Here is a 115,343-nt window from a genome sequence, read left to right as displayed (position 1 = left end):
CCTTCGACGGCAAGGTCTGGGCAATGCCATACAAGGTCGGTCTCGTCAGCTTCTTCTACAACAAGGAGCTCTTTGCAAAGGCAGGCGTGAAGGCCGATGGCATCAAGACCTGGGCAGACTTCCTGGACGCCGTAAAAAGGCTCAAGGACGCCGGCATCGTGCCGATCGCAGGTGGCGGCGGCGAAAAATGGCCGATCCATTTCTATTGGAGCTATCTCGTCATGCGCGAAGGCGGACAAAAGGTCTTCGACGCTGCCAAGAAGGGCGAGGGCGAAGGCTTTCTTGATCCGGCGGTCATCAAGGCCGGCGAGGATCTTGCCGAACTCGGGAAGCTTGAACCCTTCCAGCCTGGCTATTTGGGGGCGACTTGGCCGCAAACGCTCGGTGTCTTCGGCGATGGTAAGGCCGCCATGATCCTCGGTTTTGAAAATACCGAAGCCAATCAGCGCAAGAATGCCGGTGACGGAAAGGGGCTTTCGCCGGAAAACATCGGCCGCTTCAATTTCCCGGCCGTAGAAGGCGGCGCCGGCAAGGTAACCGATACGCTGGGAGGCTTGAACGGCTGGGCGGTAACCAAGAAAGCGTCCAAGGAAGCGATCGATTTTCTCGCCTTCTTGACGAATGCAGAAAACGAACGATCCATGGCCAAGGCCGCGATGCTTCTGCCGGTGGCGGTCGGCGCCGATGATGGTGTGACCAACTCGCTTCTGGCTCAATCCGCCAAGCAGCTCGCCGCCTCGACCTGGCACCAGAACTATTTCGATCAGGATCTCGGCGCTGCCGTTGGCCGTGTCGTCAATGACGTCTCGGTTGAAATCGTCTCCGGGCAGATGAGTTCGCAAGACGGCGCCCAGCAGATTCAGGACGCCTTCGAACTGGAGCAATAACCCGCTCCGCTTCCTTTGTCCCGGCGCCTTCTCAACTGGCGCCGGGATCAAACCAGGAAAATGCGAAGGCGAAACAGATGGCCAATATTTCGATTTCACCGGCGATCGGAGCGGCACGGCCGGCCAGGAAAGCGGCGAGAAACCGCAGTTCGGCTGCGCACGACCGCTGGGCCGTACTTCTGTTCTTTCTGCCGCCGGCTCTGCTGCTCTTTACGCTCTTCGTCATCATGCCGATGGGCGAGGCGGCCTGGTACAGCCTCTACAAGTGGAACGGCTATGGTATGCCGACGGAGTTCATCGCGCTCCGCAACTTCCAGGTGCTTATGCGCAACGCCGCCTTCACACAGGCGCTGGTCAATAACGGCCTGATTATCCTGATATCCATCGCCATCCAGGTTCCGCTGGCGATCTGGCTGTCGACAATGCTGGCTCACCGCATCGCTGGCGTCGTCGTCTTCCGCTTGATCTTCTTTCTGCCCTACGTTCTTGCCGATGTCGCAGCTGGCTTGATCTGGCGCTTCGTCTATGACGGCGACTACGGCCTCTTTGCCGCAATCTCGAATTTCTTCGGTCTCGCAACGCCCTATGTGCTCGCCGACAAGGACCTCGCCATCTACGCCGTGCTTGCCGTTATCGTCTGGAAGTATTTCGGCTTTCACATGATGCTCTTCATCGCCGGGCTGCAATCGGTCGACAAAAATGTGCTCGAAGCAGCTGAGATCGACGGGGCGACAGGCTGGCAGAAGTTCCGCTATGTGACGCTGCCGCTGCTTGGATCCACGCTGCGCCTTTCCATCTTCTTTGCGGTTATCGGCTCGCTGCAGCTCTTCGACATGATCATGCCGCTGACAGGCGGCGGACCGTCGAATTCGACGCAGACGATGGTGACCTTTCTTTACACCTACGGCGTCATGCGCATGCAGGTCGGTCTCGGCAGCGCCGTCGGCGTTGTTCTCTTCATCATCTGCATGACACTCGCCTTCGGCTACAAAAGGATTTTCATGCGCAATGATTGATACCGGCTCCACCATTCGCATGCCGCTGCGAACGCGCGTTTATCTCTACGTGTCGCTGACGCTGATCGCGGCGCTGGTTCTCATACCGTTGCTGACGACGGCGCTCGGCGGTTTCAAGACGCTGGGCGACCTGCGCACCAATCCCTTTGGGCTGCCTGCAGAGTGGCAATGGTCGAACTATACCGACATCCTCTTCGGAGACCGATACTGGCTGCAGATCTTCAATTCGCTGGTCATTGCAGCGCTCACGGTCTCTCTGACGCTGATCGTCTCATCGATGGCCGCCTTCGCCTTTGCGCATGTCCGCTTCTTCGGATCGTCATTTCTGCTGAACTATTTCCTGCTCGGCCTGATGTTTCCTGCAGCAACGGCGATCCTGCCGCTCTTCATCCGCATCCGCGATCTGGGCCTACTCGATACCTATTGGGGTGTGGTGCTGCCGCAGGTGGCATTCGGCCTCGGAATGAGCATCCTGCTTTTCAGGAACTATTTCCGCAACCTTCCGGAGGAATTGTTCCAGGCGGCCTTTGTCGACGGTTGCGGCTATCTGCGCTTTTTCTGGTACATCTCGCTACCGCTGGCGCGGCCGATCGTTGCAACCGTCAGCATCATCTCCTTCGTTGGCAGCTGGAACAGCTATATCCTGCCGCTGATCATGCTGAATTCGGAGCCGAAATATCCGTGGCCGCTCGGCATCATGGTCTATCGTGGCGAGTATGGCACCGAATGGCAGCTGGTGCTCGCCTTCATCACGCTTACCATCCTGCCGACGGTAATCGTGTTCTTCATTGCCCAAAAGCATATCATTGCCGGTCTGACGGCCGGCGCCGTGAAGACCTGAGCAGCCTGTGCATCATCCTGCCCAGAGCTCATGAAAATGCTGAACCGGACCCTGGCCCGAACCGACGCTGAGCATGCCGGCTCCGGCAACGGCTGCAGCCAGGTAATCCTTGGCTGTGGCGACCGCTGCCTCGAGCGATCTGCCCTTTGCGAGCTCTGCTGCAAGCGCGCTCGAAAGCGTGCAGCCGGTGCCGTGCGTGTTCTTCGTCGGAACGCGTGGAGCTTCGAACCAGGTAATCTTGCTTTCGCTTATCAGAACGTCGGGGCTTTCCATCCCGCCAAGATGACCGCCCTTTACGAGAACGGCAGAGGGACCAAGCGCGTGCAGCTTTTCCGCTTGCCACTCCATGGCATCTCGGGTGCCTGCTACCTGCTCTGCGAGCAGGGCGGCGGCTTCTGGCAGATTGGGGGTCAGAAGCGTTGCGAGCGGCAGAAGCCGGGTCTTGAGAAAGCCGATGGCTTCAACATCAAGAAGTGCCGCACCGCCTTTGGCAATCATCACCGGATCGAGCACGATCGGGATCCCGCGGTGCGGCAAAAGCGCTTTGGCGACAGCTTCGGCAATCGGCGCATTGGCGATCATGCCGATCTTCACCGCATCGACGCGGATATCGGCGAAAACCATGCCGATTTGCTCGGCGACGAACTCCGCTGGAACTGCATGCACGCTGGAAACGCCATGGGTATTTTGTGCCGTCAAGGCCGTCAAAACGGCCATGCCGTAGGTGCCGCGCGCCGAAAATGTCTTCAAATCGGCCTGGACGCCGGCACCGCCCGAAGGGTCAGAGCCGGCAATGGAAAGAACGTTGTAGATCATGCGCGTGCCTTTCGGATTGCCTCAGTCAAGCTTGCACCAGCCTGCCGCGGATCCGCGTGCCACAGATGACAGATACGAGGACAAGCCACTTGACCCTGTCGCAAGCACCCGAAGCGGCGGCGATCGCGGTATTGACCATGCTGGCGCCGCGCAAAGGCTCGGGGGGAGGGATAAGGGGATAGATTGAAACGCCTCATATCGATGTTACTCTCGCAATCCGCGAGTGTGTCCCATCGAGCTGCATCGCGACAATCGATGGTGATGCAATGGACAAGTGGCGGCGTCGCGCGCATGGCCGCAAAGAGTTGCCTGGGTGAATTTCGTATCGGCATTTGCCCCTTTCGGGCGGGGCAAAGACGCGGGGAGCCTTACTGAACAAGCGAAGGCTCCGAGCGACTCCCTCCGCCAGCATTATCCGGTTCAGGTTCGAAGGGTACTTCTCAGCCCGTCTTTCAACGAACGCCCCTGTCTCTCATCGCGGTCTTCATTGCAGACAAATCTCTGTCTGTCACCCCTAAAAACGGCATGGCCCGTATTGCTTGAAGCCAGGGCCCGTGCCAACGTCTTCGCTTGTGGAGCCCGATTTGGCGAAGTCGCGAATAAAGACGTCCTCACCATTCTGTGGTCGAGCTATGGCCGCTTGCTTTTCCAAGCGGCGGAGTTTGCAAGCCCGCAACGACGGCGCTGACGAGAACGAGAGGGCGCTCAATGCGTCGATATTTGTTGAAACGCTTCGACGCGTTCGGCCGGAATGCATACCCACTCGGGGCGGCTGCGATCATGTATGGCGTAGTCGTTTTCGCGAAATATTCTGGCTACCTCGTCAAAGTCCTCGGTAACTTCCACCACTATGAGAGGCCTTACATTTGCCAGACAGTGTGAACTACCGAGAAGCACACGGTGTTCAGCTCCCTCCACATCTATCTTCAGCAGCGCCGGACGAAGGCCCGTCTCTTCCAAGTATGTGTCAAGCTGCATCATCTCGACCGTAATGGATTCCATGAGCGCATCGCTGAACGCATTCTCGCGGTTTTGTTCAAAGTTTTTATAGTTTCTGTCCAACGAATTGTTCTGTCCCGACAGCCCTTCTATCCAAAACTCCACGGGGCCATCGAGATCTCCACACGCAGCCTCAACGATTTTAATGTTCGCAAAGCGCTCTGTGTTGGTTCGAAGATACGGCAAATTGTTGGGCCCAGGTTCGAAAACGACAACAGTACCGTCATCGCCAACAATCTTTGCTAAATGCACCGACAGATAACCAATGTGACCGCCGAGCTCGACAACGGTATCTCCCGGCCTTGCAAGCTCGGCGAGCGTCTTCATGATATGCTTCTCGCGGTGCTTGCCTTTGAACCAGTATCCCCGATGCTTGTAAAGGTTCAATCTCAGGGGCGCATCGCGCCACCAATGATGGCGCACGACAATGTCGCGCGTTCCCCACTTGCGAAGGAAATGGAGTGCAACGCGCCGCAGTGGGCGGTATCTTGCCAGACTTCGCAGCGGCATAGCACGGTCTCCGACCGAAGATGATCTAAGGGCAAGTTCTCCTCGTTTTGAAGTTACTTCACTTTTTTGCGTTTTAGAATACCCTAAACCAACGGAGGCGTTGGCGATGAGCTTAAATGACGTTGCATCGGATGCCAAAATCGATGAACGTGCGAAAAGGCATGAGCAACCTGCGGTCGCGACAATTTCGCGATCTTTGGAATTATATGCGTTTTTTGCTGCTATATTTCTCTGTTCGATGAATTATTTTAGAAGTGACTATATTTATTTCACACTCGCAGATCTGTCTTTTCTTCTTTGCTTTTCTCTTGCTGTTGCGAACGCGAATGTCGTCGTCAATGTCATTGGCAAGCTGAGCACGGCCGTCTGGTGTTTCGGGCTTGCCCTGCTGCTTTTGGGATTGACTGCCAGCAGCACGGTAAGCGCAGCGCCGGAACGCGGTCTCGTGGTCGTCCTGCAGTATTTCTACGCCTATTTTATCGTGCTGCTTTTGTTTGGTGGACGGAGCTATGACGAGCTCTTAACGGCGGCAAAGATTTATGTTTTTTCGATAGTGATAATTTGTATACACGGCATTTTTCTCATCCATGTTATTGGAGAGACAAATACGCAGTTCGTCACCGGGAGCGGACGCTTCAGCGGTTTGATGGAAAGAGAAAATGCGTGCGCCGCCGTTATTGCGCTCGCAATTCAAGTCCTGCTTCTGCTCGTTTCCTTGAGACAATTAAACAGGTTGCTCGCGCTTTGTGCCTTTGTGATCATGTCCTACGGTCTTCTTCTGACTGGCTCGAATACCGGGCTCATCGGCTGCGGGATCGGCATTGCGATCTTTGTCCTGTTCAATCTTACGTGGAAGACGGTTTTGCCTGCCGCTGCTCTTTGCCTCTGTGTTCCACTTATCGCGATTACGCCGTTGCGTGATTATCTACCGGACGTTTTCCAAAAGCGCGTGCTTACCGCTGTCGATACAGGAGACATCAGCCAGGCGGGAACGTTTGGTCGTCGCTTTGAACTCATACAGGAGGCGGCCGGTCAGACGGGGTCCACGCTTTTGCTCGGGATTGGAGCGGATCAGTACAGAGTAAGCAGCGCCGTACAGAAACCCGTACACAACATTTACTTGCTCCTTTGGACGGAGGGGGGCTTCATCGCGGCTCTTGGCTTTGTCGTCATGGTGATCAGCCTCTCGGGGCCGGCGCTTGCGGCTACTCGCATCAAGGACGGCTTTCCGTTCGCCATCTGTATTTTTGCGACCGTTGCGGCGTTTTTGGCTATGGGCAACGCAATGACTCATATGTATGGACGTTTTTGGCCGGTTCCGCTGCTCATTCCTGCCGTTCTCGGGCAGGCCTTTGTGAAGCGATCGCAAGCCTAGTCACTCCGGATTGGTCGGGATTGTAAACTGTGGCCCAGCGCGGAGCGTCGCGAGGCACGCGTCGAGATCAACAAGACTGGTTATCACCGCATCGGCTCTATGGTCAGGCTCGCTGGCGTCTTCCATGTGGATGCGGCCCAGCCGGGCAATCTGGATCGTCCTCCATCCCAGACGCCGCGGAGCGATGAAATCCTTGGCGGGATTGTCAGCGATGTAAACGAGCTCCGTGCACGGTACTCCGGACCATTCCTGGATAGCCTCGAACGCCCTCGGATGCGGTTTCCAGAACTTGGAGCCCCAGACATCGGTATAAACGATGCGGTCAAAGATCGCCTCAAGACCCAGCGCCTTGACCTTTGCCATTTGTGTTGCTGCATGGCCGTCGGTTATGAGGGCCAGGCGTGCCGTCCTGGCTGGATTGCAAAGATACTCCAACGCATCGGGCGCCAACTGTATGCGCGGATGATGTTGCCGGTAAACTTCAATCAGTTTTACAGTCAACGTCCTCTCGCCGGCCAAACCTGCAGCAACGAGCGCCTCATCGAACACGCGTGAGCGCCTGCCGGTGGCGAAGATTGCCTGGCAATGAGCAGCGAAATTCGCAACACCCATTTCTCGATCCAGCCAGGCGGATGCCGCCTCGAAACCACTCTTGGCAAAGTCGCTTTCGAGATAGAGCGTGTCATCCAGATCGAAGACTAGAACGCCACCTTGTAATTCACTCATCTTCGCCGTCCACGAAGATCGCTTCGTCGTAGCGCAGCATCAGTACGCCAGAACGCCAGTTGTCATGACAGCTTGCAGGTGAGCCTGAGACTTCCTCGAGCAGCCATTTTGCAAATTGCGCGCCTGCATGATCAGCCAGAGGATAGCCACCTCCGAACCGTGCGTTGATCTCGATCACTTTGGGGCCGGCAACGCCGTCGTCCATCATCTGAAAGCAGAACGCACCTCTAAGACCCGGCAGCGCGCCGACGATGTCATGGGCGATGCGGGAATGTCGCGCCTGGCGCTCGGTGATGCCTTTTTCGACCTCGCCGGCCCTGACACGAACGCGACGATGTGTAATGGCTGTCTGTAGTCTACCGCGCGCGTCTACAAAGCCGTTCACCGTGTATTCAGTGCCCGTCAGGTTTTCTTGCACAATCATCGGTTCGCTGATCTTGGAGGGCAGCTCGTCTCGCGATCCGGCGACGCTGATCGCGCGGCTGGCGCTTCCAGACCGTGGCTTGACGAAGACCGGCCAGGACCATTCGCTGGTCGAGGCGAACTCCTCAAGTGCGATGGTGCGTGGGACGGGGATTCCCGCCGCGCCAAGCACATTCATCGTTTCAAGCTTGTCGCGAACGATGTCGATCACCGCCGGTTGGCTGACATGCACGCGACAGCCGATTGCCTCAAAATCGTCCATCGCCCTTGCGAGAGCCGGGAGTTCGGGATCGATCGTTGGAACGATCAGATCTATTTTTTCACGCAATGCAATTTCCTGCAACGCCCAAACGAAGTCGGGATCGTCACAGGCCGGGACAGCGTAGCTTGCATCCGCGGATCGGCAGGCAGGGCTCATTCCCGGATCCAGATCACATGCAATAACCGTCAGCGATATGCCGACCTCCTTCGCCGCCCTGCGAAAGCAGTTGATGAGCGCGACCCGTCGGCCGGCGGACGAAATCAGGATCTTGACCGCTTCTGACGTCATTGCCGCTTTCCTCTAGGAGTGCGAAGCTGCGAAGTCTTTTCCAGACGCATTGATGCCTATTACGGCCAAGCCTGGAGCGAGGACCCGGACCGCAAGTGGTCGTGCATCCGCAGCCGCGATGTTTCGGGGCGCCAAGCGCTGACATCAACGCAATTGCCGTCGCCACACATGACCAGAAAACCGCTGGCGCCGACGGTTTGAATTTGTCCGGGAAGGCCGATGTAGCGATCCGGATTGGGGAATAGATCAGCTGCATCGATATATATCCTTTCGCTTCCAGAATGGGTAAAAGCGCCGGGGTAGGGGTCTCCGACCGCACGGATGAAGCGCGTAATGTCTGCGGCCGGCAGGCGCCAGTCAATCAAGCCGTCTTCAGGCCGGCGCCTCGCGCAATAGGAGGCCTTCTCCTCGTCTTGGGGGATCCTGGGCGCGCTGCCGGTTTCAACCATCCTGATGGCCTGGGGGACCATTTCTCGAATATTCAGCAGGTGCTTATCGTAGAGGCTGCGGGCCGTCTCATTTTCAGCTACGTCAAAGACGCGCTGAAGCAGGATCGGTCCGCAATCCACACCGTCATCAAGCCAGAAAAGTGTCGATCCCGTCGTCTGTTCGGAGCGAAGAATGGTCCAGGGTATGACGCCCCGACCCCTTAGTCGGGGAAGGGCGGCGGGATGAAAGCCAATCGCCCCGTTGCTTGCAAGCTCGCGTAACGTGCGCCCGCATATTTGGGACCACCCGACGACAAGGATCACATCCGGACCGATACTGGAAACCTTCGCAAGGGTCTCGGCAGAGTTCACATTCGTCGTATGAAAAAAGGAAATGCCGATCTCGCGACCCATTGAACCGAGATCGGCAAAATCCGAGTGACGATCAGCAGCGGTTGGCGGCAGGGTTACGACAAGGGATGGCGGCCGCCCAGAGGAAGCGAGCGCTTCAAGGGCGACTTTTGAACCTTCCACTGCTCCGACGAGAACGATCCGCATTCTGGGGCCACGACAGCGAGTTATGCCGAGCGATTGTTGTATCAAGCAAGGCTTGCCTTCACGGAAGGCTCTTTAGAAGCTATAAAAACACGAGCGCACAATTCCTGTCCAGAGGACTTGCGGGCTCTGTCGTCTTGCCACGCGCTGAGGGGCACTATGGCCAAGGCAGATGTCATGCATATCATTACCAATTTCACAGCGCATGCCGGCGCTGAGACGATGCTGGCACGGCTGCTACATGCCTCGGTCGACCAGCGCATATTGGTCGTTTCGCTCATGGGGATCTCGGAGCGAAATCTTAATATTTCGAGCAATCCCAGTGTCGAGTACGTATCGCTCGAAGCCACGAAGTTGAGGTCTCTCGCACGCGCCTTGCCGAAGCTTGCCAGGTTAATCAGGCACGAGAGACCACCCGTCATTGTGTGCTGGATGTATCATGCGATGATCGTCGGCACGATCGCGGTCCTGCTGGCACACAGGAGCACCGCAGTGATCTGGAACATCCGCCAGTCGTTGGATGACTGGACGTCTTTGACCCGGAGTTCGCGCGCCGCTGTGATTGCGGCCAAGTGGCTATCGTGGCATCCGAAGGGCTTTATCTTCAATTCAGCCAGGGCGCTCGAGATGCATGCGGCGGCTGGTTATCGAACGCACAATGCCGTCGTCATACCGAACGGCTTTGAGCTGCCGCAATCCGTGACCCCTCAGCCTCGATCGGTAAATCGGATCGGCATTGCAGCGCGTTTCCATCCACAGAAGGATTATCCCACTTTTTTCAAGGCGGCGGCGCGCCTTCTTCAAACCCATCAAGGGCTGACTTTCGTGGCTGCGGGACGTGGTCTGTCCTGGAGCAATCCAGCCGTCCCACAGATGATCTTGTCCGCAGGTCTGGCGCCGGAAAATGTCCAACTCCTGGGCGAAGTCGATGACATGGCTGATTTCTATCGATCGATCGACATTCTCGCTCTCTCTTCGAGAACAGAAGGTTTTCCCAACGTCTTGGCGGAGGCGATGAGCTATGGGCTACCGGTTGTTACGACTGACGTGGGTGACGCTGCAAGCATCATCGGCGACGGCGGCCTTGCAGTCCCCTCCCAAAATCCGGAGGCGCTGGCCGCAGCGCTTCGAACTCTTCTTGACAGCGGAACGGATCGATATGCCGAATATGCGGCGGCGGCACGACGGCGTATCGAGGAAGAGTACGACCTGGGCACAATAGTGCGGAAATACGATTGTTTCTTGAAACAATTCAAGGCTGCAGTCGAAGGAAAAGATCACATCACTCTTTGAGATTGCGGGCTGATGCGCATTGTTCGTTCTTTGTGTGCTACGGTTTCGACCGTTCGAGGTTGCTGGCGATGTTGAAACGGCTGTTCGATGTCCTGTTTTCCATTGCCGCAGGACTATTGGCACTGCCAGTGTTTATCATCCTGGCTGTTACTGTAAGGATCGTTCTTGGTTCCCCTGTCATGTTCAGCCAGGAGAGAGCTGGCAAAGAGCGTCGACCATTCATGATGAAGAAGTTCCGGTCAATGACCAGCGATGTGGATCCTCACGGAAAGCTCTTGAGCGATGACGAACGCACCGGGAAATTCGGCGCGCTGTTGCGACGTTCCCGACTGGATGAGCTGCCCGAATTGTGGAGTATCGTCATTGGCGACATGAGCGTCATAGGACCAAGGCCGATACTCTTGAAAAAAATACATGCCCTTGGCGAGCGCGGGATCTTGCGCTGTTCGGTGAGGCCGGGATTGACCGGGTGGGCGCAGATCAACGGGAACACCAAGCTTACCGACGATGAAAAGGTTGATCTGGATATCTGGTATATCGAAAACCGCACATGTCTGATGGATGCCGAGATAATCGCTAAGACCGTTTTGGTCATGATTTTCGGTGAGAGACGGAACGAGAAACGCCTTGCTGCGGCCGTTTCTGCTGCGAGGAGTCGCGACCGGCCTCGTAAGGGTTCACAGTAGAGCTCGTTTGAAGATCGACGTCCGTCAACCTGCCGCAAGCGTCTATTATGCTTTCAGGAACGCTGAGTGTTCTTTTTATCCCGAGGTGTCGTCAATACCTGACCTCTCAGGGGATGTTTTTACCATGAAGCCAATATACTTGTTCCTGCTTTTTACAACGGAGTATTTGTGCTGAACAGTTTCTGAGAAATGAAAGAAAGCGAGATTGTCCTGAATGTCATCGGAGATAAATACACCACCAGATCGCAGCGCCTGCCAAAGGCGGCTATAGCCAAACATTCTTCCTGAATAGCTCTTATCGCTATCGTAGTGACACATATCCAACGGATGTAAGCGCCCCAGCGCCTTGCCTATCCCGCTGCGGTCGGCTTCTCGGATGAGCTCCCAACAACTGCGAAGGTGTAAGGGGACCGCTGCCCCAACATGCTTTTCGCTCCCTAAGCGCAGGTAGGGTCGATCAACACTGACGAGCTTTCCCCCGCTTCGCTTGGAAACGCTCGCAAGAATTGCGAGACTGGAATCACCCAGAGCGACTCCCGTTTCAACAACATGCTTGGCCTTCAACGATTGCGCCATGCTATAAAGGAAGGACATATCGGCTCCGCCCCCAATGTATTGAGGGGCGACAGTTCGGGCCTTGCCTACTAGGCGTGCTAGTTCAGGCTCCGCGTCCTCGAACGGGGTCCAAACAAATCCGGACATGACCGAAGGAAGGCGATCACATTCGATGGCCTCTCTTGCGCAACGAGCCTTTGCAATGGGACCGGTTGCCTCACCTTCGGCAGGAAACAATGTACGGGAAACCAGTGATGGGATGGTCGGCCACAATGATGGCCGCAAAGCATAACCGGCAACAGACTGAAACGCAGCCTTCATCATCTGCTCCTATTTGAGGCGAGCGTGCTGGCGAATGTGATTACATTCAGCAGATGGCAGGCCGCTGCAGACAAACGCTCCCAAGAGTGTGATAACCATCTTATTTACAGAATGCTAATATTCAAGTGGGCTGATTGAAGTATTTCCTTTGCGGTCATTTTTCCGACGACCTGTTTGCGCCCATGCTTGGATCGTTTGCGGCCACGAGCCCGCAGCTGAAGCAACGGCTAGAGGTCAGTTATCATCCTCCATTGAAGAGGCCTGCTGACGAAAGCTGTGCCGTTTGCGCCATACATTCTAAGCCGTGCTCTAGCTCGTGCGCTTCGTTATCCTGCGCCATCGCGGGTCCTTTGGGGCCAGGCGGTATTCTCAGGTCGTTTCATCATGGTGATCATCAAAACCGCATCAACGGGAATAATAACTCGGCCACCTTGACACAATGGGCTGCGACGCCGATGAATTTCTAACATGCGCCGGGGATTATTTGGATGATGCAACACGGCAATCTGAAAGACCTGGGGCGAGTTGCAGCAATACCAGCGCGGAACACTACAGTTGACTTTTTAAGGGCCGTAAGCGTCCTTTGGATCGTTGGCTTCTGGCACCCCATTGGATATTCACCGATCAGGGAAGTCGGCAAGAACGCTGTGACCCTGATGGCGACGGTCGCCGCCTTGGGACTTTTTGTGCTTCTGTCTGGCTACCTGCAAGGAGGCCGCGGCCGTAGTTTCTTCGACTTTTATAGGCGACGCTTTTGGAGGATCTACGTACCATTCGTTGGTGCCAGCTTGCTATTCATCATCATGAATATTGGAGATCATCTTTCGCTGATCAAAGGCGTCTTCCTGGTGGCAATGCTGGATGAGCCGGCAGCGGTTACGCTGTGGTTCATCAATATGATTATGCTCTTTTACCTTTGTACGCCAGCGCTGCTCTGGATCAAACGCAGGTCGCTGACGTTGTTGTTGATTATATCGGCCACAATCTTACTGGGATTGCTGGCCGCCGACTGGTTTTGGGAACGTCTGGACAATCGGCTGGTGATCTACTTCCCCTGCTTCGTGGCCGGGATCGTTTTGTCTGGATCAGCTCCGCCAAAGATGGTCTGGCCGGTAGTGTTCGTCGCCGCAGTCGCTTGTGTCGCCACGCTTCCTGCGCCGACCGATGGAACAGATATTATCCTTCTGCCTTGGGCTGTGCTCGCCTCGCTCTGCGTGTTTTGCTTAACCTCGGGGCGGCTTGACGACCTATCGGATACGGCGACGATGTGGATCGAGCGAGCCGCCTATGCCAGCTTCTTCGCCTATCTTCTGCACCGGCCCGTATACAGGATGCTGGAAGCACTATCGGCTGCAATCGGGCTTGATCCCTTGATCTTGATTGTCGCGCTTGGAGTACCGACAACCGCTATCGCGGCGTACTTCCTACAGAAAGGCTACGATCGCTTGCTCGCATCCGCCAGAATTGCCTAACGTGATCCGTCACCTTCCTTCATCCCGCGCGCGATCGTCAGGCCCACATGCGGCTGCAGAGCGGACGGTCTGCTTGGGGCTCTCCTTTGACGGCAATGCCTGATGAGATGCCGTAAGATCGCCATGCCGACCGGGTTGCCTTTGAGCCCGGCGCCATGAAATCCATCATAATTGTTATCGTGTGAGATGCAGCTTCAGCACGTGGATCTTCAAGCGGGAACCTCAATACAGCACCCCAGAGCAAAAAATCACGGTGTGATTGAAGGTAACGGGAGCTCCAGGCCTTTCTTCCATTTAAGCGGTAGGAGCGCTGGCCGACGCAAATCAGACTCACGTTAAAATTGAATTCAGCTGGCGATGCCTAATGCAATGTTATCGCGTCCGTATATAAAACTAAATGATTAATCAGTATAACAAAGTATTAATATAAGAAAGCTTTAATATAATATGGCTTTACAAAAAAAATTGCTGATGTACCGTCTTAAGACAAATAGAAGACTTGATTAAACTGTCACGGAAACGTCACGGTACGCTTATGTTTTACCGGCTAACGCCGGGGTTCGCAAGGCATCGGAGTTTATCTTGCCATTCGCGTTGCGACAACAGCGCGCGTTGCAGTTGTACGGGGGATGCATGCATGGAACGGGGCGAAAAAGCCGTCTCTGCTCGGCGGCAGGAGATGGATGCTAGACGGGACGATGTGTTGGCGGCCTGGAAGGCTGCGGTTGACTATGCCGATTCTGTGGTCAGCGCGGCCGTGCTTCTGTCAAAAAAGTCGGCCCGTTCTCACGTTCGCAAGGTTAGGCAGGCACCTTTGCTGTTTGCGACGGACCTCGTATCCGCAGGCTTCGCCCTGAGCTTTGCATTCGTCGCGCGCTATGGATTGGAGCAGGTTCAGGCAAGTCCGGAGCTGATCGAAACGCTGTTGTTTGCAGGTCCGCAGTATCTTGCGATCTGCATTGTCGTCTTTCCAATGGCCGGTCTTTATAGCCGCAACTGGCGATACGGTTCGATCTCCGATCTTTGGACGATCCTGCGGGCAGTCCTCATAACCACGGCCCTTTTGGTTTGCGTGCTGTTCTTCATAACAAGGCTGGAAGATATCCCGCGCGCTGCCTTGCTTCTCGAGGCGCTCCTGCTCTCGCTATTCCTTTCGGCGTCGCGGCTGAGCTTTCGTATGAACGAGTTGTCCCTGCCGGATAACACTGGCTGGCTGAAGCAAGCCTCCGGGCAGGAGCAAATGATTCCGACGCTGCTGGTGGGTGCAGGAGATGCTGCCGATCTCTATTTGCGCGCCGTGAGCCGCGACCGCAGCTGCTTCCATCGTCCGGTTGCCATCATCGAGCCGACTGGCGCCTGTGAGGGGATTATGTTGCACGGCGTGCCGATTGTGGGTGCCCTGACGGATTTTGAGAGGGTCGTTAGGGAACTGTATCTGTCCAATTCCTTCCCGCGGCACCTTGTGTTCACCGAAGCACCTTCCGTGTTTGGCGAGGAGGTCAGCGAAAAACTCATCAGACAGGCCGAAGCGCTCGGCATTACCGTTTCCCGATTGTCCCAGATGACGGAGTTGAAAGATGCCAAGCGGGAAAACAGATTTGAACTCAAATCCATCGAGCTGACGGATCTGCTGGAACGGCCGCAGGCCACTTTGGACCGGGACGCCATTCTCAGGCTCATCCGGGGGCGCCGCGTTCTCATCACCGGTGCCGGCGGCTCGATTGGCTCCGAACTCACGCTTCAGATCGCCGCCTGCGAGCCGTCACAGCTCGTTCTGGTCGAGAATTGCGAGTTCAATCTCTACACAATCGACCTTGAGCTTGCAGAGCGCTTCGCGACGCTGCCCCGCGCAACCTGTCTTTGCAATGTTCGGCGGGCCAACCGTGTCAATGACGTTTTCGAGGAATACAGGCCGGAGCTGGTTTTCCATGCGGCAGCGCTGAAGCACGTGCCGATGGTGGAGATCAATCCGTGCGAGGGCGCGCTTACAAACGTGATCGGCACAATGAACGTCGCCAATGCTGCAAGGCAGGTCGGTGCCCTGGCGATGGTTCAGATTTCTACTGATAAGGTGGTCAATCCGACGAGTGTCATGGGAGGGACGAAACGTCTGGCGGAGCTCTATTGTCAGGCGCTCGACCTTGAAGGCGTGGAGCGGGGAGGCGGGCCTCGTTACATGACCGTGCGGTTCGGCAACGTTCTTGGCTCGAGCGGCTCGCTCATTCCTTTGTTTAAGAGACAAATCGCCAGCGGTGGACCGTTGACCGTGACCGACCCGGACATGACGCGGTTCTTCATGACCATTCGGGAAGCCGTGGAACTTACCCTCCAGGCCTCCGCCTACGGGCTCGAGGGCGACATCGGAAAAGGCGAGATCTTCGTTTTGGACATGGGAAAGCCGGTGAAGATCATGGACATAGCGCGCAGGATGATCAGGCTTGCGGGCCTCGTTCCCGACAAGGACATAGCGATCAAGGTCATCGGGTTGCGTCCTGGTGAAAAGTGCTACGAGGAGCTTTTCGACATCAACGATACTCCGGTTCCCTCACCTGTTCCGGGGGTTTTCGGCGCAATTCCGCGGCCTGTGCCGCTTTCGAAGCTTCGCACGACGTTCGCCCGGCTGGAGCGCTTTGCCGAATTAGGCGATGCATCCATGGTGCTCGCGCTCATCAGCAGCCTTGTCCCAGGTTATGCGTGGAAGCGTCCCGCATCCGCTGGTCCTGCGGCCCTGGCTGCGGCGCAGGATGAAACTCCTCGCGAAGAGGGCGAGGATCATGACGCGGGCCTCCCGGACAACTTACTTGCAGCTCTTGTGGCTGAGACTGATGCAGGACGTACTGAGGTGTCTGGGCGGATCAGCCCTTCACGGCTGCAATGAAACGAAATCAGTGGCGGGCGCCGGTCGCTCCCACGAAGCTGGTCTATTGGATCTCGTCTGGAGACAACTGTGTTGAATGTGGATGCAGCACCAACGGATAACATTCCATTGGATCGCCTGCTTTGGCGCCAGCGGGAACGAAGCCAGCGCATTCTGGTACTGTCCAGCTATAGCCGTTCGTTAACGAATTTCCGTTTGGAACTTCTAAAGTCCATGGTGCGGGCCGGCCATGTCGTGGTCGCTGCAGGTCCCGAAGACGACGCGGAAGTGAAGGCCGATCTTTCGAGGATCGGCGTTGAGTTCGCCAGAATTCCTATGGCCCGTGCCAGCTTGAGCCCGGTCAGGGACATTGCGACATTCCTCCAGATTCGGCGGCTATTGAAAACAGTAAGGCCTGATGTCGTGGTCCCCTATACGATGAAACCGATCGTCTACGGTGGAATCGCAGCCCGCTCAGCAGGTATTGCGGGGCGTTGCTTTCTGATAACCGGCCTGGGGCATGTTTTTTCGGAAGCGAGCCTGAGGACTCTAAAGGGTCGTTGGATCAAACGACTGAGCGTGTGGCTTTATCGGCGGGCGATGGCAGGAGCGAAGGCGGTTTTTGTCTATAATGATGCAGACCGCTCGGACATCCTTGAAAATTCATTGGTCCACGACCTTTCCGTCATTCATCGCGTTGCCGGCTCCGGCGTGGATGTCGATCGCTACGCCTTCGCACCGGCCCCGTTCGAAAAGCCTGTCTTTCTGATGGTGACCCGGCTGATCAGGGACAAGGGCGTCTTCGAATATGTGGAGGCGGCACGACGCTTGAAGCGGCATCGGCCTGATGCCGAATTTCAACTTCTCGGACCGTTTGATCCCAATCCAGGGGCAATATCGCGGCTGCAGGTCAGGGAGTGGATCGAAGAGGGGATCGTGAACTACCTTGGCGAGACAAACGATGTCCGCGCCTTCCTGGCGCAGTGCAACATATTCGTGCTGCCCTCCTACTACCGAGAGGGAATACCCCGCGCCATCCTGGAAGCGATGGCCGTCGGGCGCGCGATCATTACAACGGACCTTCCCGGTTGCCGGGACACCATCGAACCCGGCGAAAACGGTTACCTTGTCACGCCGCGAAGCGCAGACAGCCTTTACGGCGCCATGTGGGCGCTTGCCGACCGCCTTGGACTGGCCGTTGAGATGGGTCGGCGTTCGCGCGAACTGGCCTGCACCCGGTTCGACGTCCACTCAATCAACGCAATACTCATCGAACGAATGGGTCTCTCAAACCATGACCACGCGGGCCGAGGGGCTGCAGGAGCTTGTGGACGGGAGGAAAACCAGGCTGACACTGTCAACCGATCGCTCGATGCAACTGGGAGGGTCATCTCTTGGAGAGGGTGAAGATAACAGCACATGGGCTCGCTCCATCGCCTTCAGGCAGGCACCACAGCATCACGTATCAGCGGCGCGTGCTCCGCCCGCGTTCAGGCTATGGACTTGTCGATCTGCTGGAACTGGTGCGCAGGCACCGATGGTCCTTCTTTTCAGTCCTTGCGGGCGGGCTGGTTCTGACCGTCTTGACCGCCGCCTTCATGACAAGGGTCTATGTCGCTTCGTCTGCCATTGTTTTCGATCGCAATGATGCCCGTCCCTATGAGGCCGTCGAGGAACTCCGCAAACAGGAGCGCGACAAATCCGTCATGGAAACGGAATTGGACGTCATCAAATCGCGGGTGTTCGTGGGCACTGTGGTGGACGCGCTCGACCTGGTGAACGACCCCGACTACAATACCTACCTTCCGCGCCGCGACGACGAAAATGAAGGAGGCATCAGCCTTCTCGTTTCTGCTACGACCAAATTCTTTGCCCCGGAGCAGACCCCCGACATGGTTCGCAGCCGACTGGTTTCGAAGAGCGTTCAGCGCGACAGGGCGATATCGGCGCTGCTGGGCTCCTTCACCGTCGACCGCAACGGTGACAGCCTTGCGATGACGATCCATGTGCGGCAGACAAGGGCGCTGAAGGCAGCGGCGATCGCCGACGCCATTGCTCAACATTATGTAGACTGGACTGCCAAGCTTACGGATGAAGCAACGAAGAACACAATCGACTATCTTCGAGGTCAGGCGAAGGAACTTGGCAGCCGCATAGCGACAATGGAACGTGAAATCGCAGCGTTTTCGGCTAATCGCGATCTCACTTTCGATCCCAAGGATGACATTCTCAGGTCTCGATTGGAGCTTCTCAACGAGCAATTTGCAGTAGCAAGTACTGACGAGACCGCCGCTCGGTCGAAATATCTCGAGGCCAAAGCACTGATCGCGTCGGGCGATGTGTCGGCCGTCGTACGTGTGGTCGCGTCAGAGCCGTTGGATCGTCTTCGCACCGAGCAGTCACGTCTGGAACGGCTGAAGGCGCAGCTGAGCTCTAAATTCGCCAAGAACCACCCGTTGATCGCTGATGCCGACGCCGAGCTCGAAGCCAATCGACGGATGATGACGGACGAAGCAGAACGAATTGTCCAGGAATTGGCAAATAGCGCAGACGTCGCAGCCGTCCGTGCTGCCAAGTTTAGTACCGATGTCGCAGTGCTCCAGAAGCAGATACAGGGCCGAAGTCTTGCGGAAATTCGTCGGCGGGAACTTGAGCGAGATCTGCTGGCCGAGCAGAAGCGTTATGATCAGGTCGTGCTTCGACTGGGGGATCTAGATCCCGAGCGGGGCGAACACAAAGCGTCAGCCAGTGTCGCGTCCTATGCGGAGGTGCCGACGAGCCCGACCTTTCCGAAGCCGGCCCTGGTTGTCGTCTCGGGATCGCTGGGTTCTCTCATCCTCGCGGTCCTGACTGTCATCATTGTCGATGTGCTCGACGATCGCCTGTATCGCTCGAACGACCTGGAAGACATTCTGGGCCGGCCTAACCTGGTAACCGTTCCACGCGTGAACCGGCACTTTCGCAACGGTGCCAGCTCGTTCGAATTTGCCGTCGATCATCCATCCTCGCCCTTCGGAAAGGCAATGCGAAACTTGTGTCTTGCCTGGCGGACAATCGAACGCTCGATTGGTGGAAAGATCGTGATGCTTTGTTCACCGTCGCCTGGCGACGGCAAGACTGCGCTCGCCCTCGGCATGGCTGCCGCGGCGGCAACGAGCAGTCTTCGCACGGTTCTGGTTGACTTCGACCCATCGGCGAAAGGTGCGGGCGCTCTTCTTGGCATAGCCGCTCCTCGTCTGGTGCCGAAGATCGAAGAATCACCCGATTTATGCATCTCGAGCATGACGTCACCGGCTCATCCTCGCCTTGACGTCGTCTTTGCAAGCTTCACCGCCGACGATTTAGGACCACTTTGCTCCTATTTGCGCAAAATGTATGATCTGATCATCATCGACGCGCCGAATTTGGACAGCGAGGAAGGCGCTGTTTGGCTCGCCGCCCATGTGGATTCCATCGTTGTGGTCGCCTCGGCCGGATGCACAACGGAACGAAAGCTGGTGAATGCGCTGAACCGCCTCTCGGTCAACCAACCCTTCATACTTGGGGGAATTCTAAACCAGGGCGCGATGTCTGAAGCAGGCAATGCAGGACTGGTGGACCCCTGGCCGTGGGCGCAATTCAAAGCGCGGTTTCGCAAGAAACAAACCGCATAAGTGATTTTCCAGGTAATAAGCGCCGTCGCAAGACACCGGACACAGATGGCAGAAGAAAGGGCGGGCAACGACGGCTTGAGCGGCCCGCCATTGAAAAACGGTCCTTTGCACTGACTGGCAACTCGCCTCCCTCAAGCAGGTTTAGCCAATTCATGGATCATGCGGTTCTGCCGGCAAGCTCACGATAGATATTCATTATTTTTTCTGTATGGGAACGAACGCCGTAATGCGCCAATGCAGATTTCTGTGCGTTTGCGCTCACGCGCTGCCATTCAGGCGCATCCTTCAAGAGCTTGGCCATCGGCGGCACAAAGGCGTCCGGCACTTCGGGCTCGACCAGATAACCGGTCTCTCCATCAACGATTGCTTCGGGATTTCCGCCGTGATTCGTCGCAATAACCGGCGTTCCAACGAGCATCGCTTCGATGAGGGTTCTTCCGAACGGTTCGTTGATTGCCGGTACAAGTAAAATGTCCATGGCGCACATCAAACGGTTGATCGGCGAGCGGAAGCCCATCAGGTGAATGGCATTTTCTATGCCCAATTCGCGCGCGCGTGCCGTCACCTCGACATCGAGTCGCTCGCCGCAATGGCTGGGCGCTCCAAACAACAAGCCTGCGATCTTCGGTTCCGGATGTTGCGCGCAAAACGCGTGGATGGCTTCGACAAAGCGGATTGGACGCTTACGATCGATGAGTGTGCCGAAGAATCCTACGAGGCGTGTTTTCTCATCCAGTCCGAGTTCCCGCACGAGATCCATACGGCACTCTTCTCTGTCAAGCAGAGGTTCTGGATGGTCAAAAGGACTGTGGATCACCGAGGTCCGGTCGTTGATGGGTAGCAGAGGCGAGGTTGGCTTTGCATAGTTGGAGACAGTTACGATGTGACTGGCAATAAACGGTGCGAGGAGATTTATCCCCCGTCCGGCCGGATCCCCGCGATGGTGCCATAGGAGGCGTGCTCCAGAAAGCACCGTTGGGAGCCCCCATGTCGCGTGAATCGAGCCATCATTGGTGTGGACGATGTCTGCCTTGTGTCGGCGAAGAAAACGGATCAATCGGGCGATGGTGTAAAGATAGCCTGCCGCAACAGCGCTTCTAGTGGCGCCGCGATATCGAGGTCTGAGGATGGAAACCTTCACCGTCAGATAGTCAATCTTGCGCTTGTCCAGATACTTTGCGAAATCCCCGTTTGGCCGATGGACGACGACCACGGGCCGCACCTCGGAAGGCTGGAGCGCTTCGATCAGCTTGATTGCCGAGATGTCGCTTCCGCCGAATTTATCTCCGACAAACGGATAGACCACGACTATTGGCTTCGAACCCAATGGATTTACCCCCAAAATTCGAAAGCTTGTATGCGCCAGAGCCTGTTTACCTGTGTAAACCGTATCGGCGATAGTATCGCCGAATGGAGCGATATTTGATATCACCCCAATTGGTTATTGATTGTACTGAAGCCCGGCCCAATTCGACAGAGCGCGCTTCGAAAAGGCTCATCCTCGTCGAGCTGAACGGCCAGCTAACGATAGCGCGAGGCGCGTTCTGTTCACCTGGTATCGGTTGAGGTGGTGGCTTTGGATGCGAACGGCATGGACCCGCGAGATGGCATGCATCGGCAAAGGCCCTGCTGCTCTCCAATGCGCTTGGCTGCAACCTACCTAGTCACATTCACCTTCATCTGGCTGGAGGCTGTCGGCTTTACTCAGGCAGCAAACGCAGCGTCCGATGCGTTCCCTGGCGCCGAGGGTTACGGAAAGAGCGCGCAAGGCGGAAGAGGGGGCGCGATCATCGCTGTCACAAATCTGGAAGACAGCGGGCCGGGAAGCCTCAGAGCCTGCATCGAGGCGGCCGGTCCGAGGAACTGCGTCTTCCGGGTTGGCGGTACGATCAAGCTCAAGCGAACGCTCATCGTGCGCAGCGAAAATGCTTTGGTATCCATCCTCGGGCAGACGGCACCGGGCGGTGGCATCGTCTTGACGATTGAGCGGCCTGACAAGAAGGGAAAAAATACGCTATTGGGAATCAAGGGAACGAATGACGTTATCGTGCGGCATATTCGCATCCGGCCGCAGCTCCCAAACACTGTCAAGAACGTTGACGGACTGGTCATCGAGAACAGCCAGAGAGTATATGTTGACCATGTCTCGGTTTCCTGGGCAACGGATGAAAACATCAGTACCCACGCTGACGCCACGGAGGTCACGATCGCAAATTCGATTCTTGCGGAGGGCCTCAACAAACATAGCAAATGCACGCTGCTTGGATCCGATCCTCGGGCGCCGCAAAAACTGACGTTTCTCCGAAATCTGTGTCTGTCGAACAATGATCGGAATCCAGACAACAATCACTACGGGCAGTCCTGTATCGAGATCGTCAACAACGTTTTCTTCAATGCGCGGTCCGAGTGGGCGGAGATCTTCTCGCAATTTCCAGGCGGAACCCCGATCGCATACGCCGGGAACTATTTCAAAGCAGGCCCGAGTACTAACGATCTGACCTACGCCATTCGGTCGAAAGATGCCGCCATGGTTGCGGAACCGCAGATCTATCAGGAAGGCAACGTAACCTGGGCACCGCCTTCCAAGACGATCGTCACCGTGGCGCCCGATACGGAGCGCTTTCTTGTTTCCAGTCCGCCCTGCGCCTTAAGCGTGACTGCGATCGCACCGGCAGCAAAAGCTTACCATGACGTTCGAACACGATCGGGCGCGTTCCCACGCGACAGCCTCGATCGTGGCTGGGCCAACGATATGGGACCGGAGGGGGAGAAGGGCGACGGCAAGATGGTGAGCGAACCCGGTCAGATTCCGTCGATGGATACCGGGGCTGCCTATAGGGATGACGATCAAGACGGGATGGCCGATTCCGTCGAGGCCAGGTTTGCCGCCAAGCCCGGGGTAAATGATGCCTGGGCGGTGACCACCCCTGACGGCCCAGCCCATTTCGACGAATTCATGGAATGGCTCTCGGAAGAACGGATCGCTGGTCGGTACCCACAGTGATGCAGGCACCGACCAACCCGGTCGTCGGGCAATGAGGTCCATGCAGAGGCGTGCGATCCCAGTTCTGCGTACAACGGTTGGGCCTAAGCCGATTTTCTGGCGCTGTCGGTCGCCGCAAGGACCGCATCCCGAAGCGCTCTGGCATTTTGAAGAACGGCCACTTCGCTCAAGCTGGGATCGACGAGGAGAGCTAGGCTCGTTTCGCCGAGTTTTTGCGCGACAGGCAACCTCCCCACCGGTTGCAGGTCGGCGAATGCTTTTTCGAGGTAAATTTCTGAGCAGCTTCCGGTAAAGCAGGAAACGCCTGCGCTGTTCAGGCTCGCCAGAATCTGATCGCGATCATAGCCCATCTTCAGTCGATCAGGACGAACAAACGTGTAGAAGCGGTAATACGCATGGCGAATGCCGCGACGCGGAACTGGTGTGCGAAGAGCATCGAGGTCGGCAGTCGATGTGATTAGTATGTTCGCATTTCTTTCTCTTGTCGCTTGCCACTCCTTTAGCCGGGCGAGTTGGCAGAGGCCAAGCACCGCCTGATACGACATCATCCGCAAATTGGTGCCGACGGACTCGTGAAGCCAGCGAAAACCGCTTCGGCCCGCCTTTTGATGAACGGCATCATACGATTTTCCGTGATCCCTTCTGCTCCACGCCTTCTTCCAAAGTGCTGTGTCGTTCATCGCGATGAGGCCGCCTTCGCCGCCTGTGGTGATGATCTTATCCTGGCAGAACGAAAAGGCAGCAATATCGCCGAAGGACCCGACCGGCCTCCCATCGATTTCCGCGCCATGCGCCTGGGCGCAATCTTCAATGACCCACAAACCTCTTTGGCGGGCAAAAGCCATGATCTCGGGCATGTCGCATGGCCATCCTGCAAGATGGACGGCGATGATGCCCTTGGTCCTCGATGAAACCTTCTGTGCTATCGCGGCTGGCGTGATATTCTGGCTGTTCTCATCGATATCTGCAAAGACCGGCATTCCACCGCAAAAAGGGACGCAAGCGGCTGATGCGACGAAACTGCGTGGGGTCACGATGACCTCGTCCCCGGCACCCAAGCCGAGGGCGAACAATGCCAGTTCGAGGGCAGCGGTTCCATTGGTGACGGCGATGGCGTGTTCAACGCCTAGAAAGGCGGCATAGGCTTCTTCGAACTGCGCAACATAGGGGCCTGTCCAGGCATTGACCTGACCGGTGCGAAGCATGGAAGCGACCGCTTCGATCTGCTCTTCATCAAAAACCGGCCACTTCGCCATTTCGCCCTCCGTGTTAGATGCGATATCCGCTTCTCGAAACCGGCTCCTGCGTCACAGAACCTGGCGAACCATCACGAAGGCTTCCGCGGCTTGACTGAAGACGGTTGCGCCGCGCAACGTCGCCAGCGCCCTCAAGGTTTCGATCGCGCGCTCATGCGGTGGTGGCCGCAGCTGCGACTGAAAAGCCGACATCGCTTCCAATTTGGTTTCGAGATGCTCCTCGATATCGATGAAGACGTGTGGAACGAAACTGGGCGTCACATAGGCCGCGTTCCAATTCGTCTCCGAGAGGGTCTCATATGCCAGAATCAGTCTCGGATATTGCTCCTGATGAGGTCTTGCCGCCACGAGCGCAGACGTAAAGACGATCTGATGATCGACATGCATGTCTCCGACGAAAGGGAGGAGAAGCGTTTGCGGGGAATATGCCGTCATGATCTCGAACAGCGAGCGGTTCAAATCGGAAACGGCCGTCTCGGCCAGGCCGGCTGCGGGGAAACCCATCCAATCGGTTTTGCCGACACCAAGGATAGCGTGCGCCAGGCGAGCCTCGTCCCTCAAGCGAGATACGGCCTCGGATGGGTATTGCGGCGGCTTACCCTCGGTTACGATGACGATCCGAACTTCGGCTCCCTCCGAAGCGAGCCGTGCAATTGTACCACCTGCCCCGAGGACCTCGTCGTCCGCATGGGGCGCGATGACAAGCGTCCTACCGAAGACATCGCTCAACATGCGTTCGCAGCCTTTTTCCATCGGCTTTTTATCCCCGCGTTCATATAGGGAGGTGACGCTGATGCTCGAGACCACGTTCGCTCCTCGATTGCTACATGCCCGCGATCGACACAGCGACAACATCCCCCGGAAGCAACTCCGTATATGGCGCACCATCGATCACGGTGTTGACCCCTTTTTTGGGGCGGCGAACCTCGTAAGTGAAGGAGATCTGGTCACGATTTCTTTCGTCGGCGGCCACCGAAGCAATGAGATAGAATTGCTCTTCGGCGGATTGGCGCGTGGACTGGAGCTTCTTGATCGCTGCTTCGCGCTCCTGGAGCTTCAGTAATATGTCTTTTTCCCGATCTGCCTGCAGTTTGGCGAGCTCCAGCTTGAGGTTGCCGAGTTCGCGCCTCGAGCGTGACATCTCCGCGTATATCTCCAGAAGCTGGGTTTTTTCATTGGAGGTCGTATTCTTGACCCGCGCGATCTCGGTCTCCGTATTCAATTCGCGTTTGCGTAGCGCGGTCACACGTTCAAGATCTCGCTCGTTCATCTCGACGACACTTTTTTGCTCGACTTCAAGCTGGGCGAGGATCTTCAAGGCTGCCTCTGTTTCGGCAATCCCCTGCGTCAGAATCTGGACTTGAGCCTGTGTGGTAATCAGATCGGTCTTCAGGATCTTCTCCTCGATCTCGAGCACGCTCTTAAGTGATGTTTTTTCGAGAAAGGGTCGCGCGGTCTCTGGAGCGTCGCGCAAGTCGATGGTTTCGGCACCACGTAACTGGGCCGCCAAACGTGCTGCGTAGATCGCCTCATGGACGATTTCCACCTCGGCGCCGTCCATCGTCCCACGCAATCTCGCGCGGGCCATGATCTTGTCAGACGCACTCGACGCCGCCGTCAAAGTCCCACCTGCAAGGCCGACAGCCTGTTCGACCGTCAAGCCCGGATAAAAGGGAAAGGATCCGGGATTTTTGACCTCGCCCAGGACAAACACCGGCTTGTAGGTCGCGATGTTCAAAGCAATTTTAGGATCGACCAACATCTGCCGGTTCTTGTACTCGGTCCGTAACTTTTCCAGCGCCTGGCTAACACTGAGACCCCCGATTTCAACGCCGCCGACCAAGGGAAATTGCGCAGTCCCATCCGCGTCAACTGTCAACAGAACTGGCAGCAGGGCGTCGTCAAGAAAATCAAAATTTACGACGTCTCCGGGCTGCAGCTGGTAAACCTCCGATCGCGTACCGTTCGCGGCCGCGACAAGGATGGCCAGGGCGACCCAGATCGACCGGCAAGACGCAAGGCGTTTGCCGGAAATTGCGTCGCTTTTCATCCAAGGATGAGCTGACATCACGTCCTCCCATTGACGCAGCGGTTGCGCGCAACCGGCGTGGGTCCGATCTCTATCTAAGAAAGTTGTTACTTTTAACGTCAAGTAAATAAATGTTAAACCCGTGCACCTAATAGTATATGAGAATGAATATAATTTGGGCTATGAAATTCGGTTGCGTAACCCGTCAGAATTATATTCTATTTGATGCGATACGCTCCGAGTATCAATTTTTGGGTGTGCTTCGCTTGTCGTTTATTTGATTCTTTGATGGTATGTTGTTTTTTAAGGTTAGATTTTCTGCCAGTAATATTCTAACATAAATTATTCCACCTTCGGGCAGCTGATGTGCATACTGATACTCTGTTGCATTCTAGCGGAAGATATCGAGTGCCTCACCAGGAGTTGAGAGATGCTCATCGAAAACAAAGCTGAGTTGGGAGCCTATCAGCCACTTTCGCAAATGCACAGCGAACGGCAAGTGTCTATATATCGCGTCCATGCCTCCCGCCTCGAAGGGGAAGTCTTGGTAAGTGGAGCGAAGAACAGCGTGCTGCGTCTTCTCGCAGCCTCGCTGCTGACATCTGGTAAAGTCGAGATCTCGAACTATCCCGGGATGCTCCTGGACGCGCAGGTACATCTTGGGATGCTGGAGGCGCTTGGAAAGCATTGCGTTGTCGAAGGCGAGATTGCCTATATTGAGGAAATTGTTCCCCCGCCGGCGGAGCTGGTGTGGAGGGGCCGCTCTATTCGCAACACGCTGTTGATATTGGGTGCCCTTACAGCTCGTACCGGGAGAGGCTGTGTGCCATTGCCGGGTGGCTGCAAATTCGGAGAGCGGAAGCATGACCTGCATGTTATGCTTCTCAAGGCACTTGGCGCGACCGTTACAGAAACAGACACCAGTCTCGAAGCCTATGCCCCTAAGGGTCTGACAGGCGCCGACATCCGCTTGCCGATCCGCTCAACCGGGGCTACCGAGAATGCTCTTTTGTGCGGCGCATTGGCCCGCGGTGTTACCACCGTTTGGAACCCGCATATCCGTCCTGAAATAATCGATCTGATCGCCATGCTCCGGACGATGGGCGCAAAGATCAAGGTGTTCGGTCAGGAGCGCATCGAAATTGAAGGGCGAGAAGAGCTCACAGGTGTTCGACACAGGGTCATTGGCGACAACATGGAAGCTCTAACATGGTTGGTCGGGGCGTGTATCACCAACGGCGACGTTGAGATCCATGGCTTTCCGCTATCGGACCTGGAGGTTCCCCTCATACACCTCAAGGAAAGCGGTGCGCGTGTTTATACCGGTCAGGAGAGCATAATCGTTCGCGGCGGCAACTGTTATCCTGTAGAGATCAGTACCGGCGCCTATCCCGGAATAAATTCGGACATGCAGCCCCTCTTTGCAGCCTTCGGTGCGATGTCGCGCGGGGAGAGCAAGATCATTGATTTGCGTTTCCCTGGACGCTACCTCTACGCGCAAGAGATGGGCTTGATGGGACTTGACTATTCCATCGAGGACAATCTCCTGCGAATTCGCGGCGGCACCAAGTTGCGTGGCGCGGAAGTGACAGCACGTGACCTTCGCGCAGGCATCGCCCTGACGTTGGCCGGTCTTGTTGCCGACGGAGAGACGGTCGTTCACGATGCCTGGCAAATTGAACGTGGTTACGATCGATTCATCGAGAAAGTTACATCGTTGGGTGGGGACGTCCTGGCCGAATGAAGACAGGCGGAAATGGCGCTGTTGGTCATCGTGGAACTGACTGTGAACACTCCGAAGATATCAAGCAAAAATGTTGTGTCGCTTCTCGGGACAATCAGGAACGTTGAGATTTCAACTCATGTCCCGCTGAAATATGTCGGGCGATGGCAAATTGGTGGGCCGGCTGACGTCGTGGTGGAACCACTCGACGGGCGCGCGGTCAGCGAGGTTTTGAAGTGCCTGGGTGCAGAGAAAGTGCCATTCCTGGTGATTGGCGATGGCACGAACCTTCTCTTTGATGATGCAGGGTTTCGAGGTGTCGTTCTGCGGATCGGCCGGAAAATGTCGCAGATCGCGATCAATGGCACACACGTCGTCGCTCAAGCTGGAATATGGACTCCTGTTTTTGCCCGAAAGGTCGGATCGGCCGGATTGACAGGTGCGGAGCACACTGTGGGGATTCCTGGAACTCTAGGCGGCCTGGTTGTTATGAACGGCGGCAGCCAGCGAAAGGGGATCGGCAGCAACCTTGTAAGCGCCACCGTCGTCGACATTGATGGCAAGGTGAACATCTTGGATCGAAATGCATGCGAATTCTCATATAGAAAATCCAACCTGCAGCGGCCGAACCTTGTCCTGCTGGAAGCAGATTTCGAGTTTGCCACCGCCAACAAGTCCGACGTGCGAAGGACAATGATTGAAATTATGGTGTCGAGACGAAAGAAATTCCCCCTTCGCTTGCCGAACTGCGGCTCAGTTTTCCTCAGTGACCCCAAGATGTACGACGTGGTCGGCCCGCCGGGAAAAGCGATCGAGGATGCCGGGTTGCGGGGACGTCGCATAGGTGGAGCACAGATTGCCCCCGGTCATGGTAACTTTATCGTCAACCTCGGTGGTGCGACGAGCTCGGATGTGCTGGGCCTGATCGATTTGGTAAGAAGGACGATCTTTGAACGAAGCGGCTTTTTACTGGACTGCGAAGTCCGTCACGTTCGTCCCGACGGAGTGCTCCAACCAGCTCATCTGTCGGTTCAGTCAGGAAAGTGGAACTGATGCCTCGCGTGGTCGTAGTGTCCCCATACTACAACAGGGCTCATCTGGTCGATGAGACCGTCACGGCAATTCGAGATCAGACATATCAGGATTTCGAGGCTTATTTCGTTGACGATGGGTCGCAAGATGGCACCTTCCAGGCACTTTTGAAACATGAGTCGGATAAGATCCGCGTTTCGACGCAACGCAACGCCGGGTTCACGCGGACTATGATTTCGACTATCGCCTGCACAGACAGCGAGTTCATCGCGGTGCAGGGATCAGGCGACATATCCTATCCAACACGACTGCAGAGCCAAGTTCGATTTCTGGACGAGAACCCCGGCGTGGTTGCAGTGGGTTGCTATCGGGAAGTCGTATCGGACATAGCTTCGAAGAGTTACATTGTTAAGCCGGTCGTCGATAAGAATATTAAAGTACAACTCTTTAGCGGCAATCCTTTTTCCCAGGGCGAGGTTCTTATGCGACGCTCTGTATATGAAAGAGCCGGGGGATATAGAACCTTCTTCTTATATCGTCAGGATCTCGATCTGTGGCTGCGCATGACGGACTATGGAGCGATGGCTGTCGTTCCCGAGATTTTATACAAAGCTTGGAAGCGCAAGGATTCTGTAACCGGCGATGCGCGCAAGTTAGCAGTTGCGATGAGCTGCAGAGATTTCGCCTTGTATTGTGCGCGAGAGCGCATGGCAGGCAGACCCGATCCCCTGGATGCGAATGGGCCGATTTCCGCGTTGATGCGACCGCGCTCAAAGGATCTTGCGACACGCCTCGCCTCAGAGGCCAGGCGGCGGGCCTTGATTGGACTTGAGGATGATGCAAGGCATTTGCTCAAGGCGGCTTTCAACGAGAAACCAGTCATCTCAGCCTGGATTACACGCGTTATTTTATTCGCTCCGTGGCTGGGGCCACTCACTCCGCTTGCCAATCGTCTTGTGCGCCTACTCAAAGGGTGGGCGGCAGCGCACCGCGCGGACAGGGCCGCTTGATCTGGATGACTTCGTCAGAGCCCGCAAACAAAGGTCTCAGTCACCAAGTCCGATCCGAGGTCGCGATGACCTCGATATATCAAGGCGCAGGCATAGCCATCGACTTGGCTTACATGGCCACCTTATCACGCCTGCTGTCGCCAGCGGATTTTGGCGTCATGGCAACGGCGATCTTGTTTCTCTCATTTTGCAATCTTCTGCGTGAGATCGGGCTCGGCGCGACGATCGTTCAATTGCCAAGCCTCACGGAAGTTGAGCAGCGGACAGCACTCACGTTGGTTCTGATCTCGTCTGCCATTCTCTTCATTCTGGCGCAGGCTTGCGCTGCGCCATTTGCGCGGTTCATGAACATGCCCGCGTCGGAAGTTGTTGTTAGAGCGCTGTCGTTCATCATCATCGTTCAAGCATTCACCTCGATATCCGAGGGCCTCCTCTTACGCCGACTGGAGATGCGCCGTATCCGAATGAGCGAGATTGCGGCCAAAACACTCGCATACGGCACAACCGGCATCGGTTTGGCATTTGCGGGTTTCGGATATTGGGCCCTTGCCGCGGCATCGATATGTGAGGCCAGTTTCCTGGCCCTCGTTCTGGTTTATGCCGCTAAACCGAACCTTCGACCGATATTTGATAGTCCATCCAGCCGTCGTCTGATGGGAAAGGGATCCGGCTTTACTGCATCACGAGTAATCAATTTCATCGCGCTTCGCGCCGACATCGCCATTGTCGGCCGATCCTTGGATGCAGTTCACCTTGGCCTCTACTCTCGAGCATATCGCCTGATGAGTCTACCGACGGACGTTTACGCCCGTATGGCGGATCGAGTCGTCTTTCCTGCGATGGCCAAGGTGCAGTCTAACCCAGCGCGGCTCAAGAAAGCCTATCTGCGAGGCGTTGGTCTAACCGCTCTTTTTGGAATGCCAATGAGCGCAGTAATCTATATTCTCGCTCCGGAGATTGTTTTGTCCCTGCTCGGCAAGCAGTGGGGGGAAGTAATCCCCGTGTTTTCCTTTCTCGCAATTGGAATGTACTTTAGGTTGGCTTCACGAGTGAGCGGATCTCTTCTGCGTGCGACGGCGGCCATACGCGCGCTTATCCTGTCGCAAGCTGTTTATGCATGCCTGACGATATGCGGTACGTTGTTGGTTGTAGGGCATGGACTGTCAGCCGTGGCGACAGCAGTGGGACTGGCGATTTTTGTATATTTTTGCGTAATCACAGCGTTTGCCTGCAAAGTGGCCCGCGTCTCCCTCATCGAGTTGATCATAGAGCATCGATACGGCATGCGTGTATCGGCTATGGTTGGCATTCCTTGCTTTGTCATCGCTTATGTGCTGCGGCTCGAAAACGCGCATGCGAGCATCATACTGCTTTGCGAAATCCTGTATCTGGGTCTCTTCTCGCTTTGCTTCGTATATCGGATGCCGATCAATCTGATCGGCAACGAGGGCGCTGAATTTAGTGGCCACATGCGCAGCGCAATTCGTTCAATGCTGCGCTCTGGTAGAAATGATCCATCGTCTTTGTGAGGACCGGCCCCGACAGGCCTCGACGCTGTCGATGCTGACTGCGCCCCTTGGCGCCACGCCCGCATACCATCTGATAGCTCACATATGAAGGATCGGACCAGAATATCCGCCAGAAGGCAAAGAATTCAATCTGCTGCTCGACGAGGGCCGTGCAAAGGGTGAGCGAACGCGGGCATCATCATTGCCGTCGTTTGTAATGAAGGCCGCGGTCTCTTGACGATCCCATTCAACGGCTCATGAGGTTCGCCCGTTCGGCGCACGACCAGACGCGCGACGTCCAGCATCGCGACATTTTTGATGATCGTCCATGGTATGGAATGCCTGCCGGTTTGCGACGGTTGCCCTTCCTTTGGACAAATGCGCCGAGCGCTCAGCGGGTGGCGTGAGACGGCGGCATGCCCAGTCAAGGCGACGAATTCAGCGCTGCCGTCGCCACAGGCGAGTCCCACAATGCGATCTCATCGTCGGTCAGCAAAGCCAGTGTGACCGACAGTCCCTGCATGTCGAGGGAGGTGACATAGGTGCCGACCAGTGCGCGTTTAATGTGAAACAGCCGCTCTTCCATGAAACGGTGAGCGGCGTTGTAGGCAAGATAGAGTTCGGCCGGCGGCGTGCTGCCAAGGCCGTTGACGAAGAGCAAGGCTTTCGTATCCGGCTGGATGGAGATGTCTGCCGAGATTGTTTCGCAGAGATGACGGATGATGTCGTCAGCGGCCAGGAGGCGTTGTCTCGAACGGCCCGGCTCTCCATGGATGCCGACGCCCACTTCCATTTCGTCCGTGTCCACTGAAAATGTCGTGCGCTGGATCTGTGGTATCGTGACCCCGTTGAGCGCCACTCCCATTGTCCGGACACGTCCGTCCAGCCGGGCGCCGATCCGCTTCAATTCGGCGAGCGGCAGGCCCCGTTCCGCCGCCGCACCGATGATTTTCTCGAAGATCAGCGTGCCTGCGACACCGCGGCGTCCTCGGCCTTCATCAGCTCTTCCTGTCTCGATATCGTCGCTGACGATGACAGTTTCGATCCTGTGGCGGTTGGCGGCCATTTCTATCGCCATCTCGAAGTTCATGATGTCGCCGTCATAATTCTTGATGATGAGCAGGCATCCGGCTCCTGTGTCCGCCTCCTCTATGGCGCTCACGATCTGGTCAGGCGTCGGCGAGGTAAAAATATGCCCGACGCAGGCCGCATCCAGCATCCCCTTGCCGACAAATCCGATATGCATAGGCTCGTGACCGGCGCCCCCTCCGGAGATGACTGCGACCTTACCTGGTGTGAAGTGTCGACGGCGGACGCATTTTCGCCCTGCGCCGAACACGACCAATTCCCCATGGGCGCGCACGAAGCCTTCCAGGCTTTCAGCGACCATGGTTTGCGCAGTGTTCATGAACCTCTTCATCCAGCCCTCCCCAAGGCGGCGATATGTTTGCGGTCCTTAGCCGGTCCGCGAAATTCCGATTAATCCGTTCCTCCGCAAAGGGCGGCGATCTTCTGCACCAGATCGGAGATGGCCTCCTCCAGCAGGCGGTTCTTCCTCTCGTCGCCGAAATCCGGAACCATGATGGAAAATTGCCGCAACTTTTCGGCATGGCCCAGCTCCGGAAGTTTCCCCGGATGCGCCGTTTGATAGGCGTCCAGAAAACGCTCCTGTTCGGCGGCACTGAAGTGGCACACCTGAAAAACCGTCGCCAAGTGCCGGGCCGGCAGCGGTGTCGCGTAGGTCGGACTTGTAATTTGCGTAACGAAGCTACGGTGCTTTCCGAGCTCCGTGGCAAGCCGCTGACGTGTGCCGGAGGGACGATTGTCGATGATCTGCGCCAGGATGGACTTGTAGGCGATAATGGCGTCCTCGGTGTCGTCGCGCGCCATCTTAATCTCCGGCTGCCTTTGTTCCATCGGCTCTCAACCCGACGATCGCCGATCTTATCGCGGGAAGCTGTACGGGCGCCACGGAAAAGTGCCGCAAGCCGATCGCAAGCAATCCCGGAAGCCATTGGGGGTCGCCCGCGATGTTTCCGCAGATGCTGACAGGTTTGCCGCCCTTTGCCGCAAGTCGCATCGCTCCTTCAAGAAAACGAAACAGCGCCGGTATGGCAGCGCGATGAAAGGTCATCGAGTTGGCGCCATCGCGAGTGGAGGCGGCGAGCTGCTGTGTGAGGTCATTGGTTCCGAGTGAAAAAAAATCAGCGGTTTCAAAGGTGTCAAGCATCAGTGCAGCGGCCGGCACTTCCACCATCATGCCGATCGGCGGGATGGGGTGAGGCATGCCGCGGCTGGAGAGCCGTTCGGCTTCCTCACGGAATATGCTCCGCATCTCGTTGATCTCTGACGGAAAGGTGACCATCGGCAGCGTCACGCGAAGATCGCCGTGGACTGCGGCACGCAGCAGGGCGCGTGCTTGCACGCGCGCAATTTCGGGGTGTGCGAGCAGGAGACGGATGCCCCGCAGATCCGTTGCCGGTCCGCCAGGTGGCACACTGAGCCCGGCAAGTGGCTTGTCGCCGCCGATATCCAGCATGCGAATTGTCACAGGCTTGCCAGCCGCCCATTTCAGGACGTGACGATAGATGACGATCTGCTTCTCTTCGCTCGCCGCCTCCGCGACCGACGAGACCGCAAATTCCGACCGCATCAGGCCAACGCCGGCCGTTGTCACCGGCTCAACTGAATCCAGATCGGCCGGGTCGTTTACATTGATCGACAGCAGGATCTTCGTCCCATCGGCCGTGCGCACCTCACCATTGTCACAAGGACTTGCGTCCGTGAACATGGAAATCAATTTCGTCGAAGCCGATTCGGCGCCTGCACCATCGGCATGGATGGTGATTGCACCGCTGTCTGCATCGACCCGAATATCATCGCCTTCCGTAACGTTGAAATGCCCTGTGTTGACGACCATGGGGATCGATTTCGCCCGTGCGAGCAGCGCGACATGGCCGATGGCACTGCCATTAAACAGCGCGATGCCTCCGCCCTGCGACCAATCATGTGCCAGGAAGCGGCTCGGCTCCATATCCCTGGCAACAAAGATCGAGCCTGCCGGAAAGTCCGCGATGGGTGCTCCGGCCAACGCGCAGAGCACGCGGTTCTTGATGTCCAGGATATCGACGGCGCGCGCCCGTACCTGCTCTTCGTCTGCCGTCTCCAATTCGCCGATGTAGTCGTCGAGCGTACCTGCCCACGCAAAGACGATATTTTCTCCGGCATCCATACGCGCTTCGGCTGTTTCCGCTATCGTCGGGTCGCGAAGAACCTCGATCTGAAAATCGATGATGTCTCGGCTTTCGGCGTCCGACCTTGCGGCGAGGGCTTCAAGCTCGCCGACCGATGCTTCGATGGCGTCGATGAGCGCCTGATATCCTGAAGCAGGCTGCAGTGACGAAGGGGCGGCAACAGGCATTTCTGCCAAATGCGCCGGTCCGTAGGCGACGCCGGAAGAAGCGCTCGTTGCTTTTAGGCTATCCCGTTCGGCCATGTTTCTTGTCCTCGTCGAAGTTGCGTTCGACAAGTTCCTTCAATTCCTTGACTGCCTCTTCCGCCAGAATGCCGTCCGCTCTTATGCGTAGAACCGATCCCTTGCGGATTCTGGCGCTCATGATTTTGATAATGCTCTTGCCGTTCAGCCAGACATCGCTGCCGTTCACGGCGACTTCGATCGAACATGGGAACGACTTTGCAAGCCGGGTGAATGTCACGGCCGGGCGCGCGTGCAGTCCAACAGCATGCTTGACCTCCACGTCCGTCTGGTAGCTGACATGCAATCGTGTAGTCTCCGTCGTCTCTATTCGAAATTCACTGCTCATCAGGGCGAGAGCTCCTCGGCCGTAGCGACGACTTTTGACAGCGAAGCGCCGCCGGAGGCCTCCGCCGCCGCGATGACGGCGCCTTCCACCAAAGGGGCGTTGCAGATCGCAACGAGCGCCGAGCGCGGCGCGCCGAGCATCTCGATCGCCATTTCGCTGTTTGTTTCCGCCCCACCGAGATCGACGAAGACGGCGACCCCTGCATCCGACCAGGCCGTCTCGATTGCCTGCAGGATGCCGCCAGCGTCGGTGCCGAGCTCTCCGCGAACATTGCCTCCCGACCAGGCGAGCGGCACGCAGTCACCGACCATCTGCCGCACCATGTCGGCAATACCTCGCGCGACCAACGGCGAGTGGGAGACGATCACGATTCCGACGTTTGCGGTGTTTCCAGTCGTCATGCCCGATGGTTCTCCCCGAAATAATGGCAGATAGCCGTAGTCAAAAGCGCGCAGCTTGATGCACCCGGATCGACATGACCGATCGAACGATCGCCGAGATAAGAGGCGCGGCCGCGCCTGGCCCGCATGGCGGCGGTCAGGCTGGCGGAGCGTTCGGCGTGCCGCGCGACATCGATCAGCGTCGAAGATCGGGCAAGCGCATCCTGTACCGGATAGAGCACGTCGAGCAGCGTCTTGTCGCCTTGGTGCGAACGTCCGCGCCTTGCAACCGCATCGATCGCCTTTTTCAGCACGATCGCGAAATCGTCAGTCCGGTCCCGTGCCCGCAGCTCCCGGCCGATTTCCATCAGCAGTGTCCCGTAAAGAGGACCCGCAGCACCGCCGATATTCATCACCAAAGTCATTCCTATCTTTTCCACGGCATCAGGCAAGGGGAGGTTGGAAAGGGCAGTTCCTTGCGCGCTCACCGCCTCGCATCCTCGCTGCATGTTGCTGCCGTGGTCTCCATCTCCAATCGCGCAATCGAGCGCGCAAAGGTGATCGGTGTTTGCCGTGATGACCGCCCGGCAAGCTTCGATCAGTCCCAAAACAAGCACGGGTTCTGCCTGCACCTCATGTCCTCCCAACGGCGGCACGTTTTTACGCCATGGCTGTCGCCGCAATGGCTGCCGCGACCTCGAATGCGCCCGCGACCGCCACCGCACCAGGGTCAGGCACTCCTTTCAGATCCTCCTCCCCGACATACGAGGCGCGTCCAGCCTTTGCCTTCTTCATCGACTTGGTCGATTCCGCGCCTGCCACAGCCGCCTTCGCCGCCGCCGCGAGGTTGCCGGAGGTAAGTGCTGCAAGCGCCGGGGCCAGCGCATCGACCATGGTGCGGTCGCCGATCCCGGCTCCACCATAAAACGTCATCCGATCAAGGCCGGCAAGAAGGGCCGCGGCGATATCGGCTTTATCCGCCATAGCCTTGGCTGCGGCGGTAAAGAAGATCGACAGCAAAACGCCGCTCGAGCCCCCCATGCTCATACTCAGAATGTCGCCGATCGAAGCCAGGGTGGCGGCGGGCTCCTTGAGCGGCAGGGTGTCAATACGGGCAAGCACGCTGCGAGCGCCGGTTGCGACCGTGGAGCCAGTGTCTCCGTCGCCGAGGCGGCCGTCCAAGCGGTTAAGCTCGCTTTCGAGCGAAATCAGGTGCTCGCAGAGCGCTGTTATCAGGCGACGGCTATGGCCGTCGTCGCTGGCTGCGGCCGTTTTATCCGCAACGGCGCCGCTTTGGGGACCTGCAATGACATTGATCCCACGATGTTCGACTGCAGGTACCCAGGCATGCGGGTCGACCGGGGCCTTCAAAGCGACCTCGCGCGCGTCATCCAGCGGGATCAGGGAGAGCGAGAAACCGTTCATGTTGAGCGCCGTCATCATCGGCGCCGGCCCGACAATCAGTTTGACACGGCGTGCGAGAGGGCAAGACAGGACGGTATTGGCAATCAGGCCCATTTCGAGAGGCGGGACGGCGCCAAGATTGTTGATGAGAAGGGCATGGCTTCGCGAATCGTCCACCTTTGCGGCAAGCCGCCCGGTCATTGCGGCAACGATATCGGCGACCGGTTGAAGTGCGATGCGCTCGACGCCTGGTTCCCCGTGGATACCAAGGCCAAGTTCGCCTTCGTTCGCGCCAAGCCGGTCCTCATGCAACTGGCCGGGTACACTGCAAGTCGAAAGCGACATGCCGAGCGAGACGGTATCGGTTGCTGCGGATGCAGCACGTGCGGCGACTGTCTTTAAATCCGTTCCGATCTCGGCGTAATATCCGGCAATCTTGTGAACGAACAAGGTGCCGGCGACGCCACGCGGTTGGATGATATCCGGGATCGCGATGTCGTCTGCAACAATGACCATCTCAACGTCGAAACCTTCGGCGCGGGCCCTTTCGGCCGCAAGCCCGAAATTCAAGCGGTCGCCGGTATAATTCTTGACGATCAACAGGGCTCCGCGGGGTCCGGTAACGGTGCGGATCGCCGTCAGGACCGCGTCGACGCTCGGCGAAGCAAATATCTCCCCAGATACCGCTGCCGTCAGCATGCCCTTGCCGACGAACCCGGCGTGCGAAGGCTCATGCCCCGCACCGCCGCCTGAAATGATTGCCACTTTCGAATGATCCCAGTCCGCGCGCAATATCACCTTGATTTCGGGAAATGTATCAAGACGGGCAAGGCGGCCCGGGCCGCTTGTGAGCAGCAGGCCGTCCAGAGCGTCCGTGACGATGTCTTCCCGACGATTAAAGAAATGTTTCATTGATTGAGACCCGTCTGTTTTTCGCATGCCTGCGTTGCTCAGTATCTTCGGTTCAAGCCAGCCGCTGTCCGCTCGCATCGAAATAGAGCGGGTCGCGGAGTTTAAGATTGATCCTGTCGCCCGGTCTGATTGACAGATATGGATCTGCAAGCGTGACGAGCTTGTGATCACGAACACGGATATGCAGATGGTTCTGGTCGCCCAAGTGCTCGATCCAATCGACCTCTGCGTTTGCATCCTTGGCGACAATGATCTCGAGATGCTCGGTGCGTGCGCCGATTGTCTTCGTACCCTTTGGAGGACTTGCGCCAGGAAGCAGGTCGGCAGGCAGCAGGTTGATATGCGGTTGCCCGAGACGGGCTGCAACGTGAAGGCTGGCGGGATTGCCGTAGATTTCCCGAGGCGTGCCGACCTGCAGGAGCCTGCCTTGGGCGACAATGCCGATGCGGTCCGCCATCGTCATGGCCTCTATCTGGTCGTGGGTCACATAGAGAAGGGTCGAGCCCAGTTCCCTCTGAATGCGCTTGAGTTCCAGTCGAAGCTCCCCCCGAAGCTTGGCGTCGAGAGACGAAAGCGGTTCGTCCATGAGGTAGATGGCTGGTTCGCGCACCAGCGCGCGGCCGATTGCAACGCGCTGCATCTCTCCGCCGGAAAGACGCGTTGAGCGGTTTTCCAACTTATGATCGATCCTCACCATCTGTGCAATTTCGCGAACGCGCCGATCGATCTCGTCGCTGCTCATCTTTCGAACCGGCGCCCTGAGGGGAAAGGCAAGATTTTCGTAAACCGTCATATGTGGATAAAGCGAATATTGCTGGAACACGAATGCCACGTCGCGTTCGGCAGGGGATTGGCCAGCAACGTTGCGGTTGGCGATCTCGATATGGCCACTGTCGGGCCGCTCTAAACCGGCGATCAGACGGAGCGTCGTCGTCTTGCCGGCCCCAGTCGGCCCCAGCAGCACGACGAATTCGCCATCGCGGATCGTCAGATTGAGGTTGCTGAGCGCCTGCGTGTCGCCGAAACGCATGTTGAGATCTCTAAGAACGACATCAGCCATTACGGACCTCCGAATAGAGCGATGAAGCGACCGCACGGCCCGACTGGCAGTCAAAGAGCGCAAGATTGGCAGGATTGAATTCGAGACCGACCGTTTCGCCGATGCGAAAGTTGCGGTTCGCCGGAACGCGGGCTTTGATCAGTCCGCTGCGGGTTTCGATCGCCACGATCTGATTTGTTCCAAGATACTCGCTGCCATATACGGCGCCGCGCAGGTCGGAGGCATCGCTGAAGCGGATGTGCTCGGGCCGCACGCCAAGCGCCAGCTCGCCGACCCTCAAGTCCTGGAGAATCTCGGGAACGGCGACATCGACGCCATCGAGAGAGATCGATCGGTCTCCCTGCTTAAGGCCGCAGGTGAAGCGGATGAAATTCATCGGTGGAGAGCCGATGAAATCCGCGACATACATGGTCGCAGGCTTGCTGTAAATTTCCTGTGGCGTCCCGAATTGTTCTATGACGCCATGGTTCATGACGGCGATCTTGTCTGCCATCGCCATCGCCTCATGCTGATCGTGCGTGACGTAGACCGTCGTCGCGTGGATGCGGTTGTGCAACTCGCGCAGCTCATGAACCATGACCTCGCGGAACTCCGCATCGAGTGTACCGAGCGGTTCGTCCATCAAAAAGCATTTCGGGCGCCGCACGATGGCGCGGGCGAGCGCCACACGCTGGCGATCGCCACCGGCAAGCCCGGAGACGGACCTGGCGAGAATATGATCGATCTGTAGCAGGCGCGCGGTCTCCTGGACGCGTTCGCGTATTTCAGCCTTCGGCATCCCTTGAGATAGCAACGGAAAGCCGATGTTCTGGCGCACGTTCATGTGCGGATAGAGCGCAAAGAGCTGGAAGACAAAGGCGATGTCGCGGGCGCTGGCGCGATTGAAGGTGACGTCTTCGCCGTGGAGATAGATCTTGCCGCTGGTCGGCAGTTCAAGACCGGCGATCATGCGAAGGGTGGTCGTCTTGCCGCAGCCGGATGGCCCGAGCAGGGCAAGAAACTCGCCGTCATGGACGACGAAGCTCGAGTCTTCGACCGCAGCGAAGCTGCCGAACTGCTTGCGGACATTTTCTACCCTGATCTCCGCCATGGTTCACTCCGGAAATTTCGAGACGACGATGAACAGGGCGGTCCCTGTCAGCAGTGTGACCAGCGAGTATGTGTAGACCACCAGCAGGAAAGGTTGAAACAGCATCACGAAACCTGCTGCAATCACCACGGTTGCGATGTTTTCCATCGGACCGCGCCGCAGGAAAAAGGGACGTTTCGGACGGGCAGGGCGGGGCGTTTCGATCATGTTCATCATTTGCGGACCGCTCCGAAGGTGATGCCGCGCAGCAACTGCTTGCGCAGGAGAATGGTAAAGACCAGGATCGGGATCAGGAAGATGGTGGTTCCCGCGGCAACAGCCGGCCAGTCCTGCCCGCCTTCGCCGATGATCGTCGGGATGAATGGCGGTGCAGTCTGCGCGCTGCCTGATGTCAGAAGTGCGGCGAAGGCATATTCGTTCCAAGCAAAGATCAGGCAGAAGATGGCGGTTGCGGCGATCCCGGTCGTTGCCTGCGGCAGCACGACCTTCCGGAAGGCCTGCAGCCGGGTGTAGCCGTCGATCATCGCGGCCTCCTCGTATTCACGGGGGATCTCGTCGATGAAGCCCTTGAGCAGCCAGACTGCGAGCGACACGTTGACCGCCGTGTAAAGCAGGATCATCCCCAATGCAGTGTCGGACAGCCCGAGCTCCCGGTACATTAGGTAGATCGGGATCGCGACGGCGATCGGCGGCATCATGCGCGTTGACAGGATGAAGAACAAAAGATCGTCAGCGAGCGGCACCCGGAAGCGCGAAAAGCCGTAGGCGGCCATCGTGCCGAGCAAGACGGCGAGAAAAGTTGATCCGAACGCAATCAGCAGCGAATTGAAGAAGCGCGGCAAGAAATTCGAGGGGCCGGCGATGACCATATTGCGCTTGCGAGTCACCTCGTTGCAGGTGCCTGTCGGCTCGGGCAAGGAAGCGATGTATTCAGGCGTCTGCCGCGTTCTCGTGGTCAGAAGATTGCAGTAGCCTTCAAGTGACGGGGTGAAGACGATTTTCGGCGGGTAGCTGATGGAATCTGGAGGCGATTTGATGCTGGTCAGGAAAATCCAGACCAGCGGTATCAGAGTGATCAGCGCGTAGAGGATCACGATCGCGCCGGCGATCCGCTTGCTGGTGAAGCTCGGCTCAACGACCGAATGGGCGGAGTTCGCGCAGCTCATCGTTGCTTCACCTTGTTAAGGGCCCTGACGTAGATGTTGGCGAGACCGAATACCGCGACAAAGAGAACGATAGCGAAGGCGGAGGCGCGGCCGGTGGCCCAGCTCTCGAAGGCCGCTCGCTTCAGCGTGATCGAGGCGACTTCAGTAACCGAGCCAGGCCCGCCGCCGGTTAAAAGCGTTACCATGTCGAACATTTTGAAGTTCTCGATGCCGCGGAACAGGACGGCGAGCATGATGAAAGGCAGCGCCATCGGCACCGTGATCGACCAGAATTGCCGCCATGGGGAGGCACGGTCGACCTCTGCGGCTTCGTAGATATAGTCCGGGATCGAGCGCAGGCCGGCGAGGCAGATCAGCATTACATAGGGCGTCCACATCCAGGTATCGACGATAATGATTGCCCAAGGCGCAAGCGAAACGTCGCCGAGCATCCGAATATCCGACGTCGCAATGCCGGTGAGCCAGGAGACTGCATAGGCGAAAAGACCGATCTGCGGCTCGTACAGAAAACGCCAGAAATTGCCGACCACAGCCGGAGACAGCATCATTGGAATCAAGATGATGGTCGTCCAGAAGGCGTGGCCGCGAAATTTGCGATCGATCAGGTAGGCGAGTGTGAAGCCGATAACGGTCTGCAGCACAATCGTCCAGAAGACGAAATGCGCCGTCGTCTGCATCGCCTGCCAGATGTCCGGATCAGTCAGGACGCGCTCGTAATTTCTCAAACCCACCCCTTCGACAGCGGCATTCGGCCGGTTGGCACGATAGTTCGTGAAGGAAAGATAGATTGCCCAGATGAGCGGAAAAATGTTGATCGCGAGCAACAGGACGATAGCGGGGGCGATGAACAGCCATGCTATCGCTCGATCGGACAAGCCGCGGACGCGCCGGACCACCGAAATCGGCGTTACCTTTGCAGTCGCATCCGCTGCCTTCTCGACGATGGAGTTGGAAATGTTCAAGATGTCACCTGGTCTCTGCTTATGTGGGACATCATGCGGCCCGGCTCCTTTGCCGATCCGGACCGCCGTCCAGACAAGAACTCCACGTGTCCAGCCACGCACTAGATCTTGCCGTCATCCTCGAACACCTGGGTCCAATCCTTCACCAAGCCGTCGAGCGCTTCCTGAGCGGTCCCATTGCCGGCAACGACATAATTATGAACCCGTTTCTGCATGGCCTGGAGAAGCGAAGCGTAGCTCGGTTCGGCCCAGAAATCCTTGACGATTGCCATGGAGTCCAGAAACGCCTGGGCGTAGGGCTGGCTGCCGGCGAAGCTGGGTGCATTGACGACGGAATTCAAGCAGGAGAAGCCGCCGAGCTCCCACCACTTGGCCTGCACATCAGCTTGTGCGAACCACTTGATGTATTGCAGCGCGGCGTCCTTCTTGTCGGAATAGGAAACCACCGAGATGCCTTGGCCGCCGAGTTGTGCAAAGTGCGCCTTCTCGGCAGGATTAGGAAAGAAGCCGATGCGGTCGCCGCCGACCTTCTCATCCTTGTAAAGGCCGGGCCAAGTAAAGGCGAAATTCATCTGCATGGCGACCTGCCCGGATTTGAAGGCATCCGCGGATTCGACCATGTAGACGTTTGAGCTGCCCGGCGGCGTGCAGCAATCGTAAAGGGACTTGTAGAATTCAAGGCCCTTTACCGCGTCGGGTGAATTGACGAAGCTTTCCATCTCGTAGGGCTTCTTGGGGTTTTCATATTGGAAACCCCAATCATAAAGGACGTTGGTCACGCCCATCGTAATGCCCTCCGAGCCGCGCTCGGTATAGATCGAAGCGCCGTAGACGGTCTTTCCGTCAATTTCGCGCTTCTGGAAGAATTCGGCGATCTGCTTCAGTTGACCATAGGTTTTCGGCGCGACGAGATCCGCGCCATATTTCTCCTTGAATTCCTTTTTCAGTTCGGGACGCTCGAACCAATCCTTGCGGTAGGTCCAGCCGACAACGTCGCCCATCGCCGGAAGCGCCCAGTAGTTCGGGGTGTTCTTCGGCCATTCGGAGTAACCGACGACTGTTGCCGGCACGAAGTCATCCATCTTGATGCCTTCCTTGTCGAAAAAGTCGTTGAGCTTGACGTAGTGGCCATTTTCCGCCGAACCGCCGATCCACTGGCTGTCGCCGATAATCAGGTCGCAGAGCTTGCCGTGAGAGTTGAGTTCATTGAGAAAGCGATCGGCATAGCTCGTCCAAGGGACGAACTCGAACTTCATCGTCGTGCCGGTCTTGGCCGTGAAGTCCTTTGACAGTTCCACGAGCGCGTTGGCGGGGTCCCAGGCGGCCCAGCACAGTGTCAGTTCATCGGCTATTGCAAGGTTGGGCAATGCCGACGACAGCATGAGCGTCGAGGCCAGCCCGAGAAGGGCTTTCGATTTCCTTTGCATAAGTTCCTCCCAGAACCAGGCCGGCTCCCACCGGCGTCGCAACTTCACCCACTTCCAAGGAATGCTTACATGAACTTCACGATGTTCATGTTTAGCAATGTGTTTAGTAAAACTCATTTTAGTAAACAATGCAAGCGGCAAAATCGCAGGCGGTACACATGCCAAGCGCCCCCTGCGCCGATTGGCGGCACAGGCCAGTTGATATCGCCCGTCGCTTCAAAACGGTCGTGCTGTAAGACCTCGCCACGGCCAAGAGTCGCGCAGCGCCTGGGGAACCATGGACGCGCCCGGAAGCGTCATCTGCCAGAAGGCGAGCCTCAATCCGGCGATCCTCGAACAGGGCTGGCAAGGCTTTGAAACCTTGGTGGCCTACAGGCTCGAAGAACGGGGCGGATACCGGTGCAGGGTCAATCCCCGCCACACCTGGCAGACCTGTTCGGCCTGCCGAGCCGCGCAAGCGGGGGAAGATGTTACTCGAGCCTTCGGCGAAACAGCCACGAGGCTGCGCTCAAGGTTCCGGCGGCAATCGCGCAAAGCGGCCATGTCTGGTGCCACACCTCCATCAAGGGCATGTCTTTGAGGAAGATGCCCTTCACAATCACCAGGAAATACCGCAGCGGGTTGATTAGCGTGACCGGCTGCAGCCAGTCTGGCATGTTCTCAATCGGCGTTGCAAAGCCTGAAAGAAGCATCGCCGGCACCATGAAAAGGAAGGCGCCGAGAATTGCCTGCTGCTGCGTCATCGACAAGGCGGAGATGAAGAGCCCCAGACCGGCGACCGACGCGAGATAGAAGAGCGAACTGCCGTAAAGAAACAGCAGCGAACCGCGCAGCGGCACGGCGAAGATGAAGATCGCCGCTAGGATATAGACCGTCATGTGAAAGAGCCCGATCATCATCGGTGGGACAAGCTTACCGATCAGGATCTCATGGGTGCGAAGCGGCGAGACCATCAATTGGTCGAAGGTACCGAGCTCGCGTTCACGAGCGATCGAAAGGGCGGTGACGATAAGCCCGATGAGCAGCGCGATGCTGGCGATCAGGTTCGGCACCATGAACCATTGGAAGATCAGGTTGGGATTGAACCAGTTGCGCGGCACTGTCGTGACGGAACGGACAGCTCCTCGCACACCTGCAGGCGTCTCGGCGGATAATGTCGCGACAATCTGCGCAATGTATCCCGAAACGATCTGCGACGCATTGGAGCGCCGGCCATCAAGAATGACCTGCAGATGGGCCGGCTCTCCTGCCTCGATCTTGCGTGAGAAATCGGCCCCAATTTCGATTGCGGCTGTGACCTTCTGTCTATCGATAGCATCCCGCACGCTGGCGGGCGTGGCGGCGATGAGCACCTGGCGAAATGTCGGTGAACCCTCGATGCGCCGCACGAGTTCTTGCCCCCAATATCCACTGTCGCGGCTGAGGAGCATCACATCGACATTTCGAACCTCGAGCGTTGCTGCATAGGAAAAGACAAGGAGCTGCACGATCGGCGGACCGATCAGGATGGTACGGCCTTTCGGATCGCGGAGCACTGCCAGCAGTTCCTTGACAATGAGCGCTTTCACACGCGTCCACCACATTTAAGCAATCCTCTTTCTGGTGCTGCGGGCGGCAAGCAGGAACAAGACAAAGCCGATCAGAAACATCACCGCGATTGCATGGAGGAACATCGGCCAGATATCGCCGGCCAGGAACACCGTCTGCAGGCTGGGTATCAGGTAACGCGCCGGCACGATGAAGGTGATCCATTGGATTGGTTTCGGCATTGAATTGATTTCGAAGAGAAAACCGGAAAGCAGGAAAGCGGGAAGGAAAGCGGTAATCAGCGCCAGCTGCGAGGCAAGAAACTGGTTCTTGGTGGCAGCGGAAATCAGCAGGCCCTGGCCGAGCGCCGGCATGAGGAAAACGGCCGACAGGGCATAAAGCGCCAGGATGGAACCGCGAAATGGAACGCCAAACAAAAAGACCGCAAGCAGCACGCAAAGCGTCATCGATGAAAGGCCGAGCAGGAAATAGGGAAGTATCTTTCCGGCAAGCAACTCGGCGGCCGTTACCGGCGTTGCCATCATCGCTTCCATCGTGCCCCGCTCCCATTCTCGGGCAACGACCAGCGATGTCAAAAGCGTTCCAACCAGCGTCATGACGATTGCGATCGAGCCTGGCACCAGAAATGACCGGCTGGTCAGTTCTGGATTGAACCAGAAGCGTTGCTCGGCCGAAATCGGCACCGCGCTCGCGGCCATTTCGGACTGTTGCTGGAGGCGCCAATTTGTCATAGCGCCCTGGACATAATTCTGCACGAAATTGGCGGTGTTGGGATCGGAACCGTCGACGACTACCTGGACCTGCGGCCGATTGCCTGCTGCATAGTTCCGCGTAAAACCCGCCGGGATGACGATGATGCCGCGGATGCGGGAAACTACCAGGTCTTGTGCGAAGAGCCGCCTGTCGCGGCCGGTCGTCACGGAAAAATAACGGGATGCCTGGAAGCTTGCGGCAAGATCATTCGTCAGCGGTGTTGTTTCTTCGAGGACCAATCCGACCCGCGTCCGCGTCGTGTCCAGCGAAACGCCGTAACCGAATAGAAAAAGCAGGATGAGCGGCAGCACAAATGCAATCAGAATGCTGCTCGGATCACGAACGACCTGAAGGCACTCCTTGCGAACCAATGCTGCAAAACGACGGTATCGGCTGGAGCGGGACACTGGCGCGGGGGGAGGGAACGTCATGCCGCAATCCTCTCCTGCCAGGCTTGAACAAGCGCGATGAACGCGTCCTCCATCGTCGGATCGGGGTTGTCCGCATTTGAACAACGCGCCTTCAGCTCGTCCGGCGTACCGAGTGCGATCGAACGGCCTCGATAAATCAGCGAAATGCGATCGCAATACTCGGCCTCGTCCATGAAATGCGTGGTGACGAGGACTGTGACGCCCATTTCCACGAGCCCGTTGATATGTGTCCAGAATTCGCGGCGCGTGATCGGATCGACGCCTGATGTGGGTTCGTCGAGAAAGAGCGCCTCAGGTTCATGCATAACGGCGCAGGCAAGCGCCAGCCTCTGCTTGAGCCCGAGCGGCAGGTCCTTTGCGGACATTGCAAGACGCGATTGAAGATCGAAGATGGACGTCATCAGCTGCGTGCGCTCGAGCTTGCGCGGGCCGCTCAATCCATAGACGCCGGCAAAGAAATCAAGATTCTGAGCGACGCTGAGATCGCCATAAAGCGAGAATTTCTGCGCCATGTAGCCGAGGCGGTTACGTGCCTCTGCTGCATCGCGGCGCAGATCAAAACCGGCCACCTTGCCTTCGCCGCTCGTCGGCCTCAAAAGTCCGCACAGCATCTTGAATGTCGTTGATTTGCCCGCGCCGTTCGGCCCGAGCAGCCCGAATATCTGGCCGCGCGGGATGTCGAACGTAATGTCGTCGGCTGCTGTGAAGTCGCCGAAGCGTTTGGTAAGGCCTTTCGCTACGATCACCGGGCTGTCGTCCTTGCCGGTCACAGGTTTCTGCGCCTCTGCAAGCCTCGAGCGACCACCTGGCCCTCCACCCAGCATGTCGACGAAAGCATCTTCGAAGCGCGGTTCAGTGGGGCTGACTTTTGCGACACCGGCTGCGGCAAACAGGCCATCGTGGCCGGTAGCGGTTACCAGCCGGATCGCTTCGCCCTGGATAACACCGTCGATAACGCCGTCCTCGTCGAGAAGCTTCGCAAGCAGCTGACGGCGCCGACCAGAAACACCGGTCAACCGAAAGACACGGCCTTTGACCTGGTCCGTCAGATCCTTCGGTTTACCGGAGAAAAGCAGCTTGCCCTCATTCATCAGCAGGACGCGATCGCAGGCCTCGGCCTCGTCGAGGTAGGCCGTCGACCAGACGACACCGATGCCTTCTGCTGTCAAATTCTCGACCATCTTCCAAAGGTCGCGCCTGGAAATCGGATCGACGCCCACGCCGGGCTCATCAAGGAGCAAAAGGCGGGGTTTCTTCAAAAGCGCGCAAGCAAGGCCCAGCTTCTGCTTCATGCCGCCCGAAAGCTTTCCGGCGAGACGGCCGGTGAAGCGTTTCAGATCCGTGAAGGTCAGAAGTTCATCGAAGGTCGCCGCTCGTTGGCGTTTTGGCAACCCGCGAAGCTCGGCGTAGAGTTCAAGATTCTCCTGGACCGACAGATCCTCATAAAGCCCGAAGCGCTGCGGCATGTAGCCGATCGAAGCTTGGATGGCAGCCGATCCGTCAGGCGGTTCGAAGCCCAGCACCTTGACCGTACCTTCTTCCGGCAGCATGAGACCGGTCATCAGGCGGATAAGCGTGGTCTTGCCTGCTCCGTCGGGTCCCACGAGCCCGGTGATCTCGCCGCCGCGGATCGAGGCCGAAATTGCATCGAGCGCCGGCTTTGCCTCGCCGAACCGCTTGGTAACGTCCTTCAGGTGAACGAGTTCGGCGGTATCGCGAGGACTTTCTGGCGCACTCATCTTGTCGCTGCCTGCAACGATGGAAGGCGCAGCGTCACCGGCATGCCCTGGCGAAGATCCAGCCCGGGCCTTTCGATGACGACGCGCAGACGATAGACGAGGTCGGTTCGAAGTTCCGGCGTCTCGACGGATTTCGGCGTGAACTCCGCAACCGGTGAAATGAAGCCGATCCTGCCTTCATAGGCCTGATCCGGTTTGGTGTCGGACGTGACCTTGACCTTCATACCCGGATAAATCCGTCCGAGTTCTGCTTCTGCAACATAACTGCGGACCCATACAGGCTCGGTCAGCGATAGCACATAGACTGCATCGGCGGACGATACGATCGCCCCGGGCTCCTTGATCCGCGACAAGATGATGCCGTCGTTGGGTGCCCGAAGCTCCGTATCGTCAAGCGATGTCTGCGCCGTTGCTAGAGTGGCTTCGGCCGCTTTCAACTGTGCCGCCGCGGCTGCGATGTCTTCGGCGCGGCTGCCTTCCCTCAACAAAACAAGCGCCTGATTTGCCGATTCCGCACGTGCCGCAGCCATTGCCCTTGCGGCCGTTGCCTGATCGAGACCCGCTTGAGAAACCGTACCCTGCGGCCGCAGCTGCCGGGCGCGGTCGTAAGCGAGATTGGCGTTTTTCAGGTCAGCAAGGCTTTCGTTGTAAGATGCGCTTGCCTGCGCGATCTCAGCGGGCCGTGGACCGGCCTTGAGCTTGTCGAGTGTGGCACGCAGCGCGGCGACGTTTGCCTGCGCCGAACGGACCGCATAGTCGTAAGGTTCGTTGTCCAGCCGCGCCAGAATAGCACCGCGCTTGACAGTATCGCCCTCGTCGACGCGTGCCTCTTCGAGCCGGCCGCTCACCCGGAAAGCGAGCGAGACCTGGCGGATATCGACATTTCCATAGAGGGTGAACTCCCCTGGATCTTGCGGGCCCCAGCCGAGCCTCGACGGCGCGTCGAACCACCAGCCGGCTGCGGCTGCGCTGGCGAGAAGGATCGCAGCCGGAACGAGCTTGTTCATTCTGTTTCTCCTTTCGCAGGTTCGAGCAGCGCGACAAGACTGCGCGCGTGGGCCCGCAGCGTTGCGATCTGCTCCTCGCCGATGGAATTCCATTCCATCTGCGCGAGCACTGCAGCGTTCGCCATCCGGAAAACCAGAAGGCTGCCGACGAAGGAGAGAGTGCGCAGACGCATGTTCTCGGAGGCGGGGTCTTCTTTCAAAATCGTCCCGATGAGCCGCCGTGCCATGTTGATCACCGGTCCCATGATGCCAGCATAGACCCTTTCGAAAGCCGCCGTCGGCTCCAGCTGCTCGCGGATGATGAAGCGGGCCCAGGCCTCCGATTCCTTGCTGACGAAAAGAACGATCATCGTTTCCACGATCTCCGTCAGAAAGAGCCGTGCCTGCGAAGCATTCAAAGGCGTGTTCGTCGCATCGATTTGCGCAAGATGGCGGCCGACGCGATGGCGGATGCCGGCGACATGTCCGGCGACAATTCCCGCCAGGTGATCGGCCGTTGCGACGTAGAGCCCCTCCTTGCTGCCGAAGTAATAGGGGATGGCTTGCAGGTTGACGCCTGCCGCGTCGGCAAGCTTGCGCGTACTGGCTCCGTCAAAGCCGTATCGGCCAAATACGTCAAGCGCCGCCGCAAGCAGCCTCTCGCGGGTAATCTCGCTTCGGGTTGCCTCGATTTTTTTGTCAGGATTTTCGTTCATGAAGACATGATATACGCATTCTGTTGTAAGTCAATCGAATGAATTATACGATGCCTGCCGAAAATGGCCAAGGATGGCGCTAAAGGAAGACGATGGCGCGCAGTGTTGTTGCTACCGAAAACGTAATGTGGATCAAGGGTCGGATGGGGTGGGGCCATCGCTGCCACAGTCATGATGAAAGCAAGCGAATTGCAAGGGACTGCGACGACGTAAGATCGCACGCCGCGTCGTTTACTCGGCGCTTCTTTCTGGCGGCAGGCACAGATCGGTTACTTGAGGGTGGCCATCACAGCTTTTGTGGTTGGCGCCAACGATCCCGTCGTAGCGCCTCGGCCCGTCATGGGGCGGGGCAACGGGTTTCCTCAGCCCGTTGCCCTTGACGTCAGCTCCGGGGCTTCGAATTTTCGGGGTCGTAAAGCGGCTTGTAGCCAACGGCGACGACTTCGACGGGATAGGTCTCGCCGAAGTAATCGACGTTTAGCCCGCGGCCCACCTGGCAATAGGACCAGGGCAGAAATGCCAGCGCGATATTCTTGCCGATGGTCGGGCCATAGGCAATCGACGTCGTATAGGAGCGGCGGCCGAGTTCGTCGACCAGCGTTTCGCCCGTGGCCGGATCCATGACCGGCAATGAGCCTACCGGGTAGCGGGCAACTCCGCTCCTGTCGACATTGTCTGTCATCACCAGCGTGCAGAGCATGGCCGGCTGGTGCTCGCGAGCCTTGTATTCCAGATGCTTGGATTTGCCGCGGAACTCGGCTTCCTTGACCTTCGGACGGGCGAGGTCGGATTCGATCAGATTGTACTGCGTAAGCAAATCGGCGTTCTGCAGGCGCAGGCTCTTTTCCATGCGGCGGGAATTGGCATAGGTTTCCACGCCGAAGGCCATGACGCCGGTGGAGCGCAGCGCATCCCAGACAGAAAGGCCGTCTTCGTATTTCATGTGCAGTTCCCAGCCCTGCTCGCCGACATAGGAAATGCGGAAGGCAGTGACGGACTTGCCGGCAATCTCGATCGGCTTTATCGCCGCGAAGGCGAAGTTGTCGGGATCAAGGCCGGCCGGATCGGCGACGACCTTTTTCAGGGTTGCACGCGCATTGGGACCCCAGATGCCGATGGTGACGTACTTCTCTGCCACATCAGTGACGGTCACGTTGAAGCCCTTGTCTTCTGCGATCCGCTTCACGTAATGGAAATCGCGCGGGCCGGCATCGGCGCCGTCGATGACACGGCAGCGGTCGGCCATGCGGATCACGGTCAAGTCGGCACGGACCATGCCCTCGTCGTCTAGGAAATGCGTGTAGATTCCCTTTCCGATGTTGGCATCACCGCCGATCTTGGCCGCGCAGATCCATTCCATCAGCGCCACATGGTCCGGGCCTTCGACGTCGAACATGTAGAAGTGGCTGAGGTTGACGATTCCACAATCCTCGCTCATGGCGAGATGTTCAGCATTCGATACGCGCCAGAAGTGCCGGTTGTCCCACTCGTTCTCGCGAACCGGAACGCGCTCGCCATATTTTTCAAGCAGATGCTCGTTGGCCTTGTAGCCGTGCGCGCGTTCCCAGCCTCCGAGTTCCATGAAGTATCCGCCGAGCTCCACCTCGCGCTCGTAGAAGGGCGAGCGCTTGACGTTGCGTCCGGTGGCATAGGGCTCGCGCGGATGTATGGCGGGAAAGTAGATCTTCTGGGCAGCCTCGAACGTACGGCTCTCGATGAAGTTTTCCTCGAGCTGGTGCGGGTAGAAGCGCGCATAGTCGATACTGGCATGGTCGATCTCTGTGCGGCCGTCCGTCATCCAGTCGGCGATCAGCTTGCCGTAGCCTGGCCCGTCCTTGACCCAGATGGCGACGCAGTACCAGAGGCCGCGAACCTTCTGGCTTTCGCCGCAGGACGGGCCGCCAGCTGCAGAGACCTGCAAGAGGCCGTTGAAGGAATGGCCTTCGTTGTAGCCCAGTTCGCCGAGGATCGGGGTGAGCTCCATGGCGCGCTCCAGCGGCTCGAGGATCTGCTCCATTTCGAGGTCGCGTTGCGAGGGCGAGAGGCGAGCTTCATGCTTCTCCAGTATGTCGCGCGGATGGCAAAGGCGAGGATTGGTCGTTTCGTAATAGCCCCATTCGATCTGGCCGCCTTCGGTGGTCTTCGGGTCGCCGGTATCGCGCATGTAGGCGGAATTGCCCTGGTCGCGCAAAAGCGGAAAGCCGATTTCCTTGCCCGTGCCTTCGAACTCGTTGTAGGGGCCGAAGAATGTCAGCGGATGGTCGACCGGCATGACCGGAAGGTCTTCGCCGACCATTTCGGCGATCAGGCGACCCCAGATGCCGGCACAGACGACGACATGATCGGCCATGATCGTGCCGCGATGGGTGACGACGCCCTTGATGCGGCCATTCTCGACGATCAGTGATTTGGCGGGCGTATTGCCGAAAACCTTGAGCTTGCCGGCCTTTTCGCCAGCATCGACCAACTTGCCCGCGACGGTCTGCGAGCGTGGAATGACGAGGCCGGCATCAGGATCGAACAGGCCTCCCTGGACCATGCTCTCCTCGATCAGCGGGAATTTTTCCTTAATCTCGGCCGGGCTGACGTAATATGCTCGGGTGCCGAAGGCCTTAGCCGAGGTCAGCTTGCGCTTAATCTCCTCCATCCATGTGTCGTCGCCGGTGCGTGCAACCTCCAGGCCGCCGATGCGGGCGTAATGGCCCATTTTTTCGTAGAAATCGATGGAGTATTGCGTCGTCCAGACCGAGAGATAGTCATGGCTGGTCGTGTAGCAGAAGTCGGAGGCGTGCGCCGTTGAACCGATGTCGGTAGGGATTCCCGACTTGTCGATGCCGACGATATCGTCCCAGCCACGTTCGATCAGGTGATGCGCAATCGACGCGCCGACAATGCCGCCCAACCCAATAATTACGACTTTCGCTTTCTGTGGAAATTCTGCCATCACATGTACCCTCGAATTGTTCCGTCGAATCTAGTACACGCAATGACGCAACTACAGTCGATCCACGACATAAAAATGTAGCGATCCGTCAAAAGTCTCGCTTGTTCAAGACCTATTGGCGGAAGCCATTCTCCTTTACTCCGCAGCCTCTTTCCCGATGCCTTCTCGCAGCTCGCCTCACGGACCACCGGTATGTTCCTGTGGACGATGGTCGAGCGGCTTCGTGCTCGCGGGATTGCAGGCCCAACTTTTTCCCATTATTATCGGTTCGCGATATCGAATGTCGACTATCTGGTTTGATGGCAAGGAATGGAATATCAGGATCTTCTCTCCGGTTTTGTCCGGCTCCACGTCCTCTATCACGCCGCCAAGGGCGATCTGCACGGCCTATGGATGATCGAGGAACTGGCCAGGCACGGCTATAAAGTCAGCGCCGGAACGCTCTACCCCATGCTGCACTCCCTGGAGAAGAAAGGTTATCTGGCCTCACGTATCGAACGCATAGGCCGCACGCGCCGGCGGACCTACAACGCTACGCCCTACGGCCTTGTCGCTCTCGAAAGGGCCAAGGAAAAAGCCAAGGAGCTCTTTCGTGAAATCCTCCCAGACAGCACCGGCTGAGTTCGAAGTCGAACGCCCCCGTGGCAATCCGGCTGAAGTCTTTCGCGTCTTCCTGAAGCTCGGGTTCACCTCCTTCGGCGGACCGATCGCGCATCTCGGCTATTTCCGGCACGAGTTGGTGGTGCGGCGCAGATGGATCGACGAGGCCGGCTATGCCGATCTCGTGGCGCTTTGCCAATTTCTGCCGGGACCGGCGTCGAGCCAGGTCGGCTTTGCGCTCGGTATCTTGCGCGGCAACGGTTTGGCTGGCGGGTTCGCAGCCTGGTTCGCTTTTACCATGCCATCGGCTTTCATCCTCCTTATTTTCGCGCTCGGTGCCGAGGCTTTCAGCGGACCCGTAGCAGGAGGCTTTCTGCACGGCCTGAAGCTGGTCGCTGTTGCCGTTGTGTCGCAGGCGATCTGGGGTATGGCGAAGGTTCTAACCCCTGACCGCGAGCGTGCCGGCATTGCGCTGGCCGCAGTTGCCGTCACTGCCTTCATCGGCGGAACGTTCGGCCAGACCGGGGCGATCGTACTTGGTTCTGTTGCTGGGCTCTGGCTTTGCCGCGCCGACGTCCCTGTTCTGGCCGGACGTCTCAGCTTCCCGGTCTCGCGCCGATGTGGAGTGATCGCACTCGTCTGCTTCGCGGTCTTGTTCTTGGCTCCGCCGATTGTGGCAGGCGTCACCGGCCATGAGGCTGTCGCGCTGTTCGATGCCTTCTATCGCTCGGGGTCTCTGGTGTTCGGTGGCGGACATGTCGTGCTGCCCTTGCTTCAGGCGGAAGTGGTGGCGCCCGGTTGGGTCACCAAGGAGGCCTTTCTCGCCGGCTATGGCTTGGCGCAGGCAGTTCCCGGACCGCTCTTTACCTTCGCCGCCTATCTCGGCGCGGTCATGGGGCCTACACCCAACGGGCTCGCCGGGGCGGTCATCGCACTTGTCGCCGTCTTTCTGCCGGGCTTGCTGCTGGTCTACGGTATGCTGCCGTTCTGGGACGCGTTCCGGTTGCGACCCGCCGCACAGGCCGCCATGCGTGGCGCGAATGCCGCCGTCGTCGGAATCCTTGGTGCCGCCCTCTACAGCCCGGTCTGGACGAACGCTGTACTCTCGCCCGTGGATTTTGCACTGGCGCTCGCAGGGTTCCTCTTGCTTGTCATGTGGAAGATGCCGCCGTGGATTGTCGTCTTGTTGCTGGCAGCAAGCGGTGCACTCCTTCAGCTCGTCTAAGGACGTTTGGGCAAGGGCGAGCGTTTGCCATTATCGGGGGGTGAAGCAACGAGAAGTAAAAAGGAGGAAAATTCCATGTCAGGCATCAGTGTGCGTTACATCGTTGACGACGTCGACGCAGCAGTCGCTTTCTACCAAAAGCATCTCGGCTTCTCTGTCTCGTTTCGTCCTGCGCAAGGCTTCGCCATTCTCGAAAAGGATGGTTTTCGCCTTCTCGTCAGCGCAATGACCGGACCAGGCGGAGCGCCACAGGCGATGCCGGATGGGCGCAAGCCCGAGCCCGGCGGCTGGAATCGCATCCAGATCGAAGTTGCAGATATAGAGGCGCAGGTCACAGCACTGCGTCAAGCCGGCGCACGGTTTCGGAATGAAATCGTGCAAGGAATGGGCGGCAAGCAGATCCTTCTCGAGGATCCCGCGGGAAATCCGATCGAACTGTTCGAAGCGCCGAAGAAATGAGCTTGAACATGTGCGGCCGACAGACCTCTCAAACGACGGGGACGTCGGGAGCGCTTGGCATCCCGATGGCGCAGGTCTCGCCGCCGAAAAGGCGCGAACGGGTGAGGAAACGCTTCTCGCGCCCGTTGTCCAGCGAAAACATGCCGCCGCGGCCGGACACGACATCGATGATCAGTTGCGTATGTTTCCAGGCCTCGAACTGGCTGGCGCTGATATAGAAAGGCACGCCGGCGATCTCGCCGAGTTTCACGTCTGTCTCGCCGACGCGGAATTCACTTGACGGGTAGCACATGGGTGACGACCCATCGCAGCAGCCGCCGGACTGGTGAAACAGGATATCGGGATTGTCGCGGCGGATCTCGTCGATGAGAACAAGCGCCGCATCCGTTGCAAGCACGCGCGGTTCACCGGTAGCGGTCGTTTCCATGCTGGTTCCTTCATGCCGAAAACCTCCTCCCCGACAAGGGAGGAGGCAGCAGCTTGGTTAAACCTGTTGCTCAAAAGAAGCCGAGCGCCTGCGGACTGTAGCTCACGAGCATATTCTTGGTCTGCTGGTAATGATCAAGCATCATCTTATGCGTTTCGCGACCGATACCGGACTGCTTGTAGCCGCCGAAGGCTGCATGCGCCGGATAGGCGTGGTAGCAATTCGTCCACACGCGTCCCGCCTGAATCTCGCGGCCGAAGCGGTAGGCGCGGTTTCCGTCACGCGTCCAGACGCCTGCTCCCAGGCCATAAAGCGTGTCGTTGGCGATCTCCAGCGCTTCCTTCTCGTTCTTGAAGGTCGTGACCGATACCACCGGGCCAAAGATCTCTTCCTGGAAGATGCGCATCTTGTTGTGCCCCTTGAAGATTGTCGGCTTGACGTAATAGCCGTTGGCAAGTTCGCCGCCGAGATCGTTACGCGTGCCCCCGGCCAGCACTTCGGCGCCCTCCTGCTTGCCGATGTCGAGATAGGCGAGGATCTTCTCCAACTGTTCGTTCGATGCCTGCGCGCCGATCATCGTCGCGCTGTCGAGCGGGTTGCCCTGCCGGATGGCTTCGACGCGCTTGACGGCCTTCTCCATGAAGCGGTCATAGATCGATTCCTCAATCAAGGCGCGGCTGGGGCAGGTGCAGACTTCCCCCTGATTGAGCGCAAACATCGCAAAGCCTTCCAGCGCCTTGTCAAGGAATTCGTCGTCTTCGGCCATGACGTCGGCAAAGAATATATTTGGCGACTTGCCGCCCAGTTCGAGGGTAACCGGAATAAGGTTCTGGCTGGCATATTGCATGATCAGTCGGCCGGTCGAGGTCTCGCCCGTGAAGGCGATCTTGGCGATGCGCGGGCTGGTCGCAAGCGGCTTGCCGGCTTCCAGGCCGAAACCGTTGACGATATTGAGGACGCCGGGCGGCAGCAGATCGCCGACGAGTTCGGCCCACACGAGAATCGAAGCCGGTGTCTGTTCAGCCGGCTTGAGAACGACGCAGTTGCCGGCCGCAAGGGCCGGAGCAAGCTTCCAGGCTGCCATCAGGATCGGGAAGTTCCAAGGAATGATCTGGCCGACGACGCCAAGCGGCTCGTGGAAATGATAGGCGACAGTGTCGTGGTCGATTTCGCCGATAGAGCCTTCCTGTGCGCGTATGCAGGCAGCAAAATAACGGAAGTGGTCGATGGCAAGCGGAATGTCGGCCGCCATCGTCTCGCGGATCGGCTTGCCGTTGTCCCACGTCTCGGCCTGGGCGAGAAATTCCAGCTTGTCTTCCATGCGCTGGGCAATCTTCATCAGGATATTGGAGCGCTCGGCAGGCGAAGTTCTCGCCCATTTGTCCTTGGCGGCATGGGCCGCATCGAGCGCCGCGTTGACGTCCTTTTCGTCGGAACGTGCAATTTCGCAAAGCTTGCCGCCTGTGACCGGCGTGATGTTGTCGAAATATCTGCCTTCAATCGGCTCGCGCCACTCGCCCCCGATGAAGTTGCCGTATTTCAACTTGAACGGCGATTCGACGATCTTCTGATGCAGCATGTCATCCTCCCTGATGAGCCAGGTTCATGAGTGAACCAGTGGAAGAAATCTGCGCGTCTTTTGCAGAACGAACCAGACTGTCGGGGGATTGTTGCAGTGCACAGTGTCGCAGTGTTGCGACATCGCACTTCGTAAAGAACAAGGGACGTCAGTGGAGATCAAGCTTCTTCATCTTGCGATGGAGGGTCGCCCGGCTCATGCCAAGATCAATCGCTGCCCGCGAGACGTTGCCGTTGGTCCGGGTAAGGGCGCGCAAAAGTGCCGCACGCTCCGCTTCCAGAAGAGCATCGCCGCTTGCGGCGCTTCTTTCATGAAGAGCATCGGCGGCAGGAACGCCCGCGGCAATCTGACGGTCGTCGAGCTTCAGCGCCAGCCGCGCCGCGCGGGTGGCTCCGAGCACGAGGTCGTGCTTGTCCACGGCAAGCAAGGCGGCCGCCGAATTCGCCCCTGCGGGGACCATCAGGAAACGTGCACCGCTAAAGGCGCTTCGAAAGATGTTGAGCTCGATGCGAAGGGCCGCGTCGCGCACGGTCTGCGAAAGGATCGACAGCGTCATCTCGTTGACATCGTCGCGGCAGGTGGAAATATCGAGTGCGGCTGCGAGCTGGCCGCGATGATCGCGGATCGGCGCGGTCGTGCAGCTGAGCCGGATATTAGAGCAGAAGAAGTGCTGGTCACGGAAGATTGCAACGGCACGCTCGTCGGCCAGCGCAGTGCCGATGCCGTTCGTTCCAATGCTTGCCTCCGTCCAAATCGATCCCGTCCAAAGGCCGAGGTCGTAAAACTCCTTGTCGTCGCCGGCATTGCCCCGCCGTTCCAGCGCAATTCCGTTGCGGTCGGTGAGCAGCAAGCAGCAGCCCGCCTTGCCGACCGTCAAGAAAAGCCGATCGAGCTCGTCTGTCGCATCCTTGACTAGCTGTTCTGATTGCTCGCGTGCCTGCCGGAACTCGTGCTCGGTCAATCGCAAAGGTGTTCGCACATCCTCCGGCGCCAGCTGGTGCATGGTCATGCAACGGCGCCAAGAAGCCACAATGGGTGAACTTGCCGCCGCTGATTTCTGTTGCGCGCTTGTATAGACATGACCCGCATGTGCGGAGTGTTCGTGCATCGGCTCCTCCCACGGAACGCCATACCAATCTGGCGGAAATCAGGAGCTTCTGCAATGCTTGTGAAATATGAAGATTGTCGCATGCGGTGACTCAACTGTCGCATTCCTGCGACAGTTGGTGTTTCTGAGGGCATCCGGCGCAGCGTCATCGGGGCAGCGTTGAGGCTGTATTTGCCTGATGTTGCAGAGCGCCAAAGATTGAAAGGGTCCTGCCGGCGCCGTTCGGGCACGACAGGTCCCGACGATCTGGCCGCGGCAAATGTTGCCGATATTCCGCCAACGTCTTGGCGCTGCAATGCTGTGCGCTGACGTCCTCTAAAATGAGGTGCTGCCGAACGACGCTCTGAGTGCAACTGGGCCTCGGCTTTGGCTCCAAATTCGTTGAAATCGATGGGATGCCATCATCGTTTGTTATCTATTTTCTCCTAATATGATCGAAAGGACGGAAGATGGGGGAACAGATGATCGGCCGGTTCGCACTTGCAGCAGTATTGTTTTTCGCAGGCTCGATTGATCTCGCGACGGCGAATGAAAAGCTCCGGGTCGCGACGGAAGGCGCATACCCGCCATTCAATTTTCAGGATTCCTCCGGTCAGCTTGCTGGTTTCGACGTGGATATCGCCAAAGCGCTCTGCCAGCAAATGGCGGTCGATTGCACGTTTGTCGCCGTCCCCTGGACCGAGATCGTCCAGGGCTTGTCGGATGACAAATACGACATGATCGTCGCGAGCATGGCGTTTACCGAAGAGCGCGCTAAAAAAATGGAGTTCTCCGCTCCATACTACCGATCTCATTCAGTGTTGGTCGGCGACGCTGAAAAGTTTCAGGACAGTGCGCCTGCTGCCCTGTCCGGCGTCCGCATCGCGGCAGCACAGGACACGATCCAGGCGGAGTATTTGCAAAAGGCCTATGGTGCAAGCAAGGCCGTGCTGGCCAAGGACCAACCCGGTGCCCAACGTCTTCTACTGGACAACCAGGCCGATCTCTTGATCGGCGATGCCATTGAACTTTTGAGCTTCCTGCAGACCACGGAAGGGGCGCGCTTTGGATATGTGGGAGATCCAATTTCCAGCGAATTTCTTCAAAGTTCGGCGCACATCACCGCGAAGAAGGGAAACTCGGCCCTGATCCAGAAGGTGAATGCCGCACTGAAGCAAATCAAACTCAACGGTGTCTACGACCGAATCAACGACGCTTATTTCCCCTTCAGCATTTATTGAGCCGATGGAATGGAAGAAAACAACGCCCCGAAACGGCGTCAGCTTTCACTTAGCGCCGTTGCAAGATTTCTTCTGATCGGCGTCGTCGCATATACGCTGATCGCGGCGGTCTTTTCGTTCGTCTTTCTGAAAAGAATTGAGACGCAAGCGAACTTTACGCGCGATGTACAGATCCCCCTGATCCTAACTCAAACGCGCAATGCGGTAAAAATCGAGCGTCTCTCGTCTCTTGTCCGGTCCATATTCTTGGCGAAAGACCGCAGACTGGAGCGCCAGATCCAGTTGCAAATCCAGGCTCTTGCGCAAGGCTTTTCGTTCGATCACAACGGTTTTCTGATCGAGAGATCTCAAAAAGTCGCCGACGAAGCCAAGACGATCGCTAAGCTTCGCCAGCAGGCCCGCGACAAAGAAAGCTCGACGCAACCGCCCTCCGCCACTTCCATTGACGTCCCGGCCGCTGATGAACTCGACCGGCTGGCGACGCAGGCCTATGAGAGGGCCATACACGATCTCGATGAAATGGCGGCTCAATTGAGCGGCGATGCTGCCGTCGTGGCGGACAATATCGCCAGCGAAATCCAAAGCAGTGCAGGCTACATGCAGGTCGGTTGGCTCTTCATTCTGGTCGTTCCCGGCCTTTTTGCCGTCACGACACTCATTGCTGCAAAGCATCATCTTGCAGCGCCTATCGGCGCTGCGATCAAGAACTTGGAGTGCATTGGCAGGAACGAACCCGTCCTAACGCTGGAACGCCTTCCACTCATTTCGGAACTCGCGATGATTGATGCGGCGATAGTTGCCTACGGCCAGGTCTCCGACGATTTGCACCGCACCAATTCGATCCTGCAAGGATTGGCAGAAAAAGATCCTTTGACGGGCCTAGCGAACCGCCGCACCTTTGAAAGCTATCTCGCGGCAGTCTTGACCCATCCGGCAATAAGCTCGCCCAGCGTTGCGATCATGATGATCGATATCGACCACTTCAAATCTGTCAACGATACCTTCGGCCATCTTGCAGGCGACAGGTCTCTTGTGGCTGTCGCGAATGTGTTGACGTCGGTGCCATGGCAAGCAAACCACCTTGCAGCGCGATACGGCGGGGAAGAGTTCGTGGTCGTCTTGGAGGAGTGTTCGCTCGAGCAGGCGATTGAGCGGGCGGAATGGCTGAGGCGTTCTGTGCAGGAGCTCAACATTGAGACAGGGACAGGGCCACTTCTGAAATTGACCGCCAGCGTGGGCGTCGCTGTCGCCAACAGTGTTTCCGATCAGCCGCCAGACATAATCGCCAGAGCAGACCGTGCCCTCTACACTGCAAAGAAAAACGGACGCAACAATGTCCAGGTCGCATCGCTCGATATCGGAATTTCGAAAGCGGGCTGAGCATCTGTCAGCAGTCGTTTCGTTCATCCTCAACCTGAAGCCTTCGCATGGCTTCGGCTGCAAAACTCGTCCTTTCATGTGTCGCTGGTGATGTGTCGCTGGCACCACCACGCGCGGGCATCAGTTGCGCGGGTGCGCGGATCTCACCACCTCGACGACGATAATGTTGGCTTCATGCGCAGCCTTGATAAATGCTGCCCGCACATCTTCGGGAGGTATTCGGTCGTACAAACCGTCAAGGCAGGCCATGACTGCCTCAGAAAAATCCTCTCCGTCATCGGTCGGCCAGTGCTGCAGTAATGTGTCGGCCGCAAGACCCACAGAGTTAACGACGCGATACTTGCCGATGCAATGCATCGCCAAACCAACCGGCTGAAACGCCAAACCGTTCCTTTTCATAACACTTGCCTCCGTTTAAAGCGCCGTACCCGTACGCCTTGCAAAACGCGTGCCCGATGCCGCGGCCTCCTGGAGGACGCAATCAACTCCACGGCGCCAAACAAACAGGCCCGTTGCGCGTTTACCCAGTTGCCCATGCCTATATTCGTGGCTGGTAGAGCGCTGGTCACAGGCAAAACGGGGTCCGGGTTAATTCAATGCTTGGCCCACGCACTGACCGAAGCGGAAAGGACAAGGGAGACAAGGATCGCCCAAGGCCAGACATTTTACGATATTTGCGTGATGCGATGGCCGGGCTTCATCCAGGTATCGGGTGGACAATTTACCTCGCTCTGGTGGTGCTGATCTTTCTAATGGGATCACTGCCCAAGTGGTGGCTGTTATGACACCGAGGACAGAGCGAATCATTCTCGCCGTGCTTTGCCTTATAGGCATCGTGGCACTGGTCTATGAATTTGGCTAAGGCTGCCGCTTTGTTGTGCAGGCCGGCCGAGCGTTCAATCCGCAAATGGACTGACGGCTCACTATCGCCTCTTACTGTCAAACGCCCCGTATCGGCTCCAGCAGGTAATCGCCGGCCTTGCTACCATGCCGCCGCAGCTGCATCCGACCAGGAGGGTCGGCCCCTGCAAGTCCAGTTTATCCTGGTTTCCGCCACATCGTCAGTCAGCGCCAAGGGCTTCTGAAGTGGAAGCAAAGCGCCATCAAAAGGACTTGGGTGGTCAACGCGCCATGGACTGTGGCAATGTTCATGAGCTTAGTGCCAGGCCGCAGACGCAATCACGCCGGATATTACCAAGCCTGAAGTAGCGAGCCGTTTCAAGTAAATAGCCATATCGGATAACATCGCGAATAAAGGCCTTGAAGTGCTTTCGAGGTTTCGGCCGAAGGAAACAGCGAATGCTTCCACGCCCGTCGAGGGGATTTCGAAATTGCGGATCTGACCTGGCTTCGTTTCCCTGAGAGTGCCGTGTCCACCGGCATCGATATCTAGGCGCGATCGTAAACCTTGCCGTCGATCGTCAACTGGAAACGGACCCGCCTTCCGGAGGTGCCAGGGACGAGAATGAGATCAAGGTCGCCGGCGCTGAAACGATCGGGCAATGACGCCGCCCAATAATGCCCGCGGCGCTTCCTGCGCCAGATCATGGCCGATCACCTCCGGTGATGGTGCGATGCTTTTTGTCTTCCTTCTGACGGGTCTGGTGATTGCATGTGGTCGCTCCTTCGGCGTCCTTTGACTTCTAACGATACATGTCGGCAAAGGCTGTGATGCTTGCCAAGCTCGCGACAGAATATAGCCACCTCATCGCGGTTTTGGACTGCTGCCTGCCGGAAAGGGATCGGTGTGACGGTCCCGAAGGCATTATCACGTTCGATTTGCCGGTTGCGCCGGCCGCAAGTTGCAGTTCCGGTGAACTTCACGCAAAGGCGCAGATCACTCGGGCGTCGAACGGGTCTGGGCGACAGGTGTCAGGTCAGCCGCAGATCCACGCCTGGATGCAACTTCTTGAGGTTGGGCAATGATTTGATCTGCCAAGGAACTTGGGAAGAGCCGCGCACGGTCAAATGAATGTCCGGGTGATTGCGGGCCTCGATCGTCAATTTGGCAAGCAGGTTTATACCGGAGGAGTTCAAGAATTGGAGTCCTGTCACGTCGAAGGTGGCCTTGCCGGCCCCCTCTTCGAGCGCTTTCATGGCCAAAGCATGAATGGGTGCGTAGGCATCCGGGCCTGCCAGCCGCATGGTTCCGTCAAAATAAACGGTACCGCCCTCGGACCAGACGCGGAACGCTTCTTCTCTGATTTCCATAGCACTTTCTCGCGGTTCTATGACGGTGAAATTGGCATTGCGGCATATGTTTCGATTTTCGCACGGTTGCGGGCGCGGTCTTCCTCAAAGAGCCAAGCCAGGTCTGCTTTGTAATCGCTCATCAAGGTCAGCAATCCCAAACCGGAACCGCTGTCGGCCATTTTCGCGCTCGCCTCGATCCGCTGGATGAGAAGATCGCTCGGATCGCCCTGGGTTATGGTCGACAGCAACCGCTGGAACCTGGCTGCCGTCTGTCGGTCGACGAAGTTCGATATCCTCATCTTGAAGTTGTCGTCTTCCGCCATGGCTTCGATCGCGATCTCGCCTGGGGCGCGGAACTTGATGGCATTTTCGATCAGTTCGTTCGTCAGATAGCCGATATCATGTCGGACCTGATTATAGCGGCGCCTCGAAGATAGAAATCGGAGTGCCATCATCTCGGCGATGAAATCCGACGTCATGCCGGAATGTTTCCAGGCAAGATCAAGCGGGCCATCGTGTAGCCGCAGCTGAACGGCGTGCGTCGCGTCAAACGAAGCGAGATGCTCCTGCCCATATAGGACCGTTGCCATGTTGTCACCTATGTCGCACTACGACGAGCGTAATGTCATCATGTATCTTCTGCGTCCCGATATAGGCCATAAGGCTTTCGAGAATGCCGTTCATCACCTGCTCTGCGGTGCGGCCCTGCAGGCGGCGGGCGTTTTCACAAAGCCGGTCGATGCCGAAGAGTTCGCCTTCGGGATTTTCGGCCTCGGTGACGCCATCGGTATGAAGGACAATCAAATCGCCGCTGTGAAAGGGTATTTCGCGAGTATTAATGAAAGCCGATATATCAGATTCGAGTCCCACCGGAAGACCGAGGTCGCTGGTGTCTATCCGTTCGACCGCGCCGGTTTGACGAATGATAATCAGATCCTCGTGCTGGCCCGAAATGGTCAAGCGCTCGCCATCATAATCCAGAAATGACAGCGTGACGTGCTTGTCGGTTTTCGTCCGCTCGATGTTCTTGTAGATCGTGCGGTTCAGGTAACTGAGGAACCTTGAGGGGTTCGTTTCGCCGGCTTCCTGTAGCGCCCGGGCGACGGACTGCACCATAAGCATCAAAACACCGCTCTCGAGGCCGTGGCCCGTCACGTCGCCAATGCCTATCTTCAGATGATCTCCGTTTTGCAGGATATCGTAGTAGTCGCCGCCGACCTCGTCGGCGGGACGCATATAGGCGGCAATCTCCAACTGCTCGATTGCCGCAAGCTCCTTGGCGCGTGGCAGCACCATAAGCTGAATCTGCCGAGCCACATCCAGTTCGGCACCGAGGCGTAGGTTTTCGCTCGTCAACTGGCCGTTCAGGATCGAGATTTCTTCCTTGGCCTCCTCAATTTCCTTCGTGCGCTCAACAACCAGGTTTTCGAGATTTTCGGTATGGAAGCTTATTTCCTCGGCCATGCGATTGAAGGCGAGACCGGCCTCGCCAACCTCGTCCTTGGTGGATATGTCCACCCTGACAGAATAGTCCTTTGCCTGTATGCGCTTGGCGGCACCAGCCAGTGCGCTGATCCCGCTTGTAATTCGCTTTGACACCGCAAAGACCGCCCCCGTGACGACCAGCATCGACACGAGAACCGCGAGGATCTGATAAATCAGAATGCGATTGGTTGCCCGCGATATTTGGTCCCTGGCGGCAGTGAGAGAGGCATAGATTTCACGCTCGGGCACCACGATGCCGAGCGACATGACCTCGCGCTGAACCGGTCCATTTATCCAAAGATTGGTTGCGTTTAGCTGTTTTGTGACGACAAGGTAGGGAACATCTTCGCCCCTCTCATTCAGCGAAATGTGCCTTATGACGCCATCGGCATCTAGCGGCAGCGAGGCGATCTGATTTTGCGAACTGTTGCGCAAAGATCGGTCAAGGCCGGTCACGCCCTTGTTCGTGGCGTCGCTAGCAGAACGAAGACCGATTATCTTTTCACCGGCAGGGTTGATTGCAACGACGTTGCCGTCCGACATGGTTAGAAAGCCAAAGCCGCTTTCGGCGACCTTGACGCGCTCGACGATTTCGGCGAGCTGGTCAAGGGTGATGTCTGCTCCGGCAGCCCCCGCCACGCCACGCCGATCAGAAGTCCAAAGCGGGTGGAAGAAGCTGACGATCAGTTTTCCGGTGATCGCGTCCGTATAAGGAGCGGTCTGGGTGATATTGTCAGGTACCGGCCGCAAGGATGGATCGCTTGCCCACTTCTGCCAGGATTCATAAAGACCGGGGAAGAAGAAATCCCAAAAGTCTGCGCTGTTGTGACCGGGATAGAGCCGATCGAACGTCTGCGCCTGTTCCGTATAAGGTGCCGTCCTGAAGATCGGGCGTTCCTTTGGCCCGATATAGTACATCTGCAGCTTCGAGGCACCGTTTTTCAGGAGGTCGGGGGCGACAAGATCAAGGACCGCACTGGTCTCGATATCGGTCTGGACCTGCGGTAGCGGATGATGCTCCTTGTCCAGGAGGTAGCTCCAGACGCTGACGACCGACGGCGCCCCTGGAAGGTTCTGCGCCCATTGACCTTTGGTGTCGAACGTCACTGTCACCGCACCTGGAGCTGCCCTGGCCATGGCGGCTCCAATCTCCCCGTTCCTGGCGGGTAGATCAATCTGACCCTGAAGCACACCTGCCAACGCCTTGACGTCGGAATGGACCTGATGAAGAAGCAAATTAACCTGCGCGGCCGTGGAATCGGTATAGGAGCGGATATAGTCTTGGCTTGCCCGCTCAAGGCCGTGTCCTACTTCTGCCGTCGCATCGCGAGAAAGACGCTGGACATTCCAAAGGGCGAGACCGCCGCTGATGAGCAGGTCAAAAAGAACCGCCCCACCGACAACGATCATGAATTTGGCGCGAAATGAGCGCAGGCCGAGGTTTGCCTTCCTGATCGGCGCGGTCATCATAGCGGTTTTCGCCCGGACGCTGCCCAAATGGGCCAGCCAGCGTAGCCCTTCGGATGAAGCGCCGCAAAGATATGGTCGGCGAATCCCTGTTTGAAACGTTCGATGAACTCCGCCGAATCGCCTCGGCGAACAGACATTTCGTCCGCATAGACATCGCGCCATGCCGCGATGACGTCCGCGAACTCCTGGGGATCGCCATCGAGGTTGGTGACCATGAAGCTCTCCATTTTCACCGCATCGAAGCCAGCTTCCAGCAGAAGACGCAAGCTCTTTGGCCCCATTTCGACGTCCATGTCGAAATAACTGAAGAGCTTGGCAACCTCGTTATAGGTCCATTGGATGCTGTCTGCCCGCGGTTCCCCGAGGCAATGGGAGTTTTTCTCGTTGGTAATGTAAACCCGTCCACCAGGTTTGCAGATCCGATAGAGCTCCCTGAGCAGCAGTTCGGGACGATCGAAGATTTGCAACGAGTGCCGGCAGGTCACGAAATCGAACTGGTCGCTTTCGAACAGCATCTGCGATGCATCGCCGTAGGTGTATTCGATATCGCGGACATCGAACCTGTCGGCAACATCGCGGGCATAGTCTAGGCTTGGCGAGGAATGATCCAGCGCAACGATCCTTGCCGGAGCGAACTCCTTTCTGACGAGCATCGCGAAATCGCCAATTCCGCAACAGATGTCGGCAATTACCATGCCGTTGCGAAGCCCGTGGCGCGGCAATATCTCTCGTTCATGCCGCCAGGTCATCTTGGTCTGGGTTCTGAGGATTGGAATGAAGCTTTGGTTTTCAACGAATGTCTGGCCGGGATAAAATGCCGAATCGTAGATCTCGATGGCAATGTTGGGCGAAAGATCGCTCAGATGCCGGAACATCCGTGCCGCCCAGGCGACAACGCTTGATGCGACGATGACAAATTTGACCTCGGGCCTTGAACGCGAAGCATCGACCAAGACGCGCGTCAAGGCACGAAATGCCGTGCTGTTCATATGCGTAACGCGCTTCAGATTGATATATAGAACACCGCTGACGGTCTCGATTCCATTTCGCAGCAGCAAGAAATCGTCGGCAATTTCAGCCGGGGAATGAGGGCGAAGCACGCCTGCGAGGGAGAATTCCTGATCGTTGATATTGAATTGCGCTGTAAAGACAGGCGAAGGACTTTGTGCAGTCAATTCAGTAGCCTTTCGAGCGGCAGGTCGACAATGAATGCAACCGTGCCGACACCCAAATCGCGGACCTGGATTTCCGCGTCATAGTTCACAGCCAGTCCGAGCAGGATCGCCTGGCCATCTGAGGCGGCATCGTTGGTGATCACGTTGAGATAATTTGCACGGGCCTGACTAGATTTAAGTCCCAGGGCAATCTTCTTGTAGAATTGTCGCTGTTCTGGCGGACAAGGAAAGATCAGCTCGATGCGCTCGATCTGCTGACGGCGATAAAAATTGCAAACGAAGTCGCCATCATCCGTCTGCGAGCGAAACGACATCTCAAGAAGCTCGTTGAGGGCTGATGAGAGCAGGTTGGAATGGCGCACGGGATCGCGACGGTCATGGCTGACCATTCGAGCGACGTAGTTCGACAACTGATCGCAATGCAGCCAGTCGGCGGTAAAGCTCGCCATGTCCATCTTCAGACTGAGCAACTGGTCAAATGATGGGCCTATTGCCGCTTCTCGATTCGTCAACCGACACCTCCTCGGCGAATTGCCATTTCACCTTTCAGCATTTGGCCCGGTCATTCCAGGTCCGTCGTCACAATGCTTGCGAATAAATTCATCAACCATGTCGGCCCCCAGAGGAGAGCTCAGGAAATAGCCTTGCAACCGGTCACATCCCTCTGCCTGCAGCCAGGCGGCCTGTTCGGCCGTCTCAACGCCTTCGGCCGTCACGCGCATGCCGAGCCCATGGGCCATTTCAATGACGAAGCGGACGATCGTCTGGCTCTTCTGATCGCCGGGCAGGTCGTTGATGAAGTACTTGTCTATCTTGATGTTATCGAAGGGAAAGTTCTTTAAATAGCTCAAAGAGGAATACTCGGTCCCGAAGTCATCGAGGGAAATCTGGATCCCCAGCACGTTAAGTGTGTTCAGCGTATCAAGATTGTTGATCGTGCGCTCCAGCAGCACGGTTTCGGTGATCTCGAGCTCCAAGCGCTCCGAGGGCAGTCCGACGACGTCGAGGGTCTGCGACACTCGGTCGGTCAGCCCCGGGGTTAGAAATTCGGCGGGAGATAGGTTTACCGCAATAGTATAGTTGGCCGGCCACGTCAGGGCCTGCCGGCACGCTTCTTCCAGCACCCATTGACCGATTTCGCTCATAAGCCCGTCTGCTTCAGCCATCGGTATAAAGGCGATCGGGGAGATTACTCCGAGGATTGGGTGGCGCCAGCGCAGCAGTGCTTCGAAGCCGGCTATCGCCATCGATCGATCGACCAGCGGCTGATATTCAATAAAAAATTCATGGTGTTGCAGCGCAACCCGAAGGCTCCGTCTCAATAGTTCTCGCTGTTCCAGTACCTGCAGCATGCTCGGATTAAAGGTTCGCGCACGTCGCCGTCCATCCTTCTTGGCGGCATAAAGGGCAACGTCGGCAGCCTTCATCAGCTGTTCGCTCTCATTGCCGTCGCGAGGTGCAATCGCAACGCCGATACTGGCACCGACAAAAACGGTAATTCCGTCCACCGTGAAGGGCTTGCGAAATTCGCTGATCAGCGACTCTGCTAATTTTTCGGCTTCGTCGGGCTGCCCACGGGCGATCTGTATGACGGCAAATTCGTCACCGGCAAGGCGGTAGGCGGTCTCGTCTTTACCCAGTGCCTTTCGAATCCTCTCGGCCGCAAGCTTCAGGACGATATCCCCGGCTCCATGGCCTAGCGTATCATTGACGGGCTTGAAATCATCCAGATCGATCTGCATCAGCGCAAGGCCCGCCTTTGCACGGACCGGGAGAATCTTTCCCAGTTTGTCGCTGAATTGGCGGCGATTGGGCAGCCCGGTCAAAACGTCATGGGTCGCCTGGTGAAGGAGCAACGCCCGGTCCAGCTCTTGGGCTTTTGCGGTATCAATGTCATTGCCGCCAACTTCGACGATCGCAAGGCCGTCCCTGGCCTGGAACAACAAAAGATTGCGCCGATCCGATTCATGCGAGCGGAGACGAATGGTGCGAGGCTTGCCGCTACTGACGACAAGCTGAACGAGGGCGGCGAGGTCGGGATTTGCCAGGTCGGGATACACATCCGCCAATGTTACGGGTGCCTCGTCAGCAAGATCCAGGCGCTCCTTGAGCATTTCGGAGCAGTCGACAAGCCTGAGATCATGATCCCAGACCGAAAACAGACCCTCGGCGCGGCTACCGAATTCGGACTTCTGCGGACCCGGCTGACGCCAATTCGCACGATTTTCCGGCATAGGGTTACCACCCTCCTTAACCCGCCTTGCTTCACTTGGTCCGTTATCGATACATCCCGTCGAACCCAATCCTGTTCCGTATCAGAACTAGAGCGAGCCCCGTTGTAGTCAACGCAGAGCTCTACCAGAACGCGCCGTCTTGCGGCCGTGTGACGACCGGGTTCTCGATCGTATATGACAGAAAGCTTATCCAAAGAATAACAAACCAACTACGGACCTGGTGGTCCGGTGGCGGTGGAAACGCTGAGATCTTCGCACTCGTCATCGGCATCAGTCTCACCGGATGGCATGGAATGGCCACGTCACACGATGAGAACGCACAGCGTGTTTAGGGAGCCGGCTGCGTCATTGCGGCCGGTTGACTGTCGCAAGGGTGCGATTTTAACGTTTGATTAACCATGTCCGCCGTTTATTCCCCGTCAACGGCCGGTCGGGTCGTTGATTCGAACATCCATTGCACGAAGTGCCGATGGATATCTGGAAAGACGATTTTGCGGCGGCACCCAAAATGCGCTTGCTGGGGTTGATATCGGTGGTCGCGGCGGTCTTGTTGGCCGGTTGTGTGTCGACGAGCGGCAGTGTCAGGCAGCCCTCGGCGCCCGAGACCGTGGCCAGCGAAAAGGCACTCATTCTTCCGCCCCCCGGCGGGCCGGCCATCGTCAGTGTCGTCGAAACAAGGCGCGGTAACGGCGTGGAGCAGATGCTTTGGCTGTCTACCTCCTCTTCCGTGCCGGGGCAGAATTTCCTGAAGGTGCAATTCTATGGGGCCAGCGGGTCCAATCCGGGGGCGGGAGGCGATTCCTACAAGATGATCAACGAGAGGGGGGTTTCTCGTGAAGCATGGGTGGCCGCCCCGGGCGTTGCGATGGCGAGGAACTATACCTTCCTGCAAAACAACTATGGGCCCTTCGCTTATGCCGCAGGTCGCAGCCGCGCCGGCGATACCTGCCTCTATGGCTGGCAGCAGATCCGATCGAACCAGGCGGCACACTCGCAAGCGCGCAATTTCGGGATGATCCAGGTGCGGCTTCGCCTTTGCGACGGGCGTGCCAGCGAGCGTCAGCTCTTGAGCGTGATGTATGCCTATACGCTCATCGGCACTCTCAATGGAGAGATATGGAACCCTTACGGTGAGGTAAAGGGCGCCGATGAGGTTCTCGGCCGCGCCGGCAGTCCCGTCTACCCCGATGACGGCGGCCCCCGCCAAGGCGCCATTGAAATCGGCTATGAACCGGCCCCGACCGCCGTGCGCCGTCGGCAACGTCAAGTCAAGGCGCCGGTAACAGCGACCACGCCGACACCGGTCGGGGTGCGCGTACCGCTGCCGGACGAAGCTTTCGAAACACCTGGGGCGAGTACGCAGCCGATGCCGGCGCCAGACCCCGTTCAACAAGCGGCAAAGGCAGGTGGTATCACCGTGCCTTCGCCCGACTGCATAGGCGATGTGGCCATGACGGCCGCATGCCGAAGATAGGAAATGCATAGCCGGCGCCCGATGCCCGGCAATGCTTTTGAAGGGACGTCGATGCATAAGGCTCGAAGCATCTTCACCTGGGCGATCGTTTCGCTCTGCGTCATAGTATTGATCACCTTGCCGGTGAACCTGCAGACTCAGCTCATTGCCAGTATCACCGTCGTCACGATCATGGCCGTGATCAAGGTCCTGAAGGGGGAGGGCACATGGCGCCTGATCGCGCTTGCCTTCGGTACTGCCGTCGTCTTGCGTTATGCCTACTGGCGCACCACGAACACGCTGCCGCCCGTCAATCAGCTTGAAAACTTTATTCCCGGTCTGCTGCTCTATCTCGCCGAAATGTACAGCATCGCAATGCTGGCGCTCAGCCTCTTCATCGTCGCGACCCCACTACCGCCGCGCCGCTCGCGCCCTGTCAAGCAAGAGGATTTCCCCCATGTCGACGTCTTTGTGCCCACCTATAACGAAGACGCCCATCTCCTCGGCAATACGCTCGCCGCCGCAAAGGCGATGGATTATCCGACCGACAAATTGCAGGTCTGGCTGCTGGATGATGGCGGCACGCTGCAAAAACGCAATTCCAACAAGCTGCTCGAAGCCCAGGCTGCCATTGCCAGGCACAATGAACTGAGGCAGCTGTGCCAGGCACTCAGCGTCAATTACCTGACGCGCGACCGCAATGAGCATGCCAAGGCGGGCAATCTCAACAACGGCATGCAGCATTCGACGGGCGAGCTCATTGCCGTCTTCGACGCCGACCACGCACCCGCCCGGGATTTCCTGCGCGAGACGGTCGGCTATTTCGACGACGACCCGAAGCTCTTCCTCGTGCAAACCCCGCACTTTTTCATCAATCCAGATCCGCTGGAGCGCAATTTGCGTACCTTCGACAGCATGCCGAGCGAAAATGAGATGTTTTACGGCATCATCCAGCGAGGCCTGGACAAATGGAATGCGGCCTTCTTCTGCGGCTCAGCCGCAGTTCTAAGCCGTCGCGCGCTGCAATCCACCAATGGCTTTAGCGGCATCAGCATCACTGAAGACTGTGAGACCGCATTGGCGTTGCATGGCGCCGGCTGGAACAGCATCTATGTCGACAAGCCGCTGATCGCAGGTCTTCAGCCTGCCACCTTCGCAAGTTTCATCGGCCAACGTAGCCGCTGGGCGCAAGGCATGATGCAAATCCTGCGATTTCGGTTTCCGCTGTTCAAGCGCGGTCTGTCGATTCCGCAGCGCCTCTGTTACATGTCCTCGACGCTGTTCTGGCTCTTCCCGTTCCCGCGCACGATCTTCCTGTTCGCGCCGCTCTTTTATCTGTTCTTCGATCTGGAAATATTCACAGCCTCCGGTGGTGAGTTTCTTGCCTACACACTTGCCTATATGCTCGTGAACCTGATGATGCAGAATTATCTTTATGGGTCGTTCCGCTGGCCGTGGATATCGGAGCTTTACGAGTATGTGCAGACAGTCCACCTTCTGCCTGCCGTCGTTTCCGTCATGATCAACCCACGAAAACCAACCTTCAAGGTCACGGCAAAGGACGAATCGATTTCGGTCAGCCGCCTTTCGGAAATCAGCAGACCCTTTTTCGTTATATTTGCCGTGCAGATCATTGCGCTCGCCATTACGATCTATCGCATCTACGCCGAGCCCTACAAGGCGGATGTGACGCTCGTTGTCGGCGGGTGGAACCTTATCAATCTCATCATGGCAGGCTGTGCGCTTGGCGTGGTGTCGGAGCGCGGCGAGCGTGCCGCATCGCGGCGTGTGCGGGTCAATCGGCGATGCGAATTCGGCGTCAACGGCAAATGGCATACTGCCTCCATCGAGGACGTCTCGGTCCATGGAGCGCGTCTCCATGTGTTCAACAAGCAGCTGGACCCGATGACGATCGGCGCCGAAGGCGAAATCCGCTTCCGCCCCTATAGCGGTGCTAACCTTGAAACTCTGCCGCTCATCGTTCGCAACATGGAGCGTGACGGCGATATCATGGCTGTTGGCTGCCAGTATATTCCGAAGAGCGCGCTAGATCATCGCCTGATCGCCGATTTGATCTTTGCCAACTCCGATCAATGGGCGCAGTTTCAGGAATCGCGCCGGCGCAATCCGGGCCTCATCCGCGGTACCATCTGGTTCCTCGGCCTATCGCTTTATCAGACAAGCCGCGGGCTCATCTATTTGTTCCGCAGCATGCGGCCGGAGCGCGAAGCGCAGCAGCAGATGGCAAAGGTGAACGGCTGATGAGGACGTGTCTTGCCGCTGCACTGTTTGTCGTCACCACCTCGACGCTTACCTCGGCTCAGACTGCACAGGCGCCTGCGCCCTTTGACATGTCGCCTGAGCGCCCGGCCGGTCTTCATCCCATGGTGCCGCGCCTGTCGTTGCCTGCTCAAACCGTGACGCCGCCCGTTGCGGTTCCAGGCGCACCGTCGGCAACTGCCGCCCCGCCGCAACCTTCCAGATCATTTCCGGGCTCCGCAAATCCCGATCAGCTGCAAGCCGTCCAGCCGCCCGGCACCCCGCCAGAGGCGGCCGGCGGCATGCGCCGCTACGTCGTTCCCTTCGACAAATTCACCCTGGAGGGCGAATACGACCGGAAGTCCTGGAGCGTCTACCTCACCCCAGAACAGGCATCCGCGCCGGCACGATTCAATTTCGCCTACCAGAACTCCATCGTCGTTGCGCCGGAAGCCTCGCAGATCACCGTGCTCATCAACAACCGTCCGATCGGTCAAAAGCAGATCGCATCGCCCGACACACCCGTTCAAGTCAGCTACGATGTTCCGCATGGTCTCTTGCAGCCCGGCGCAAACCTCTTGACCTTCGAGGCGAGCCAGCGTCACCGCACGGACTGTACGATCCAGTCGACTTATGAGCTCTGGTCGAATATCGATCCGGCGCAGTCCTATCTGAGCTTCGAAGGGCAAGACGCCGCAAAGCAGTCAAGCATGGATGCCATTCGTGCGGTCGGCGTCGACGGAGCCGGCAGAACGGAATTTGACCTCTTCGTTCCAGCCCTTGAGCAGCCTGGCACGACGAAGCCACTGCTGCGCCTTGCACAGGGGCTCTCCGTGCTGAGTGGTATGCCGAACCAATCCATCTCCTTCAGCGTCGACACGCTGCCGGCAGCCGGTGCCGGCAAGCTTACCGTTCTGGTCGGTACGACGTCCGAGCTGCAGCCCTATTTTCCAGACCTGCCACCGGCGGCTCAGTCCGCAGCGCTCGCGACATTCGTCACCGACCCGCATACCGGCTCGCCCGTGCTTCTGATCAGCGGCCCTTCGTGGCAGGCAGTCTCCTCCGCCATCGATACCATCGTCTCCCCAACCGACATCGCCCCGGGCATCAGGCGCGATACCCTCACAACAGAGCGCTGGAGCGCGCCAAACGCACCTTTGATACTTCGCGACACGCGGCTTACATTCGCCGATCTGGGCGTGAAGACGACCGAGTTTTCCGGGCGGCGTTTTCGTACGAACTTCAATGTCGCGGTTCCTTCCGACTTCTATGCGAATGCCTATGGAGAAGCGACAGTTCTGCTCGACGCAGCCTATACTGGCAGCGTCCTTCCCGGCAGCCATATCGACATCTATGTCAACGGCAATATCGCCTCGACGATGCCGATCACCGGAACCGGGGGCGGCATCCTCCGTCATCTGCCGATCCGCGTGGCGATGCGCCACTTCAAGCCGGGCCTCAATTCGCTCAGTCTTGAAGCAATCCTCACGACGAGCGATGACAACATATGTGTGCCCGGTGCGACCGCCTCGACCACGTCGCGATTTGCCTTGTTCGATACGACTGAGTTCCGCATGCCGGATTTCGCCCGCGTCGGGCAGCGTCCCAATCTTGCCGCCATGGCTGGTACCGCCTACCCCTATGGACGGCTTGCCGGTCCGATGCCGCTCTTCATAGACCGCATTGATGCCGACACGCTTTCTGCCACGGCCACGCTGCTTGGCCAGATGGCCGTAGTTTCCGGTCGTCCGATGAACGTAGAGCCGACGGCTTCGCCAGGTTCAATCGGTGATCAGGACGCCGTGTTCATCGGTTCCATCTCGCAATTGCCGGCGGCGGTATTGTCCCAGCTGAATATCTCCGCCGCAAGCCAGGCCACCTGGCGCCCGGTACCCGATACGCAGGTGGTCCAGCCGGATACCCATTCTGCTTTCGAGCAATGGCGCTCGAAGGTAAGCAGCGGCGCATGGCGCGGTCGGGTCACGGCATTCCAGGAGTGGCTGCGCAGGAACTTCGACATTTCGCTGAGTTCGCTGCAATTCGTACCGAGAGCAGAAGCCGTCTACAGTCCGTCCAATGTGGCGAGCCTGATGATTGCGCAAGGCGCCAGCCCGACCGGAGCCGGGGCCTGGACAGTCGTCGCTGCCCCCTCGGCAAAGGACCTGCGCGAGAGTATCGATGCTATGACGGAGCAGCGCAACTGGCCGCAGATTTCCGGGCACATCACCACCTATTCCGAAAAAACGGGCGAGATCGAAACCGTGCCGGTGTCGCGTTTCGACTTCGTGCCCTCCCAGCCCTGGTCAGTTGCAAATTTTAGGCTGATCGCCGCCAACTGGCTTTCCACCAACATCCTTTCCTATGCCTTTTTACTTGTCGTTCTTTCGATTCTCCTCGGCATGGCGACCTCGGGCATGCTCGGCAGACTGGGCAGGGGCAAATGAAGAGGATCGCGGCAACGGCGCTGGCTGGTGCACTCGCTTTTGCGATTGCTGTCGAACCCGTTCAGGCCCAACAGGTACTCGTCGATCCAAAGGCGTGGACTGCATACAAGGCGCTGTTTGTCGATAAGAGCGGCCGTGTCATCGACAACGGCAACGGCAATGTCAGCCACAGCGAGGGCCAGGGTTACGGCCTGTTGCTTGCCTACCTCGCCAACAACCCCGCCGATTTCGAGCAGATTTGGTATTTCACCCGCACTGAACTGCTTCTGCGCGATGACGGGCTTGCTGTATGGAAATGGGACCCTTCAGCCAAACCGCATGTGACAGACACCAATAACGCCTCGGACGGCGACATGCTGATTGCCTATGCGCTTGCGCTCGCCGGCAACTCCTGGAAGAGGAGCGATTATATCGAAGCCGCTGCCAGGATGGCCCAAGCGCTGCTTTCCGAAGCAGTTGTGGAGGCCGGTGGCCGCACCGTGCTCTTGCCTGGCGTCGAAGGTTTTACAGCTTCCGACCGCACCGACGGGCCGGTAGTCAATCCCTCCTACTGGATCTTCGAGGCGATCCCGGTGATGGCGCTGCTTGCGCCGTCAGGCCGGTGGCAGAAGCTTTCCGATGACGGCCTTGCACTCCTGAAATCCCTGCAATTCGGGCCGCGCAAACTTCCAGCTGAATGGGTAAGCCTTGCCCGCCGGCCAGCACCAGCGGAAGGTTTCGATGCGGAGTTCGCATACAATGCGGTTCGTATCCCGCTCTATCTCGCAAGGGCAGGGATTATCGACAAGGCCCTGCTTTCCAGGCTGCAACTTGGCATGACGGCGGATGGTGCTCCGGCCACAATTGATCTTGCCACGGGTAGCGTGAAGACGGTGCTGTCCGACTCGGGTTATCGAATTGTTAACGATGTTGTGGCCTGTGTGGTCAACGGCAAGAAACTGCCCCCGACCGCCCGGCAGTTTTCGCCTGCACTCTACTATCCGTCCACGCTCCAGCTGCTCGGGCTGGCCCTCGTTGTGAAGAAACATCCGGAGTGTCTGTGAAGTCTTCCCTCATCGCATTGTCGGCTGCAGCGGTGGTGGCCCTCGTGATTACCGGGGTGAAGGACCGTGGAGCGCTGCTGGGGAAATTCGGCATCGGACGCTCGAACCTGCAGACGGACCGTCCGATGCAACCGGGCACGCTCGACAGCCAGCCGATCGACGTCCAGGCAGTCGCCGATCGCCTTCAGGAGGCGGCACCGGTGCTGAAGGCGCAGGCGCCTCAACCTCAGCAGGCGGCCGCCCCAGCGGCTCAGCCGCAGCCGGCCTGGGAGGGGCGATCGGCCCAACAGCTGCCAGCGCCGCAACCGGCAGCTCAGCCCAAGGTCGACGAAAGCGCGCTGCGTTACTTTGCAAGCCGCGGCGACAAGGTCCGCCTGCAGGCCGAAATCTCCCGTCTTCAAGCACTTTATCCGGACTGGGTGCCGCCCGCCGATCCGCTGGCCGTGCCGCAAGGCGGCGACAAGCAGCTCGAAACCATGTGGCAGCTTTATGCAGAGGGTCGTTATGCAGAGCTTCGCAAAGCGATCACCGACCGCCGGACTGTCGATGCCAGCTGGCAGCCGCCCGCTGACCTCATCGATCGCCTGGATGTCGCCGAAGCCCGGGCGCGGCTTGTCAATGCGTCCGACCTCAAACAGTACACAACCGTCATCGAGATCGGCGCTGCGACCCCAAGCCTTCTGACCTGCAGCGACATAGACGTCTTGTGGCGCCTCGCCGAAGCCTTCGTCCATACAGGACGAGAAGCGCGCAGCATAGATGCCTACAGCTACATCCTGAAGAACTGCACGAACCCGCAGGAACGCGTTGCCAGCGTCCAGAAGGCTTCGGCATTGCTGCCCTATCAGGCCATGCAGCGGCTGCTTGCCCTCGAGCAGCCTGCCGTGAGCGGTGCGCGCGAGTTCGATAGCATCCGTGACGAGCTCGCTCGCCGCTTCGTCGCTGAAGGCAACGCCGATCCGAAGCTCGATGTCGCGGCAGACTATGTATCGCGTGTAGCGCGTCTGGCGCAAAACCAAGGGCTCGCCTCCGACGCGCTCCTGCTCGGCTGGTATCAGCTTCGACGCGAGAATGCGCCAGAGGCGGAGAAGTGGTTTCGCGCAGCTCGTGCCAAGCAGGATTCGGCATCCGCATCGCAGGGCCTGGCACTGGCGCTTGTCGCCCGCAAGGCGCCTCAAGAGGCCGAGGATGTGATGTACAGGTGGCGCAGCGATACCAAGGATGCTACCGATACCTATCTTGCCGCTGCTGCCAATCTGATGGCTTTGCAGCCGCCCGCCGATATAAGCGAAGACGTCCTTGGTCGCATGGCAAAGGAGACCATTGCGCACAAATACGTGCCGGCCGCGCAGCAATTCGGCTGGTATGCGCGCTCGCTCAATCAGCCACACACGGCAGCGCGCTGGTTTGAAACCGCACTTCGCTGGAAACCGGACGACGAACCTTCCGCCTATGGTCTTGCCATCACGCATGAGCAACTGAACAACCGCAAGGGCGTTGCGGAAGTCCAGCGGATTTGGGCCGGCCGCTCGCAGCGTATCGCCTCGCTTGACGATGCATCGCAATCGCCGCCCTCGGTCGAGGCGCCGCTTCAAGCGCCCGCCCCACAAGGGGTTGCGCGGGCAGCTGTGCGGGCTCAACCGGCTGACGGGGGAGGCGCAACCGAGCGCCCTGGCCCGGTTGTGCGAACGGAAAAGTCGGCAACGCAGACAGTGATTGAGCAGGGAGGCACCCGTCAGCCGCGCGGCTGCTCGACCACGGCGGATGCGAATCTCCTCAGCCCCGATGCCGCGCTCAGCCGCGGCTGGTGCCTGATGGATCTCAATCGTCCGATGGAAGCTGTCGCCGCTTTCGAAAGAGCCTTGAAGGGCTCTGCGCGACAGACACGCGAAGACGCCGCCTATGGACAGAGTCTCGCTTACCTGCGCGCCGGGCTGTCCAATAATGCAGCCGTTGCTGCAACACGCGCGCCTCAAAGCCGTGAGCGCGCCGCCGAACTCCAGGTTTCAATCCTTGCTGACCGGGCACTGGCCGCTTATGGCGCCAAGCGGTATCGCGAGACGCTGATCTATCTCGATCAGCGAGCGCAGCTCAAACGCGAGACGATCGATCTCATGGTATTGCGCGGCTATTGTTATCTGAACCTCGAAATGTATGGCGATGCCGAACGGATATTCAATGCGGCCGCCGCCACTGGCAGTAAGGATGCCAACAGAGGGCTAGCCGACCTCAAGCAAGCCACGCGCCCGGAGACATCGGGCTGATCGGCTTTTGCACGCAGCGTCGCTGTCGGCGTCCCGGCACAAACTTCGTTCTCACGCAGCCGTTGCCAGTTCGACGCGGTTTCGTCCAGCCGTCTTGGCGCGATAGAGCGCTCTGTCTGCGGCCTCGATTGTTGCACGAATATTGGTGCTGCTCGAATCGAAAGCCGCGACGCCGATGCTGACCGTAACCTTGATCGTGGTAACACCGACGATCAAGTCTTCTGACTCGATTGCATGGCGGATCTTCTCGGCAACGGTTGACGCGTCGGCCTTTTTGGTATCCGCAAGCAGAATGATGATCTCTTCGCCCCCGTAGCGAGCCGCGACATCGGTGTTGCGCACGGTCCGGCGGATGAGATCGGCAACCCGGGACAGTACGGTGTCGCCCACATGGTGCCCCCAGGTATCGTTGATCTTTTTGAAGTGGTCGACATCGAGCATAATGATGGAGAAAGGCCGCCCGCGGTTGTTCGCCTCCTCGGCGCAGCGGTCGGCCGCCCGCTGGAAGACGCGGCGATTGGGTAGCTTCGTCAAAGGATCGACGCTTGCCTCATTCTCGAGTATCCGCACCATCCGGACCCGCTGCTTTTCGCGCTCGAGCAGATCGGCAAGGAGGAGGACGCCGAGAATATTGGCAAGCATGACGGGTGCTGCAGCGCTCAGAAACAGGTCTTTGGCGACCTCCGGAGGTAGAAAGACAAGGACGATGAATGAAGACACCGTCGCAAGACCGAGCAACAGCGACCTCAGCCAGCCGGTGCCGACGCGGTGACGGGGTATGAGCGTGCTGGCGTAACCACTCAGTGCTACAATGATGACGCTCACCGCACCGCCCGTCGCGCCGACGCCGCCAAGAACCAGGCGGTGCGCGCCAATCATTGTTGCAGCAATGATCGTGCCAATCGGTCCGGTGTAGAGGGGGGAGAGAATGAGAAGTATGGACCGGGCGTCATAGATGAGACCCGGTCTCATCACGATCGGGTCATTCATGGAAAGTATGCCGCCGAAGCCAAACAAAAGACCAGCAGCAACACCCCTCATCAATCTTTGGCTGATGGTGCGAATGACCCACGCATAGCCATAAACGACTAACACAGCCAGCGCCAGGACACGTATGTAAGCGGCGACGATTTCGCTGATTTCCATGCTTCTCTGTTAAATGTCCGATGACACGGGTACGTGATTGCAAATGAGCACCGATAGATGGCGGCCGTCCGGCACAAGACAAGGGTGCTGCGCTGCCGAACGTGCCACAGTCGCGCTTTGGATTGCGGCGCCGCCGACCTCTGCGGAGAGGCCGCGACCCGGCAGAACGCAACGCACATCCGCTCCGGCATGGCCGGAATAACCAGTCATCGCCGGATGCGTCCAGCCCTTTCTGTTTCGGCCTTTTGACATCCGATCGCCAGACGACATCGGCTCCATTCGCCGGTCTATCCGACCGGCGGTGCGACCTCGAAGCGTGCGATCTCGGCACCGGCCTGTAGGTAAACGCCGACTTGGGCCTTGAGCCGGATCGTGCCGGCCCGCGATGCCGTCACCTGGGTTTCCATCTTCATCGCTTCCATCACCGCGATCAGGTCGCCGGCCGCAACTTGCGCGCCATCCTCGACCTTGAAGGCCTGCAGCGTACCTGAGATCGGCGTAGTCACGCTCGAGGTGTCTTCCGCCCTTGCGGCGGTCGCCGGTTCGGTGTTTTTGCCTGCAAGCGCGCCGAGACCGGCCAGCAGTGCGCCCGGAATGCCGATCTCATGGCGCCTGCCGTCGATTTCCACATGGGTGCGGACCAGCGAGGGGTCGGCAACCGGTTCTGGCCGGGCTTGCGCTTCAAGACGATTGGCGAAATCTGTCTCGATCCAACGCGTATGCACCTTAAAGCCGCTTTCGCCCCTAAAATCCTTCGTCTCGACCGCGGCGCGATGGAAGGGCAGGACAGTCGTAATGCCGTCGATCTTGAATTCTCTGAGCGCGCGGCGCGAGCGGCTGAGCGCCTCGTCGCGAGTAGCGCCGGTGACGATCAGTTTCGCCATGAGCGAATCGAAGGTGGCAGGCACCATCGAGCCGGAGGCGACGCCGCTGTCAACACGGATGCCAGGCCCCGCGGGCGGCTCGAAGACGGTGATTTTGCCCGGGGTTGGCAGGAAGCCCCGGCCTGGATCCTCGGCATTGATACGGAACTCGATCGAATGGCCCCGCGGAACAGGCGTCTCGGTCAAGCGCAGCGGCAGGCCGTCGGCGATACGGAACTGTTCGATGACGAGGTCGATGCCTGTTGTCTCCTCGGTTACGGGATGCTCGACCTGCAGGCGAGTGTTCACTTCAAGGAAGGAGATCGTGCCGTCGGAACCGAGCAGGAATTCGACCGTACCCGCACCAGAATAGCCGGCGGCAGCGCAGATCTTCTTCGCAGAATCGTGGATCGATCGGCGCTGGGTGTCGGTAAGGAAAGGGGCGGGTGCCTCCTCGACCAGCTTCTGATTGCGCCGCTGGAGCGAGCAATCACGGGTGCCAAGCACCAGCACATTACCGTGCTTGTCGGCCAGAACCTGCGCTTCTATGTGGCGCGGACGGTCGAGGAACCGCTCGAGGAAACACTCGCCACGGCCGAAGGCGGCTGTGGCCTCGCGGACTGCAGATTCATAAAGTTCGGCTACGTCCTCCATCCTCCAAGCGACCTTCAGGCCACGGCCGCCGCCGCCGTGGGCAGCCTTGATGGCAACGGGCAACCCATGCTCTGCGGCAAAGGCGATGACTTCGGCAGCCGACTTGACGGGGCCGACGCTACCGGCAACCAGCGGCGCGCCGACGCTGGTGGCGATCCGCCGCGCTTCGACTTTGTCGCCCAATGCCTCGATAACATGCGGATCGGGTCCGATCCAGGTGAGGCCAGCATCAATCACTGCACGGGCGAATTCGGCCCGTTCGGACAGAAAGCCATAACCGGGATGCACTGCATCTGCACCCGAGCGCCTGGCAATGCTGATCAATTTGTCGATGTCGAGATAGGTCTCGTCCGGACGAGAGCCGACGAGCCCATGAGCCTCGTCGGCCGCCTTGACGAAAAGCGCGTCCACATCTGGATCGGCATAGACGGCGACGGATTGCAAGCCGTGATCGCGACAAGCCCGGATGATGCGCACTGCGATCTCGCCGCGATTGGCGATCAGGACCTTCTTCATGGAGTGTCTCCTCACTTGATTTTGGCCGTCATCGATCTCGATCCGTGGCGGGCAGAATATCGCCGAAAGTCGTCACCGGCCGGAATCGAATTTTGGCATCAACCGGAATCTGTCCGGCGAGATCGAGATGGTATTCGGCGACCGTGCCGATGACGGGATAGCCGCCAGTCAGCGGATGGTCGGCAAGGAAAAGGACCGGCTGGCCGCTGTGCGGCACCTGGATTGCGCCGGTCGCCGTACCTTCGCTCGGCAATTCAGCCCTGTCCTTGCGCTCCAACGGGGCTTGGCCGGAAAGGCGGATGCCGACCCGGTTGGACTGCGGTGTCACCTGCCAGAGTTGGCCGGAGAGGGCAGCGATACCAGCTGCGGTAAACCAGTCGCTGCGCGGCCCCATGATCACGTCGAGCGTGACGGTTTCGTCGGCTGCCGGAAGGTCGAAGGCCGGCGCTTCATGAAGCGAAACGCTGGTCAGGGCCGAGCTATCGTTGTCAATGGCCAGCACTGCGCCTGCGCTGACAGGGGCGGGGCCGACCACGGCCAGCGTATCGGTCGAAGCGCTGCCGAGTACCGGCTTCACAGAAAATCCGCCGCGCACGGCGAGATAGCTGCGTATACCTCTCGGTGCATGGCCGAGCGTCACGACATCGCCCGGTTCAAGCGAGATCGGCTGATAGGTCCCGGCGCTGATCGTGCGGTCAGCTGCGTCACGGATGCTGATCGGGCAGGGCGCGCCGGTGAGCGCCATGACGGTGCGGCCAGAAACTTCGAAGGAAAAACCGCCAAGCGTGATCTCGAGGCAGGGCATGCCGGCCGGATTGCCGACCACCCGATTGGCCGCCTTGAGTGAACCCTGGTCAAGCGCACCGGAGGATGACACCCCCTGGCCGGTCTTGCCGAAGCGACCAAGGTCCTGAAACAGCGCCGGCATAGGGGCGGCACGAACCTTGAGCGCAGGGCCCTCCGAGGCAACGTCCGGGGAGCGGACTGCCAGGGTCTTGGTCGTGGTCCTGGTAGTTGAGACTGCTTTCTTTTTGAGGTCGAAGAAATGCACGCGGTAGCCGGGCTGAAGGAGTGCTGGCGGACTGCGTGATAGATCCCACATCTTTTCCGGCGTCGTGCCGATGATTTGCCAGCCGCCGGGGCTTGCCTGCGGATAGACACCGCTGAAGGCGCCGGCCAAAGCAACCGAGCCGGCCGGGATCCTTGTGCGCGGGCTCTGGCGGCGCGGCACCTGCAGTGCCGGATCGCCGCCCGTGAGATAGCCGAAGCCGGGCGCAAAGCCGCAGAAGGCGACGGTGAATTCGCTCTCGGTATGGCGGCGGATGACGTCCTCGACGGACAGGCCTGTAAGGTCGGCCACATCTGTCAGGTCCTCGCCGTCGTAGCAAACGGGAATTTCGACGGACTTGTCGGAGGGTGCCGCGCGAAGCGACAGATCGCGCGTCGCGATCTCGCCGGCCAGCTTTTCCAGCGTCAGCCTTTCCGGCCGCAAGCGAATCATCAGCGTGCGGGCCGCAGGCACCATGTCCTCTATACCCTCCAGCGGATCAGCCTTGAGCGTGGCAAACAGCGCCAGCGTCTCGTCGAGATCGGCCAGTTCGACAAGCATGGTTGTCAGGCTGACAGGCAAAAAACGCATCTGAACCTCAAGCGTGATAGGCGCAATCGGGTATGTCGGTGATGAACATGTGTCCCGGCGCATGAGTGATCGCAAAGGGGACGCAGGAGGCCATCACCGCCGCCTGCGGGGTAACGCCGCAGGCCCAGAAGACAGGGATTTCCCCCGGCTCGATGCGCACCGGATCGCCGAATTCCGGCGTGGCGAGATCATTGATGCCGATTTCTTCCGGTGCGCCGACATGTACGGGCCCGCCATGCACTGCCGGGAAGCGTCCCGAGATGGTCGCGGCGTCGGCAACGCGTGACGCCTTTATCGGCCGCATTGAAACGACCATGTTCCCATGCAGGCGGCCGGCCGGCCGGCAGGGCATGTTGGTCAGGTACATCGGCACATTGGACTTGTCCGTGATGTGGCGAATCTCGATCCCGGCCTCCGCCATGGGTGTCTCGAAGGTGAAGCTGCAGCCGATGAGGAAGCTGACGAGGTCGGGATATTCGCTCCAGGCTGCTGTCGCATCCGTGGTCTCTTCGGCGAGTTTTCCTTCACGCCAGATGCGATAGAGCGGCAGATCGCTGCGAAGGTCGGCGCCAGGCGCAAGCACGGTCGCATGCGAACCCGGATCGGCGACATCGAGCACCGGACATGCCTTTGGATTGCGCTGCGCATAGAGCAGAAAATCGAAGGCCCAGTCGCGCGGAAGCACGATCATATTGGCCTGGGTGAAGCCTGGCGCGGCGCCAGAAGTCGGCTCGATGACGCCTGCCCGGTAGCGTTCGCGGGCCTTTTGCGCAGGCCCAGCATCGATGTGGCGAAGGTGTTCGATGGCGATCATTGTATGTCTCTCGCAGGTTGGTCAGGCAGACAGGAAGGAGCGGACGGCAATCCCGTTCACTTCGAAGACGCGGCGGATCTCCATGGCGATGGAGACAGCGCTGGGGCTGTCGCCATGCACGCAGATCGACTGGGCGTCGAGCTTGATGGTCGAGCCGTCGATCGCTTCGAGCGTACCTTCGTGTGCAAGCTGCAGCATGCGTCGAGCGATCAGTTGGGGGTCATGCAGGACGGCACCCGGTTCACGACGTGAGACGAGGTCGCCATCGGGCGTATAGGCCCGGTCGGCAAAGGCTTCCGCCACCACCTTCAAGCCGCAGTCGCGGGCGAGCTTGAGAATTGGCGCGTTTGCTAGACCCATCAGCATCAAAGAGGGATCCACTGACTTGATGCCGTCGATCACTGCCTGGCCCTGCTTCGGGTCGCGGGCGATGCGGTTGTAAAGAGCGCCGTGCGGCTTGACGTAACCGACGGTGACACCCACTGCCGCTGCCAGGCCCTTCAGTGCGCCGATCTGGTAGATGACATCGGCGGTCAGTTCGTGGCTTGCGACATCCATGTCGCGCCGGCCGAAGCCGACGCGATCAGGATAGGAGACATGCGCGCCGATCATGACGCCCGTTTCAGCTGCGGCCCTGACGGTCTTCAGAATACCGAGCGGGTCGCCGGCATGAAAGCCGCAGGCGACATTGGCGCTGGAGACGAGGGCGAGCATCGCGGTGTCATCGCCCATGCTCCATGCGCCATAGCTTTCGCCGAGATCGCTGTTCAGATCAATGGTAGTCATGTCAGGCTCCCTAGGCGGCCAGAAGCGCGAAGATCGGGCCGATTGACTTGTAGCCCATGTACCAGGTGAGGAGGCAAGCCAGCACACCGAGCACCAGCAGCCAGCGCGGATAGCGATAGCCACCCATCAGGTCAGAACGAGCCCAGGCGGCATAGATGAAAATCGACAGGCCGATCGGCAGAATGAGGCCGTTCAGGCCGCCGACGAAGACCAGCATCTGAGCCGGCGGGGTGGTGATGACGACATAGAAGAACAGCGATACGGCGATGAAGATTACGGTCGCGATATTGCGGGCTCTCTCACTAAGGTCTTGCTTGAAGATCGTGATGAAGGAAACCGACGTATAGGCAGCGCCGATAACCGAGGTGATGGCGGCAGCCCATAGGATGATGCCGAAGATGCGCATGCCCAGGGTGCCAGCGGCTGCCTCAAAGGCTTGGGCAGCCGGATTGGCACCCTTGCCTGTGACATCGATGACGACACCGCTGGCGACTACGCCAAGCACAGCGAGAAAGAGCACGTAGCGCATGATGCCGGTGACGGCGATGCCGGTAAGCGCTGCGCGGTTGACGGCGCCGAGATTCTCGATGCCGACCGTGCCCTTGTCCAATAGGCGATGGGCCCCGGAATAGGTGATGTAGCCACCGACGGTGCCGCCGACGATCGTGGTGATCGTGGCAAAATCCACGGTCGCTGGCAAAAAGGTCTGGAACAGTGCTTCGCCAACCGGCGGGGCCGATACGATGGCTACATAGAGCGTCAATGCGATCATCAAGATACCGGCGAAGATGATGAAGCGGTCGACGGCCATGCCGGCGCGCTTCGACAAGAAGATGCCGATCGAAAGAACTGCGCTGATTGCGCCGCCGATTTTCGGATCAAGCCCGATCATAGCATTGATACCAAGACCCGTTCCCCCGATGTTTCCAATATTGAAGAATAATCCGCCGACGATCACCAAAACAGCAAGCAGATAGCCGGCGCCCGGGATTGCCGCATTGGCGAGATCGGAGGCGCGCATGCGCGTCAGCGTCACGATGCGCCAGATGTTCAGCTGCACGACGAAATCAATGACAATCGAGGAGAGGATCGCAAAAGCGAAAGCCGCGCCGAGTTTGGTGGTAAATGTTGCCGTTTGGGTGATAAATCCCGGGCCAATGGCCGAGGTTGCCATCAGGAAGACCGCAGCCGTTAGTGCTGCGCGCCGCGACTTGACCGACATGCCAGACGTTGCGGCCGATGCACCGTCTGTAGATGAAATAGATAGCTGTTCCATAAACCCTCTCCTTATGCGGCCCGCCCGCACTTCCTTGGGCAGGCCATGTGAGATTTGACAGGAACCAGCGTCGTCGGGTTTCACTGCGATGTCAATATTGTTCAACGATTTAATTTTATCGTTCTACTATAATGCCGAAGTGTTGAGCAATCTGAGCAGTTATTAAGCGACGGTCTCTTCGGTACCCGTTTGCAAACTGCCCGCGTGCTTGTCACTTTTCGTGCCTTGAGGAAAAGCCTGACTGGCCGCGAATGACATTGGCCGCTGGGCCTGATTGGTCTTGTCGTTCAGCCCATAGTTCCCATTGAGCAAGAACCGCTATATCGATGCGAATGGAAAGGGATGTTTCATCCATTTCCATTCAGAAGGGGCTTTGATGGCTGAACAGGATACCATATCGGCGCTTGCGCCGCGTCTGGCGGAGGAGATCCGCGACATGCTGATTGCGGGCGAATTGAAGCCGGGGCAGCGCCTGTCTGAGGCAGCGCTCAGCGCCGGCCTGGATGTGTCGCGCAACTCACTGCGCGAAGCCTTCCGGCTCTTGACCAAGGAAAATCTCTTGCGCCACGAGCCCAATCGCGGCGTCTTTGTCGCCACGCCGAGCATGGCCTCAATCATCGACATCTACCGTGTGCGCCGCATGATCGAATGCCAAGCGCTTGCAAGGGCCTATCCCAGGCATCCGGCCGTGGCGCGCATGCGCTCGGCGGTCGAGCGCGCCAGGGTGGCGCGGGACCGAAAGGATTGGACAATGGTCGGCAGCGAAAACATGGTCTTTCATGCGGCGATCGTCGATCTTGCAGACAGCCAGCGCCTGAATGCCTTCTACGCGCAGATCGCCGCAGAATTGCGTCTCAGTTTCGGCCTTCTTGCCGATCCCGAATTGTTGCACGCGCCCTATGTCGACCTCAACGGCGCAATTCTCGAAAAGCTCGAAGCCGGATTGACGGCCGAAGCTTGTACAGCGCTCGAAGCCTATCTAATACAGTCCGAGCGCACGGTGCTTGCCGCTTTCTCCCGGATCGATCCTGGCAGATGACCCCCGATGAAACCGGCACCTATGTCCCAGACCACGCACGCCGCCGGCGAGCCGCTTCGTCGTGAAGCAACAGCGCCGGCGGGCTTGCCGAAGATTGCTGGCACCATTTCGCGCTCTTTTTCGTGCGAAGCGCGAACGGACACTCAATACTAATTTGCCGCAATTCTTCGCGCGAGCGCCATCACATAGTCGTCTGCGATGTCGGCCAAGGTCAAAGCGACCTCCGGCTCCTTCCACCCCGCAGCAAGAGCCCTTTGCACGAATTCTTGAAATGCCGCTGCAAGAACTTCCTCGCGCTCGACGGCTCGATAGGGATCACTTGCGCCATGTTGCGGGTTGCTGATCTGTATTGTCGGACGGGTAAATTCCATTGATATGCCCCCTCAAGGTTGCGCTATTTGCATGGAGAGTACATTTCATCATGTACTCGGGTTCTCTCGCCTGAACTGCTATTATGCTTCTTTTCTAATAACTTAAGTGTCGCCTGTCGTTAGCCATGCATCCCGAAACTTGCAGCAGCGTCCATTTTTGCAATCACCGATCGCCAGTTTGGAATTTTACCCTCCTGGCCTTGATATTCTCTGAAGCAAACCTCGCCCACGGCTCGTGCAACGACCAGAAGACCAGTAGAAGGCCGATCATGAGGAGGTAGCCGGGCTCTTTTGGATCTGTCGCATCGGCTGGACAACGCAGCACTCGTTTATGTGGCGGCACAGGATCGATGAGTGCGGCAAGAGACAGAGCATCTTCGATGCCACGATCCCCGCTTTGGCGGCGAACGGGCCGCAACTAGCGGCTATGGCCGAGCGTCTTTAGCCATTTGTCGAAGGAATGAGCGCTTTCGACCTCTGACACTGGTGCGACAGCATGCCCAAGATAAAGTGGAACGGCTACATTTCTCGCCTCGCGCGGGCTGTAACCGAACTCCTTGCTGAATGCTCGGCTGAAATGAGCAGCAGAAGAAAAGCCCACAGCAAAGGCGATGTCGACGATTTGCTGCCGGTTGCTGACGTCACTCAGGGCAGCGTGAGCAGACAAAAGCCGCCGGCGCTGAATATAGTGATGAACGCCGCCATCCGGCTCGAACACCTGATAGAGGCGGGTGCGCGAAACTCCGAGCTCCCTGCATATGCGGTCGGTCGTGAGATCGGGTGACATCAAGTTTCGCTGGACGAAGCGGCGCACGCGCTCCATCAAAGCCAAGGTGCTGTGTTGCTCCGGAGCGACAATATTCGAAGCCGATGCCGAAACGCAGGTCAAAATCATGTCACGTGTGGTCTGGACGACGTAGGGTAGGTCCACTGCAGCCAGACGTGGAAGGTTTGCCTCGACACCATCCAGATATTCGATCAGGAGTTTGGTGTAGGTTCCGGACAAGGCGACATTGTTTTTGATTTCGCTGGAGGCGGGGACAGCAAAAAGCAGTTCGCGCGGCAAATAAAGCGAGAGGGTTCTGGCCTCGGTTGATCGACCTCGAAAGGGGTGGCCCAAAGAACGCAGCTCCACCTTTCCTGGCTCACCCTCCGAGACATACCCGGCAACTTCTGTCCATGTCCGGCCGTTGCGCAGGATCGAAACATGCCAATGATCGATAAGGTTTGACCGCACCTTTGCCTCCGAGCGCATATAGCTATGGGCAGGTGTGCTTTGTTGGACGATCAGCATGCCGCCGAGATTCCAGGCCGCATGATCGGCTACAAACCCCACTTCTTGCGATGGACCATCCGGACGTCGAATGTCTATCAGGGGAGCGACATAGGCCTGCCAGGCTCCAAATTGATCTGCCGGTTCCAGCCCGCGCGTGGAAAACAGCAATGGTTCCAACGCTGGCGGAGCCGGAGGCGCTTCGGCGCTTGGTTGTGCCGATCTCGGATAACGACGGCGTTCGACCTTTACTGGCGCAGTCTCGTCGCTCCGCACGGCATTTTCGGTGTCGGGACCATTAGGTCCGGATTGTTCTTTACGTCGATCATCTGACAATCTGGTCCCCCGAACTGGCGTCAAGACAGCGCCAAATAGTCACCAAAACCCCATTCACGTCACCGAATCGGCCGAAGCAGACGCAGAACGCTGTCCACTCCAGGCACATTAGGCCGCTCGATCAAGCCAAAGATTGCGAAGGTTGAAAAGCTCGGCGGCATGCCATCTCTTTAAGCGACCCCGACGGTATGGTCGATCAGGAACCGGTCTGATTCTGCCAATGGTTCAGTTCAAGTCATTCTCTAGGAAATTTCTTGTCTAGATTGTGGCATTTAGCCCATGCACGACCACCTGCGCGTCCGATTTCGGTCTGGCGCAACCGGAGCCGAGATGGTCGTCGGAATTGATGAAAGCCTCAACGGACGCGGAGGCCGCGTGCATTTCCGCGGTCAGCTTTTCCAAAGCATTGGCCAATTGTCGTTCAGCGTTGACGGTTGATCCTGAGCCGGCTTCGCGCAATTCGCCATAGAGCTTTGTTCGCTCGTACACCTCCTCGGCTCTTGCCAGACACTCTGCCGTCGGTTTGACCAGCCTCAAGGCGAGACGTAGATTGATTGCCGCCGTAAGCTCAAATGCAGCAGCCGAGAAATTTGTCACCGCACCTGGGGGTGGGTCCGGTTCAAAAACGCCAGCCATTGAGGGATCATTAAGGTCTCCGAGGAAAAACGAGAGTACGCGATCACATACCTCTCGTGGGTTGATCATGCCCTCCCAGTCCTCATCTGTCCTCGGACTTTGGTCCTATCCGAAGGCGGACGAAGGTCGGAACCCATGCGCAGGAAAGGTCTGATCTTCCTCTATCAGCCGCTTGAAGGGTTGACGATCGGCATGCGTCATGAGCAATCTCAAGAACTTGGACTGGCCGTTTAGGCTCCGGATCTTGGATGCTGCATGTAAATTTGCTCAGCAGGTTTGCCCACCCTTCCGAGCCGAATATTCGCCATCGATCCAAGTGCACTTTTAATTGAAAAAAGGACGTGGGCCTTTAGCCCACGTCGGGTAACAGCGATGACGACGCGTCGGAATCTTCTAGCCACGTTGTGTTGGGCTTTGGTTGGTGTCTCCCTTTCCATCCTTCCCTACAGGATTGAAGTATCGGGATCCGCATTCGAGGTTGCCCCCCAATCTGCCCTGGCCAAGAGTGGAAACAACGGCAATGGCGGCGGCAACGGCAATGGCGGCGGCAATGGCGGCGGCAATGGCAATGGCGGCGGCAATGGCAACGGCGGCGGTGGCAACGGCAAGAGCGGCTCGAACAACAGCTCTTCCGGAAAAGGCTCTGGTGTGTCGGCAACGACAAGGGGCGATGACAACGCCTCCCTCGAAGTACTACACGTCGATGGAATGACCGAGGAAGTCAAAAGGGGACGCTACATCATGAAGGATGCGAAAGGGCGCACCATCGTCAACCGGCGCGCCACTTTTGATGATGTAAAGCGGCTGCAATCATTCAGTCCCTGATCGGCCTTCGATCGATCGCATCGCGAAAGACCATCGCCGCCTCTGTCCTGTTGTTGACATCAAGCTTCGCCATGACCTGTGTCATGTGATGCTTGATCGTTTTCTCGTGCAGGTCGAGCTTACGAGCCACCTCTTTATTGCTAAGGCCCGTCGCGACAAGCTTTAGAACTTCGTGTTCACGGGCGGTAAGCGCAGCGATGGCGTCGACATTGGAGGGCTCGGATGGATTGTGAAGCAACTTGGCAGATAGGGTCGGAGCGACATATCCGTCCCCGTCAGCCACCGTGCGGATGATGTCGGCGAGTGCTCTGGAGCCGACGCCTTTGAGAACATAACCTTTCGCCCCCGCCTTCAAGGCTCCGGTAACATCATCATTGGCTTCCGAGACCGTCAGCATAATGATCTTCTGCGATGGCGATGCTTCAAGGATCGGACCGATCGCGTTCAGTCCTCCGCCTGGCATGGAAATGTCGATGAGAATGATGTCGGGTCGCAGGTTCTGTGCAATACGCAACGCGTCATCCTTCGAACCGCCTTCGGCGATCACCTCGAAACCATCGATTTCCGACAAGCTTCTCGTTACGCCCTCTCTAAACAGCGGGTGATCGTCGATAACCGCGACCCTGATCGTTTCGCTCATGCTTGCTCGGTCTCCTCGATGTTGAGTGTCATCGTAACGATCGTACCTGGCGCGGCAAATGTGATCTCGAAAGTGCCGCCAAGACTTTCCACGCGTTCCCTGAGACCGGCAAGTCCAAGGCTGGTAGGTCCGACGTCGTCGATGCTGAAACCTGGCCCATCGTCTGCGACTTCTACGCTGACACGATTACCCTGCAAACGCTGAATAACACGCTGGCCCGCGCCGCCGCCATGGCGATAGGCATTATTCAACGCTTCCTGCACAAAGCGGTAGATGCATATCTTCGCCGATGGCGATAGACAAACATGTGTGCTGGACATCACCAGGTCGACGATTGTCCCGGTTCTCTGGCGATGGGCGTGAACACCCCGCTCCAATATTTCAGAAAGGCTCGCTGCCTCGATCTGCGGCAAGACCAGGCCGCTGCAAATCGTACGAATTTCGCGCATGGCTTCGTCGAGACTTGCCTTGATGGATGCAATCTCCCGCTCGCGGTTTGCAGGAGAGGTCGATGCGCTGACGACGGTGCGGCTATCCAGGCGAAGGGAAGCATAAGCAATAAGTTGGGCTGGGCCGTCGTGAAGATCCGCGCCGATGCGCCGCAAATAGCTCTCGTTCAACGCGGTGACGCGCTCGGAAGCGCGCTGGACACGTTCCCGTAGGGCCTCGTTCTGGGCAAGCAAAGCGGACAGATCGTCAATTCGCTGCCTCAACGCATGACGCTGATTTTCGATTGTTCGGCTACCCCTTAGAACAATCGCCGAGAGCGTCGCGAAGAATACAAGGGTAAAACCCGCCACCGCGAGCCAGGTGTGAAGCCTTGCCTGGCTGAGGCTGTGCTGGAAGTCATTGGCAATTTCGTAGAACTCGGAAACAGCGACCACCTGTCCCGACCAGGGCTGCAGGACGGGGTTGTAGATCTCAAGAAGCGGTTTACCGGCAAGACGCTCTGTCTTGTCCTCGACGTCGTCGAGCTCGTTGAACTGAGCCGCCATCTTGCCTGCAAAGGCCGTCTTGAGCTCATCACTGAGCGGGAACTTCTTTCCAATCATGGTCTTGTCGTTCGAATAAAGGACAGTACCATCCGAGCGCCATAAACGGAATGACAACAGCCGGTCGCCGAGAGCACCTTGCCCGAGTGTCTCGTCCAGAGCCCGCGCGACGGTATCGTCAAGTGCTTGGCTGGTCTGCATGTCAGGCAGCAGCGGAGCAATGACACTGTCCACGTAAAGGGCAGTCGTTGCGGCAGAATTACGTGTAACTGCGTCCTCGATCAAGCGAGTGACGAACGCCCCGACCAGAAGCATCGCTACAATCGAGACAATGCCGCCGATCACCAGGAACTGCTTGGCCAGCGACTGCGAATTCCATTTTGAAATCAGGTTGGGCCGACGCACGAGTTATTCTCGGGGATTGGTCGCATGACGTGGCGACCCGTTTCGATCTTGCAGATAGCCTACCTTCTCCGTTGCCGCGGTCAATGGCGGGCTTTTTCAAGCGTGCACTATCAGACGTTTGGAATCCATCCATCGGACCTAAGTCCTAACCGCTATGGCATTGGTCTGAGGATCATGGAATCGCGGCGACGCGCAAGCTATCGTTGCGTTTACTGAAGCCGCTCATCCGCGGCTGGCTGTGATATGCATCGCCGCCGCTTTAACGAGGAGACCATCGCATGCCTATCAGAAAACTGATCAGCCGAAGCATTCTTGCGCTTACCATCACAGTCGCTCCGCTAACAGGCGCTTGGCTCGGGGGCTCGAATGAGGCCCTTGCCAAGGACGGAAATGGCAACGGCAATTCTGGCGGTGGTGGAAACGGCAATGGGAATGGGAATGGAGGCAACCGCGGTAGCTCGGGCTCGAACCACGGCAAGTCTGGCAACGCCCATTCGAAAACGAGTTCAAAGTCGAAAGAAAGCACGCCGACACTCGAATCGCTTTTCTTTCAGGGCAAAAAAACTGATAAAGCAACAAAGGCAGATAAGCCTGTAAAGAGCGGCAACGCTGCAAAAAAGAGTCTGAAGAACACCAAATCGGACACGGTCGGGCTGAGTTCGTTGAACCGCAACTATCACGCCTACCTGAATTCCAACGACCCTCGACTGGCTCCCGTTGCGGCCTACGTGATGGCATATGCTGAATTCGAAAACGTAAGCGGGCCCGATGTGGTTCCGACCGATCCGGCGCTGAGCGATGAGGCGCTGCGCGAGGCCCTTGCTGGATTCACGAAAGGCGGCGTCGTGAGCGACGATGCTCTTGCTGAAGCCAAGGAAATCCTTGGCGTGGGACCGGCAGTCGGCAAAATCGACGAGATTCGCGAAACGCTTCCCGATCCGGAGACGGTGGATACGGTTGAGGAGCCAGAAACTACGGAAACGACCACTACAGTCACGATCGTCACGGAGACGCCGGTCGAGCCGGCAAACTGAATATCGGCGACGTACTCGCCGGCACCTGAGGTGCCGGCGCACCTGATCCTTTCACTTGGCGGAAGTTACCAACCTTCTTCAAGATGAGGTTAGGATGCCGGAATTGAATGGCTCACGCTGTTGGCCAATAGATCGACTATCTGGAGTTAAGAGTTCTCAGTTATTGGCCGCTCTCGCAGGCGAGCTGGATTCGTGACTGCCGTGAAGGCGGGCGAGGGGAGCGGGAAAGATAACGCGGCGCGCGAAGATTTTCACACAGAGCCCGGAGTAGTGCAATCATCTTGGGCACTATCGCGCCTTTTGCCGACGCTCATCCCATTTTTGGGCTCTCCAGGCGCTGACCTGGTTGCGACCGTTGTGCTTGGCATCATAAAGCGCATCGTCGGCGCGTTTGATCAGTTCCGAAGATACGAGTTCGGAAGATGAACTTTGCTTCGTCGAAACACCCACACTTGCAGTGACAAACCGGAATTCGCTGCCCGCATGCGGTATTTCCAGCGCCCGAAGACCTGTCACGAATTTGCGGGCCAGCGCCTTTGCTGCGCCTCACAGAATGTCCCTGATACTGGCTCCGGGAATGCGCGCTGGAGCTGACAAGGGGAAAAGGCACCTGTACTGTTCGTTGCAAAATAGCAGCGTACCGTCACGAGCAAACATCGCAAATCCATCCGTCATGCCGGCCATGGCGTGCGACAGCAGGTTACGGCTCGGTCAGTTCATGCTGCGCGCCGTTGCGTCGCAAGCTGAAAATCGGTGAGGCCGATCATCGCTGCCGGCGAACTGAAGTGATGATGTTCGGCGACATTGCGGTTGACGATGACAAACTGGCTCTGGCTATTCTTGACGTAGTGGTAGTCGGATGTCTGGGTGAGGGCGGCCGTCAACAGATCACGTTCGAGTGCAATGCGTTCGAACTGCAACAGGACGAGCCCGCAGATGATGATGGCGCAGAAATTGAGGAAGACAGCGGGTGCAATGATTGTCGCAAGCGTTTGGTCATCGGCGTAGCTGAGCAATACCAGTGTCGACCCCGCGAGTATTACGCAAACCGCAACAGCCAAGAGCACCACATCTGTAATCCCGATCTTTCGGTCTTGAGCGACCATATGAGCGGCAAGACCAACGGCGCGCCGATCAGCAGGATGCTGGTGATGCCGCTGATTGTTCCGGCTCCGCCTGCAAATATCTGAAAGGCGCCCGCTTGGCCATCGTGGCAATGGCTGCGACTGGCCCGCCAAACAGCCCGGAGATCGCAATGAGCGACGATCTCAAATCGATGAATGCGCCGGAGTTGACGGGGATCGAAAGTAGCATCGACGCAATGGCGCCAAGCCCCATAGTCAGACCGAATGCAACCCTCGACTGAAGCGCTGAAAGATTGCGGAGCCGATAATAGAAATGTGCCCAAAGCGACATGACGAGTGCAACGACGGCGAGGTTTCCCGTCAATATCTGCCAGGTTGTGCTCATGATCGTTTCAGCAGCTCGAAAACGTGGATCAATTTGATCTATCTACGCTTTTTTCTTTCGTCCAGCTTAACGCTGTGTTTGCTTCGAGGTCCGGTCGCCGGGCAATCATTTCGCCGCCGCCATCTGCGTTGGATGCTTACTCCTGTCGTTAACCACGCTCCTTAAGCACGCTTACATGGTCGAATGCTAAAACCGAAATGCAGCGCATTGCGGACATGATGTCTCCTGCCGTCCCCAGGACATGATCCTTTAACTCTCGGATTTTTTGGACCCTTCATGTCGTCCAGTTTTGCAGCGAAATATGCTCGTGCTCAAACGACTTCCATCATTGCTGCAACCATCTGCTTCCTTGCGGTTGCTCTTTTGCTGACGGGCCTGATGGCCCACGTTGTTGCAACCATGACCCGCTCGGGCAATGAAATCGACGATGCGCGGGCCACGCGTGCCGCAGATGCTGCATTCGCAGCCTTTGCAGTCCGCCTCAGTGGGACCGTAACGGACAATGCCGTGTGGGATGATGCCTATGCCGCCATTGCATCATCCGGTGCCGCCGCCTGGGCCTATGACAACTGGGGGAAGACCAGCGAGGACTATCCGCTGTATGACGGTGCAATCGTCACCGGCCCCGATGGAAAGGTGATTTCTTCCTATGCGAAGGGCAAGTCTTTCGGGCCACGCGAATATTTTGGCGAGGCCTTCGCGCGGCATCGTAAAGCTGCCGCGATCGCTAGCGAAGCTCCTCTGGTCAACTTCTTCAAGACCGGAAACGGTGTCGCGCTGGTCGCATCGCAGGCAATTCAGCCCTTCTCGACAGATGCCGAGCTTCCGAGGCTGAGCGTACTGAGCTTCTACAAGGACATCACGCGCGACGTCCTTGGCACGTTCTCCACTGAATACGAGCTTGAGGGGCTGCGGCTCCAGGCAGTGGCCGAACCAGGCCTCCTGAGCACCCCGATCAAAGACATGGACGGCACTGCCATTGCCTTTCTTGCCTGGCCCAGCAAAGCACCCGGTAACGCGGTCTTTACGACGGTCTATCCGTACATCCTGGCTGCCGCGGTCATCCTTTGCCTGTTTCTGGCAGCCGTCCTTTTCGCCGGGGCCTCTGAAGCGCGTCGCTTGCGTCGGCTGGCCGACGTGGCACGTTTCGAAGCAGATCACGACAGTCTGAGCGGTCTGCTCAACAGACATGGTCTTTTGAATGTGCTGGAGCATCTCAGAAGCTCGGCTGTGCCGGGGGTATCGCTCTATCTCGTTGATCTTGATGGCTTCAAGACTGTCAACGATGCTTGGGGACATGCAGTCGGCGATGATCTGATCTGCATCGTTGCGAAAGCCATGGCGACCTGCCATGAGGAAGTCTTTGCCGCCGCGAGACTGGGTGGCGACGATTTTGCGCTGGTGCAAGTCGGATCGGCCGCGCTCGGCGACTTCAAACAGGCAATTCTTGCCCTCTTTGCCGGGTCGTTCAAAATCGACGGGCGAACGATCGAAGTCGGGGCAAGCATCGGAGCCGCAACCAGAAGCGAGGACATAACACCGCTGGAACTGCTTCGACGGGCCGACATGGCTCTCTACCGCGCCAAGGAAAATGGCAGAGGTCAAGCAATTGGATACGATCCCGAGCTCGACCGCGAATGCGTGCGTATCGGCGAACTGGAAGGCGAATTGAGAAACGCCATAAGAAGTGGAGCAATCGAACCCGTCTTCCAGCCGCTCGTTTCTGCCGCCACAGGCGAGATCACCGGCCTTGAGGCCCTGGCGCGCTGGCACAGCGCCACCGGAAAGGTCAGTCCGGAGGTTTTCATCCCGCTTGCTGAAAAATCCGGCCTCATAGACGCTCTCGGCGTTCATATGCTGCGTGCGGCGATCTCCCATGCAAGAGCTTGGCCCGGTCTGACGTTGTCCGTCAATGTGTCGCCAATCCAGCTATGTAACCCCGACTTTGGGGCGCAAGTGATTGCGGTTCTGAAAGAAACAGATTTCGACGCCAGCCGCTTGACTTTGGAAATAACCGAAGGCGTCCTCATGACCAATCCTGATCAGGCCCGCCGGTCCATAGACCAGCTTAAGCGCGTCGGAATCAAGTTCGCGCTTGACGACTTCGGTTGCGGCTATGCGAGCATTGGCGCTCTGCGGCAGTTTGGCTTCGATCGGATGAAGATCGATCGATCGCTTGTTTCGGGTGTCGAGGACACTGCAAACGGCATTGAGGTGCTTCGCGCGACGGTCTCCTTGGCGACGGCTCTAAATATTCCGGTAACCGCCGAGGGAATCGAGAATGCTCGTCAGGCAGCGATACTGCGCGATACAGGATGTGATCAGCTTCAAGGATATCACGTCGGAAAGCCCATGTCGGCACGGGAGATTTCGAAGAAACTTCGCCAAGAAGATCCAGCCGCATGACATTGTCCAGCGGCTGTGCAACCTTTCTCTAGCCTGTTAACTTTTTGTTAACCATGGCAGCGGTAGACATGGTCAACGATTTCTTAACATAGATGACCATAGTGCTAACAGACGCTCGCTCTATCCGCATCAAGGGCCGCTCTTTCCTCGCGGTCATGCTTTCTCCAGACCTCCCGCTCGATGATTGGCTGGCGAGGCTGGATGATCTCGCAGCTCGCTCAGCGGGATTTTTTCTGGGCCGACCCATCGTGCTGGATGTCACGGACCTGCAGATCGACCGATCACAATTGAAGGACCTGATTGCGCAACTGACGCAACGCAATGTCAGCATCATGGGAATCGAGGGAGGGCGGCCGTCAATCCTCGGGCCAGGCATGCCGCCTTCATTGAAAGGCGGACGGCCGGTTTCCGACTTTGAGCTGCCAAAAGCCGAACCGATCATCGATTTGCAAAGCAAGGCGCCGGCAAGCGAAGCGCGGCCCGTACTCCAGTCCATCTTAATCCGGCAGCCCGTGCGTTCGGGCCAGTCGGTGATTTTCCCGGAAGGCGATGTCACCATCGTCGGTTCTGTTGCCTCCGGTTCGGAGGTCATCGCCGGAGGTTCGGTCCATGTTTATGGGACCTTGCGGGGCCGGGTAATGGCAGGGTCGGTCGGAAATGCGTCCGCGCGGATCTTCTGCCGAAAGCTGGAGGCAGAGCTGGTTGCGATTGATGGCGTCTACAAGACCGCCGAAGACATGGCCCCGGGCCTTCGAGGAGAAGCTGTCCAGCTCTGGCTGGAAGGCGACACGATCATGGCAGAGAAACTTATCTGAGCCGAAAGCCGGCTAGGACACAGGAGAGCAAGATGGGGAAAGTCATCGTCGTCACTTCAGGCAAAGGCGGAGTTGGCAAGACAACTTCCACCGCCGCGCTTGGAGCGGCTCTGGCGCAGAGGAACGAAAAAGTGGTCGTCGTCGATTTTGACGTCGGGCTTCGCAATCTCGATCTGGTGATGGGTGCAGAGCGAAGGGTCGTCTATGACCTGATCAACGTCATACAAGGCGACGCCAAGCTCCCCCAGGCGCTGATACGCGACAAGCGGCTCGAGACGCTGTTTTTGCTCCCGGCATCGCAAACACGCGACAAGGACAACCTGACCCCGGAGGGTGTCGAACGTGTCATGGCCGACTTGAAGCGCCACTTCGACTGGATCATCTGCGATAGCCCTGCAGGCATCGAACGTGGGGCGACCCTTGCAATGCGCCATGCCGATATCGCCGTCGTCGTCACCAACCCGGAAGTTTCTTCGGTCCGTGATTCGGACCGCATCATTGGCTTATTGGACGCCAAGACCGCCAAGGCAGAACGCGGCGAGCGGATGGAGAAGCATCTGCTTCTGACCCGCTATGATGCCAACCGAGCCGAACGCGGCGACATGCTCAAAGTCGATGACGTTCTGGAGATCCTTTCCATTCCGCTGCTCGGCATTGTTCCCGAAAGCATGGATGTTCTACGCGCCTCCAATATTGGCGCGCCTGTGACGCTCGCTGATAGCCGCAGTGCACCCGCAATGGCGTATTTCGATGCCGCGCGCCGTCTTGCCGGTGAGGAAGTGCCGATCACAATTCCCGGGGAAAAGCGCGGTCTCTTCGGCAAGATTTTCGGACGGAGGGCCGCATGAACATCTTCAGTCTTTTCGGCAAGAAGAAAACAGCCCCCGCGGCCCGTGAACGCCTGCAGGTGCTTCTGGCCCACGAACGCTCGTCGGTGGGTTCAGACCTTGTATCTCTGCTGCGCGAGGAAATCCTTGCGGTCATTGCCAAGCACGTGCAGCTCGACAATGATAAGGTCCAAGTAAAGATGGATCGCAATGAGCACGTGTCGATTTTGGAAATCGACGTCGAGATCCCTTTGAAGGCAGCTGCGCAAGCTGCTTGAAACGGGAAAAGCGGCCGCATGCCGAAGCAGTGCGGTGGATATTAAGTGCCGGGTGGGCGAGGGAAGGGCGACAAGCCTGCCGCAACCGTCACTATCGGTTGGCTGATAGGCGCCGCGCTGCCACTTCCGGCATGCGGCGCCCGATAGCAACCATAATCTCTGGACGACCGGGGCAATCGGGCAATGGCGCTTGCATGAGCTCGTGCTCGGCATGGCGGGGGCGCTGTCGGCTGCTCGCTATTCATTCGCGCTACCCGCCTGGACAAAGCAAGGTCCAGGTTCGCTTAGGCGGCACGATGATTGTCGTGCTCCTGTGGTGTCTTGCCTGGCGACGATGATGGCCTTTGCATTTTTGCATTGGTTTTCCTCGCATTGCTGCGGATACTCGCCGGCACGATTGCAAATTTCCATGTCGATCTATTTGCAGCCGGCTGATATCAGCTAATCGCGAGCGCGCCGGGTGGAGATCTTGTTCACGTGTTCAACGCTGAAGCGTTTGGGGCCGCCATGGAGGCTGGCCGTGACGATCCAACGCTACAGCGATCCGCACCAGCTGCCGAGTTCGGCGGGATGCAAGTGACGAGGCGGCCATATACATCGGCGTTCAAGCGGACCGCTGCGCTATAATCGATTAAACTCAAGCTAGCTTAACAAACTGATTTACATGACATTTGAGGCGTGGCAACGGGTAGAAACTCAACTGTTTCCGGGGGTCAAATGAGCAGGGGTGTTTTTGCTTTCAGACCGGCCGCTCTTCGTGAAAGAGCGGTGGGCGAAATCCACGCTCGGCCATATGCCCTAATTTCAGTGCCTCGCGTCATCTTTCAGCTTGCCTTCTTGACGGACAGCGAGCCCGATCAGGATCATGATATCGTAAAGCGGCTGTCCCAATCGAGTGGATCGCCGCCTCCGTCTCACGAGACCAATCATCATGCGATCAGCTGGGGACAAGGGACGCTGAGATGGGAACGCCACACGGAATTCTCGACCTATTTTTGGGACAGCCCCGCTCCAGAAAAGTTTGGAGCCGAGGTCCCTGTGCATCCATTTGGCGACGGGTTTTCGCAACCGGGACCCTTTATCTCGGGCATACGACTGGAGATCAGACCCGACACTGAAGAGACACAGAAAGACCTCGCCGTTTTCGACCGGACGAGCCTCTGCCGCAGCGATCTGAGAAGCGGGGAGGCCACCATTCTTACGGATTTCCGTCCGGATGGAGATGGCTTGACGAAGATCCTCGTCATTGACCGCGGTCTATCCGACAGCTCGCGCGGCGCGCTCGTTCAGAAGCTCCTGGATATCGAGACCTATAGAACACTTGCAATGATGGCATTGCCTTTGGCGCAATCGCTGTCGCCCGAGATCCGGCGGATAGAAGCTAGCCTGACGGCAGTCACTCAGCGGATGAAGCAGCACGCTCGCGACGAAGCCGATCAACTGCTTGCGGAAATTACTCGTCTGGCGGCCGAACTCGAAGCGAATGCTGCAATGAGTCTTTACCGGTTCGGCGCCAGCCGCGCCTATTACGAAATTGTCCAGGAGCGAATTCGGGCACTTGCCGAGACAGCGACGTCCGGGAGCGAGAGCCTTGGCACTTTCTTGGAGCGGCGCCTGGCACCGGCGATGCGAACCTGCCAATCGGTAGAGGAGCGCCAGGCAAATCTCTCGCGCAAACTGGCTCGTGCCACGTCCTTGCTCAGGAGCTGGATCGATGTCGAGTTGGAGCAGATCAACATGACGTTGCTAAACTCCATGGACCGAAGGGCAAAAATGCAATTACGCCTGCAGCAGACCGTTGAGGGCCTCTCCGTTGCTGCCATTTCATACTATGTCGTGGGGCTGATTGGATATGTCGCCAAAGGAGTACCCTTGTTCGGCATCAAGTTTGGACCAGAAATTGTGACGGCGATCTCGGTCCCTGTGGTCGTATTGGGAATTTCCCTTGTTGTGCGAAATATCAGGCATAGGCACTCGGAAGAAGACGACGCGCAATAGCCCATCAGCGAGTCTGCTGGATCAATTCAAAACGATGCAATTCCTTCTGCGACTCACGATCAAACAAGACATGATGCTCCGAAGGCTCACGGGCTCCGCCTGCTTCACGCAGCCATCCTTCCTTCGAAATGCTTACGTTTGACGAGCATCCCAAGAGGCGACGACTGTCGCATCTCTAACTGGTCCATGTGACCGTGGCGCCGGGCATGCCGCGGTCTGCGTCTGGCGCGACGCTCCGGCAGATGCCGCCAAGCTTGATGGCCTGGCCGTCTGCGGAATAGGCGAATTTGTAGATTGTCTCGTAACTGACGCAGAACAGATGGCGCTTGGCACTATGCGAGAAAGTGCTCGGGCGTCAGATCATCTGGCTGACAAAGCGCGTTTCAAGATAGGCCTCGACGGCTTCCGAACCGCCCTCAGTGCCGTATCCGGAATCCTTGATACCGCCGAAGGGCACTTCCGGAATGGCGAGGCCATTGTGGTTGATGGTCAGCATACCGGCTTCCACGCGGCGGCCGAGTGAGTGGGCGGTCGTCACCGAACCGGTGAAGGCATAGGAGGCAAGTCCGAAGGGGAGGCGGTTGGCTTCGGCGATCGCCTCGTCGAGATGCGAGAAGCGGTTGATGACGGCTATAGGGCCGAAGGGCTCGTCGTTCATGATCCTGGCCGAGGTCGGTACGTCGGAAAGCACTGTGGGCTCGAAGAAATAGCCTTTGTTGCCGATGCGTTTGCCTCCGGTCATCAGTTGGGCGCCATGCGATATGGCGTCTTGGAGCATGTCCTCCATGGCCGGTATGCGGCGGTCATTGGCGAGCGGCCCCATGGCGACGCCGTGTTCCAGGCCGTTACCGACCTTGATCGCTTGTGCTGCCTCAACGAAGCCTTGCGTGAACCTGTCGGCGATGCCGTCCTGCACGAGGAATCGAGTGGGGGCGACGCAGACCTGCCCGGCATTGCGGAACTTCGCAGGAGCCGTCACCGCGATGGCCCTTTCAAGATCGGCGTCGTTGCAAATGATGGCCGGCGCGTGTCCCCCGAGCTCCATTGTGGCGCGTTTCATGTGCTTGCCGGCGAGTGCTGCCAGATGCTTACCGACCGGCGTGGAGCCGGTGAACGAAATTTTGCGGACGACCGGATGCGCAATGAGGTATTGGGAGATGTCCGCCGGCACGCCGTAGACGAGGTTGACGACGCCGGCCGGAACGCCGGCATCGGCAAAGGCGCGGATTAGCTCGGCTGGCGAGGCGGGAGTTTCCTCGGGTGCTTTAACGATAATCGAGCAACCCGTCGCAAGAGCAGCGGAAAGCTTGCGGACGATCTGGTTGATCGGGAAGTTCCAGGGTGTGAAAGCCGCCACCGGTCCGACCGGAAACTTGATAGCCATATTGGACACGCCGCCGAATCGGGCGGGAATGATTTGCCCATAGGTCCGGCGAGCTTCTTCCGCGAACCAGTCGATCGTGTCGGCGCCGTTCATGACTTCCGCCTTGGACTGGGCGATCGGTTTGCCCTGCTCGCGCGTCATGATATGGGCAATGGCATCGGCCCGCGAACGCAGGATATCCGCAGCCTTGCGCATCAGCTTGGAGCGGTCGAAGGCAGATATGTCGCGCCACAGTCTAAAACCCGCGTCGGCGGCCTCCAGGGCGAGGTCGAGGTCCGGCTTGCGCGCGTGAGCGATTCTGCCGATCACTTCCTCCGTTGCCGGGTCGATGACCGGAATGACCTCGCCGCCGATGGCATCGCGCCATTCTCCGCCGATGAAAAGCTTCACGTCAGGATAGATATGCATGGTTCACCCGTGTAGACGCCGCAGAGTGCCGCTTCGGCGGCCTGCGGCACTTGATCTAGAGGACATCGGACTGGTGGCGTCGAGCCGCCTCCGCGCAGGTCATCAGCACGGTATCCTCATGCTTTTGCACGTCGGCCAAGAAATGTTCGAGGGACGCAATCCGGCTGGCCCGGCCGCTTCCATAGTCGGAGCGGGGACTGACGGTTATTGCGGCGAAGCAGCGCTCGGCATGCATTGCCTGGAATTCCTCCCGCCACCAGGCCAGAAGCCTTGCATGGGTCGCGCGTCGAGAATAATGCGTCTCGTCGATCAGCATTTCGTTCTGCGGCAGTTCCACCATCCGGTCCGCACCGTCTGCGGCAAGTGAATAGGGAAAGTCGTCATCCTGATTGCTGGAATCATAGACATAGCCCATGTCTTGTAAGACCTTCAACGTGGCAGGTGCCAGCGACCCGGTCGGCGCCCGCCAGCCTATCGGCGCAGTACCAGTTGTGCCTGTCAGGAGGTCATGCGTCCTTTGCAGCAGTACAGTTTCTTCCGGTGCCCCGATATAGGCCTCGTGGGCAAAGCCATGCGCGGCGACTTCATGGCCTCTTGCGGCGATTTCGCGGACAAGACCGGGATTGTCCAAGGTCTCCTGGCCAGGCACGAAGAAAGTCGCCTTGATCCGCAATCGGTCAAACATCGCAAGCAGCCGGGGAGTACCGGGATGGGCCGTGTACTTGCCGTAGGATTTCTTGCCGAAGAGGGTTTCCTCGGTCTCCGCCCCGGCGCGGGTCTCGACCACGGAACCCTGGAGATTGACGGTGATTGTGACGATCATGAGTTGAGGTGTCATCAGGCCGCTCCGCCGTTCACGAATGGAGGGGTCTTCAGCCATCGACGTGGCGACTTGAGGCACCAGTCGGCGAACTGCGCGAGGTTCACGAACTGGGCGTCGCCGCTCTCCTTGATGTATTCGATCAATTCCTTGACGATGTGCGCCCGGGCTGGCGAGCCGGAACCATAACCAACGCGCGGATGCAGCGTCAGATTGAAATAGCCGCCTTCGGCGCGGATCGCCTCATACTCCTCGATCCAGTGCGCCAACACTTCCGACGGGGGCGTATAGCTGACCCGATAGAACGGGAAGTCGTCTAGGCTCGAGGTGTTGTTCGGCAGGATGATCAGGTTGTCGTGGACGCGGCCGCCGAACTCTGCCAGGTAAGGCAGGTCCCGATCCTTATCGCTGGAATCGTAGATATAGCCGAGGCGCTTCAGCGCGCGCATCGTGCGCGCCGATTTGTGACCCGATGGCGAGCGCCAGCCAAGCGGCGCCGCGCCAACGAGATCCGTCAGGATTTCATGTGTCTTCTGAAGGAAGAAAGGCCCCTCGTCACCGAGATCCCAGCCCTCGTGAACGTAGCCGTGCGCGGCGACCTCATGACCGCTGCCCACAATTTCCCTCACGCTCTGCGGGTGCTGTTCGGCGTCGTAGCCCGGCACAAAAAAGGTAGCGGGAATACCCGTCTCCTCCAGGATGCGCAGGTATCGCGGGATGCCGCATTTGGCGGAATATCGACCATGCGAGTAGATACCGAGGGTGTTGCGTCCGCGACCTATTTCGAGCGATGGCCCGTCGAAATCTATGGTGATCGCAACCACACATCTGGCAGCATTTGGCCAGCGTGATGAATGGTCGGCGCTTGTCTGGTCGATCATCGCTGTTTTCCCGCGCTATCCGCCTCAGAGCTCTTTCAGGACGCCTGCAATGGTCTCGAAAATCGTCTCGATTTCCGCTTGCGAAACGATCAGCGGTGGCGACAGCACGATAGTGTTGGCAACCGGGCGGACCAGCACACCCTTCTCGAAGCAGAAGTCATGAACCTTTTTGGCCAAGAGCTTACCGCTTGCGACGTCGGCACCAAGTTCAATCCCGGCCAGAAGCCCGAGATTGCGGATATCGACCACACCCGGCAGGCCCCTTAGCCGGTGGGCGCAGTCTTGCCACACTGGCTCGACTGCGGCGGCATGTTCGAACAAGCCTTCCGAGAGATAGACGTCCAGCGCGGCCAGGCCGGCCGCGGCGGCCAGCGGATGGCCGGAATAGGTGTAGCCATGGGCAAACTCGACGGCGCCGGGCGCAGCGCTGCTGGTCAATGTCTCGTAGATGTTGCCGCTGGCGATCACCCCCCCCATCGGCACGGCGCCGCTCGTCATCCCCTTGGCGATCATCAGGAGGTCCGGCGTCACGCCAAAGCGGTCCGCGGCGAAGGGACGGCCGAGCCTGCCGAAGCCGGTGACGACCTCGTCGAGGATGAGCAGGATGCCGTTGTGGGAGCAGATCTCACGCAGGCGTTCCAGATAGCCGATGGGCGGCACCAGGACGCCAGTCGATCCGGCAACGGGCTCGACGATCACCGCAGCAACGGTCGAAGGATCATAGGTCTGCAGCATCTGTTCCAGGGCGTCGGCGATCTCGGCGCCATGCTGCGGCTGGCCTCGGCTGAAGGCATTCCGCGCGGGATCATGCGTATGCGGCATGTGTGCAGCGCCGGGCAACAGCATGCCGAACTGCTTTTTGTGCGGCCCCATGCCGGCGGCCGAAAGACCGCCGAAACCGACGCCATGATAACCGCGCTGCCGACCGATGATGCGCATGCGCTGACCCTCGCCGCGGGCATGGTGATAAGCCAGCGCCATTTTCAGCGCAGTATCGGCTGCCTCCGAACCCGAATTGGTGAAGAACACGTGATCCAGCCCCTCGGGTGCAATCGACGTCAGCCGATTGGCATAGTCGAACGCCAGCGGATGGCCCAGTCCGAAGGAAGAAGCAAAATCCAGTTGCGCGGCCTGTTTCTGAATGGCTTCAACGATCTTCGGATGGCTATGCCCGGCATTGACGCACCACAGGCCCGCGATGCCGTCCAGCAGCCTGTGGCCATTCGTCGTGTAGTAATACATGCCGGATGCGCTGGAGACGAATTGCGCGTGTTTCTTGAAATCACGGTTCGGCGTGAACGGCATCCAGTGGGAGTCGAGATTGTTGGCGCCATGCATCAGGGGCGTATCCATTTTTATTCACCTTCCATTGCAACTGTAGTGACTGTGGGCTCGTCGCTGCACAGGCGCACCGGGCAGCCGGATCACTCAAACGCCGTTTTTATTCCGTGGCTTCAGAGTCGTTGCGGGTGGGATAGCGGGTGAATTCCGGATTTTCGGCGGGCAGCACCGCCAGTTCCATCTCCCCCGAAGCGGGGCGCATGACGATCGTAGCGACCGTCGCCGATACGTGGCCGCGCGAGGTGCGATAGGGGGGGCGGCAGACGCTGTAGGGGTAGCCGAACTTGTCAGCCAGCGCCTTCTTTACCTCCGCGACCCCGATCTTCGGCAATTGTTCCAGTTCGTGGCGGACCCGCCAGTCGCGATAGAAGCTGTCGGACCAACTGCCATGCGCCTGTTCGCGCAGCTTGAGAAGCGCTGTTGGGCTTTGCCAATGGTTGGCATGTACGATCAGGCCGTTTTCCGGATAGATGTTGAAGGCCTCGTCGGGGGCGCATTCGAAACTGATGCCGAAGCCGTCTTTGTGGCTGACGATGATGTTGTTTGAGGCCGATTTCCCGGTGGCGGCCACGGCACGCATTGCCATAGCCATATGCTCCTGTTGCAACACCATGCGTCGGATGAGGGAGAGCGGGACGCCATCCTGAGCGAAGTCGCGGTCGCTCTCGAGGTAGTTGGCGGTGATCGCGATTCCCCGGTCGTTCATGCCGCTTCTGGCAAGACCGCCCGCCTCGGTAAAGGTCTGGTAAGAAGGACCTTTGTCCGGCTGGACACGAAGGACGATCGCAGTTTCTGCACACTCGGCAATCCAGTCCCAATTTTGGGCATGAATGAGTTCGCCGGTTTGACTGCGCTCGGGCAATACGACGACACCGGTGCAGCCGTCGCCGGAATGTTCGGCTTGGGCTGCCTGCCGGCGGCGGGCTTTTGCCAGGATCTCCGTGCGGGCGTTGATCAGGACGATCTGATCGAAGGAAAGACCGGCGCCCTCTGCGATGCCCGTCATTTCTTCGATGAACGCGGGATCAAACGCTTCGATCACGGGAACATAGCTTCCAACCATGTCCGTCAGGTCTTGCTCCGAAATGCCGATCTGCCCGAGACGTCCGGAATACAGCGCGACGCTGCGGCGAACCCTGTCTTCCGCCTGCCGACCATACTGAAGGCCGCGCTCGCGGGGTGAGCCGAAAATGGAGATCAGAGGAAATGATGTGGCGGGCATTTTTTTCTTCCCAAGCTAATGTATTTTGTGTAGTTAAAAAGCACGTATTTCGCTGGTTGTCGAGAGCAAATCTCAAGTCTATTCGGTAGGGACGACATCGAGGCAGACTTCGGAACAGGGACCCAAGGCATGGACAGCGGACACAGCGCCCTACAGATTGATATCGCCCGGCAGATCCTCCTTCAGGCTCAAAAGGAAGGTTGGCGGGCAGGGCACCAGATCGTCGAAAAGTCGTTGGCTTCGGCATTCGGCGTTTCCCGCTCGCCAATGCGGGGTGCGCTCGAAATTCTGGAGGAGAAAGCGCTCGTGCGGCTCATTCCGAACAAGGGATTTGTCGCAGCGGTCGATCTGGGCTCCGAGAAGCTTCTGGAATCCTTGACGACGAGCGAAACGGAGCGGCTAAAGCAGCAAGTCCTGCATGATCGGTCCCGAGGATTGATCCCGCAGGAGGTCTCCGAGAACGAGTTGACCGAACGCTACCAGGTGGCGCGTGGCATACTTCGCAAGGCGCTTGCGCAACTCTCATCGCAAGGGCTGATTCACAGGCAGCGGGGCCACGGATGGGCATTCGTCGATTCCCTCGACAGCGCCGAAAGCCTAGCCGAAAGCTACCGTTTCCGTCTTGCGGTAGAGTTAGCCGGCCTCTCGGAGCCAGATTACCGCGCGGAACCAGAAGCGCTCGACGCTCTGATCGCCGCACATGAGAACGTGCTCGGTCAGCTCCATGAAAAAGGCGAAATCGGCCGCCCCGAGTGGCTGCAGCTCAACGCTTCCTTCCATGAAGCGCTCGCCAGATGGTCCGGTAATCGTTTCATTCTGCAGGCGGTCCGCATGCAGAACGATCTGCGGCTTCTGCGAGAATCCTCGGTTTTCGACCGACTGCAGCGCGAGAGGATCGAGGCCTCGCTCGATCAGCATCTTCAGATCCTGCACCACATCAAGGTGGGAGACCTGGAGATCGCGCGGATCGTGTTGAAGCGCCATCTCGAAGTCATCCTCAGGAATGTCGAGCAAAGAATCGCTGCCGGCGACCGCTAGGCTTGATCTGTAGGCCTGCAACAGCCGCTTGCTGCGAACAAATATCGGCGCTGAAGCCAGACGCGACTCAGGCTCACGGCTCGGATTTCTTCGCCGGATTTTCCCGCAGGTGAATACGGCTCCACGGCAGATGAATCTGTCTATTTGATTTTTGTATTGCATTTTGGTGATGTAGAAGGCAATGTGAGCAAAAGGCGGACGAAATCGCCGGATAACGATCAAGAGGAGAACGCACGTGAACAAGCATTCTGCTGCCATGGCATCCGTCAGCCTGATTGGCTTGATGCTTGCGGCTGCGCCGCTGCAAGCCAAGACGCTCAACATCGCCCTCAATGCTGATATCCGTAGCCTCGACCCAGGCGTGAACCGGGATTCGAACAGCGACGCGGTGGTGCTTCATATGGTGGAAGGGCTGGTTGCCTACGGCGAGGATGCTTCCGTGAAGCCTCTGCTGGCAGAGAAGGTCGCCGTTTCTAAGGATGAGCTTACCTATACCTTCACTCTGCGCGACGGCGTCAAATTTCACAATGGCAAGGAGTTGACTTCGGTCGACGTGCTGTGGAGCTGGAACCGCTACATGGCGGAAGCGACCAAGTGGCGCTGCCGCCCCGACTTTGCGGAAGGCGGCGCCTCGCACGTCGTTGCCGCCGACGCTCCGGACAAGAAGACCGTCGTTTTCAAGCTCGAGCAGCCCAACGCCCTTTTCCTGGCGACGCTCGCCCGGCTCGATTGCGGCATGACCGGCATTCTCGAAAAATCGTCGCTCAATGACGATGGTTCCTTCAAGCAGCCAGTTGGAACCGGCCCGTTCAAATACAAGGAATGGAAGAAAGGAGAATTTGTCGATCTCGAGGCTTTCCCCGAATACAGCGCGAGGGCGGGCGAGGGCCGTGATGGACTTACGGGATCAAAAAGGCCCTTGGTGGAGACGGTCCACTTTCCCATCATCCCCGATCGGTCGTCGGCAAAAGCCGCCCTTCTCAGTGGCGATGTCGATGTCGTTCCGGACGTGCCCTATGCAGATATTGCCGAGTTCAAGCAAAATGCGGATCTCGACGTCTCCCTCGCCAGCAATCCCGGCATCACCGCAGTTCTCTTCCAGACCCGCGACCCGCTCCTCAAGGATGTCCGTATTCGTAAGGCGATTTCCATGGCGATCGACACCAATGCCTTGGTCGACGGCATCACGCTGGGGCTCGGCAAAGCCAACAATTCGCTTGTGCCTGCAACCTCGAAATTTCATTCGGCCGAACAGGCAAAGGGATACAAATTCGATCCTGAGGCGGCAAAGACCTTGCTGCAGGAAGCAGGATACGACGGACGCCCCATCAAGCTCATCGCCAACACCCGTTACGCAAACACCTACGACGCGGCGGTCATGGCGCAGGCCATGCTTCAACAGGCCGGCATCAATGTCGAGATCGAGGTGCTGGAGTGGGCGGCCCAGCTCGATCGCTACCAAAGCGGCAACTACACGGCGATGACGTTCCCCTATTCGGCGCGCTTCGACCCCGCGCTGACCTACGATTCCGTCATGGGCAACAAGGAGAAGGAGCCTCGCAAGGTCTGGGACGATCCCGAGGCGCAGGCCTTGCTCGCCGAGAACGTCCGTTCTTCCGATCCCGCGAAACGCCAGGAACTGTTCGACAAGCTGCATGCCCGCTTCCTGGCAAGCGTGCCGTTCCTGATGCTGTACAACGGCCTCGAAGCTTCCGCCTTCCAGAAGAGCGTCCAGAACTACCAGGCGTCCATATTTTCCATGCCGCGGGCCTGGGAAGTTTCGATAGCCGATTAAGGGAGACTGCCACGTGCTGCGCTTCGTCCTGTCCCGAATTGGAATGGCGGTCCCGACCGTCATTCTGGTGTCCGTGCTCGTCTTCTTTCTCATACGCCTGATACCCGGTGACCCTGCCACTCTGATGCTGGGTGATATGGCCGACCCGGCAAGCGTGGCCGCGCTGCGCACGAGCCTTGGGTTAGACAAGGACTTGCTGACGCAGTTCGTTCTCTGGGTATCGAATGTCCTGCGAGGCGATCTCGGCACGTCGATCACCACGCATGAATCGGTGACCCATCTCGTGCTGCAGCGGTTTCAGGTGAGTGCCGGAATCGTCCTGGTTGCTGTAGCGCTTTCTTCGCTTGTTGCCGTACCTGCCGGCCTCGTCGCCGCCCTGAAGCAGAATTCAAAATTGGATCTCGGTCTGGTGACGATCGCCGCACTGCTCCTTTCGGTACCCACCTTCTGGCTCGGGCTCATCATACTGCTGGTCTTCGGTCTCAAGCTCGGCTGGCTGCCGGTGGTCGGCTACGTCTCCATTGCCGAGGACCCGGCTAGAGGTTTGCTCTACGTTCTGATGCCGATCGCAACCCTGTTCCTGCATGAGATCGGCGTCCTGCTGCGCATGGCGCGTGCCTCGGCACTCGAGGTGTTGCGGCTCGATTACATCACGCATGCGCGGGCGAAGGGCCTCCCGGAGTCGACGGTGCTTTGGCGCCACGTGTTTCCGAATGCATTTGCGCCGACATGGACGCTGATCGGTCTTGTGCTGGGTAATATGTTGGGTGGCATTGCGGTCATCGAAACGGTGTTTACCATTCCCGGTCTGGGTCGGCTGCTGGTCGATGCGATTTTTGGACGTGATTATCCCGTGATCCAGGGATGCTTACTCTTCATTGCGGTCATCTACGTACTCGTTAATCTCATCGTTGACCTTTGCTATCCCCTGTTCGATCCGCGGGTAAGAATGTCATGAGACATCTGTCACCCAATGCGGTGGTCGGCAGCCTTCTCGTCGGCCTCTTCGCGGTGGTCGCCGTCGTCGGATCATTCTGGACGCCCTTCGACCCCATGGCGCTCGACATGCGGGCGCGGCTCGCTGCGCCGTCCTCAGCGCATCTGCTCGGCGCGGATGAATTCGGGCGCGACGTGCTCAGCCGCATCATGCGTGGCGCATCTGCGAGCGGTATCGTCAGTCTGCTGACGGTAGTCGGCGCCACGATCTTCGGCACCGCGATCGGCGCTGTTTCGGGATATGTCGGCGGCTGGACCGATCGGACCCTCGCGGCCATCACCAACGCCCTGCTAGCCTTTCCCGGCATTCTACTGGCACTCGGCCTGCTTGCTGTTTTCGGTGCGAACAAATACGGCATCGTCCTCGCACTCGGTATAGCCTATACTCCCTCGGTCGCGCGCATCGTGCGGGGCACAGTGCTCTCTCTACGCGAGCGCGAGTTTATCGATGCCTCGCGCGTGGCTGGCGATTCCGAACTATATACGCTGCTGCGGCACGTATTGCCCAATTGCATTGCGCCGCTGACCGTGCTGACCACGTCGATGTTCGGCTGGACCCTGCTCTCGGAAAGCGCGCTCTCCTTCCTCGGACTAGGGGTGCCCCCACCGGCGCCGACATGGGGCAACATGCTCGCTGGCGCCAGACCTTTTCTCAGCCAAGCAATGTGGCTGGGCATCTTTCCCGGCCTTTGCATCTCGGCCGTTCTGCTGGGTGTCAATCTGCTCGGCGACGCCTTGCGCGACAGGCTCGATCCGACGATGAGGGGCATTTGACGATGAACCAACCGCTGCTCAAGGTAGACAATCTGGCGCTTGGTGCCGCCCGGCTCCAGAACCGCGTCGTTGATGGAGTCAGCATGACCCTTAAACGTGGCGAGCGCGTCGGCATCGTCGGGGAGTCAGGCTCGGGCAAATCCATGATGATGCGCGCGGTCATCGGTCTCTTGCCGCCAGGCATAGTAAAGTTTGCCGGCTCGATCGCTTTCGACGGCCGCGACATGGGCTCTCTTCCGCCGCGCGACTTGCGTGCCCTGCGTGGTGCGGGGATCGGTTTGATCTTTCAGGAACCGATGACATCGCTCAATCCTGCTCTTCGCATCGGAACGCAGATGGAGGAGGGACTGGCTCTGCATAAGGAAGTCGACGCCGCGGCACGCCGGGCGGCGATGGTCTCCATGCTCGAACGTGTCGGCATCCCGGATCCCCAAACCGCGCTGACCGCTTTTCCGCACGAGTTTTCTGGCGGTATGCGCCAGCGCATCATGATTGCCTCGGTGATGTTGCTGGAGCCCGCCCTGCTCATCGCTGATGAACCGACGACCGCCCTGGATGCGGTAGTGCAGCGAGACGTGCTGGAGCTGCTACGAGATCTGGTGAAGGAGAAGGGCACCGCCATGGTGCTGATCAGCCACGACATGTCCATGGTGGCGCAATATACCGATCGGCTCCTGGTAATGGAGAAGGGCGTTTGCGTTGAGCAGGGCGAAACGAGGGATCTGCTGAGCGCCCCCCGCCACGATTACACGAAGAAGCTTCTCTCGGCTTTGCCGCGCCGTGGGCCGGCGCGCGCAATTGCCGACCGCCAGCCGATCGCCAGCGTCAGGGACCTGCAGTTGACTTACGGCAGCGGCAAGAACGCCAAAGCAGTGCTTCACGGCATTGATCTCGACATTCGGCCCGGTGAGATCGTCGCCCTGGTGGGTGGCTCCGGTTCAGGCAAGACCACGCTCGGCCGCGTTATCGCGGGTCTGTTGAAGCCAAATGGCGGCAGCATGACCTTCCGTGGCCGCGAAATCAGCCGCAGGAACGGGAACTACGACGACTACCGCGCCAACTGCCAGATGATCTTTCAGGACCCGTATTCGTCGCTGGACCCTCGCATGCGCGTCCGCGACCTGGTCGCCGCGTCGCTCCGCCACGAAAAGAGCCTGACGGCTGCACAGCGCAAGGCGCGCGTCGACGAAGTGCTTGTCGATGTCGGCCTCGGTCCGCAATTTGCCGATCGCTTTCCCCACCAGCTTTCCGGCGGGCAGCGCCAGCGCGTCGCAATAGCCCGGGCGCTTGCCCGACGCCCGGACCTCGTCATTGCCGATGAGGCCGTTTCGGCGCTGGACCTGACGGTCAAGGCGCAGATCCTGGAACTGCTGGCGCGCCTTCAGGAAGAGCAGCGTTTTGCCTGCCTGTTCATCAGCCATGATCTGGGTGTCGTGGAGCAGATAGCCGACCGCGTCATCGTCATGCATAGGGGGCGGATCGAAGAGCAAGGCTTGAAGGCGCGGATTTTCGACCAGCCCATGTCTGACTATACCAAACGGCTGCTGGCCGCGGTCCCGACCTTGGTTTCGACTGAGGAGGGCGGCGTCAGTCTCGAATGGCGGTTTTCCGGTCCCGCCACCCCGCGATTGCATCGGAACGCTGCGGCAAATTAGGCCATCGCGCGTTTGACCGATCGTTCGTCGATGCCTTCTCACCGCTGCCGGCCTTTGCTCGTCAAAGCTCGCCTTCGACCACGGTACCGAGTTTTCTCGTCTTCAGGGCCGACCAGCGAGGTGACATTGGCGTTCCCTAAAGCGCGGTCGAAGATCAGGAGATTGTCTTCCCAGCGCCTGAATTGCGAGCGTCAATGAAATCAGGATGTTGACTGATCTTGCTATCAAACGGGATCATGTCATCTCGGGGCTTGCCTGCCGTTGGAGCTTGTCGAAGCCCATGATGCTTGGTTCGCGCGAAGGCATTGCAGGCTCTCGAGGATACCGACCTGACCTCGATGATGCCGAGGCCGGTGCGCGCTTTCGCGGGGGCCGGGAGGCGGCCTTGCGTAAAGCAGGAGCGGGTGGCCAATGAGGTGTGTGAGTTCAAGCCGAACTGCGACCTGCGCCTGTGACGCTAACCGACACGTCGGATGTGCGCGAGCAGTTTCTTGCGGAATACTTCCGCGGGCGTTCGGTAGCCCAGGCACTTCCGCGGCGTCGAGTTGAGCCGGTCGCAGATGTCTCTCAGCTCGCCGTCGCTAATCGACAGGGGATCCACCTCTCGCGAAAGCCATTTGCGAACCCGGCCATTGGTGTTCTCGACCGTGCCTTTCTGCCAGGGCGACTGCGGGTCGCAGAACCATGTCTGCGTTCCGATGCCGGCTTGCAGATAGGGCCATTCGCTGAACTCAGTGCCCCGGTCGAAGGTGATCGAGCGTCGAGCAGTGTGGGGCAGGGGTTGGAGCACCTCAATCAGCCCGTCCATGATCGGTTTCGATTGCCGGTCGTTGTTGCGCAGGAAGACCGCAAAGCGGCTGACCCGCTCGACCAGTGAGGTCACGTTGGCCTTGCCGAACTTCTTGCGAAACTGAATGAGATCGCACTCCCAATGCCCGAACTGCTTGCGTTCGGCGACCGTGTCAGGACGGTGAAGAATGTTGAGTTCCGGGCTGAAGCGGCGACCGTGGCGGCGTCGGGCATGCCGCGGTCTCCGTCGCGCGCGACGCTCCGGCAGGTGCCGCCACAGCTTGATGGCCTGACCGTCTGCGGAATAGGCGAACTT

98 protein-coding genes, 2 pseudogenes and 1 riboswitch (1 of these 101 running past the window's edge) are annotated in these 115,343 nt (G+C 58.3%); of the genes and pseudogenes, 38 read left to right on the top strand and 62 right to left on the bottom strand.

Translation table 11 applies throughout. From position 1 onward, the window contains the following. The 3 genes from EV130_RS04685 to EV130_RS04675 all read left to right on the top strand — a co-directional run. On the top strand, positions 1 to 887 hold the 3' portion of the coding sequence (locus EV130_RS04685) for an ABC transporter substrate-binding protein (RefSeq protein ID WP_074064741.1). It extends 421 nt beyond the left edge of the window; only the last 887 of its 1,308 coding nucleotides appear in the window; its start codon lies beyond the left edge, outside the window; its stop codon occupies positions 885 to 887. A 77-nt stretch (positions 888 to 964) separates the two neighbouring features. Further along, positions 965 to 1,903 carry a carbohydrate ABC transporter permease gene (locus tag EV130_RS04680; protein ID WP_132659474.1) on the top strand — a complete coding sequence of 313 codons (939 nt, stop codon included), beginning with the start codon at positions 965 to 967 and terminating at the stop codon, positions 1,901 to 1,903. Then, entirely contained in the window at positions 1,896 to 2,744 is an 849-nt protein-coding gene (locus EV130_RS04675; RefSeq protein ID WP_074064739.1) for a carbohydrate ABC transporter permease, read from the top strand. Before EV130_RS04680 ends, EV130_RS04675 begins: the two co-directional genes overlap by 8 nt. Positions 2,745 to 2,756: 12 nt before the next feature. On the opposite strand, the gene thiD is transcribed toward EV130_RS04675, so the two are convergent. Then, positions 2,757 to 3,560, bottom strand: coding sequence for a bifunctional hydroxymethylpyrimidine kinase/phosphomethylpyrimidine kinase (thiD, locus tag EV130_RS04670; RefSeq protein ID WP_074064738.1), 804 nt, complete (start codon positions 3,558 to 3,560; stop codon positions 2,757 to 2,759). Between the two features lie 380 nt (positions 3,561 to 3,940). After that, positions 3,941 to 4,037, bottom strand: a riboswitch (TPP riboswitch). A gap of 228 nt (positions 4,038 to 4,265) precedes the next feature. Further along, positions 4,266 to 5,069: an FkbM family methyltransferase gene (locus tag EV130_RS04665; RefSeq protein ID WP_074064736.1), complete on the bottom strand. Its 804-nt coding sequence runs from the start codon at positions 5,067 to 5,069 to the stop codon at positions 4,266 to 4,268. A gap of 106 nt (positions 5,070 to 5,175) precedes the next feature. Between EV130_RS04665 and EV130_RS04660 the strand changes: the two genes are divergently transcribed. Then, complete coding sequence (locus EV130_RS04660) at positions 5,176 to 6,444, top strand: O-antigen ligase family protein (protein ID WP_165918492.1); 1,269 nt, start codon at positions 5,176 to 5,178, stop codon at positions 6,442 to 6,444. Here the strand turns inward: EV130_RS04660 and EV130_RS04655 are convergent, their stop codons facing one another. The 3 genes from EV130_RS04655 to EV130_RS04645 are packed head-to-tail and all read right to left on the bottom strand — an operon-like array spanning position 6,445 to position 9,129. After that, a complete protein-coding gene (locus EV130_RS04655) occupies positions 6,445 to 7,170 on the bottom strand; it encodes an HAD family hydrolase (RefSeq protein ID WP_074064734.1) in 726 nt (241 codons plus the stop codon). Next, positions 7,163 to 8,143: an ATP-grasp domain-containing protein gene (locus EV130_RS04650; protein WP_074064733.1), complete on the bottom strand. Its 981-nt coding sequence runs from the start codon at positions 8,141 to 8,143 to the stop codon at positions 7,163 to 7,165. The genes EV130_RS04655 and EV130_RS04650 overlap by 8 nt, the downstream gene beginning before the upstream one ends. A 59-nt stretch (positions 8,144 to 8,202) precedes the next feature. Continuing rightward, the gene (locus EV130_RS04645) at positions 8,203 to 9,129 is read right to left on the bottom strand and encodes a methionyl-tRNA formyltransferase (protein WP_074064732.1); all 927 of its coding nucleotides are present in this window, start codon (positions 9,127 to 9,129) and stop codon (positions 8,203 to 8,205) included. Between the two features lie 156 nt (positions 9,130 to 9,285). On the opposite strand from EV130_RS04645, the gene EV130_RS04640 reads away from it, so the two are divergent. Both EV130_RS04640 and EV130_RS04635 read left to right on the top strand, forming a co-directional pair. Continuing rightward, positions 9,286 to 10,419, top strand: a complete 1,134-nt coding sequence (locus EV130_RS04640; RefSeq protein WP_245520021.1) for a glycosyltransferase — start codon at positions 9,286 to 9,288, stop codon at positions 10,417 to 10,419. A 68-nt stretch (positions 10,420 to 10,487) separates the two neighbouring features. Then, on the top strand, positions 10,488 to 11,105 hold the full coding sequence (locus EV130_RS04635) for a sugar transferase (RefSeq protein ID WP_074065680.1): 618 nt from the start codon (positions 10,488 to 10,490) through the stop codon (positions 11,103 to 11,105). Positions 11,106 to 11,180: 75 nt separating this feature from the next. On the opposite strand, the gene EV130_RS04630 is transcribed toward EV130_RS04635, so the two are convergent. After that, positions 11,181 to 11,984, bottom strand: coding sequence for a class I SAM-dependent methyltransferase (locus EV130_RS04630; protein ID WP_081377247.1), 804 nt, complete (start codon positions 11,982 to 11,984; stop codon positions 11,181 to 11,183). A 485-nt stretch (positions 11,985 to 12,469) separates the two neighbouring features. On the opposite strand from EV130_RS04630, the gene EV130_RS04625 reads away from it, so the two are divergent. The 4 genes from EV130_RS04625 (at position 12,470) to EV130_RS04610 (ending at position 19,963) form a co-directional block, all read left to right on the top strand. Then, a complete protein-coding gene (locus EV130_RS04625; RefSeq protein ID WP_074064729.1) occupies positions 12,470 to 13,453 on the top strand; it encodes an acyltransferase family protein in 984 nt (327 codons plus the stop codon). Between the two features lie 679 nt (positions 13,454 to 14,132). Beyond that, on the top strand, positions 14,133 to 16,331 hold the full coding sequence (locus EV130_RS04620; RefSeq protein ID WP_081377306.1) for a polysaccharide biosynthesis protein: 2,199 nt from the start codon (positions 14,133 to 14,135) through the stop codon (positions 16,329 to 16,331). A 69-nt stretch (positions 16,332 to 16,400) separates the two neighbouring features. Beyond that, positions 16,401 to 17,717: a glycosyltransferase family 4 protein gene (locus EV130_RS04615; protein WP_245520020.1), complete on the top strand. Its 1,317-nt coding sequence runs from the start codon at positions 16,401 to 16,403 to the stop codon at positions 17,715 to 17,717. Continuing rightward, positions 17,714 to 19,963: a GumC family protein gene (locus EV130_RS04610; RefSeq protein WP_074064726.1), complete on the top strand. Its 2,250-nt coding sequence runs from the start codon at positions 17,714 to 17,716 to the stop codon at positions 19,961 to 19,963. Before EV130_RS04615 ends, EV130_RS04610 begins: the two co-directional genes overlap by 4 nt. A gap of 157 nt (positions 19,964 to 20,120) precedes the next feature. Here EV130_RS04610 and EV130_RS04605 read toward each other — a convergent pair whose 3' ends face one another. After that, a complete protein-coding gene (locus EV130_RS04605; RefSeq protein ID WP_081377245.1) occupies positions 20,121 to 21,395 on the bottom strand; it encodes a glycosyltransferase family 4 protein in 1,275 nt (424 codons plus the stop codon). A gap of 207 nt (positions 21,396 to 21,602) precedes the next feature. Here EV130_RS04605 and EV130_RS04600 point away from each other — a divergent pair, with 207 nt between their 5' ends. Next, a complete protein-coding gene (locus tag EV130_RS04600) occupies positions 21,603 to 22,967 on the top strand; it encodes a pectate lyase family protein (protein ID WP_074064724.1) in 1,365 nt (454 codons plus the stop codon). A gap of 83 nt (positions 22,968 to 23,050) precedes the next feature. Here the strand turns inward: EV130_RS04600 and EV130_RS04595 are convergent, their stop codons facing one another. The 3 genes from EV130_RS04595 to EV130_RS04585 form a co-directional block, all read right to left on the bottom strand. Continuing rightward, positions 23,051 to 24,223, bottom strand: coding sequence for a DegT/DnrJ/EryC1/StrS family aminotransferase (locus tag EV130_RS04595; RefSeq protein ID WP_074064723.1), 1,173 nt, complete (start codon positions 24,221 to 24,223; stop codon positions 23,051 to 23,053). A 51-nt stretch (positions 24,224 to 24,274) separates the two neighbouring features. Further along, positions 24,275 to 24,976 carry a PIG-L deacetylase family protein gene (locus tag EV130_RS04590; protein WP_074064722.1) on the bottom strand — a complete coding sequence of 234 codons (702 nt, stop codon included), beginning with the start codon at positions 24,974 to 24,976 and terminating at the stop codon, positions 24,275 to 24,277. Positions 24,977 to 25,046: 70 nt separating this feature from the next. Beyond that, positions 25,047 to 26,291: a polysaccharide biosynthesis/export family protein gene (locus EV130_RS04585; protein WP_074064721.1), complete on the bottom strand. Its 1,245-nt coding sequence runs from the start codon at positions 26,289 to 26,291 to the stop codon at positions 25,047 to 25,049. A gap of 391 nt (positions 26,292 to 26,682) precedes the next feature. Between EV130_RS04585 and EV130_RS04580 the strand changes: the two genes are divergently transcribed. The 4 genes from EV130_RS04580 to EV130_RS04565 all read left to right on the top strand — a co-directional run bounded on the left by EV130_RS04580 (position 26,683) and on the right by EV130_RS04565 (position 31,546). Next, positions 26,683 to 27,996, top strand: coding sequence for a UDP-N-acetylglucosamine 1-carboxyvinyltransferase (locus tag EV130_RS04580; protein WP_207900859.1), 1,314 nt, complete (start codon positions 26,683 to 26,685; stop codon positions 27,994 to 27,996). Positions 27,997 to 28,008: 12 nt separating this feature from the next. Further along, a complete protein-coding gene (murB, locus tag EV130_RS04575) occupies positions 28,009 to 29,028 on the top strand; it encodes a UDP-N-acetylmuramate dehydrogenase (RefSeq protein ID WP_081377243.1) in 1,020 nt (339 codons plus the stop codon). Further along, positions 29,028 to 30,017 carry a glycosyltransferase family 2 protein gene (locus EV130_RS04570; protein ID WP_074064720.1) on the top strand — a complete coding sequence of 330 codons (990 nt, stop codon included), beginning with the start codon at positions 29,028 to 29,030 and terminating at the stop codon, positions 30,015 to 30,017. Before murB ends, EV130_RS04570 begins: the two co-directional genes overlap by 1 nt. 65 nt (positions 30,018 to 30,082) lie before the next feature. After that, positions 30,083 to 31,546 (top strand): lipopolysaccharide biosynthesis protein, encoded by a 1,464-nt coding sequence (locus EV130_RS04565; protein ID WP_074064719.1) that lies wholly within the window; start codon positions 30,083 to 30,085, stop codon positions 31,544 to 31,546. 403 nt (positions 31,547 to 31,949) lie between these two features. On the opposite strand, the gene EV130_RS04560 is transcribed toward EV130_RS04565, so the two are convergent. The 19 genes from EV130_RS04560 to EV130_RS04470 all read right to left on the bottom strand — a co-directional run bounded on the left by EV130_RS04560 (position 31,950) and on the right by EV130_RS04470 (position 52,867). Then, the gene (locus tag EV130_RS04560) at positions 31,950 to 32,945 is read right to left on the bottom strand and encodes a dihydroxyacetone kinase subunit DhaK (RefSeq protein ID WP_132553011.1); all 996 of its coding nucleotides are present in this window, start codon (positions 32,943 to 32,945) and stop codon (positions 31,950 to 31,952) included. 59 nt (positions 32,946 to 33,004) lie between these two features. Beyond that, positions 33,005 to 33,415, bottom strand: coding sequence for a hypothetical protein (locus EV130_RS04555; RefSeq protein ID WP_074064717.1), 411 nt, complete (start codon positions 33,413 to 33,415; stop codon positions 33,005 to 33,007). Between the two features lies 1 nt (position 33,416). Further along, positions 33,417 to 35,021 (bottom strand): putative PEP-binding protein, encoded by a 1,605-nt coding sequence (locus EV130_RS04550; RefSeq protein ID WP_074064716.1) that lies wholly within the window; start codon positions 35,019 to 35,021, stop codon positions 33,417 to 33,419. Beyond that, on the bottom strand, positions 35,005 to 35,349 hold the full coding sequence (locus EV130_RS04545; protein ID WP_074064715.1) for an HPr family phosphocarrier protein: 345 nt from the start codon (positions 35,347 to 35,349) through the stop codon (positions 35,005 to 35,007). The genes EV130_RS04550 and EV130_RS04545 overlap by 17 nt, the downstream gene beginning before the upstream one ends. Continuing rightward, positions 35,349 to 35,750 carry a dihydroxyacetone kinase phosphoryl donor subunit DhaM gene (gene dhaM / locus EV130_RS04540; RefSeq protein ID WP_074064714.1) on the bottom strand — a complete coding sequence of 134 codons (402 nt, stop codon included), beginning with the start codon at positions 35,748 to 35,750 and terminating at the stop codon, positions 35,349 to 35,351. The genes EV130_RS04545 and dhaM overlap by 1 nt, the downstream gene beginning before the upstream one ends. After that, positions 35,747 to 36,361: a dihydroxyacetone kinase subunit DhaL gene (gene dhaL / locus EV130_RS04535; protein ID WP_074064713.1), complete on the bottom strand. Its 615-nt coding sequence runs from the start codon at positions 36,359 to 36,361 to the stop codon at positions 35,747 to 35,749. Before dhaL ends, dhaM begins: the two co-directional genes overlap by 4 nt. A gap of 28 nt (positions 36,362 to 36,389) precedes the next feature. Beyond that, the gene (locus EV130_RS04530) at positions 36,390 to 38,045 is read right to left on the bottom strand and encodes a dihydroxyacetone kinase subunit DhaK (RefSeq protein WP_132659466.1); all 1,656 of its coding nucleotides are present in this window, start codon (positions 38,043 to 38,045) and stop codon (positions 36,390 to 36,392) included. A gap of 52 nt (positions 38,046 to 38,097) precedes the next feature. Beyond that, positions 38,098 to 39,105, bottom strand: coding sequence for an ABC transporter ATP-binding protein (locus tag EV130_RS04525; RefSeq protein WP_132553014.1), 1,008 nt, complete (start codon positions 39,103 to 39,105; stop codon positions 38,098 to 38,100). Further along, complete coding sequence (locus EV130_RS04520) at positions 39,098 to 40,195, bottom strand: ABC transporter ATP-binding protein (protein WP_074064710.1); 1,098 nt, start codon at positions 40,193 to 40,195, stop codon at positions 39,098 to 39,100. Before EV130_RS04520 ends, EV130_RS04525 begins: the two co-directional genes overlap by 8 nt. 3 nt (positions 40,196 to 40,198) lie before the next feature. Then, positions 40,199 to 40,411, bottom strand: a complete 213-nt coding sequence (locus EV130_RS04515; protein ID WP_074064709.1) for a hypothetical protein — start codon at positions 40,409 to 40,411, stop codon at positions 40,199 to 40,201. Next, on the bottom strand, positions 40,408 to 41,361 hold the full coding sequence (locus tag EV130_RS04510) for a carbohydrate ABC transporter permease (protein WP_132659464.1): 954 nt from the start codon (positions 41,359 to 41,361) through the stop codon (positions 40,408 to 40,410). Before EV130_RS04510 ends, EV130_RS04515 begins: the two co-directional genes overlap by 4 nt. Then, a complete protein-coding gene (locus tag EV130_RS04505) occupies positions 41,358 to 42,323 on the bottom strand; it encodes a carbohydrate ABC transporter permease (RefSeq protein WP_196776363.1) in 966 nt (321 codons plus the stop codon). Before EV130_RS04505 ends, EV130_RS04510 begins: the two co-directional genes overlap by 4 nt. Before the next feature lie 101 nt (positions 42,324 to 42,424). Then, positions 42,425 to 43,750, bottom strand: coding sequence for an ABC transporter substrate-binding protein (locus EV130_RS04500; RefSeq protein ID WP_074064706.1), 1,326 nt, complete (start codon positions 43,748 to 43,750; stop codon positions 42,425 to 42,427). Between the two features lie 470 nt (positions 43,751 to 44,220). After that, positions 44,221 to 45,333, bottom strand: a complete 1,113-nt coding sequence (locus EV130_RS04495) for an ABC transporter permease (RefSeq protein WP_132553016.1) — start codon at positions 45,331 to 45,333, stop codon at positions 44,221 to 44,223. After that, positions 45,334 to 46,482, bottom strand: a complete 1,149-nt coding sequence (locus EV130_RS04490; RefSeq protein ID WP_132659462.1) for an ABC transporter permease — start codon at positions 46,480 to 46,482, stop codon at positions 45,334 to 45,336. After that, complete coding sequence (locus EV130_RS04485; RefSeq protein WP_132659460.1) at positions 46,479 to 48,221, bottom strand: ATP-binding cassette domain-containing protein; 1,743 nt, start codon at positions 48,219 to 48,221, stop codon at positions 46,479 to 46,481. Before EV130_RS04485 ends, EV130_RS04490 begins: the two co-directional genes overlap by 4 nt. Continuing rightward, positions 48,218 to 49,228 (bottom strand): secretion protein HlyD, encoded by a 1,011-nt coding sequence (hlyD, locus tag EV130_RS04480; RefSeq protein WP_074064702.1) that lies wholly within the window; start codon positions 49,226 to 49,228, stop codon positions 48,218 to 48,220. The genes EV130_RS04485 and hlyD overlap by 4 nt, the downstream gene beginning before the upstream one ends. Beyond that, entirely contained in the window at positions 49,225 to 49,923 is a 699-nt protein-coding gene (locus EV130_RS04475; RefSeq protein WP_132659458.1) for a CerR family C-terminal domain-containing protein, read from the bottom strand. Before EV130_RS04475 ends, hlyD begins: the two co-directional genes overlap by 4 nt. A 382-nt stretch (positions 49,924 to 50,305) precedes the next feature. Continuing rightward, positions 50,306 to 52,867 (bottom strand): GcvT family protein, encoded by a 2,562-nt coding sequence (locus tag EV130_RS04470; protein ID WP_132659456.1) that lies wholly within the window; start codon positions 52,865 to 52,867, stop codon positions 50,306 to 50,308. A 309-nt stretch (positions 52,868 to 53,176) separates the two neighbouring features. On the opposite strand from EV130_RS04470, the gene EV130_RS04465 reads away from it, so the two are divergent. From EV130_RS04465 to EV130_RS04455, 3 genes are all read left to right on the top strand, one after another. Further along, positions 53,177 to 53,488: a PadR family transcriptional regulator gene (locus EV130_RS04465; RefSeq protein WP_074064699.1), complete on the top strand. Its 312-nt coding sequence runs from the start codon at positions 53,177 to 53,179 to the stop codon at positions 53,486 to 53,488. Beyond that, on the top strand, positions 53,460 to 54,692 hold the full coding sequence (gene chrA, locus EV130_RS04460) for a chromate efflux transporter (protein ID WP_132659454.1): 1,233 nt from the start codon (positions 53,460 to 53,462) through the stop codon (positions 54,690 to 54,692). The genes EV130_RS04465 and chrA overlap by 29 nt, the downstream gene beginning before the upstream one ends. 75 nt (positions 54,693 to 54,767) lie before the next feature. Continuing rightward, positions 54,768 to 55,151 carry a VOC family protein gene (locus tag EV130_RS04455; RefSeq protein ID WP_132659840.1) on the top strand — a complete coding sequence of 128 codons (384 nt, stop codon included), beginning with the start codon at positions 54,768 to 54,770 and terminating at the stop codon, positions 55,149 to 55,151. 28 nt (positions 55,152 to 55,179) lie between these two features. Here EV130_RS04455 and EV130_RS04450 read toward each other — a convergent pair whose 3' ends face one another. The 3 genes from EV130_RS04450 to EV130_RS04440 all read right to left on the bottom strand — a co-directional run bounded on the left by EV130_RS04450 (position 55,180) and on the right by EV130_RS04440 (position 58,265). Further along, a complete protein-coding gene (locus EV130_RS04450) occupies positions 55,180 to 55,578 on the bottom strand; it encodes a DUF779 domain-containing protein (RefSeq protein ID WP_132659452.1) in 399 nt (132 codons plus the stop codon). Between the two features lie 70 nt (positions 55,579 to 55,648). Continuing rightward, entirely contained in the window at positions 55,649 to 57,157 is a 1,509-nt protein-coding gene (adh, locus tag EV130_RS04445; RefSeq protein ID WP_132659450.1) for an aldehyde dehydrogenase, read from the bottom strand. A 148-nt stretch (positions 57,158 to 57,305) separates the two neighbouring features. Then, positions 57,306 to 58,265, bottom strand: a complete 960-nt coding sequence (locus tag EV130_RS04440; RefSeq protein ID WP_132659448.1) for a helix-turn-helix domain-containing protein — start codon at positions 58,263 to 58,265, stop codon at positions 57,306 to 57,308. Positions 58,266 to 58,714: 449 nt separating this feature from the next. Between EV130_RS04440 and EV130_RS04435 the strand changes: the two genes are divergently transcribed. Further along, positions 58,715 to 59,485, top strand: a complete 771-nt coding sequence (locus tag EV130_RS04435) for a transporter substrate-binding domain-containing protein (RefSeq protein ID WP_237358610.1) — start codon at positions 58,715 to 58,717, stop codon at positions 59,483 to 59,485. A 9-nt stretch (positions 59,486 to 59,494) separates the two neighbouring features. Then, on the top strand, positions 59,495 to 60,865 hold the full coding sequence (locus tag EV130_RS04430) for a GGDEF domain-containing protein (RefSeq protein WP_132659446.1): 1,371 nt from the start codon (positions 59,495 to 59,497) through the stop codon (positions 60,863 to 60,865). Positions 60,866 to 60,985: 120 nt separating this feature from the next. Here the strand turns inward: EV130_RS04430 and EV130_RS04425 are convergent, their stop codons facing one another. From EV130_RS04425 to EV130_RS04395, 8 genes are all read right to left on the bottom strand, one after another. After that, positions 60,986 to 61,264, bottom strand: coding sequence for a DUF982 domain-containing protein (locus EV130_RS04425; RefSeq protein ID WP_132659444.1), 279 nt, complete (start codon positions 61,262 to 61,264; stop codon positions 60,986 to 60,988). A 990-nt stretch (positions 61,265 to 62,254) separates the two neighbouring features. Next, positions 62,255 to 62,413, bottom strand: coding sequence for a hypothetical protein (locus EV130_RS32460; RefSeq protein ID WP_155774557.1), 159 nt, complete (start codon positions 62,411 to 62,413; stop codon positions 62,255 to 62,257). A gap of 324 nt (positions 62,414 to 62,737) precedes the next feature. Then, complete coding sequence (locus EV130_RS04420; RefSeq protein ID WP_022717797.1) at positions 62,738 to 63,076, bottom strand: slr1659 superfamily regulator; 339 nt, start codon at positions 63,074 to 63,076, stop codon at positions 62,738 to 62,740. A 17-nt stretch (positions 63,077 to 63,093) separates the two neighbouring features. Beyond that, a complete protein-coding gene (locus EV130_RS04415) occupies positions 63,094 to 63,648 on the bottom strand; it encodes a slr1658 superfamily regulator (protein ID WP_074064691.1) in 555 nt (184 codons plus the stop codon). A gap of 4 nt (positions 63,649 to 63,652) precedes the next feature. Then, the gene (locus EV130_RS04410; protein ID WP_132553026.1) at positions 63,653 to 66,013 is read right to left on the bottom strand and encodes a SpoIIE family protein phosphatase; all 2,361 of its coding nucleotides are present in this window, start codon (positions 66,011 to 66,013) and stop codon (positions 63,653 to 63,655) included. Further along, on the bottom strand, positions 66,010 to 67,188 hold the full coding sequence (locus EV130_RS04405; RefSeq protein WP_074064690.1) for a class I SAM-dependent methyltransferase: 1,179 nt from the start codon (positions 67,186 to 67,188) through the stop codon (positions 66,010 to 66,012). The genes EV130_RS04410 and EV130_RS04405 overlap by 4 nt, the downstream gene beginning before the upstream one ends. Beyond that, positions 67,185 to 67,643 (bottom strand): ubiquinone biosynthesis methyltransferase UbiE, encoded by a 459-nt coding sequence (locus tag EV130_RS04400; RefSeq protein WP_074064689.1) that lies wholly within the window; start codon positions 67,641 to 67,643, stop codon positions 67,185 to 67,187. Before EV130_RS04400 ends, EV130_RS04405 begins: the two co-directional genes overlap by 4 nt. 84 nt (positions 67,644 to 67,727) lie before the next feature. Then, positions 67,728 to 69,422 (bottom strand): putative bifunctional diguanylate cyclase/phosphodiesterase, encoded by a 1,695-nt coding sequence (locus EV130_RS04395; protein WP_132553045.1) that lies wholly within the window; start codon positions 69,420 to 69,422, stop codon positions 67,728 to 67,730. A 508-nt stretch (positions 69,423 to 69,930) separates the two neighbouring features. Between EV130_RS04395 and bcsN the strand changes: the two genes are divergently transcribed. From bcsN to EV130_RS04370, 5 genes are read left to right on the top strand one after another with little or no spacing between them, the layout of a single operon-like run. After that, positions 69,931 to 70,896: a cellulose biosynthesis protein BcsN gene (bcsN, locus tag EV130_RS04390; RefSeq protein ID WP_132659838.1), complete on the top strand. Its 966-nt coding sequence runs from the start codon at positions 69,931 to 69,933 to the stop codon at positions 70,894 to 70,896. Positions 70,897 to 70,947: 51 nt separating this feature from the next. Further along, positions 70,948 to 73,137 carry a UDP-forming cellulose synthase catalytic subunit gene (gene bcsA / locus EV130_RS04385; protein WP_074065674.1) on the top strand — a complete coding sequence of 730 codons (2,190 nt, stop codon included), beginning with the start codon at positions 70,948 to 70,950 and terminating at the stop codon, positions 73,135 to 73,137. Continuing rightward, positions 73,137 to 75,578 (top strand): cellulose biosynthesis cyclic di-GMP-binding regulatory protein BcsB, encoded by a 2,442-nt coding sequence (locus EV130_RS04380; protein WP_132659442.1) that lies wholly within the window; start codon positions 73,137 to 73,139, stop codon positions 75,576 to 75,578. Before bcsA ends, EV130_RS04380 begins: the two co-directional genes overlap by 1 nt. Further along, positions 75,575 to 76,621: a family 8 glycosyl hydrolase gene (locus EV130_RS04375; protein ID WP_074064686.1), complete on the top strand. Its 1,047-nt coding sequence runs from the start codon at positions 75,575 to 75,577 to the stop codon at positions 76,619 to 76,621. The genes EV130_RS04380 and EV130_RS04375 overlap by 4 nt, the downstream gene beginning before the upstream one ends. Further along, entirely contained in the window at positions 76,618 to 78,885 is a 2,268-nt protein-coding gene (locus EV130_RS04370; protein ID WP_074064685.1) for a tetratricopeptide repeat protein, read from the top strand. Before EV130_RS04375 ends, EV130_RS04370 begins: the two co-directional genes overlap by 4 nt. Before the next feature lie 51 nt (positions 78,886 to 78,936). On the opposite strand, the gene EV130_RS04365 is transcribed toward EV130_RS04370, so the two are convergent. The 6 genes from EV130_RS04365 to EV130_RS04340 form a co-directional block, all read right to left on the bottom strand. After that, complete coding sequence (locus EV130_RS04365; RefSeq protein ID WP_074064684.1) at positions 78,937 to 80,031, bottom strand: GGDEF domain-containing protein; 1,095 nt, start codon at positions 80,029 to 80,031, stop codon at positions 78,937 to 78,939. Between the two features lie 287 nt (positions 80,032 to 80,318). Continuing rightward, positions 80,319 to 82,064 carry an acetyl/propionyl/methylcrotonyl-CoA carboxylase subunit alpha gene (locus tag EV130_RS04360; protein ID WP_132659440.1) on the bottom strand — a complete coding sequence of 582 codons (1,746 nt, stop codon included), beginning with the start codon at positions 82,062 to 82,064 and terminating at the stop codon, positions 80,319 to 80,321. A 28-nt stretch (positions 82,065 to 82,092) separates the two neighbouring features. Further along, a complete protein-coding gene (locus EV130_RS04355; RefSeq protein ID WP_074064681.1) occupies positions 82,093 to 83,703 on the bottom strand; it encodes a 5-oxoprolinase subunit B/C family protein in 1,611 nt (536 codons plus the stop codon). 7 nt (positions 83,704 to 83,710) lie between these two features. Continuing rightward, positions 83,711 to 84,517 carry a putative hydro-lyase gene (locus EV130_RS04350; protein WP_074064680.1) on the bottom strand — a complete coding sequence of 269 codons (807 nt, stop codon included), beginning with the start codon at positions 84,515 to 84,517 and terminating at the stop codon, positions 83,711 to 83,713. Between the two features lie 21 nt (positions 84,518 to 84,538). Beyond that, positions 84,539 to 85,303 carry a LamB/YcsF family protein gene (locus EV130_RS04345; RefSeq protein ID WP_074064679.1) on the bottom strand — a complete coding sequence of 255 codons (765 nt, stop codon included), beginning with the start codon at positions 85,301 to 85,303 and terminating at the stop codon, positions 84,539 to 84,541. Between the two features lie 10 nt (positions 85,304 to 85,313). Continuing rightward, on the bottom strand, positions 85,314 to 86,579 hold the full coding sequence (locus tag EV130_RS04340) for an NRAMP family divalent metal transporter (protein WP_074064678.1): 1,266 nt from the start codon (positions 86,577 to 86,579) through the stop codon (positions 85,314 to 85,316). Positions 86,580 to 86,955: 376 nt separating this feature from the next. Between EV130_RS04340 and EV130_RS04335 the strand changes: the two genes are divergently transcribed. Beyond that, positions 86,956 to 87,618 carry a GntR family transcriptional regulator gene (locus tag EV130_RS04335; protein ID WP_074064677.1) on the top strand — a complete coding sequence of 221 codons (663 nt, stop codon included), beginning with the start codon at positions 86,956 to 86,958 and terminating at the stop codon, positions 87,616 to 87,618. A 149-nt stretch (positions 87,619 to 87,767) separates the two neighbouring features. Here EV130_RS04335 and EV130_RS04330 read toward each other — a convergent pair whose 3' ends face one another. The 3 genes from EV130_RS04330 to EV130_RS04320 form a co-directional block, all read right to left on the bottom strand. Further along, positions 87,768 to 87,989 carry a hypothetical protein gene (locus EV130_RS04330; RefSeq protein ID WP_074064676.1) on the bottom strand — a complete coding sequence of 74 codons (222 nt, stop codon included), beginning with the start codon at positions 87,987 to 87,989 and terminating at the stop codon, positions 87,768 to 87,770. 418 nt (positions 87,990 to 88,407) lie between these two features. Further along, a complete protein-coding gene (locus EV130_RS04325; RefSeq protein WP_074064675.1) occupies positions 88,408 to 89,538 on the bottom strand; it encodes a helix-turn-helix domain-containing protein in 1,131 nt (376 codons plus the stop codon). A 318-nt stretch (positions 89,539 to 89,856) separates the two neighbouring features. Next, positions 89,857 to 90,234 carry a hypothetical protein gene (locus EV130_RS04320; RefSeq protein ID WP_132659438.1) on the bottom strand — a complete coding sequence of 126 codons (378 nt, stop codon included), beginning with the start codon at positions 90,232 to 90,234 and terminating at the stop codon, positions 89,857 to 89,859. A 372-nt stretch (positions 90,235 to 90,606) separates the two neighbouring features. On the opposite strand from EV130_RS04320, the gene EV130_RS32865 reads away from it, so the two are divergent. Next, on the top strand, positions 90,607 to 91,059 hold the full coding sequence (locus tag EV130_RS32865; protein ID WP_207900858.1) for a hypothetical protein: 453 nt from the start codon (positions 90,607 to 90,609) through the stop codon (positions 91,057 to 91,059). Here the strand turns inward: EV130_RS32865 and EV130_RS04310 are convergent. Next, positions 91,049 to 91,699 (bottom strand): response regulator, encoded by a 651-nt coding sequence (locus EV130_RS04310; RefSeq protein ID WP_074064672.1) that lies wholly within the window; start codon positions 91,697 to 91,699, stop codon positions 91,049 to 91,051. The two genes, EV130_RS32865 and EV130_RS04310, sit on opposite strands and share 11 nt — an antisense overlap. Continuing rightward, the gene (locus tag EV130_RS04305; protein ID WP_132659436.1) at positions 91,696 to 93,096 is read right to left on the bottom strand and encodes a sensor histidine kinase; all 1,401 of its coding nucleotides are present in this window, start codon (positions 93,094 to 93,096) and stop codon (positions 91,696 to 91,698) included. Before EV130_RS04305 ends, EV130_RS04310 begins: the two co-directional genes overlap by 4 nt. A 278-nt stretch (positions 93,097 to 93,374) precedes the next feature. Here EV130_RS04305 and EV130_RS04300 point away from each other — a divergent pair, with 278 nt between their 5' ends. Further along, on the top strand, positions 93,375 to 94,130 hold the full coding sequence (locus EV130_RS04300) for a hypothetical protein (RefSeq protein ID WP_132659434.1): 756 nt from the start codon (positions 93,375 to 93,377) through the stop codon (positions 94,128 to 94,130). 288 nt (positions 94,131 to 94,418) lie between these two features. Here EV130_RS04300 and EV130_RS34195 read toward each other — a convergent pair whose 3' ends face one another. The 3 genes from EV130_RS34195 to EV130_RS04285 all read right to left on the bottom strand — a co-directional run bounded on the left by EV130_RS34195 (position 94,419) and on the right by EV130_RS04285 (position 95,600). Next, complete coding sequence (locus EV130_RS34195; RefSeq protein ID WP_081377241.1) at positions 94,419 to 94,661, bottom strand: diguanylate cyclase; 243 nt, start codon at positions 94,659 to 94,661, stop codon at positions 94,419 to 94,421. 185 nt (positions 94,662 to 94,846) lie between these two features. Then, positions 94,847 to 95,200 (bottom strand): hypothetical protein, encoded by a 354-nt coding sequence (locus tag EV130_RS04290; protein WP_132553031.1) that lies wholly within the window; start codon positions 95,198 to 95,200, stop codon positions 94,847 to 94,849. A gap of 64 nt (positions 95,201 to 95,264) precedes the next feature. Beyond that, positions 95,265 to 95,600 (bottom strand): LytS/YhcK type 5TM receptor domain-containing protein, encoded by a 336-nt coding sequence (locus tag EV130_RS04285; RefSeq protein ID WP_074064667.1) that lies wholly within the window; start codon positions 95,598 to 95,600, stop codon positions 95,265 to 95,267. Between the two features lie 276 nt (positions 95,601 to 95,876). Here EV130_RS04285 and EV130_RS04280 point away from each other — a divergent pair, with 276 nt between their 5' ends. From EV130_RS04280 to EV130_RS04260, 5 genes are all read left to right on the top strand, one after another. Further along, positions 95,877 to 98,006 (top strand): bifunctional diguanylate cyclase/phosphodiesterase, encoded by a 2,130-nt coding sequence (locus tag EV130_RS04280; protein WP_132659432.1) that lies wholly within the window; start codon positions 95,877 to 95,879, stop codon positions 98,004 to 98,006. A 92-nt stretch (positions 98,007 to 98,098) separates the two neighbouring features. Next, positions 98,099 to 98,821, top strand: coding sequence for a septum site-determining protein MinC (gene minC / locus EV130_RS04275; protein WP_132659430.1), 723 nt, complete (start codon positions 98,099 to 98,101; stop codon positions 98,819 to 98,821). Positions 98,822 to 98,853: 32 nt separating this feature from the next. After that, positions 98,854 to 99,669 (top strand): septum site-determining protein MinD, encoded by an 816-nt coding sequence (gene minD, locus EV130_RS04270; RefSeq protein WP_040115446.1) that lies wholly within the window; start codon positions 98,854 to 98,856, stop codon positions 99,667 to 99,669. After that, complete coding sequence (minE, locus tag EV130_RS04265; RefSeq protein ID WP_074064664.1) at positions 99,666 to 99,926, top strand: cell division topological specificity factor MinE; 261 nt, start codon at positions 99,666 to 99,668, stop codon at positions 99,924 to 99,926. The genes minD and minE overlap by 4 nt, the downstream gene beginning before the upstream one ends. Positions 99,927 to 100,643: 717 nt before the next feature. Then, positions 100,644 to 101,924: a DUF3422 family protein gene (locus tag EV130_RS04260; protein WP_074064663.1), complete on the top strand. Its 1,281-nt coding sequence runs from the start codon at positions 100,644 to 100,646 to the stop codon at positions 101,922 to 101,924. A gap of 191 nt (positions 101,925 to 102,115) precedes the next feature. Here EV130_RS04260 and EV130_RS33185 read toward each other — a convergent pair. From EV130_RS33185 to EV130_RS04230, 6 genes and pseudogenes are all read right to left on the bottom strand, one after another. Continuing rightward, a pseudogene (locus EV130_RS33185) lies at positions 102,116 to 102,252 on the bottom strand (IS30 family transposase); the annotation flags it as partial. A 27-nt stretch (positions 102,253 to 102,279) separates the two neighbouring features. Then, the gene (locus EV130_RS04250) at positions 102,280 to 103,716 is read right to left on the bottom strand and encodes an NAD-dependent succinate-semialdehyde dehydrogenase (RefSeq protein ID WP_074064662.1); all 1,437 of its coding nucleotides are present in this window, start codon (positions 103,714 to 103,716) and stop codon (positions 102,280 to 102,282) included. Between the two features lie 55 nt (positions 103,717 to 103,771). Further along, positions 103,772 to 104,554: a polysaccharide deacetylase family protein gene (locus EV130_RS04245; protein WP_074064661.1), complete on the bottom strand. Its 783-nt coding sequence runs from the start codon at positions 104,552 to 104,554 to the stop codon at positions 103,772 to 103,774. Next, positions 104,554 to 105,417 (bottom strand): polysaccharide deacetylase family protein, encoded by an 864-nt coding sequence (locus EV130_RS04240; RefSeq protein WP_132659428.1) that lies wholly within the window; start codon positions 105,415 to 105,417, stop codon positions 104,554 to 104,556. The genes EV130_RS04245 and EV130_RS04240 overlap by 1 nt, the downstream gene beginning before the upstream one ends. 24 nt (positions 105,418 to 105,441) lie before the next feature. Then, entirely contained in the window at positions 105,442 to 106,770 is a 1,329-nt protein-coding gene (gene aptA / locus EV130_RS04235) for an omega-aminotransferase AptA (RefSeq protein ID WP_074064659.1), read from the bottom strand. Positions 106,771 to 106,858: 88 nt separating this feature from the next. After that, complete coding sequence (locus EV130_RS04230) at positions 106,859 to 107,980, bottom strand: C45 family autoproteolytic acyltransferase/hydrolase (RefSeq protein WP_074064658.1); 1,122 nt, start codon at positions 107,978 to 107,980, stop codon at positions 106,859 to 106,861. Between the two features lie 129 nt (positions 107,981 to 108,109). On the opposite strand from EV130_RS04230, the gene EV130_RS04225 reads away from it, so the two are divergent. From EV130_RS04225 to EV130_RS04205, 5 genes are all read left to right on the top strand, one after another. Continuing rightward, positions 108,110 to 109,018 carry a GntR family transcriptional regulator gene (locus tag EV130_RS04225; protein WP_074064657.1) on the top strand — a complete coding sequence of 303 codons (909 nt, stop codon included), beginning with the start codon at positions 108,110 to 108,112 and terminating at the stop codon, positions 109,016 to 109,018. Between the two features lie 235 nt (positions 109,019 to 109,253). Continuing rightward, positions 109,254 to 110,813, top strand: a complete 1,560-nt coding sequence (locus EV130_RS04220; RefSeq protein WP_245520019.1) for an ABC transporter substrate-binding protein — start codon at positions 109,254 to 109,256, stop codon at positions 110,811 to 110,813. A 13-nt stretch (positions 110,814 to 110,826) separates the two neighbouring features. Beyond that, positions 110,827 to 111,771: an ABC transporter permease gene (locus tag EV130_RS04215; RefSeq protein ID WP_074064656.1), complete on the top strand. Its 945-nt coding sequence runs from the start codon at positions 110,827 to 110,829 to the stop codon at positions 111,769 to 111,771. Further along, positions 111,768 to 112,583 carry an ABC transporter permease gene (locus tag EV130_RS04210; RefSeq protein WP_074064655.1) on the top strand — a complete coding sequence of 272 codons (816 nt, stop codon included), beginning with the start codon at positions 111,768 to 111,770 and terminating at the stop codon, positions 112,581 to 112,583. The genes EV130_RS04215 and EV130_RS04210 overlap by 4 nt, the downstream gene beginning before the upstream one ends. Before the next feature lie 2 nt (positions 112,584 to 112,585). Next, on the top strand, positions 112,586 to 114,238 hold the full coding sequence (locus tag EV130_RS04205) for a dipeptide ABC transporter ATP-binding protein (RefSeq protein ID WP_132659836.1): 1,653 nt from the start codon (positions 112,586 to 112,588) through the stop codon (positions 114,236 to 114,238). A 110-nt stretch (positions 114,239 to 114,348) separates the two neighbouring features. On the opposite strand, the pseudogene EV130_RS33180 reads toward EV130_RS04205, so the two are convergent. Continuing rightward, a pseudogene (locus EV130_RS33180) lies at positions 114,349 to 114,491 on the bottom strand (IS30 family transposase); the annotation flags it as partial. Positions 114,492 to 114,695: 204 nt separating this feature from the next. Beyond that, a partial coding sequence (locus EV130_RS04195; RefSeq protein WP_132659426.1) for an IS30 family transposase occupies positions 114,696 to 115,343 on the bottom strand: 648 nt, incomplete at its 5' end.

The organism is Rhizobium azibense (assembly GCF_004342325.1).
GTDB lineage: Bacteria > Pseudomonadota > Alphaproteobacteria > Rhizobiales > Rhizobiaceae > Rhizobium > Rhizobium etli_B.
The sequence above is the reverse complement of the archived record's forward strand: the minus strand, read 5'-3'. Positions and strand labels throughout refer to the sequence as shown.

Bases quoted from the DNA above. Each gene is read 5' to 3' on its own strand.
- EV130_RS04470 (WP_132659456.1), bottom strand. From the start codon at position 52,867: ATGGCAGAATTTCCACAGAAAGCGAAAGTCGTAATTATTGGGTTGGGC.
- EV130_RS04630 (WP_081377247.1), bottom strand. From the start codon at position 11,984: ATGATGAAGGCTGCGTTTCAGTCTGTTGCCGGTTATGCTTTGCGGCCA.
- EV130_RS04520 (WP_074064710.1), bottom strand. From the start codon at position 40,195: ATGGCGGAGATCAGGGTAGAAAATGTCCGCAAGCAGTTCGGCAGCTTC.
- EV130_RS04350 (WP_074064680.1), bottom strand. From the start codon at position 84,517: ATGATCGCCATCGAACACCTTCGCCACATCGATGCTGGGCCTGCGCAA.
- EV130_RS04330 (WP_074064676.1), bottom strand. From the start codon at position 87,989: ATGGAATTTACCCGTCCGACAATACAGATCAGCAACCCGCAACATGGC.
- EV130_RS04560 (WP_132553011.1), bottom strand. From the start codon at position 32,945: ATGAAGAGGTTCATGAACACTGCGCAAACCATGGTCGCTGAAAGCCTG.
- EV130_RS04365 (WP_074064684.1), bottom strand. From the start codon at position 80,031: ATGGAAATCAGCGAAATCGTCGCCGCTTACATACGTGTCCTGGCGCTG.
- EV130_RS04580 (WP_207900859.1), top strand. From the start codon at position 26,683: ATGCTCATCGAAAACAAAGCTGAGTTGGGAGCCTATCAGCCACTTTCG.
- adh (WP_132659450.1), bottom strand. From the start codon at position 57,157: ATGCTGCATCAGAAGATCGTCGAATCGCCGTTCAAGTTGAAATACGGC.
- minC (WP_132659430.1), top strand. From the start codon at position 98,099: ATGACCATAGTGCTAACAGACGCTCGCTCTATCCGCATCAAGGGCCGC.
- EV130_RS04585 (WP_074064721.1), bottom strand. From the start codon at position 26,291: ATGTCAGCTCATCCTTGGATGAAAAGCGACGCAATTTCCGGCAAACGC.
- EV130_RS04465 (WP_074064699.1), top strand. From the start codon at position 53,177: ATGGAATATCAGGATCTTCTCTCCGGTTTTGTCCGGCTCCACGTCCTC.
- EV130_RS04475 (WP_132659458.1), bottom strand. From the start codon at position 49,923: ATGAACGAAAATCCTGACAAAAAAATCGAGGCAACCCGAAGCGAGATT.
- minE (WP_074064664.1), top strand. From the start codon at position 99,666: ATGAACATCTTCAGTCTTTTCGGCAAGAAGAAAACAGCCCCCGCGGCC.
- EV130_RS04500 (WP_074064706.1), bottom strand. From the start codon at position 43,750: ATGCAAAGGAAATCGAAAGCCCTTCTCGGGCTGGCCTCGACGCTCATG.
- hlyD (WP_074064702.1), bottom strand. From the start codon at position 49,228: ATGAACAAGCTCGTTCCGGCTGCGATCCTTCTCGCCAGCGCAGCCGCA.
- murB (WP_081377243.1), top strand. From the start codon at position 28,009: ATGGCGCTGTTGGTCATCGTGGAACTGACTGTGAACACTCCGAAGATA.
- EV130_RS04420 (WP_022717797.1), bottom strand. From the start codon at position 63,076: ATGGAAATCAGAGAAGAAGCGTTCCGCGTCTGGTCCGAGGGCGGTACC.
- EV130_RS04285 (WP_074064667.1), bottom strand. From the start codon at position 95,600: ATGAGCACAACCTGGCAGATATTGACGGGAAACCTCGCCGTCGTTGCA.
- EV130_RS04400 (WP_074064689.1), bottom strand. From the start codon at position 67,643: ATGGACATGGCGAGCTTTACCGCCGACTGGCTGCATTGCGATCAGTTG.
- EV130_RS04225 (WP_074064657.1), top strand. From the start codon at position 108,110: ATGGACAGCGGACACAGCGCCCTACAGATTGATATCGCCCGGCAGATC.
- EV130_RS04675 (WP_074064739.1), top strand. From the start codon at position 1,896: ATGATTGATACCGGCTCCACCATTCGCATGCCGCTGCGAACGCGCGTT.
- EV130_RS04595 (WP_074064723.1), bottom strand. From the start codon at position 24,223: ATGGCGAAGTGGCCGGTTTTTGATGAAGAGCAGATCGAAGCGGTCGCT.
- EV130_RS04530 (WP_132659466.1), bottom strand. From the start codon at position 38,045: ATGAAACATTTCTTTAATCGTCGGGAAGACATCGTCACGGACGCTCTG.
- EV130_RS04250 (WP_074064662.1), bottom strand. From the start codon at position 103,716: ATGCATATCTATCCTGACGTGAAGCTTTTCATCGGCGGAGAATGGCGC.
- EV130_RS04310 (WP_074064672.1), bottom strand. From the start codon at position 91,699: ATGAGCGAAACGATCAGGGTCGCGGTTATCGACGATCACCCGCTGTTT.
- EV130_RS04395 (WP_132553045.1), bottom strand. From the start codon at position 69,422: ATGCCGGAAAATCGTGCGAATTGGCGTCAGCCGGGTCCGCAGAAGTCC.
- EV130_RS04650 (WP_074064733.1), bottom strand. From the start codon at position 8,143: ATGACGTCAGAAGCGGTCAAGATCCTGATTTCGTCCGCCGGCCGACGG.
- EV130_RS04280 (WP_132659432.1), top strand. From the start codon at position 95,877: ATGTCGTCCAGTTTTGCAGCGAAATATGCTCGTGCTCAAACGACTTCC.
- EV130_RS32865 (WP_207900858.1), top strand. From the start codon at position 90,607: ATGACGACGCGTCGGAATCTTCTAGCCACGTTGTGTTGGGCTTTGGTT.
- EV130_RS04515 (WP_074064709.1), bottom strand. From the start codon at position 40,411: ATGATGAACATGATCGAAACGCCCCGCCCTGCCCGTCCGAAACGTCCC.
- EV130_RS04640 (WP_245520021.1), top strand. From the start codon at position 9,286: ATGGCCAAGGCAGATGTCATGCATATCATTACCAATTTCACAGCGCAT.
- EV130_RS04340 (WP_074064678.1), bottom strand. From the start codon at position 86,579: ATGGAACAGCTATCTATTTCATCTACAGACGGTGCATCGGCCGCAACG.
- EV130_RS04620 (WP_081377306.1), top strand. From the start codon at position 14,133: ATGGATGCTAGACGGGACGATGTGTTGGCGGCCTGGAAGGCTGCGGTT.
- EV130_RS04320 (WP_132659438.1), bottom strand. From the start codon at position 90,234: ATGGCTGGCGTTTTTGAACCGGACCCACCCCCAGGTGCGGTGACAAAT.
- EV130_RS04440 (WP_132659448.1), bottom strand. From the start codon at position 58,265: ATGCACGAACACTCCGCACATGCGGGTCATGTCTATACAAGCGCGCAA.
- EV130_RS04635 (WP_074065680.1), top strand. From the start codon at position 10,488: ATGTTGAAACGGCTGTTCGATGTCCTGTTTTCCATTGCCGCAGGACTA.
- EV130_RS04355 (WP_074064681.1), bottom strand. From the start codon at position 83,703: ATGCGTTTTTTGCCTGTCAGCCTGACAACCATGCTTGTCGAACTGGCC.
- EV130_RS04260 (WP_074064663.1), top strand. From the start codon at position 100,644: ATGAGCAGGGGTGTTTTTGCTTTCAGACCGGCCGCTCTTCGTGAAAGA.
- EV130_RS04360 (WP_132659440.1), bottom strand. From the start codon at position 82,064: ATGAAGAAGGTCCTGATCGCCAATCGCGGCGAGATCGCAGTGCGCATC.
- EV130_RS04660 (WP_165918492.1), top strand. From the start codon at position 5,176: ATGAGCTTAAATGACGTTGCATCGGATGCCAAAATCGATGAACGTGCG.
- EV130_RS04435 (WP_237358610.1), top strand. From the start codon at position 58,715: ATGGGGGAACAGATGATCGGCCGGTTCGCACTTGCAGCAGTATTGTTT.
- EV130_RS04600 (WP_074064724.1), top strand. From the start codon at position 21,603: ATGCGCTTGGCTGCAACCTACCTAGTCACATTCACCTTCATCTGGCTG.
- aptA (WP_074064659.1), bottom strand. From the start codon at position 106,770: ATGGATACGCCCCTGATGCATGGCGCCAACAATCTCGACTCCCACTGG.
- EV130_RS04410 (WP_132553026.1), bottom strand. From the start codon at position 66,013: ATGATGACCGCGCCGATCAGGAAGGCAAACCTCGGCCTGCGCTCATTT.
- EV130_RS04245 (WP_074064661.1), bottom strand. From the start codon at position 104,554: ATGACACCTCAACTCATGATCGTCACAATCACCGTCAATCTCCAGGGT.
- EV130_RS04565 (WP_074064719.1), top strand. From the start codon at position 30,083: ATGACCTCGATATATCAAGGCGCAGGCATAGCCATCGACTTGGCTTAC.
- EV130_RS04425 (WP_132659444.1), bottom strand. From the start codon at position 61,264: ATGAAAAGGAACGGTTTGGCGTTTCAGCCGGTTGGTTTGGCGATGCAT.
- EV130_RS04525 (WP_132553014.1), bottom strand. From the start codon at position 39,105: ATGGCTGATGTCGTTCTTAGAGATCTCAACATGCGTTTCGGCGACACG.
- dhaM (WP_074064714.1), bottom strand. From the start codon at position 35,750: ATGACGACTGGAAACACCGCAAACGTCGGAATCGTGATCGTCTCCCAC.
- EV130_RS04490 (WP_132659462.1), bottom strand. From the start codon at position 46,482: ATGACGTTCCCTCCCCCCGCGCCAGTGTCCCGCTCCAGCCGATACCGT.
- EV130_RS04495 (WP_132553016.1), bottom strand. From the start codon at position 45,333: ATGTGGTGGACGCGTGTGAAAGCGCTCATTGTCAAGGAACTGCTGGCA.
- EV130_RS04375 (WP_074064686.1), top strand. From the start codon at position 75,575: ATGAAGAGGATCGCGGCAACGGCGCTGGCTGGTGCACTCGCTTTTGCG.
- EV130_RS04230 (WP_074064658.1), bottom strand. From the start codon at position 107,980: ATGCCCGCCACATCATTTCCTCTGATCTCCATTTTCGGCTCACCCCGC.
- EV130_RS04210 (WP_074064655.1), top strand. From the start codon at position 111,768: ATGAGACATCTGTCACCCAATGCGGTGGTCGGCAGCCTTCTCGTCGGC.
- EV130_RS04550 (WP_074064716.1), bottom strand. From the start codon at position 35,021: ATGGCCGAACGGGATAGCCTAAAAGCAACGAGCGCTTCTTCCGGCGTC.
- EV130_RS04590 (WP_074064722.1), bottom strand. From the start codon at position 24,976: ATGGAAAAAGGCTGCGAACGCATGTTGAGCGATGTCTTCGGTAGGACG.
- EV130_RS04455 (WP_132659840.1), top strand. From the start codon at position 54,768: ATGTCAGGCATCAGTGTGCGTTACATCGTTGACGACGTCGACGCAGCA.
- EV130_RS04415 (WP_074064691.1), bottom strand. From the start codon at position 63,648: ATGGCAACGGTCCTATATGGGCAGGAGCATCTCGCTTCGTTTGACGCG.
- EV130_RS04555 (WP_074064717.1), bottom strand. From the start codon at position 33,415: ATGGCGCGCGACGACACCGAGGACGCCATTATCGCCTACAAGTCCATC.
- EV130_RS04205 (WP_132659836.1), top strand. From the start codon at position 112,586: ATGAACCAACCGCTGCTCAAGGTAGACAATCTGGCGCTTGGTGCCGCC.
- EV130_RS04625 (WP_074064729.1), top strand. From the start codon at position 12,470: ATGATGCAACACGGCAATCTGAAAGACCTGGGGCGAGTTGCAGCAATA.
- EV130_RS04570 (WP_074064720.1), top strand. From the start codon at position 29,028: ATGCCTCGCGTGGTCGTAGTGTCCCCATACTACAACAGGGCTCATCTG.
- EV130_RS04300 (WP_132659434.1), top strand. From the start codon at position 93,375: ATGCCTATCAGAAAACTGATCAGCCGAAGCATTCTTGCGCTTACCATC.
- EV130_RS04450 (WP_132659452.1), bottom strand. From the start codon at position 55,578: ATGGAAACGACCGCTACCGGTGAACCGCGCGTGCTTGCAACGGATGCG.
- EV130_RS04510 (WP_132659464.1), bottom strand. From the start codon at position 41,361: ATGAGCTGCGCGAACTCCGCCCATTCGGTCGTTGAGCCGAGCTTCACC.
- EV130_RS04240 (WP_132659428.1), bottom strand. From the start codon at position 105,417: ATGATCGACCAGACAAGCGCCGACCATTCATCACGCTGGCCAAATGCT.
- minD (WP_040115446.1), top strand. From the start codon at position 98,854: ATGGGGAAAGTCATCGTCGTCACTTCAGGCAAAGGCGGAGTTGGCAAG.
- EV130_RS04335 (WP_074064677.1), top strand. From the start codon at position 86,956: ATGGCTGAACAGGATACCATATCGGCGCTTGCGCCGCGTCTGGCGGAG.
- EV130_RS04345 (WP_074064679.1), bottom strand. From the start codon at position 85,303: ATGACTACCATTGATCTGAACAGCGATCTCGGCGAAAGCTATGGCGCA.
- EV130_RS04545 (WP_074064715.1), bottom strand. From the start codon at position 35,349: ATGAGCAGTGAATTTCGAATAGAGACGACGGAGACTACACGATTGCAT.
- thiD (WP_074064738.1), bottom strand. From the start codon at position 3,560: ATGATCTACAACGTTCTTTCCATTGCCGGCTCTGACCCTTCGGGCGGT.
- EV130_RS04430 (WP_132659446.1), top strand. From the start codon at position 59,495: ATGGAAGAAAACAACGCCCCGAAACGGCGTCAGCTTTCACTTAGCGCC.
- bcsN (WP_132659838.1), top strand. From the start codon at position 69,931: ATGCGCTTGCTGGGGTTGATATCGGTGGTCGCGGCGGTCTTGTTGGCC.
- EV130_RS04380 (WP_132659442.1), top strand. From the start codon at position 73,137: ATGAGGACGTGTCTTGCCGCTGCACTGTTTGTCGTCACCACCTCGACG.
- bcsA (WP_074065674.1), top strand. From the start codon at position 70,948: ATGCATAAGGCTCGAAGCATCTTCACCTGGGCGATCGTTTCGCTCTGC.
- EV130_RS04680 (WP_132659474.1), top strand. From the start codon at position 965: ATGGCCAATATTTCGATTTCACCGGCGATCGGAGCGGCACGGCCGGCC.
- EV130_RS32460 (WP_155774557.1), bottom strand. From the start codon at position 62,413: ATGATCTGGCGCAGGAAGCGCCGCGGGCATTATTGGGCGGCGTCATTG.
- EV130_RS04655 (WP_074064734.1), bottom strand. From the start codon at position 7,170: ATGAGTGAATTACAAGGTGGCGTTCTAGTCTTCGATCTGGATGACACG.
- EV130_RS04485 (WP_132659460.1), bottom strand. From the start codon at position 48,221: ATGAGTGCGCCAGAAAGTCCTCGCGATACCGCCGAACTCGTTCACCTG.
- EV130_RS04665 (WP_074064736.1), bottom strand. From the start codon at position 5,069: ATGCCGCTGCGAAGTCTGGCAAGATACCGCCCACTGCGGCGCGTTGCA.
- EV130_RS04645 (WP_074064732.1), bottom strand. From the start codon at position 9,129: ATGCGGATCGTTCTCGTCGGAGCAGTGGAAGGTTCAAAAGTCGCCCTT.